At 72.1% G+C, this 111,037-nt stretch carries 108 protein-coding genes, 7 tRNA genes and 1 pseudogene (2 of these 116 only partly in view); 32 read left to right on the top strand and 84 right to left on the bottom strand.

Going from position 1 to position 111,037, the window contains the following annotated elements; genetic code table 11:
- The 3 genes in view from alaS to ACGF8A_RS01370 are tightly spaced (at most 9 nt apart) and all read right to left on the bottom strand, a layout consistent with a single transcriptional unit that may run on beyond the window.
- Positions 1-86: the start of an alanine--tRNA ligase gene (alaS, locus tag ACGF8A_RS01380; RefSeq protein WP_393102973.1), read on the bottom strand. 2,587 nt of this gene lie to the left of the window's left edge; only the first 86 of its 2,673 coding nucleotides appear in the window; the start codon lies at positions 84-86; its stop codon lies beyond the left edge, outside the window.
- Positions 86-436 carry a hypothetical protein gene (locus tag ACGF8A_RS01375; protein WP_393102971.1) on the bottom strand — a complete coding sequence of 117 codons (351 nt, stop codon included), beginning with the start codon at positions 434-436 and terminating at the stop codon, positions 86-88. The genes alaS and ACGF8A_RS01375 overlap by 1 nt, the downstream gene beginning before the upstream one ends.
- A 9-nt stretch (positions 437-445) precedes the next feature.
- A complete protein-coding gene (locus tag ACGF8A_RS01370) occupies positions 446-880 on the bottom strand; it encodes a DUF948 domain-containing protein (protein ID WP_393102969.1) in 435 nt (144 codons plus the stop codon).
- A gap of 159 nt (positions 881-1,039) precedes the next feature.
- On the opposite strand from ACGF8A_RS01370, the gene ACGF8A_RS01365 reads away from it, so the two are divergent.
- Complete coding sequence (locus tag ACGF8A_RS01365; protein ID WP_393102967.1) at positions 1,040-3,199, top strand: ATP-binding protein; 2,160 nt, start codon at positions 1,040-1,042, stop codon at positions 3,197-3,199.
- A gap of 23 nt (positions 3,200-3,222) precedes the next feature.
- Here the strand turns inward: ACGF8A_RS01365 and rpsD are convergent, their stop codons facing one another.
- The 5 genes from rpsD to ACGF8A_RS01340 all read right to left on the bottom strand — a co-directional run bounded on the left by rpsD (position 3,223) and on the right by ACGF8A_RS01340 (position 8,354).
- Positions 3,223-3,837, bottom strand: a complete 615-nt coding sequence (rpsD, locus tag ACGF8A_RS01360) for a 30S ribosomal protein S4 (RefSeq protein ID WP_129796831.1) — start codon at positions 3,835-3,837, stop codon at positions 3,223-3,225.
- A gap of 304 nt (positions 3,838-4,141) precedes the next feature.
- The gene (locus ACGF8A_RS01355; protein WP_393102965.1) at positions 4,142-5,497 is read right to left on the bottom strand and encodes a replication-associated recombination protein A; all 1,356 of its coding nucleotides are present in this window, start codon (positions 5,495-5,497) and stop codon (positions 4,142-4,144) included.
- Between the two features lie 46 nt (positions 5,498-5,543).
- Positions 5,544-6,200: a vitamin K epoxide reductase family protein gene (locus ACGF8A_RS01350; RefSeq protein ID WP_393102963.1), complete on the bottom strand. Its 657-nt coding sequence runs from the start codon at positions 6,198-6,200 to the stop codon at positions 5,544-5,546.
- A 172-nt stretch (positions 6,201-6,372) separates the two neighbouring features.
- A complete protein-coding gene (gene hisS / locus ACGF8A_RS01345; RefSeq protein WP_393102961.1) occupies positions 6,373-7,635 on the bottom strand; it encodes a histidine--tRNA ligase in 1,263 nt (420 codons plus the stop codon).
- 11 nt (positions 7,636-7,646) lie between these two features.
- On the bottom strand, positions 7,647-8,354 hold the full coding sequence (locus ACGF8A_RS01340; protein WP_393102959.1) for an MBL fold metallo-hydrolase: 708 nt from the start codon (positions 8,352-8,354) through the stop codon (positions 7,647-7,649).
- Between the two features lie 179 nt (positions 8,355-8,533).
- Here ACGF8A_RS01340 and ACGF8A_RS01335 point away from each other — a divergent pair, with 179 nt between their 5' ends.
- Together ACGF8A_RS01335 and ACGF8A_RS01330 are read left to right on the top strand one after the other, a co-directional pair.
- Positions 8,534-9,355 (top strand): peptidylprolyl isomerase, encoded by an 822-nt coding sequence (locus ACGF8A_RS01335; protein ID WP_393102958.1) that lies wholly within the window; start codon positions 8,534-8,536, stop codon positions 9,353-9,355.
- Positions 9,356-9,491: 136 nt separating this feature from the next.
- A complete protein-coding gene (locus ACGF8A_RS01330) occupies positions 9,492-10,721 on the top strand; it encodes a DUF349 domain-containing protein (RefSeq protein ID WP_393102957.1) in 1,230 nt (409 codons plus the stop codon).
- A gap of 77 nt (positions 10,722-10,798) precedes the next feature.
- On the opposite strand, the gene ACGF8A_RS01325 is transcribed toward ACGF8A_RS01330, so the two are convergent.
- From ACGF8A_RS01325 to pgsA, 15 genes are all read right to left on the bottom strand, one after another.
- Complete coding sequence (locus tag ACGF8A_RS01325) at positions 10,799-13,327, bottom strand: RelA/SpoT family protein (protein WP_393102956.1); 2,529 nt, start codon at positions 13,325-13,327, stop codon at positions 10,799-10,801.
- A 456-nt stretch (positions 13,328-13,783) separates the two neighbouring features.
- Entirely contained in the window at positions 13,784-14,323 is a 540-nt protein-coding gene (locus ACGF8A_RS01320) for an adenine phosphoribosyltransferase (RefSeq protein ID WP_393102955.1), read from the bottom strand.
- The gene (secF, locus tag ACGF8A_RS01315; RefSeq protein WP_393102953.1) at positions 14,320-15,435 is read right to left on the bottom strand and encodes a protein translocase subunit SecF; all 1,116 of its coding nucleotides are present in this window, start codon (positions 15,433-15,435) and stop codon (positions 14,320-14,322) included. Before secF ends, ACGF8A_RS01320 begins: the two co-directional genes overlap by 4 nt.
- Before the next feature lies 1 nt (position 15,436).
- Positions 15,437-17,215 (bottom strand): protein translocase subunit SecD, encoded by a 1,779-nt coding sequence (gene secD, locus ACGF8A_RS01310; RefSeq protein WP_393102951.1) that lies wholly within the window; start codon positions 17,213-17,215, stop codon positions 15,437-15,439.
- A 133-nt stretch (positions 17,216-17,348) separates the two neighbouring features.
- Entirely contained in the window at positions 17,349-17,840 is a 492-nt protein-coding gene (yajC, locus tag ACGF8A_RS01305; protein ID WP_393102949.1) for a preprotein translocase subunit YajC, read from the bottom strand.
- A gap of 162 nt (positions 17,841-18,002) precedes the next feature.
- A complete protein-coding gene (ruvB, locus tag ACGF8A_RS01300) occupies positions 18,003-19,073 on the bottom strand; it encodes a Holliday junction branch migration DNA helicase RuvB (protein ID WP_393102947.1) in 1,071 nt (356 codons plus the stop codon).
- 220 nt (positions 19,074-19,293) lie between these two features.
- Positions 19,294-19,899: a Holliday junction branch migration protein RuvA gene (ruvA, locus tag ACGF8A_RS01295; protein ID WP_393102945.1), complete on the bottom strand. Its 606-nt coding sequence runs from the start codon at positions 19,897-19,899 to the stop codon at positions 19,294-19,296.
- A complete protein-coding gene (gene ruvC, locus ACGF8A_RS01290) occupies positions 19,896-20,441 on the bottom strand; it encodes a crossover junction endodeoxyribonuclease RuvC (protein ID WP_393102943.1) in 546 nt (181 codons plus the stop codon). The genes ruvA and ruvC overlap by 4 nt, the downstream gene beginning before the upstream one ends.
- Positions 20,442-20,554: 113 nt before the next feature.
- Complete coding sequence (locus tag ACGF8A_RS01285) at positions 20,555-21,307, bottom strand: YebC/PmpR family DNA-binding transcriptional regulator (RefSeq protein ID WP_393102941.1); 753 nt, start codon at positions 21,305-21,307, stop codon at positions 20,555-20,557.
- A 49-nt stretch (positions 21,308-21,356) separates the two neighbouring features.
- The gene (gene pdxT, locus ACGF8A_RS01280) at positions 21,357-21,965 is read right to left on the bottom strand and encodes a pyridoxal 5'-phosphate synthase glutaminase subunit PdxT (protein ID WP_393102939.1); all 609 of its coding nucleotides are present in this window, start codon (positions 21,963-21,965) and stop codon (positions 21,357-21,359) included.
- Positions 21,966-21,978: 13 nt separating this feature from the next.
- Entirely contained in the window at positions 21,979-22,890 is a 912-nt protein-coding gene (pdxS, locus tag ACGF8A_RS01275) for a pyridoxal 5'-phosphate synthase lyase subunit PdxS (RefSeq protein WP_393102937.1), read from the bottom strand.
- A gap of 117 nt (positions 22,891-23,007) precedes the next feature.
- Entirely contained in the window at positions 23,008-23,550 is a 543-nt protein-coding gene (locus tag ACGF8A_RS01270; protein ID WP_393102935.1) for a hypothetical protein, read from the bottom strand.
- 40 nt (positions 23,551-23,590) lie between these two features.
- Entirely contained in the window at positions 23,591-24,754 is a 1,164-nt protein-coding gene (locus ACGF8A_RS01265) for a glycosyltransferase family 4 protein (protein WP_393102933.1), read from the bottom strand.
- Positions 24,751-25,689 (bottom strand): phosphatidylinositol mannoside acyltransferase, encoded by a 939-nt coding sequence (locus ACGF8A_RS01260; protein ID WP_393102931.1) that lies wholly within the window; start codon positions 25,687-25,689, stop codon positions 24,751-24,753. The genes ACGF8A_RS01265 and ACGF8A_RS01260 overlap by 4 nt, the downstream gene beginning before the upstream one ends.
- Positions 25,686-26,426 (bottom strand): phosphatidylinositol phosphate synthase, encoded by a 741-nt coding sequence (gene pgsA / locus ACGF8A_RS01255; protein ID WP_393103173.1) that lies wholly within the window; start codon positions 26,424-26,426, stop codon positions 25,686-25,688. Before pgsA ends, ACGF8A_RS01260 begins: the two co-directional genes overlap by 4 nt.
- Positions 26,427-26,671: 245 nt before the next feature.
- Between pgsA and ACGF8A_RS01250 the strand changes: the two genes are divergently transcribed.
- Both ACGF8A_RS01250 and ACGF8A_RS01245 read left to right on the top strand, forming a co-directional pair.
- Positions 26,672-28,870 (top strand): elongation factor G-like protein EF-G2, encoded by a 2,199-nt coding sequence (locus ACGF8A_RS01250; RefSeq protein ID WP_393102929.1) that lies wholly within the window; start codon positions 26,672-26,674, stop codon positions 28,868-28,870.
- A 215-nt stretch (positions 28,871-29,085) separates the two neighbouring features.
- Positions 29,086-30,747 carry a hypothetical protein gene (locus tag ACGF8A_RS01245; RefSeq protein WP_393102927.1) on the top strand — a complete coding sequence of 554 codons (1,662 nt, stop codon included), beginning with the start codon at positions 29,086-29,088 and terminating at the stop codon, positions 30,745-30,747.
- A 57-nt stretch (positions 30,748-30,804) separates the two neighbouring features.
- Here ACGF8A_RS01245 and ACGF8A_RS01240 read toward each other — a convergent pair whose 3' ends face one another.
- The 4 genes from ACGF8A_RS01240 to ACGF8A_RS01225 form a co-directional block, all read right to left on the bottom strand.
- Positions 30,805-31,365, bottom strand: a complete 561-nt coding sequence (locus ACGF8A_RS01240) for an HIT family protein (RefSeq protein WP_393102924.1) — start codon at positions 31,363-31,365, stop codon at positions 30,805-30,807.
- A gap of 359 nt (positions 31,366-31,724) precedes the next feature.
- Entirely contained in the window at positions 31,725-33,701 is a 1,977-nt protein-coding gene (gene thrS, locus ACGF8A_RS01235; RefSeq protein ID WP_393102922.1) for a threonine--tRNA ligase, read from the bottom strand.
- A 90-nt stretch (positions 33,702-33,791) separates the two neighbouring features.
- Positions 33,792-35,006 carry a hypothetical protein gene (locus ACGF8A_RS01230; protein ID WP_393102920.1) on the bottom strand — a complete coding sequence of 405 codons (1,215 nt, stop codon included), beginning with the start codon at positions 35,004-35,006 and terminating at the stop codon, positions 33,792-33,794.
- Complete coding sequence (locus tag ACGF8A_RS01225) at positions 35,003-35,569, bottom strand: DUF4365 domain-containing protein (RefSeq protein WP_393102918.1); 567 nt, start codon at positions 35,567-35,569, stop codon at positions 35,003-35,005. The genes ACGF8A_RS01230 and ACGF8A_RS01225 overlap by 4 nt, the downstream gene beginning before the upstream one ends.
- Positions 35,570-35,757: 188 nt before the next feature.
- Here ACGF8A_RS01225 and ACGF8A_RS01220 point away from each other — a divergent pair, with 188 nt between their 5' ends.
- On the top strand, positions 35,758-36,483 hold the full coding sequence (locus tag ACGF8A_RS01220; RefSeq protein WP_393102916.1) for a 3'-5' exonuclease: 726 nt from the start codon (positions 35,758-35,760) through the stop codon (positions 36,481-36,483).
- Between the two features lie 54 nt (positions 36,484-36,537).
- Here the strand turns inward: ACGF8A_RS01220 and ACGF8A_RS01215 are convergent.
- The 4 genes from ACGF8A_RS01215 to ACGF8A_RS01200 all read right to left on the bottom strand — a co-directional run bounded on the left by ACGF8A_RS01215 (position 36,538) and on the right by ACGF8A_RS01200 (position 38,067).
- Positions 36,538-36,609 (bottom strand) — tRNA-Val (locus ACGF8A_RS01215).
- A 39-nt stretch (positions 36,610-36,648) separates the two neighbouring features.
- Positions 36,649-37,107, bottom strand: a complete 459-nt coding sequence (locus ACGF8A_RS01210; RefSeq protein WP_393102914.1) for an SRPBCC family protein — start codon at positions 37,105-37,107, stop codon at positions 36,649-36,651.
- A 357-nt stretch (positions 37,108-37,464) separates the two neighbouring features.
- Positions 37,465-37,536: transfer RNA gene (locus ACGF8A_RS01205), tRNA-Val, on the bottom strand.
- A 78-nt stretch (positions 37,537-37,614) separates the two neighbouring features.
- Complete coding sequence (locus ACGF8A_RS01200; protein WP_393102912.1) at positions 37,615-38,067, bottom strand: TIGR02611 family protein; 453 nt, start codon at positions 38,065-38,067, stop codon at positions 37,615-37,617.
- Positions 38,068-38,258: 191 nt separating this feature from the next.
- Here ACGF8A_RS01200 and ACGF8A_RS01195 point away from each other — a divergent pair, with 191 nt between their 5' ends.
- A complete protein-coding gene (locus ACGF8A_RS01195) occupies positions 38,259-38,672 on the top strand; it encodes an SsgA family sporulation/cell division regulator (RefSeq protein ID WP_004002642.1) in 414 nt (137 codons plus the stop codon).
- Between the two features lie 413 nt (positions 38,673-39,085).
- Complete coding sequence (locus ACGF8A_RS01190; RefSeq protein ID WP_393102910.1) at positions 39,086-39,646, top strand: CGNR zinc finger domain-containing protein; 561 nt, start codon at positions 39,086-39,088, stop codon at positions 39,644-39,646.
- 93 nt (positions 39,647-39,739) lie between these two features.
- On the opposite strand, the gene ACGF8A_RS01185 is transcribed toward ACGF8A_RS01190, so the two are convergent.
- Together ACGF8A_RS01185 and ACGF8A_RS01180 are read right to left on the bottom strand one after the other, a co-directional pair.
- Complete coding sequence (locus tag ACGF8A_RS01185) at positions 39,740-39,892, bottom strand: hypothetical protein (protein ID WP_189699665.1); 153 nt, start codon at positions 39,890-39,892, stop codon at positions 39,740-39,742.
- Positions 39,893-40,053: 161 nt separating this feature from the next.
- The gene (locus tag ACGF8A_RS01180) at positions 40,054-40,503 is read right to left on the bottom strand and encodes a hypothetical protein (RefSeq protein ID WP_393102908.1); all 450 of its coding nucleotides are present in this window, start codon (positions 40,501-40,503) and stop codon (positions 40,054-40,056) included.
- Between the two features lie 282 nt (positions 40,504-40,785).
- On the opposite strand from ACGF8A_RS01180, the gene ACGF8A_RS01175 reads away from it, so the two are divergent.
- Positions 40,786-41,301: a DsbA family protein gene (locus ACGF8A_RS01175; RefSeq protein WP_393102906.1), complete on the top strand. Its 516-nt coding sequence runs from the start codon at positions 40,786-40,788 to the stop codon at positions 41,299-41,301.
- An 11-nt stretch (positions 41,302-41,312) separates the two neighbouring features.
- Here the strand turns inward: ACGF8A_RS01175 and ACGF8A_RS01170 are convergent, their stop codons facing one another.
- From ACGF8A_RS01170 to ACGF8A_RS01160, 3 genes are read right to left on the bottom strand one after another with little or no spacing between them, the layout of a single operon-like run.
- Entirely contained in the window at positions 41,313-42,137 is an 825-nt protein-coding gene (locus ACGF8A_RS01170; RefSeq protein ID WP_393102904.1) for a GNAT family N-acetyltransferase, read from the bottom strand.
- A gap of 52 nt (positions 42,138-42,189) precedes the next feature.
- The gene (locus ACGF8A_RS01165) at positions 42,190-43,011 is read right to left on the bottom strand and encodes an aminotransferase class IV (protein ID WP_393102902.1); all 822 of its coding nucleotides are present in this window, start codon (positions 43,009-43,011) and stop codon (positions 42,190-42,192) included.
- On the bottom strand, positions 43,008-44,054 hold the full coding sequence (locus tag ACGF8A_RS01160) for a chorismate-binding protein (protein WP_393102900.1): 1,047 nt from the start codon (positions 44,052-44,054) through the stop codon (positions 43,008-43,010). The genes ACGF8A_RS01165 and ACGF8A_RS01160 overlap by 4 nt, the downstream gene beginning before the upstream one ends.
- Positions 44,055-44,232: 178 nt before the next feature.
- Between ACGF8A_RS01160 and ACGF8A_RS01155 the strand changes: the two genes are divergently transcribed.
- From ACGF8A_RS01155 to ACGF8A_RS01135, 5 genes are all read left to right on the top strand, one after another.
- Positions 44,233-44,305, top strand: a tRNA-Gly gene (locus ACGF8A_RS01155).
- 38 nt (positions 44,306-44,343) lie between these two features.
- Positions 44,344-44,417: transfer RNA gene (locus ACGF8A_RS01150), tRNA-Cys, on the top strand.
- A 1-nt stretch (position 44,418) separates the two neighbouring features.
- Positions 44,419-44,490 (top strand) — tRNA-Val (locus tag ACGF8A_RS01145).
- Positions 44,491-44,531: 41 nt separating this feature from the next.
- Positions 44,532-44,603: transfer RNA gene (locus ACGF8A_RS01140), tRNA-Val, on the top strand.
- A gap of 46 nt (positions 44,604-44,649) precedes the next feature.
- Positions 44,650-44,721, top strand: a tRNA-Val gene (locus ACGF8A_RS01135).
- A gap of 60 nt (positions 44,722-44,781) precedes the next feature.
- Here the strand turns inward: ACGF8A_RS01135 and ACGF8A_RS01130 are convergent.
- The 4 genes from ACGF8A_RS01130 to ACGF8A_RS01115 form a co-directional block, all read right to left on the bottom strand.
- On the bottom strand, positions 44,782-45,069 hold the full coding sequence (locus tag ACGF8A_RS01130; RefSeq protein WP_393102898.1) for a zf-TFIIB domain-containing protein: 288 nt from the start codon (positions 45,067-45,069) through the stop codon (positions 44,782-44,784).
- Positions 45,070-45,148: 79 nt separating this feature from the next.
- A complete protein-coding gene (locus ACGF8A_RS01125) occupies positions 45,149-46,090 on the bottom strand; it encodes a phosphotransferase family protein (RefSeq protein WP_393102896.1) in 942 nt (313 codons plus the stop codon).
- A gap of 720 nt (positions 46,091-46,810) precedes the next feature.
- Positions 46,811-47,017, bottom strand: a complete 207-nt coding sequence (locus ACGF8A_RS01120) for a hypothetical protein (RefSeq protein ID WP_189699657.1) — start codon at positions 47,015-47,017, stop codon at positions 46,811-46,813.
- A gap of 235 nt (positions 47,018-47,252) precedes the next feature.
- A complete protein-coding gene (locus ACGF8A_RS01115) occupies positions 47,253-47,489 on the bottom strand; it encodes a hypothetical protein (RefSeq protein ID WP_393102894.1) in 237 nt (78 codons plus the stop codon).
- Positions 47,490-47,685: 196 nt separating this feature from the next.
- Between ACGF8A_RS01115 and ACGF8A_RS01110 the strand changes: the two genes are divergently transcribed.
- On the top strand, positions 47,686-49,107 hold the full coding sequence (locus ACGF8A_RS01110) for a protein kinase (RefSeq protein ID WP_393103171.1): 1,422 nt from the start codon (positions 47,686-47,688) through the stop codon (positions 49,105-49,107).
- Positions 49,108-49,113: 6 nt separating this feature from the next.
- Here ACGF8A_RS01110 and ACGF8A_RS01105 read toward each other — a convergent pair whose 3' ends face one another.
- The 9 genes and pseudogenes from ACGF8A_RS01105 to ACGF8A_RS01065 form a co-directional block, all read right to left on the bottom strand.
- Positions 49,114-49,932: a TrmH family RNA methyltransferase gene (locus tag ACGF8A_RS01105; protein ID WP_393102892.1), complete on the bottom strand. Its 819-nt coding sequence runs from the start codon at positions 49,930-49,932 to the stop codon at positions 49,114-49,116.
- 54 nt (positions 49,933-49,986) lie between these two features.
- Positions 49,987-51,228, bottom strand: coding sequence for a uroporphyrinogen-III C-methyltransferase (gene cobA / locus ACGF8A_RS01100; RefSeq protein ID WP_393102890.1), 1,242 nt, complete (start codon positions 51,226-51,228; stop codon positions 49,987-49,989).
- 146 nt (positions 51,229-51,374) lie between these two features.
- Positions 51,375-55,151, bottom strand: coding sequence for a nicotinate-nucleotide--dimethylbenzimidazole phosphoribosyltransferase (gene cobT / locus ACGF8A_RS01095; protein WP_393102888.1), 3,777 nt, complete (start codon positions 55,149-55,151; stop codon positions 51,375-51,377).
- A 346-nt stretch (positions 55,152-55,497) separates the two neighbouring features.
- The gene (cbiE, locus tag ACGF8A_RS01090; protein ID WP_393102886.1) at positions 55,498-56,709 is read right to left on the bottom strand and encodes a precorrin-6y C5,15-methyltransferase (decarboxylating) subunit CbiE; all 1,212 of its coding nucleotides are present in this window, start codon (positions 56,707-56,709) and stop codon (positions 55,498-55,500) included.
- Between the two features lie 115 nt (positions 56,710-56,824).
- Complete coding sequence (locus ACGF8A_RS01085; protein ID WP_393102884.1) at positions 56,825-57,463, bottom strand: GNAT family N-acetyltransferase; 639 nt, start codon at positions 57,461-57,463, stop codon at positions 56,825-56,827.
- A gap of 136 nt (positions 57,464-57,599) precedes the next feature.
- Positions 57,600-58,427, bottom strand: a complete 828-nt coding sequence (locus ACGF8A_RS01080; protein ID WP_393102882.1) for a MetQ/NlpA family ABC transporter substrate-binding protein — start codon at positions 58,425-58,427, stop codon at positions 57,600-57,602.
- A gap of 65 nt (positions 58,428-58,492) precedes the next feature.
- Positions 58,493-59,230 carry a methionine ABC transporter permease gene (locus ACGF8A_RS01075; protein ID WP_393102880.1) on the bottom strand — a complete coding sequence of 246 codons (738 nt, stop codon included), beginning with the start codon at positions 59,228-59,230 and terminating at the stop codon, positions 58,493-58,495.
- A complete protein-coding gene (locus ACGF8A_RS01070) occupies positions 59,227-60,261 on the bottom strand; it encodes a methionine ABC transporter ATP-binding protein (protein ID WP_393102878.1) in 1,035 nt (344 codons plus the stop codon). The genes ACGF8A_RS01075 and ACGF8A_RS01070 overlap by 4 nt, the downstream gene beginning before the upstream one ends.
- 325 nt (positions 60,262-60,586) lie before the next feature.
- Positions 60,587-61,108 (bottom strand): annotated as a pseudogene (locus ACGF8A_RS01065) (HAD-IA family hydrolase); the annotation flags it as partial.
- Here ACGF8A_RS01065 and ACGF8A_RS01060 point away from each other — a divergent pair.
- On the top strand, positions 61,007-61,366 hold the full coding sequence (locus tag ACGF8A_RS01060) for a hypothetical protein (protein WP_393102876.1): 360 nt from the start codon (positions 61,007-61,009) through the stop codon (positions 61,364-61,366). The pseudogene ACGF8A_RS01065 and the gene ACGF8A_RS01060 sit on opposite strands and share 102 nt — an antisense overlap.
- Positions 61,347-61,781: a hypothetical protein gene (locus tag ACGF8A_RS01055; RefSeq protein ID WP_393102874.1), complete on the top strand. Its 435-nt coding sequence runs from the start codon at positions 61,347-61,349 to the stop codon at positions 61,779-61,781. Before ACGF8A_RS01060 ends, ACGF8A_RS01055 begins: the two co-directional genes overlap by 20 nt.
- A gap of 70 nt (positions 61,782-61,851) precedes the next feature.
- Here ACGF8A_RS01055 and ACGF8A_RS01050 read toward each other — a convergent pair whose 3' ends face one another.
- The 3 genes from ACGF8A_RS01050 to ACGF8A_RS01040 all read right to left on the bottom strand — a co-directional run bounded on the left by ACGF8A_RS01050 (position 61,852) and on the right by ACGF8A_RS01040 (position 64,148).
- Positions 61,852-62,349: a GNAT family N-acetyltransferase gene (locus ACGF8A_RS01050; protein ID WP_393102872.1), complete on the bottom strand. Its 498-nt coding sequence runs from the start codon at positions 62,347-62,349 to the stop codon at positions 61,852-61,854.
- A 44-nt stretch (positions 62,350-62,393) separates the two neighbouring features.
- Positions 62,394-62,900, bottom strand: coding sequence for an RNA polymerase sigma factor (locus ACGF8A_RS01045; protein WP_393102870.1), 507 nt, complete (start codon positions 62,898-62,900; stop codon positions 62,394-62,396).
- Positions 62,901-62,975: 75 nt separating this feature from the next.
- A complete protein-coding gene (locus tag ACGF8A_RS01040; RefSeq protein ID WP_393102868.1) occupies positions 62,976-64,148 on the bottom strand; it encodes a glycerophosphodiester phosphodiesterase in 1,173 nt (390 codons plus the stop codon).
- A gap of 379 nt (positions 64,149-64,527) precedes the next feature.
- Here ACGF8A_RS01040 and ACGF8A_RS01035 point away from each other — a divergent pair, with 379 nt between their 5' ends.
- Entirely contained in the window at positions 64,528-65,202 is a 675-nt protein-coding gene (locus tag ACGF8A_RS01035; protein WP_393102866.1) for a lysophospholipid acyltransferase family protein, read from the top strand.
- Positions 65,203-65,476: 274 nt separating this feature from the next.
- Here the strand turns inward: ACGF8A_RS01035 and ACGF8A_RS01030 are convergent, their stop codons facing one another.
- From ACGF8A_RS01030 to ACGF8A_RS01010, 5 genes are all read right to left on the bottom strand, one after another.
- The gene (locus ACGF8A_RS01030; protein WP_393102864.1) at positions 65,477-67,006 is read right to left on the bottom strand and encodes an MFS transporter; all 1,530 of its coding nucleotides are present in this window, start codon (positions 67,004-67,006) and stop codon (positions 65,477-65,479) included.
- Positions 67,003-67,554 (bottom strand): TetR/AcrR family transcriptional regulator, encoded by a 552-nt coding sequence (locus ACGF8A_RS01025; protein WP_393102862.1) that lies wholly within the window; start codon positions 67,552-67,554, stop codon positions 67,003-67,005. Before ACGF8A_RS01025 ends, ACGF8A_RS01030 begins: the two co-directional genes overlap by 4 nt.
- Positions 67,555-67,659: 105 nt before the next feature.
- Positions 67,660-68,631 carry an aldo/keto reductase gene (locus ACGF8A_RS01020; RefSeq protein ID WP_393102860.1) on the bottom strand — a complete coding sequence of 324 codons (972 nt, stop codon included), beginning with the start codon at positions 68,629-68,631 and terminating at the stop codon, positions 67,660-67,662.
- A gap of 148 nt (positions 68,632-68,779) precedes the next feature.
- Entirely contained in the window at positions 68,780-70,204 is a 1,425-nt protein-coding gene (argH, locus tag ACGF8A_RS01015) for an argininosuccinate lyase (protein ID WP_393102858.1), read from the bottom strand.
- A gap of 136 nt (positions 70,205-70,340) precedes the next feature.
- Entirely contained in the window at positions 70,341-71,534 is a 1,194-nt protein-coding gene (locus tag ACGF8A_RS01010; RefSeq protein ID WP_393102856.1) for an argininosuccinate synthase, read from the bottom strand.
- A 562-nt stretch (positions 71,535-72,096) separates the two neighbouring features.
- On the opposite strand from ACGF8A_RS01010, the gene ACGF8A_RS01005 reads away from it, so the two are divergent.
- The 5 genes from ACGF8A_RS01005 to ACGF8A_RS00985 all read left to right on the top strand — a co-directional run bounded on the left by ACGF8A_RS01005 (position 72,097) and on the right by ACGF8A_RS00985 (position 76,557).
- Positions 72,097-72,699, top strand: a complete 603-nt coding sequence (locus tag ACGF8A_RS01005; protein ID WP_393102854.1) for a pyridoxamine 5'-phosphate oxidase family protein — start codon at positions 72,097-72,099, stop codon at positions 72,697-72,699.
- Between the two features lie 113 nt (positions 72,700-72,812).
- Positions 72,813-73,514 (top strand): L,D-transpeptidase, encoded by a 702-nt coding sequence (locus ACGF8A_RS01000; RefSeq protein ID WP_393102852.1) that lies wholly within the window; start codon positions 72,813-72,815, stop codon positions 73,512-73,514.
- A gap of 79 nt (positions 73,515-73,593) precedes the next feature.
- Positions 73,594-74,976: a ferric reductase-like transmembrane domain-containing protein gene (locus ACGF8A_RS00995; protein ID WP_393102850.1), complete on the top strand. Its 1,383-nt coding sequence runs from the start codon at positions 73,594-73,596 to the stop codon at positions 74,974-74,976.
- A gap of 29 nt (positions 74,977-75,005) precedes the next feature.
- Positions 75,006-75,764 carry an FMN-binding protein gene (locus tag ACGF8A_RS00990; protein ID WP_393102848.1) on the top strand — a complete coding sequence of 253 codons (759 nt, stop codon included), beginning with the start codon at positions 75,006-75,008 and terminating at the stop codon, positions 75,762-75,764.
- Positions 75,757-76,557 carry an FAD:protein FMN transferase gene (locus ACGF8A_RS00985; protein ID WP_393102846.1) on the top strand — a complete coding sequence of 267 codons (801 nt, stop codon included), beginning with the start codon at positions 75,757-75,759 and terminating at the stop codon, positions 76,555-76,557. Before ACGF8A_RS00990 ends, ACGF8A_RS00985 begins: the two co-directional genes overlap by 8 nt.
- 9 nt (positions 76,558-76,566) lie before the next feature.
- Here the strand turns inward: ACGF8A_RS00985 and ACGF8A_RS00980 are convergent, their stop codons facing one another.
- A complete protein-coding gene (locus ACGF8A_RS00980; RefSeq protein WP_393102845.1) occupies positions 76,567-77,403 on the bottom strand; it encodes a class I SAM-dependent methyltransferase in 837 nt (278 codons plus the stop codon).
- Positions 77,404-77,478: 75 nt separating this feature from the next.
- Here ACGF8A_RS00980 and ACGF8A_RS00975 point away from each other — a divergent pair, with 75 nt between their 5' ends.
- The gene (locus tag ACGF8A_RS00975; protein ID WP_393102843.1) at positions 77,479-77,724 is read left to right on the top strand and encodes a MerR family transcriptional regulator; all 246 of its coding nucleotides are present in this window, start codon (positions 77,479-77,481) and stop codon (positions 77,722-77,724) included.
- Positions 77,725-77,892: 168 nt separating this feature from the next.
- Here ACGF8A_RS00975 and ACGF8A_RS00970 read toward each other — a convergent pair whose 3' ends face one another.
- Genes ACGF8A_RS00970 through argC form a run of 5 tightly spaced genes read right to left on the bottom strand, consistent with a single transcriptional unit; the run spans position 77,893 to position 82,723 of the window.
- Positions 77,893-78,438: an arginine repressor gene (locus ACGF8A_RS00970; protein ID WP_393102841.1), complete on the bottom strand. Its 546-nt coding sequence runs from the start codon at positions 78,436-78,438 to the stop codon at positions 77,893-77,895.
- A gap of 7 nt (positions 78,439-78,445) precedes the next feature.
- On the bottom strand, positions 78,446-79,645 hold the full coding sequence (locus ACGF8A_RS00965; RefSeq protein ID WP_393102839.1) for an acetylornithine transaminase: 1,200 nt from the start codon (positions 79,643-79,645) through the stop codon (positions 78,446-78,448).
- Complete coding sequence (argB, locus tag ACGF8A_RS00960) at positions 79,642-80,550, bottom strand: acetylglutamate kinase (RefSeq protein ID WP_393102837.1); 909 nt, start codon at positions 80,548-80,550, stop codon at positions 79,642-79,644. The genes ACGF8A_RS00965 and argB overlap by 4 nt, the downstream gene beginning before the upstream one ends.
- Positions 80,547-81,698: a bifunctional glutamate N-acetyltransferase/amino-acid acetyltransferase ArgJ gene (argJ, locus tag ACGF8A_RS00955; protein ID WP_393102835.1), complete on the bottom strand. Its 1,152-nt coding sequence runs from the start codon at positions 81,696-81,698 to the stop codon at positions 80,547-80,549. The genes argB and argJ overlap by 4 nt, the downstream gene beginning before the upstream one ends.
- A complete protein-coding gene (argC, locus tag ACGF8A_RS00950) occupies positions 81,695-82,723 on the bottom strand; it encodes an N-acetyl-gamma-glutamyl-phosphate reductase (RefSeq protein WP_393102833.1) in 1,029 nt (342 codons plus the stop codon). The genes argJ and argC overlap by 4 nt, the downstream gene beginning before the upstream one ends.
- A gap of 282 nt (positions 82,724-83,005) precedes the next feature.
- On the opposite strand from argC, the gene ACGF8A_RS00945 reads away from it, so the two are divergent.
- Entirely contained in the window at positions 83,006-83,449 is a 444-nt protein-coding gene (locus ACGF8A_RS00945) for a DUF6314 family protein (RefSeq protein ID WP_393102831.1), read from the top strand.
- On the opposite strand, the gene ACGF8A_RS00940 is transcribed toward ACGF8A_RS00945, so the two are convergent.
- The 4 genes from ACGF8A_RS00940 to ACGF8A_RS00925 form a co-directional block, all read right to left on the bottom strand.
- Entirely contained in the window at positions 83,431-84,024 is a 594-nt protein-coding gene (locus ACGF8A_RS00940; protein ID WP_393102829.1) for a histidine phosphatase family protein, read from the bottom strand. The genes ACGF8A_RS00945 and ACGF8A_RS00940 overlap by 19 nt on opposite strands.
- A gap of 104 nt (positions 84,025-84,128) precedes the next feature.
- Entirely contained in the window at positions 84,129-84,566 is a 438-nt protein-coding gene (locus ACGF8A_RS00935) for a GNAT family N-acetyltransferase (RefSeq protein WP_393102827.1), read from the bottom strand.
- A 97-nt stretch (positions 84,567-84,663) separates the two neighbouring features.
- Complete coding sequence (locus ACGF8A_RS00930; RefSeq protein WP_393102825.1) at positions 84,664-85,053, bottom strand: MauE/DoxX family redox-associated membrane protein; 390 nt, start codon at positions 85,051-85,053, stop codon at positions 84,664-84,666.
- A gap of 94 nt (positions 85,054-85,147) precedes the next feature.
- Positions 85,148-86,581: a PLP-dependent aminotransferase family protein gene (locus tag ACGF8A_RS00925; RefSeq protein WP_393102823.1), complete on the bottom strand. Its 1,434-nt coding sequence runs from the start codon at positions 86,579-86,581 to the stop codon at positions 85,148-85,150.
- Here ACGF8A_RS00925 and ACGF8A_RS00920 point away from each other — a divergent pair.
- Positions 86,580-87,494 (top strand): DMT family transporter, encoded by a 915-nt coding sequence (locus ACGF8A_RS00920; RefSeq protein WP_393102821.1) that lies wholly within the window; start codon positions 86,580-86,582, stop codon positions 87,492-87,494. The two genes, ACGF8A_RS00925 and ACGF8A_RS00920, sit on opposite strands and share 2 nt — an antisense overlap.
- An 89-nt stretch (positions 87,495-87,583) precedes the next feature.
- Entirely contained in the window at positions 87,584-87,784 is a 201-nt protein-coding gene (locus ACGF8A_RS00915) for a DUF1918 domain-containing protein (RefSeq protein ID WP_393102819.1), read from the top strand.
- A 1-nt stretch (position 87,785) separates the two neighbouring features.
- On the opposite strand, the gene ACGF8A_RS00910 is transcribed toward ACGF8A_RS00915, so the two are convergent.
- Positions 87,786-89,009, bottom strand: a complete 1,224-nt coding sequence (locus ACGF8A_RS00910) for a glycoside hydrolase family 10 protein (RefSeq protein ID WP_393102817.1) — start codon at positions 89,007-89,009, stop codon at positions 87,786-87,788.
- Positions 89,010-89,170: 161 nt separating this feature from the next.
- Between ACGF8A_RS00910 and ACGF8A_RS00905 the strand changes: the two genes are divergently transcribed.
- The gene (locus ACGF8A_RS00905; RefSeq protein ID WP_393102815.1) at positions 89,171-90,031 is read left to right on the top strand and encodes a 3-hydroxybutyryl-CoA dehydrogenase; all 861 of its coding nucleotides are present in this window, start codon (positions 89,171-89,173) and stop codon (positions 90,029-90,031) included.
- A 193-nt stretch (positions 90,032-90,224) separates the two neighbouring features.
- Positions 90,225-90,482, top strand: a complete 258-nt coding sequence (locus ACGF8A_RS00900) for a hypothetical protein (protein ID WP_393102813.1) — start codon at positions 90,225-90,227, stop codon at positions 90,480-90,482.
- A gap of 1 nt (position 90,483) precedes the next feature.
- Here ACGF8A_RS00900 and ACGF8A_RS00895 read toward each other — a convergent pair whose 3' ends face one another.
- The 10 genes from ACGF8A_RS00895 to infC all read right to left on the bottom strand — a co-directional run bounded on the left by ACGF8A_RS00895 (position 90,484) and on the right by infC (position 101,240).
- Positions 90,484-91,029 carry an NUDIX hydrolase gene (locus ACGF8A_RS00895; RefSeq protein WP_393102811.1) on the bottom strand — a complete coding sequence of 182 codons (546 nt, stop codon included), beginning with the start codon at positions 91,027-91,029 and terminating at the stop codon, positions 90,484-90,486.
- Positions 91,030-91,099: 70 nt separating this feature from the next.
- Positions 91,100-92,440: a transcriptional regulator gene (locus ACGF8A_RS00890; protein WP_393102809.1), complete on the bottom strand. Its 1,341-nt coding sequence runs from the start codon at positions 92,438-92,440 to the stop codon at positions 91,100-91,102.
- Between the two features lie 217 nt (positions 92,441-92,657).
- Complete coding sequence (locus tag ACGF8A_RS00885; RefSeq protein WP_393102807.1) at positions 92,658-93,668, bottom strand: PP2C family protein-serine/threonine phosphatase; 1,011 nt, start codon at positions 93,666-93,668, stop codon at positions 92,658-92,660.
- Positions 93,669-93,861: 193 nt separating this feature from the next.
- Positions 93,862-96,378 (bottom strand): phenylalanine--tRNA ligase subunit beta, encoded by a 2,517-nt coding sequence (pheT, locus tag ACGF8A_RS00880; RefSeq protein WP_393102805.1) that lies wholly within the window; start codon positions 96,376-96,378, stop codon positions 93,862-93,864.
- A complete protein-coding gene (gene pheS / locus ACGF8A_RS00875; RefSeq protein ID WP_393102803.1) occupies positions 96,378-97,499 on the bottom strand; it encodes a phenylalanine--tRNA ligase subunit alpha in 1,122 nt (373 codons plus the stop codon). Before pheS ends, pheT begins: the two co-directional genes overlap by 1 nt.
- Before the next feature lie 173 nt (positions 97,500-97,672).
- On the bottom strand, positions 97,673-98,809 hold the full coding sequence (locus tag ACGF8A_RS00870; RefSeq protein WP_393102801.1) for an ATP-binding protein: 1,137 nt from the start codon (positions 98,807-98,809) through the stop codon (positions 97,673-97,675).
- 53 nt (positions 98,810-98,862) lie between these two features.
- Entirely contained in the window at positions 98,863-99,711 is an 849-nt protein-coding gene (locus tag ACGF8A_RS00865; RefSeq protein ID WP_393102799.1) for a TrmH family RNA methyltransferase, read from the bottom strand.
- Positions 99,712-99,812: 101 nt separating this feature from the next.
- Positions 99,813-100,196, bottom strand: a complete 384-nt coding sequence (gene rplT / locus ACGF8A_RS00860) for a 50S ribosomal protein L20 (protein ID WP_004933571.1) — start codon at positions 100,194-100,196, stop codon at positions 99,813-99,815.
- Between the two features lie 97 nt (positions 100,197-100,293).
- The gene (gene rpmI, locus ACGF8A_RS00855; protein ID WP_003977225.1) at positions 100,294-100,488 is read right to left on the bottom strand and encodes a 50S ribosomal protein L35; all 195 of its coding nucleotides are present in this window, start codon (positions 100,486-100,488) and stop codon (positions 100,294-100,296) included.
- A 113-nt stretch (positions 100,489-100,601) separates the two neighbouring features.
- Entirely contained in the window at positions 100,602-101,240 is a 639-nt protein-coding gene (infC, locus tag ACGF8A_RS00850; protein WP_393103169.1) for a translation initiation factor IF-3, read from the bottom strand.
- Positions 101,241-101,626: 386 nt separating this feature from the next.
- Here infC and ACGF8A_RS00845 point away from each other — a divergent pair, with 386 nt between their 5' ends.
- A complete protein-coding gene (locus ACGF8A_RS00845) occupies positions 101,627-101,974 on the top strand; it encodes a DUF1844 domain-containing protein (protein WP_393102797.1) in 348 nt (115 codons plus the stop codon).
- Here ACGF8A_RS00845 and ACGF8A_RS00840 read toward each other — a convergent pair whose 3' ends face one another.
- On the bottom strand, positions 101,975-102,706 hold the full coding sequence (locus tag ACGF8A_RS00840) for an SseB family protein (RefSeq protein WP_393102795.1): 732 nt from the start codon (positions 102,704-102,706) through the stop codon (positions 101,975-101,977). It lies immediately after the preceding gene.
- A gap of 149 nt (positions 102,707-102,855) precedes the next feature.
- Here ACGF8A_RS00840 and ACGF8A_RS00835 point away from each other — a divergent pair, with 149 nt between their 5' ends.
- A complete protein-coding gene (locus ACGF8A_RS00835; RefSeq protein ID WP_393102793.1) occupies positions 102,856-103,794 on the top strand; it encodes a serine hydrolase in 939 nt (312 codons plus the stop codon).
- A 619-nt stretch (positions 103,795-104,413) separates the two neighbouring features.
- On the opposite strand, the gene mycP is transcribed toward ACGF8A_RS00835, so the two are convergent.
- Both mycP and ACGF8A_RS00825 read right to left on the bottom strand, forming a co-directional pair.
- Positions 104,414-105,586 (bottom strand): type VII secretion-associated serine protease mycosin, encoded by a 1,173-nt coding sequence (mycP, locus tag ACGF8A_RS00830; RefSeq protein WP_393102791.1) that lies wholly within the window; start codon positions 105,584-105,586, stop codon positions 104,414-104,416.
- Positions 105,583-106,470 carry a hypothetical protein gene (locus ACGF8A_RS00825; protein ID WP_393102789.1) on the bottom strand — a complete coding sequence of 296 codons (888 nt, stop codon included), beginning with the start codon at positions 106,468-106,470 and terminating at the stop codon, positions 105,583-105,585. Before ACGF8A_RS00825 ends, mycP begins: the two co-directional genes overlap by 4 nt.
- Positions 106,471-107,143: 673 nt before the next feature.
- On the opposite strand from ACGF8A_RS00825, the gene ACGF8A_RS00820 reads away from it, so the two are divergent.
- Positions 107,144-108,346: an amino acid deaminase/aldolase gene (locus ACGF8A_RS00820; protein WP_393102787.1), complete on the top strand. Its 1,203-nt coding sequence runs from the start codon at positions 107,144-107,146 to the stop codon at positions 108,344-108,346.
- Between the two features lie 3 nt (positions 108,347-108,349).
- Here the strand turns inward: ACGF8A_RS00820 and ACGF8A_RS00815 are convergent, their stop codons facing one another.
- The 3 genes in view from ACGF8A_RS00815 to ACGF8A_RS00805 are tightly spaced (at most 27 nt apart) and all read right to left on the bottom strand, a layout consistent with a single transcriptional unit that may run on beyond the window.
- Positions 108,350-109,285 carry a DUF2510 domain-containing protein gene (locus ACGF8A_RS00815; protein ID WP_393103167.1) on the bottom strand — a complete coding sequence of 312 codons (936 nt, stop codon included), beginning with the start codon at positions 109,283-109,285 and terminating at the stop codon, positions 108,350-108,352.
- A gap of 27 nt (positions 109,286-109,312) precedes the next feature.
- Complete coding sequence (locus ACGF8A_RS00810) at positions 109,313-110,104, bottom strand: 3-oxoacyl-ACP reductase (RefSeq protein WP_393102785.1); 792 nt, start codon at positions 110,102-110,104, stop codon at positions 109,313-109,315.
- A protein-coding gene (locus tag ACGF8A_RS00805; protein ID WP_393102783.1) for an aldehyde dehydrogenase family protein crosses the window boundary here: on the bottom strand, positions 110,101-111,037 show its 3' portion. It continues 449 nt past the right edge of the window; only the last 937 of its 1,386 coding nucleotides appear in the window; its start codon lies off the right edge, out of view — the gene reads right to left on this strand; its stop codon occupies positions 110,101-110,103. Before ACGF8A_RS00805 ends, ACGF8A_RS00810 begins: the two co-directional genes overlap by 4 nt.

Genomic DNA, 111,037 nt, shown 5'->3' with positions numbered 1-111,037 from the left:
GCGATGAGCGACGCCGAAGGGACGACGGTGTGCCCGCGCTCCTCGAAGAAGCTCAGCCAGCGACGGCGGATCTCAGCCGACTCCATCAGTGGTCCTCATTCCGGTTGTACGTGTACGTCGTGTTGTCGATGACGTACGTCTTCGGCTTGTTGCGGTTGTCGATGACGGCGTGACGCCGCGCGGGGGGCAGTTCCGGGTCCGCGTGCAGGCCCAGCGCGTCCTCCAGCTCGGCCTCCCGCTGGGCCATGCCGGCGCGGACGTCGAGGGCGAAGCCCACCGCCCGGTCCTTGAGCCGGTGGCCCGCCTCGATCGCCTTGTCGGCCGCCGTGGCGGCGAGGCTTTCGGGGGTGAGCTGCTTCAGCTTGCGGTTGACCTTGGTGGTCGCCCACACGCCGGCGGCGACGCCCGTGGTGAACCAGAACGTACGGCGGAACATCGCTAGGTCTCAGTCCTTCTTCCGCTTGGCCCGCCGTGCGGCCGGGACGGTACGGCCCACGATCACGGTACGCCTGGACGACTTGGCGGGCACGTCCTCCTTGCGGCCGCCGAGCGCCCGGCGCACGCCGTAGCCGAAGGCGGCGACCTTGACCAGCGGGCCGCCGAAGGTGGAGGCGACGGTCGTGGAGAGCGCGGACGCGTTGGACGTGACCTCCTGGACGTCCGTGGCGATCGCGTCGACCCGGTCGATCTGGGTCTGCGCGGAGCGCACCGCCGAGGAGGCGTCCGCGAGCAGCGGCACTGCCTGGTCGGTCACGTCCGCCACCAGCTTGGTGGTCGCCCTGAGCGTCTGGGCCAGCCTCGCCAGAGCCACGGCGAGGAAGGAGACCAGGATCGCCCAGAAGACGGCCACCAGGATGCCGGCCACCTCTCCACCGGACACTGCGCACCCGCTCCCTAAACGTGCCTGAACATCGAAAAAGTCGTGCACCGAGCCTATCGCGCCGGGGCTTGCGCTCCGTACCGGATTACGGCGCGGCCTGGGCGGAGTTGCGTGAAGTGATTGTACGGACTGAACACGGTTCAGTACGCTCCGTGTCCTATGCGACCTCCTCAGCGCGACGGCGGCCCCGCCCTCGGCAATCTCCCTCTGGAGCTGGACGCGTTCGTGGGCCGGGCGGCCGAACTCACCGGGCTGGTCCGGGCGCTGGAGGTCTCCCGGTTGGTGACCGTGACCGGGACCGGCGGGGTCGGAAAGTCCCGGCTCGCGGCGCGGGCTGCCACCCGGTACGCGCCGCCGGGCGGGGTGTGGCGCGTGGATCTGGAGCCGGTGAGCGATCCGGAGTTCGTGGACCACGCGGTCGTGGAGGCGCTGGGGCTGACCGACCACACCACACGGCCGCCGCGCGAGACGCTGCTGGGCCATCTCGCCGAGCGGCAACTCCTGCTGCTCCTCGACGGGTTCGAGCATCTGGTGGGCGCGTGTGCCGCACTGGTGACGGAGCTGCTGCGGCGGGCGCCGGGGCTGCGGGTGCTGGCGGTGGGGCGCCGGCCGCTGGGAGTCGCCGGTGAGCGGCAGTTCCCGCTGGCGCCGCTCGGGGAGGCGGAGGCGGTCGAGCTGTTCGCGGACCGCGCCGCGCAGCACGGGGCGGCGTGCGACGACGAGCGGGCCGTACGGGAGGTGTGCCGGCGTCTGGACGGGATCCCGCTGGCGATCGAGCTGGCGGCGGGGCGACTGCGGGCACTGTCCCCCGGGCAGTTGCTGGACCGGCTCGACGACCGGTTCCGGTTGCTGACCGGCGGCGGGCGGGAGGCACCGCACCGGCATCAGACGCTGCGCACGGCGATCGGCTGGAGCCACGAGCTGTGCACACCCGGGGAGCGGCTGCTGTGGGCGCGGCTGTCGGTGTTCGCCGGCTCGTTCGACCTGGAGGCCGCCGAGTACGTGTGCAGCGGCGGGGGGCTGGACGCCGACGACGTCCTCGACGTGCTGACCGAACTGATCGCGCAGTCCGTGGTGACCCGCGAGGACACCCCGGCCGGGCTGCGCTACCGGATGCTGGACACGGTCCGGGCGTACGGCGCGCAGTGGCTCGAGGCGACCGGGGACGCGGGCCGGCTGCGGCGGCGGCACCGCGACTGGTACGTGGGCCTCGCGACCTGGTGCGAGCTGGACTGGTTCTCGCCCCGCCAGGGCGAGGTGGCGGCACGCATCGACGTGGAACTGCCCAATCTGCGCTCCGCCCTGGACCACTGCCTGACGGAACCGGAGGAGGCCCACCTGGGCCAGTACCTCGCGGGCTCGCTGTGGTTCTACTGGGCGGGCTGCGGGCGGCTGTCGGAGGGACGGCACTGGCTGGAACGGGGCCTTCAGCTCGACTCGGGCAACGAGCACTCCCGGCTGAAGGCCCTGTGGGTGCTCGGCTACGTCGCCGTGCTCCAGGGGGACCCGGTGTTGGCCCTTGCCGCGCTCCAGGAGTGCGGGGAGGAGGCGGAGCGGTCCGGAAACGCCACGGCGCTGGCCTACGCCGAGCATCGCACCGGCTGTCTGGCGCTCGTCACGGACGACATGCCACGCGCAGAAGCGCTGCTGCGCTCGGCGCTGGACCGCTACCAGAAGATCGGTGAGCTCAACAGCAACGTCCTGATGGCCCAGGTCGAGCTGGCGATGGCGCGGGCGTTCCAGGGCGATCTGGCGGACGCGGTGAAGCTGTGCGACGACGTGCGCCGGGTGTGCGAGGACCACGGCGAGCACTGGGCCCGCGGCTACGCACTGTTCGTCCTCGCGTACGCCGCCTGGACCGAGGGCGACCCGGCCCGCGCCCGCGAGCTGCTCACCGACTGCCTGACCGGCGCCCACGCCTTCCACGACCTGCTCGGCTCGGTACTGGCGGTAGAGCTGCTGGCGCTGGTGACGACGGCGGACGGCGACCCTGCCGAGGCCGCGGTGCTCCAGGGGGCGGCCCGGGGCATGTGGCCGTCGGTCGGCCTGCCGCTGTTCGGGTCGGCGTACTACAACACCCCGCACGAGCTGTGCGAGGCGACGGCCCGGCAGCTGCTCGGCGACGAGCGGTACGAGGCCTGCGTGCGGCAGGGTGGGCGGCTCGGCCGGGAGGAGGCGGTGGGGCGGGCGCTCGGCCGGCCGGGGCCGGTGGCGGCGCTGCCGCAGCCGCGCGGGCCGGTGCGGCAGGGCCGGGGAGTCGCGCGCATGCGAAAGCCCGCCGCCTCCCCCACCCGCAAGGGCGGGGAGACGACGGGCTGATGCGCGGGTGAGCTACGTCCGGGTCAGCGGGCGTAGTACTCGACGACGAGCTGCTCGTCGCAGATCACCGGGATCTCCTTGCGGTTCGGCTCGCGGTCCAGGCGGAACGCCAGGGCCTTGAGGTTCACCTGGAGGTAGCGCGGGGTCTCGCCGTCGGGGGCGAAGCCGCCCTCACGGGCGATGGAGAAGAGGGTCTTCTCGCGGCTGCGCTCGCGGACCATCACGACGTCGTCGGGACGGACGCGGAACGACGGCTTGTCGACCTTCTGGCCGTTGACCTCGATGTGGCCGTGGACGACCATCTGGCGGGCCTGGTAGATCGTGCGGGCGATACCCGAACGCAGGACCAGGGCGTCGAGACGACGCTCCAGCTCGATGATCAGGGCCTCACCGGTCTTGCCCTGAACCTTGGAGGCACGCTCGTAGGCGCGGACGAGCTGACGCTCGGACACGTCGTACTGCGCGCGCAGACGCTGCTTCTCGAGCAGACGGACCTTGTAGTCCGAGTTCTGCTTGCGGCCACGGCCGTGCTCGCCCGGCGGGTAGGGGCGGGCCTCGAAGTACTTGACGGCCTTCGGGGTCAGCGCGATGCCGAGCGCACGCGACTTCTTGACCTTGGGGCGGGACTGGTTCGCCACTGTGTGTCTCTTTCCTAGTTCTCCGGCTTGTCAGCAGTGAGGGAGGTCGCATCCGCAGCCGGGGAATCCCACCAGGTCCGCAACGGACCTGCCGGGCAGCCGCTCCCCTGGTCTGGGCACATACGTGCAGCACACGAACGGCCCACCGACCGCTCCCGTCCGTGACGGGTGGTGGTGGGCTGCCCGCGACACCATTCGACGGTGCGCGACGCTCCTGGAGGCAGTCCACGGGGGACTGGATCTCCGGCTGGCTGTCCCGCTCTGACAGCACGGGACTCAGCACTGACGGGATTCTACAGGGAGCTCAGGACCGCCTACGACCGAGGTGCTTCCTGGTCCACTCGACGGCGTCCGCGTACCGCGCCTCGGCGCCGTGCCGGGTCGGTGTGTAGTACTCCCGGTCCTTCAGGGCGTCCGGCGCGTACTGCTGCTCGGCGATGCCCTCGGGCAGGTCGTGCGGGTACACGTACCCCTGCCCGTGGCCGAGCTTGCCCGCCCCCTTGTAGTGGGAGTCCCGCAGATGCGCGGGCACCGTCCCCGCGTGCCCCTTGCGTACGTCGTCCAGGGCGGCGCCGATCGCGGTCGTCGCGGCGTTGGACTTCGGCGCCAGGGCGAGGGCGATGGTGGCGTGGCTGAGGGTGAGGGCAGCCTCGGGGAAACCGATCATGGCGACCGCCTGGGCGGCCGCTACCGCCAGCGGCAGGGCGCCCGGGTCGGCGAGGCCGACATCCTCGCTGGCGGAGATCATCAGACGGCGGGCGATGAAACGGGGGTCCTCGCCGGCCTCGATCATCCGGGCCAGGTAGTGCAGCGCGGCGTCGACGTCGGACCCGCGGATCGACTTGATGAGGGCGCTGGCCACGTCGTAGTGCTGATCGCCGTCACGGTCGTACTTCACGGCGGCTCGGTCGACGGTCTCCTCCAGCGTCGTCAGGCCGACCTCGGCCTCCCCCTTGTCGAGGGCGGCTCCGGCGGCGGCCTCCAGCGCGGTCAGGGCGCGGCGTGCGTCGCCGCCGGCGATCCGCAGGAGGTGGGCCTCGGTGTCGTCGGGGAGGGTGACGGCGCCGGCGAGACCGCGTTCGTCGGCGAGGGCGCGCCTGATCAGGCCGCGCACGTCGTCGTCGGTGAGGGGTTCGAGGGTGAGCAGCAGGGAGCGGGAGAGCAGGGGCGAGATCACCGAGAAGTACGGGTTCTCGGTCGTCGCCGCGATCAGCGTGACCCAGCGGTTCTCCACGGCCGGGAGGAGGGAGTCCTGCTGGGCCTTGCTGAAGCGGTGGATCTCGTCCAGGAAGAGGACGGTCTCCTTGCCGAAGCCGCCGGTGGCGCGGCGGGCGCCGTCGATGACCGCGCGGACCTCCTTGACGCCGGCGGTGATCGCGGACAGCTCCACGAACCGCTTGTCGGTCGCCTTGGAGACGACGTACGCCAGGGTCGTCTTGCCGGTGCCGGGCGGCCCCCAGAGGATCACCGAGGACGGGCCCGCCGGTCCCCCGGCGCCCTCGCCGACCAGCCGGCGCAGGGGTGATCCGGGCTGCAGCAGATGCTGCTGGCCCACCACCTCGTCGAGGCTGCGCGGGCGCATGCGCACCGCCAGGGGACTCGCGGTCGGGTCCTTCTCCTGGCGTTCTTCTGCGGCGGCGGTGAACAGGTCGGGCTCCACGCTGAAACCCTAAATCACGGCACTGACAGCGCCGCCGCCCCCGGGCTCAGGCCCAGAGCTGGCTGCCCCAGCGGGTCAGGATCAGCATGCCGATGATGCCGATGTGCGTGACCGGCAGCACCCAGGTGAACTCGGCGAAGAACCGCTTGAGGCCGTCCGGTGCCGGCAGGAAGCCGTTGCGGATGTTGAACGAGGTCACGTACCAGAACATGACGATGGTGGCGACCCAGGCCAGGCAGCACCACAGGCACAGCGCGTTGATCCGGTACAGCGACTGGAACATCAGCCAGGCGCAGAAGACGACGCCGAAGAGCGTGCCCGCGTTGAAGGTGAGCCAGTACCAGCGCGGGAAGCGGGCCCGGGCGAGCAGGCTCGTGCCGACGCAGATCACGATGCCGTAGGTGACCAGGCCCAGCATCGGGTTGGGGAAACCGAAGACGGAGGCCTGGGCGCTCTCCATGACGCTGCCGCAGGAGACGATCGGGTTGAGGCTGCAACTCGGCGTGAACGTCTCGCCCCGGGCCTTGGCCTCCAGGATCTTGAACTTGTCGAGCGTGATGACCCACGCGGCGAGCAGTCCTGCCGCGCCCGTGATCACCAGCAGCAGGGCGAAGACCCGGCTGCCGCCTGCCGCGTGCGGCCCGGAGGCCACGTCACGCGGCTCCGGCTCGGTGGAGACGTCCTTGACTGTCGTCTTGCTCATCACGCCGATTCCGTCGCTCGAGAGGGCATGCTTCCGGCAGGGGACATTGTGCCGCACGCGCGCGTAAGTCACCGTTCGCTGCGCATAAGGACCTACGGCCCGCCGATCGGTTCCGGACACGGGCAAGGGCGCCGGACGCCCCTCGGGAACTCCGGCGCCCCGGTCGGCGTGATCAGCCCAGCCGGGCTTCCAGTTCCGCCACGATCTCGCCCACGCCGACAACCGTCTGCTCGCCGGACTCCATGTCCTTGAGCTGGACCACGCCGTCGGCGAGGTCGCGTTCACCGGCCACGATCGTGTACCGGGCGCCGCTGCGGTTGGCGTTCTTCATCGCGCCCTTGAGGCCCTTGGCGCCGTAGGAGAAGTCCGCGGCGACGCCCTGCTTGCGCAGCTCGGTGACCTTGGCGAACAGCACGCGGCGGGCCTCCTCGCCGAGCGGCACCGCGAACACGCTGGTGGCGGCGGGGAGTTCGAGCTCGATGCCCTCCGCCTCCAGGGCGAGCACCGTGCGGTCGACGCCGAGGGCCCAGCCGACGGAGGGCAGCGCGGGGCCGCCGATCATCTCCGACAGGCCGTCGTAGCGTCCGCCGCCGCCCACCGCGGACTGCGAGCCCAGCCCGTCGTGGACGAACTCGAAGGTGGTCCGCGTGTAGTAGTCCAGACCGCGCACCAGCTTCGGGTCGTCCTCGAAGCCGACGCCCGCCGCGGTGATCAGCTCGCGGACCTCCTCGTGGTACGCCTTGCAGGCGTCGCAGAGGTGGTCGCGCAGCAGCGGGGCGCCCGTGAGCTGCTTCTGCACCGACTCGCGCTTGTCGTCGAGCACCCGCAGCGGGTTGATCTCCGCGCGGCGCAGGGTGTCCTCGTCGAGGTCCAGGCCGTGCAGGAACTCCTGGAGGGCGGCTCGGTAGACGGGGCGGCACTCCTTGTCGCCCAGGCTGTTGAGCAGGATGCGGAAGTCGCTCAGACCCAGCGAGCGGTACGCCTGGTCGGCCAGGATGATCAGCTCGGCGTCCAGGGCGGGGTCCTCCGCGCCGATCGCCTCGGCGCCGACCTGGGAGAAGTGCCGGTAACGGCCCTTCTGGGGGCGCTCGTAGCGGTAGTACGAGCCCGAGTACCACAGCTTCACCGGCAGGTTGCCCGCCTTGTGCAGGTTGGCCTCCAGCGCGGCGCGCAGCACCGACGCGGTGCCTTCGGGGCGCAGGGCGAGCCGGTCGCCGCCCTTGGTCTCGAAGGCGTACATCTCCTTGGTGACGATGTCGGTGGACTCGCCTACACCGCGCGCGAACAGCTCGACGTTCTCGAAGCCGGGGGTCTCGATGTAGCCGTAGCCGGAGTTGCGCAGCGGGGCCGCGATCGCCTCCCGGACGGCCAGGTACTTCGCGCTGTCCGGCGGGATCAGGTCGTACGTGCCCTTGGGGGCCTTGAAGGTGCTCACGGAAAGTCTCGTCACATTCCTCGTCGGGGAGTCCCGGGGACTCCCTGGCCGGCGGCCACCTGCCGCAGATACGGGTTGGTGGCGCGCTCCTGGCCGATGGTGGTCTGGGGGCCGTGGCCGGACAGCACCACGGTCGAGTCGTCGAGCGGCAGGCACACGCGGGCCAGCGAGTCGAGCATCTCGGCCATGTCACCGCCGGGCAGGTCGGTGCGTCCGATGGAGCCGGCGAAGAGCAGATCCCCGGAGTAGAACACGGACGGCACGTCCGCGGCCTCGGGCATCCGGAAGGTCACCGACCCCTTGGTATGGCCCGGCGCGTGCGCGACCGAGAACTCCAGTCCCGCCAGTTCCAGCACGGCCCCGTCGGCCAGTTCCCTCACGTCGTCCGGCTCCCCCACGGTGAGCTCGCCCAGCAGCGGCATGCCGATCGACCGGCCGAGGGCCTTCTCCGGGTCGCTCATCATGTAGCGGTCCTCGGGGTGGATCCAGGCCGGTACGTCGTGCGCTCCGCAGACCGGGACGACCGAGGCCACATGGTCGATGTGACCGTGGGTGAGGACGACGGCGACGGGCTTGAGCCGATGCTTCTTCAGTGCTTCCTCGACTCCGGGGGCGGCCTGGTGGCCCGGGTCGATGATCACGCACTCCTCACCGGCGGCGGGGGCGACGAGATAACAGTTCGTCCCCCAGGCCCCGGCGGGGAACCCGGCAATGAGCACGATCGTCCTTCGTTGTGTCGATACGGGCGGACTCGGCGACGGCTGCGCCTGACGTCAAGAGCCTACCGGCGCTGCCGATTCCTCAGCGAACCCATATACGGTACGGGGCACACGCAGGCGGTCGGCCCACTAGACGCACGCGTACGGTCGACGTTCTAGACGCATGAGGAGTAAATCCGGTGGTCAGCCAGGAACAGCGGCGGCGTCAGCTCGCCCGGGAGAAGTTCTTGCGGCAGCAGCAGCGGCGCACCGACGCCCGGCGCAAGTCGCGCATGCGCAACGCCGTGATCGCTTCGGCGCTCGGCGTGGTCCTGATCGGCAGCCTCGCGCTGTACACGACCGGCGTGCTCAAGGACGACGGCAAGACCAACGCGGGCGCGGAGGTCACGGAGAGCGCGCAGCCGTCGCCGTCCAAGGCCCCGGACCCGTGCGACAAGCCGGCCGCCGGCAAGCCAGGGACGGAGACCTGGAAGAAGGAGCCGGCGATGACCATCGACAAGTCGGCCGACTACACCATGAAGCTCGCGACGACCTGCGGCGACATAGACATCGCCTTGAAGGCGTCGGCGGCCCCGCACACCGTCAACTCCTTCAGCTTCCTGGCCGGCAAGGGCTACTTCGACCACACCAAGTGCCACCGGCTGACGACCAACGGCATCTACGTGCTCCAGTGCGGCGACCCGACGGGCAGCGGCAGCGGCGGTCCCGGGTACACGATTCCGGACGAGAACCTGAAGGACAAAAGCCTCAAGGACAACATCTACCCCGCCGGTACCGTCGCCATGGCGAACACCGGCCAGCCGGGCTCCGGCGGCAGCCAGTTCTTCCTCGTCTACCAGGACAGCCAGCTGCCGCCGAGCTACACACCGTTCGGTACCGTCTCCGAGTCCGGAATGGCGGTCCTGAAGAAGATCGCCGACGCTGGTGAGAGCACCGGCGCCGGTGACGGGGCACCCAACGCGACGGTCGTTCTCAACAAGGCAACCGTCACTAAATCCTGACCCCCAACTGCGAAATTTCGGTCGCGCGGGATGCGGACAGGCAACCCGCCGGTCGCCTATGTTGGCCGTGACGAAACTGTGGACGATGCCCGGGGGAGCTTCAGGCCCCTCGCAGGCATCATGTGGAGGAGGCGCTGTGAGCAGCGACCCGTGGGGCCGCGTCGACGAGACGGGGACCGTGTACGTGCGTACGGCCGACGGCGAGCAGGTCGTCGGTTCCTGGCAGGCCGGCTCCCCCGAGGAAGCGTTGGCCTACTTCGAGCGCAAGTACGAGGGCCTGGTTGTCGAGATCGGCCTCCTCGAGAAGCGAGTGAAGACCACCGACCTGTCGGCGAAGGACGCCACGGCGGCCATCGACCATCTGCGCGAGCAGGTCGACGCGCACCACGCGGTCGGCGATCTGGACGCGCTGCGGACCCGGCTGGACAAGCTCGTGCAGACGGTCGAGGCGCGCCGCGAGGAGCGCAAGGCGCAGCGGGCGCGGCAGACCGACGAGGCCCGGCATTCCAAGGAGGCGCTGGTCGCCGAGGCGGAGGAGCTGGCCCGGTCCGACCAGTGGCGGGCGGCCGGTGAGCGGCTGCGGGCCCTGGTGGACACCTGGAAGGGCCTGCCGCGGCTGGACCGCAAGTCGGACGACGAACTGTGGCACCGCTTCTCGCACGCCCGGTCCGCGTTCTCCAAGCGCCGCAAGGCGCACTTCGCGCAGCTGGACGCGCAGCGCGAGGAAGCCCGCAAGACCAAGGAGCGGCTGGTCGCCGAGGCCGAGCAGCTGTCGGCCTCGACGGACTGGGGTCCGACGGCCGCGCGCTACCGCGAGCTGATGTCGGAGTGGAAGGCGGCGGGCCGCGCCCAGCGTGAGCACGAGGACGACCTGTGGAACCGCTTCCGCGGCGCCCAGGACGTCTTCTTCGCCGCCCGCAGCTCGGTCTTCGCCGAGCGGGACGCGGAGCAGGCGGAGAACCTGAAGCTCAAGGAGGAGCTGGCCGAGGAGGCCGAGAAGATCCTCCCGGTGACCGATCTGAAGGCCGCGCGGGCCGCCTTCCGCTCGGTCAACGAGCGCTGGGAGGCCATCGGCCATGTGCCGCGCGACGCCCGGCCCAAGGTCGAGGGCCGGATGCACGCCGTGGAGCGGGCCATCCAGGAGGCCGAGGAGGCCGACTGGCGCCGGACGAACCCGGAGGCACGCGCGCGTGCCGAGGGTCTGACCGGCCAGCTCCAGGCCGCCGTCGACAAGCTCCGAAAGCAGATCGAGCAGGCGCGCGCCCAGGGCAACAACGCCAAGGCGGACAAGCTGGAGCGGGAGCTGGAGGGCCGCCAGGCGCTTCTGGACCAGGCGCTGAAGGGTCTGCAGGAGTTCGGCGGCTGACCCCGCCTGCGCGCGGACGACGAGAAGGGGCCCCGTACCTCCCCGGTACAGGGCCCCTTCTCGTACGCCCTACCCGCTCACGCCCGGCTGCGCGCCGATGTCACGCGGTACACGTCGTACACGCCCTCGACTCCCCTGACCGCCTTCAGGACGTGCCCGAGGTGCTTCGGGTCGCCCATCTCGAAGGTGAAGCGGGAGGTGGCGACACGGTCGCGGGAGGTCTGGACGGCCGCGGAGAGGATGTTGACGTGCTGGTCGGACAGCACGCGTGTGACGTCCGAGAGGAGCCGGGAGCGGTCGAGGGCCTCGACCTGGATGGCGACCAGGAAGACCGAGGACTGGGTGGGCGCCCACTCGACGTCGAGGATGCGCTCGGGCTCCCGGGACAGTGAGTCCACGTTGACACAGTCGCTGCGATGAACCGATACACCACTACCGCGCGTGACGAAGCCGATGATCGGGTCGCCGGGGACGGGCGTACAGCAGCGGGCCAGCTTGACCCACACGTCGTCGACGCCCTTGACCACCACGCCGGGGTCCGCGCTGGACCGGCGCTTGCGGCTTCGTCCGCGCGCCGGCGGCACGCTCTCGTCGATCTCCTCGGTGGCCGCCTCCTCGCCGCCGAAGGCCTGGACCAGCTTCTGCACCACGTTCTGCGCGGAGACGTGTCCCTCGCCGATCGCCGCGTACAGCGCGGAGATGTCCGGGTAGCGCATCTCGTGCGCGAGCGTGACCAGGGAGTCGCCGGTGAGGATGCGCTGGATCGGCAGGTTCTGCTTGCGCATCGCGCGGACGATGGCGTCCTTGCCCTGCTCGATCGCCTCGTCGCGGCGCTCCTTGGAGAACCACGCCCTGATCTTGTTGCGGGCGCGCGGCGACTTCACGAAGCCGAGCCAGTCCCGGGACGGGCCCGCGCCCGCCGCCTTGGAGGTGAAGACCTCCACCAGGTCGCCGTTGTCCAGGGTGGACTCGAGCGGGACGAGACGGCCGTTGACCCGCGCCCCGATGGTGCGATGGCCGACCTCGGTGTGCACGGCGTAGGCGAAGTCCACGGGGGTGGCACCCGCGGGGAGCGCTATGACGTCGCCCTTGGGGGTGAAGACGAAGACCTCGTTGCGGGAGAGGTCGAAGCGCAGCGACTCCAGGAACTCGCCCGGGTCCTCGGTCTCCTTCTGCCAGTCGAGGAGCTGCCGCAGCCACGCCATGTCGTTGATGGCGTCCTTGTCCTTGCCGGACGCCTTGGGCACGTCGGTACGCACCTTGGAGGCACCGGCGACGGCCTCCTGCTTGTACTTCCAGTGCGCGGCGATGCCGTACTCGGCGCGGCGGTGCATGTCGAACGTGCGGATCTGGAGTTCGACCGGCTTGCCGTTGGGGCCGATCACCGTCGTGTGCAGTGACTGGTACATGTTGAACTTGGGCATCGCGATGTAGTCCTTGAACCGGCCGGGGACCGGGTTCCATCGCGCGTGCACCGTGCCGAGGGCCGCGTAGCAGTCGCGGACGGTGTCCACGAGGACGCGGATGCCCACCAGGTCGTAGATCTCCGCGAAGTCACGGCCGCGGACGATCATCTTCTGGTAGACGCTGTAGTAGTGCTTCGGGCGGCCGGTGACGGTCGCCTTGATGCGGGCGGAGCGCAGGTCCTGCTGGACCTCGTCGGTCACTATGGCCAGGTACTCGTCACGCTTCGGCGCCCGCTCGGCCACCAGCCGTACGATCTCGTCGTACATCTTGGGGTAGAGGATCGCGAAGGCGAGGTCCTCCAGTTCCCACTTGATGGTGTTCATGCCGAGGCGGTGGGCGAGCGGCGCGTAGATCTCCAGGGTCTCGCGCGCCTTCTTCTCCTGCTTCTCGCGCTTGAGGTACCGCATGGTGCGCATGTTGTGCAGGCGGTCGGCGAGCTTGATGACCAGTACACGCGGGTCCTTGGCCATCGCGACGACCATCTTGCGCACGGTCTCGGCCTGCGCCGCCTCGCCGAACTTGACCTTGTCCAGCTTCGTGACGCCGTCGACGAGCAGCGCGACCACGTCGCCGAAGTCGCGGCGCAGGTCCTCCAGGCCGTACTCGGTGTCCTCGACGGTGTCGTGCAGCAGGCCCGCCATGAGGGTGGCCGGGTCCATGCCGAGCTCGGCGAGGATGGTCGTCACCGCGAGCGGGTGTGTGATGTACGGGTCGCCGCTCTTGCGCTTCTGGCCGCGGTGCCAGCGCTCGGCGACCTGGTAGGCCTTCTCGATCTGGCGCAGCGTCGACGTCTCGATCTTGGGGTCGTTGCTGCGGACTATCCGGAGCAGGGGCTCCAGGACCGGGTTGTAGGGGTTGGCGCGCTGGACGCCGAGACGGGCCAGGCGGGCGCGGACGCGGTTGGAGGAGCCGGAGCGGGGCGTCTGGGGCGTCGCGGCGGGCCGGATCGGGGCGGTGGACGCGGGGCGCTCGGGGGCGGCCGGCTTGGGGCGCGACTGCTCGGCGGCCTTCGCGACGGGCGCGGACTGGGCATCGACCGATCCGCGGGAGTCGTTCCTCGCGTGCTGCGCGGGCTGGGCCGCCTGCTCCGAGGCGCGCTCGGGCTTGGCGGCGGTCAGGTGCTGGGCCTCGTCTGGCAAGAGGGCTCCTCGTGCGCGATCCGGGTCCCCCGGTCAGGCTCCGGAAGTCCCCATGGTAGCGATCCTGAGCTCCAGGATCGCCTTCAGGCCGATGTGAGGGCCGTGTACCCAGGGAACGCCTGACGCGGACATCGGATTCCTCCGCCCGTCCGTCCACGGTGTCACACCGCTTGCATGCGCCTTGCCTGCGGCTTACGCGGGGGCGGCGGGCCGGTTCGTGCTTGCCTTCGGGCGGGTGCGTGGGGGGCGCCGAGGGGGTTTTTGTGGGGCTGGTGGGGATTACGGGGCCCGGTGCGGGGCCGGGGCCGTGGCCGGATGACGGCACGGGCGCCGGCGGGCGAGGACAGTACCGCAGGGCGTTGCGGCAGCCGGTGCGGGAGCCAGGAGCCCGGTCGTGGACCGTGGCCATGCCAAAGGCGCCCCTCGGATGAGGAGCGCCTCCGGTGCGAGGTCCCGTCAGACCGTGAGCAGGGCCTCCAGCGGGGCTCCGGCGAGGGCCGGCTGCAGGCGGGTGCGCCCGTCCAGGAAGGCCAGTTCCATCAGCACCGCCACACCCGCGACCCGGGCGCCGGCCTGGCGGATCAGCTCCAGGGAGGCCTCCGCCGTGCCGCCGGTCGCGAGGACGTCGTCCACGACCAGGACGCGGTCCGCGTCGGTCAGGTCCTCGGCGTGCACCTCGATCTCCGCCGAGCCGTACTCCAGGTCGTAGGCCTGGCGCAGCGTCGCTCCGGGGAGCTTGCCCGCCTTGCGTACGGGGATGAAGCCGACGCCGGCCCGGAGGGCCACCGGGGCGCCCAGGATGAAGCCGCGGGCCTCCAGGCCGACCACCTTGGTGGCACCGTTGCGCTCAGCGATCTCCGCCAGTGCGTCCGTCAGCGCGGTGAACGCCGCAGGGTCCGCGAGAAGTGGGGTGATGTCCTTGAACATCACGCCCGGCTCCGGGTAGTCGGCCACGTCACGGATGCGGCTGAGCAGCAACTCCCTGATGTCGGTCATCGACGCTTCCCCGAGGGCCGGCCGCGGCCGCGGGTGCGGGACGCGGGCTGGCTGCGCGGGCCGACCACCGCGTGGGCGGCGTCGTCCGGCTCGTCGTCGAACGGCTCGTCCGCGCTGCCGTCAGCCGGCGTCTCGCCCTGGTCGCCGCCCTGTGCCCGCTTGGCAAGGACACGCTTACGGAGCGCCTTCAGCTTCGGCTCGCGCTCCTTGAGGTCGGCGACGAGCGGCGTGGCGATGAAGATCGACGAGTACGCGCCCGCCGCGAGACCGACGAACAGCGAGAGCGAGATGTCGTTGAGCATGCCGGCGCCGAGCACACCGCCACCGATGAACAACAGGCCCGCCACCGGCAGCAGCGCGACCACGGTGGTGTTGACCGAGCGGACCAGGGTGCTGTTGATCGACCGGTTGGCGATGTCGCTGTAGGTCCAGCGGGTCTGCTTGGTGATGTCCTTCGTCTGCTCCTTGAGGCTGTCGAAGACGACCACCGTGTCGTACAGCGAATAACCGAGGATCGTCAGCAGACCGATCACCGTGCCCGGCGTGACCTCGAAGCCGACGAGGGCGTAGATGCCGACCGTGATGGTGATGTCGTGGATCAGCGCGACGAACGCCGCGACCGCCATCCGCCACTCGAAGGCGATGGCCAGGTAGATCACCACGAGGACCAGGAAGATCCCGAGGCCCTGCCAGGCCTTGTCGGCGATCTGCTCACCCCAGCTGGGGCCGACCAGTTCCGCGTTGATCTTCTCGGCGTCGACCTTCATGTCGTCGGCCAGCGCCTGGTTGATCCGGTCCGACTGGGCGGTGTCGATGCCCGCGATCTGGATGCGGAGGCTGCCGTTGCCGAGTTGCTGGACGATCGCGTCGTGCCCGGAGGCCGCCTCCGCGTACTCCTCGGCCTGCGAGACCGAGACGGACGTCTTCGGGGTGGTGAAGACGGCGCCGCCCTGGAACTCGATGCCCATGTTCAGGCCCCGCACCGCCAGGCCGACGATCGCCGTGATGGTGATCAGGATGGAGATGCCGTACCAGATCTTGCGGTTGCCGACGAAGTCGTAGCTGACCTCGCCGCGGTGCAGTCGGGCGCCGAGGTTGCCGAGCTTCGACATCTCAGGCCTCCTTCGTTTCGACGGGGCCGGCGGGGCGGCGGGTGCGGCGCAGCGGCGGCCGGGCGCCCAGGCGCTTGGGGTCGAGGCCGGACCAGGGGTGACCGCTCGCGAAGAACTTCCGGCGAGCCATCAGCGTCAGCAGGGGCTTGGTGAAGAGGAAGACGACCACGACGTCGAGCAGCGTGGTGAGGCCGAGCGTGAAGGCGAAGCCCTGCACCTTGCCGACGGTGACGATGAACAGCACCGCGGCGGCCAGGAACGACACGAAGTCGGAGACCAGGATGGTGCGCCGGGCACGCGGCCAGGCGCGCTCGACGGCGGGACGCAGCGAGCGGCCCTCACGGATCTCGTCCCGGACGCGTTCGAAGTAGACGATGAACGAGTCCGCCGTGATGCCGATGGCGACGATCGCACCGCAGACGGCGGGCAGGTTCAGCGCGAAGCCGATGGCCGGGCCGAGCAGCGACATCAGCGTGTACGTGAGCGCCGCGGAGACCAGCAGCGACAGGATGGCGATGAACGACAGGCCGCGGTAGTACACCAGCAGGTAGATCACGACCAGGGCGAGACCGATCGCGCCCGCGATCAGACCTGCCTGGAGCTGGTCCCCACCCAGGGCGGCGGTCACCGTGGTGACGCTCTCCTCGCGGAAGGTAAGCGGCAGGGCGCCGTACGACAGCATGTTGGCGAGGCCCTGGGCCTCCTCCTGGGTGAAGCTGCCGGAGATCTCGGCGTTGCCGCCGCTGATCGACTGGTTGACGTAGGGGCTGGAGACGACCTCGCCGTCGAGGACGATGCCGAACTGGTTCTGCGGCGACGGGTTCTGCGCGAGCTTGCCGGTGATCTCGGCGAACTTCTTGGCGCCGGCGTCCGTGAACTTCATCTGGACTTTCCAGCCGGCGCCGCTCTGCGTGTCGTAGACGGCCGAGGCGTCGTCGACCTCGGTGCCGTCGACCCCGGCCGGGCCGAGCAGGTACTTGTACCAGACACCCTGGATCTCGCCGCATCCCACGGTGGACTCGGTGGGCTTGGCACCTTCACCGGTGCTGGCGCGGACCGACTGCTTGCTGCAGTCGAGCGCCGCGTACTCCGCCTGGAGCTTGGCGGTGTCGTCGCCGTCGCTGCCGCCGCTCGCCGACGGCGCGGGGCTCGGTGAGCCGGAGCCGGACGCCGAGGGGGTGGGGGCCTTCTTCAGGGCGTCCGTGACGGCGCGGCCCTGGGTGGTCGCGCTGGGCGAGGGGGCCCCGCTCTGGCTCGCGGAATCCGACGCCGGAGGGCTCGCCGCGTCGGTGGCCTGCTCCGGGTCGGTGGCCTTGTCCGAACCGCCGGACGAGGAGGCGCTGGGCGAGGGGGTCTGAGGCGCGGTGCCGCCGGACGGCTCGGTGGCCAGGACCGGGCGGAAGTAGAGCTTGGCGGTGGTGCCGACCTGTTCCCGGGCCTGCTGAGAGTCGGTGCCCTTGGGAATGTTGACGATGATGTTGCGATCGCCCTGCGTCTGGACCTCGGCCTCGGAGACGCCCAGACCGTTGACTCGGCGCTCCATGATCTCGACCGCGGTGTCCATGTTGGTCGGGTTGATCGCGGCCTCGTTGCCCTCCTCGGCAACAGCCCCGAGCGTGATGCTCGTACCACCGGCCAGGTCGATGCCGAGACGCGGAGTGGTGTGTCCGGAGGCGAACATTCCCCCGGTGAGCGCCACGAGGGCGATCAGGATCAGGGCCAGCGAGCGCCACGGCTTGCTCTGGGCGCTCGAGCTCCGGCCCTTTTTAGGTGCTGCCACCTTCTCGTACTCCCTCTCGGGCCGCCTCACTCCGGGTCAGCGGGCGGACGGCCATGACATGGTGTCGGGATCCCGTGCGGGATGCGCGATGTCCCGGACACGCGAGCCCGGCCCGCGCGCTCCCGGGACATGACTACTTCGCGTCGGCGTCGCCGTCGGCCTTCTTCGGCTCCTCGTCCCGCTTCGCCTCGGCTGCGTCGACGGGCACCTCGTCCGCGTCCTTCTTGCCGAGGTCGACGGGCTTCTCGTCGGAGGGGGCGGCGTCGACGGGCTCGCCGGTGGTGGTGAGGGAGGAGGCGTCGTCCGGGACGGTGTCCGCGTCGGCCTTCAGGTCGTGCTCGATGCCGTGCACGATGCGGTTGTACTCGTCGTCGGAGAGCACGGCACCGATCGAGTTCTTGGCGAAGAGGAGGTCGACGCCCGGGCCGGCGTCGAGGAGGACCGTGTCCTCGTTGACCTCCTTGACCGTTGCGTACATGCCCCCGATGGTGCGGACTCCGGAACCGGGCTGCATCTGGTTCCGCATGTCGACGGCGGCCTGCTGCTTCTTCTTGGCCGAGCGGGTCATCAGGATCATGGCCCCGATGAGCACGATGAACGGGAGGAGGGTCACGAGGCTATTCACGGGACGATTTCCTTCGCACGACCGCGCAGATGGGCGGCCTGTTGGATGGGGGTATGTCAGCCGCCGAGGAAGGCGGCATCGGCGGAGTCTAAGCGAGTCCGCGCGCATGGAACAACGCTCAGCATGGCACCGGGGTTCCTGCTCGGGCCAATGCCCCCGCCGTCACGCCCCGAACAGGTCCTGTTGTCCCGTTCCCCCCGCACCCTGGCGAGGCGGGGTGAGACCGAGATGGGCCCAGGCCGCCGGTGTCGCGACCCGGCCACGCGGGGTCCGGGCCAGCAGGCCCTCCCGTACCAGGAACGGCTCGGCGACCTCTTCGACGGTCTCCCGCTCCTCCCCCACCGCCACGGCGAGCGTGGACAGACCGACCGGCCCGCCGCCGAAGAGCTTCAGCAGCGCTTCCAGCACGGAGCGGTCGAGCCGGTCCAGGCCCCGGGGGTCGACCTCGTAGACCTGCAGCGCCGCCCCGGCGATGTCGCGCGTGATAATCCCGTCGGCCTTGACCTGCGCGTAGTCGCGGACGCGGCGCAGCAGCCGGTTGGCGATCCGGGGCGTGCCGCGGGAGCGGCCGGCGATCTCGGCGGCGCCGTCGGTGTCGATCTCGACGTCCAGCAGGTTCGCCGAGCGGTGGATGACCCGCTCCAGTTCGGCGGGCTCGTAGAACTCCATGTGCGCGGTGAAACCGAAGCGGTCGCGCAGCGGCGGCGGCAGCAGGCCCGCGCGCGTGGTGGCGCCGACCAGCGTGAACGGGGGCAGCTCCAGGGGGATGGCGGTGGCGCCGGGCCCCTTGCCGACGATGACGTCGACACGGAAGTCCTCCATCGCCATGTACAGCATCTCCTCGGCGGGCCGGGACATGCGGTGGATCTCGTCCAGGAAGAGCACCTCGCCCTCCTGGAGGGAGGACAGGATCGCGGCGAGGTCGCCGGCGTGCTGGATGGCGGGGCCCGAGGTGATGCGGATCGGCGCGCCCATCTCAGCCGCGATGATCATGGAGAGGGTGGTCTTGCCCAGGCCGGGCGCGCCGGAGAGCAGCACATGGTCGGCGGTGGCGCCGCGGGCGCGTGCGGCGCGCAGCACGAGGTCGAGCTGTTCGCGGACCTTCTCCTGGCCGATGAACTCGCCCAGGTCCTTGGGGCGCAGCGCGGCCTCGACGGCCTGGTCCTCGCGGTCGGCGGCAGGGCCCACCAGCCGCTCCGTGTCGGCGGGGTCGGTCGGGTCGTCCCAGTTCATGTGCGGGGGCCTCGGGTGCGTTGGCGGGCGGACGGGTCGGGGAGGGGTCGTACGGAGTCGTGGAGGGGTCGTACGGCGAGGAGGGCGCCGCTTCTCGGGCGGTCCCGGCCGGGCCGGTGTGCGGCTCCCGGCCGGCTGGGGCCTGGCTGCCGGACGCGGCGGGGCACGAGGGAATCCGCCGGACGGGCGCTTTGTGCGAGGCCGTGTGCGGCGCCCCGCGTCATCGTGTTCTGTTGAGCGTCTGCAGGGCCGCCTTCAGCAGCTGCCCCACCTGGGGCGTGCCGTCCGCGGCCTCCGCCTGCGGCGCGACCGCGGCGACCGCCTCGTCGGCCTCACGGGCCGCGTAACCGAGGCCGATCAGGGCCGCGTGCAACTGGTCGCGCCAGCCCGTGCTGACCGGGGCGCCGACGGCGGGGGCGCCGATCGGCTCGCCCAGGCGGTCCCTCAGTTCCAGCAGCAGCTTCTGGGCGCCCTTCTTGCCGATGCCCGGGACGGCGGTGAGCGCCTTCTCGTCGCCGGTCGCGACGGCGCGGCGCAGGGCGTCCGGCGTGTGCACGGCGAGCATCGCCTGGGCCAGCCGGGGGCCGACCCCGCTCGCGGTCTGGAGCAGTTCGAAGACCTGCCGCTCGTCGTCGTCCGCGAAGCCGTAGAGGGTGAGCGAGTCCTCCCGTACGACGAGAGAGGTGGCCAGCTTGGCGGGCCGGCCAAGGCGGAGCGTGGACAGCGTGTCGGGTGTGCACTGGACGGCCATGCCGACACCGCCGACCTCGACCACGGCGGCGTCGGGTGCGAGTGCGGCGACCGTGCCACTGACGAAGGCGATCATGCCGTGCGGCCTTTCGGTGCGGTTGCTCGTGCGGTGTGCTGGGCGACGGCCTGCTGGAGGCGGTTCTGCGCGGGGGCGCGCCAGATGTGGCAGATGGCGAGTGCCAGGGCGTCGGCGGCGTCGGCCGGTCTGGGCGGTGCGTCGAGTCGCAGCAGCCGGGTGACCATGGCGCCCACCTGTGCCTTGTCGGCGCGCCCTGTGCCGGTGACGGCGGCCTTCACCTCGCTGGGAGTGTGCAGGGCGACCGGGATGCCGCGACGGGCCGCGCAGAGCATGGCGACGGCGCTGGCCTGGGCGGTGCCCATCACCGTACGCACGTTGTGCTGGCTGAACACCCGCTCCACGGCAACGAATTCGGGCCGGTGCTCGTCGAGCCACCGCTCGACGCCCTGCTCGACGGCGACCAGACGCTGCCCCAGGTCGGCGTCCGCCGGCGTGCGGACGACGCCGACGCCGAGCATGGTGAGCGGACGTCCGGGAGCCCCCTCCACGACGCCGACACCGCACCGGGTCAGTCCCGGGTCCACACCCAGTACGCGCACCCGCCCCTCCTTCGATCTCCTGTTTGTGCAGGCTATCGGGTGCCACCGACAACGCGACGGGCCGACGGGTGTGTCCCGTCGGCCCGAGGAGCAGCTGGAGCCCGCGGCGGTGGTTACGCGTCGACCTTCTCCATGATCTCGTCGCTCACGTCGAAGTTGGCGAAGACGTTCTGCACGTCGTCGCTGTCCTCCAGCGCGTCGATCAGCTTGAAGATCTTCTTGGCGCCCTCCTCGTCCAGCTCGACCTGGACGGACGGCACGAAGCTGGAGTCGGCGGAGTCGTAGTCGATCCCGGCGTCCTGGAGGGCGGTGCGGACCGCGACCAGGTCGGTGGCCTCGCTGATGACCTCGAAGGACTCACCGAGGTCGTTGACCTCCTCGGCGCCCGCGTCCAGGACGGCGCCGAGGACGTCGTCCTCGGTCAGCTCACCCTTGGGCACGATGACGACGCCCTTGCGGCTGAACATGTAGGACACCGAACCCGGGTCGGCCATGGAGCCGCCGTTGCGGGTCATGGCGACGCGGACGTCGGAGGCGGCGCGGTTGCGGTTGTCGGTGAGGCACTCGATGAGCACCGCGACACCGTTCGGGCCGTAGCCCTCGTACATGATCGTCTCGTAGTCGGCGCCGCCGGCCTCGAGACCCCCACCGCGCTTGATCGCGGAGTCGATGTTCTTGTTCGGGACGGACTGCTTCTTGGCCTTCTGGACGGCGTCGTAGAGCGTCGGGTTGCCTTCGAGGTCGACGCCGCCCATGCGCGCCGCGACCTCGATGTTCTTGATCAGCTTCGCGAAGAGCTTGCCGCGCTTGGCGTCGATCACGGCCTTCTTGTGCTTCGTCGTGGCCCATTTAGAGTGGCCGGACATCTGCCTGTCTCCTTCGCGTAACCCATCTCTGCAACGAACGCCAGAGATCCTACAAGGACTCCGCTGTCCGGTTCGCTCGCACCATGTCGACGAACAGGCTGTGCACACGGTGGTCGCCGGTCAGCTCCGGGTGGAACGACGTGGCGAGCGCGTTGCCCTGCCGGACAGCGACGATGTGGCCGTCGTGCTCGGCGAGCACCTCGGCCCGGGCGCCCACGGACTCGACCCAGGGGGCGCGGATGAAGACGCCCTCCACAGGATCTCCCGTGACGCCCTTGACGTCGACCGCCGCCTCGAAGGACTCGTTCTGCCGCCCGAAGGCGTTGCGGCGCACGATCATGTCGATGCCGCCGATGGTCTCCTGGCCCGAGCGCGGGTCGAGGATCTTGTCCGCCAGCATGATCATGCCGGCGCAGGTGCCGTAGACGGGCATACCGTCGCGCACGCGCGCGCGTAGGGACTCCATCACGCCGAACAGGTGGGCCAGCTTGGAGATGGTGGTCGACTCGCCACCGGGGATGACGAGGCCGTCCACCTCGCCGAGCTCGTCGGGGCGCCTGACCGGCCTGGCCACGGCGTCGGCCGCGGCCAGGGCGATGAGGTGCTCCCGCACGTCGCCCTGGAGGGCCAGGACGCCTATGACGGGGGTGTTGCTCATGGGATGCAGTGCCTTACCAGCCGCGGTTGGCGTAGCGCTCGGTCTCGGGGAGGGTGTCGCAGTTGATGCCGACCATGGCCTCGCCGAGATTGCGGGACGCGTCCGCGATGATCTTCGGGTCGTCGAAGAAGGTGGTCGCCTTGACGATGGCGGCGGCGCGCTTGGCGGGGTCGCCCGACTTGAAGATGCCGGAGCCGACGAAGACGCCCTCGGCGCCGAGCTGGCGCATCAGCGCGGCGTCGGCGGGGGTGGCGACGCCACCGGCGGAGAACAGCACGACCGGGAGCTTGCCGAGCTCGGCGACCTCCTTGACCAGCTCGTACGGGGCGCGCAGCTCCTTGGCGGCGGCGTACAGCTCGTTGTTGTCGTAGCCGCGCAGCCGGGCGATCTCGTTCTTGATCTGGCGCAGGTGGCGGACCGCCTCCACGACGTTGCCGGTGCCGGCCTCGCCCTTGGAGCGGATCATGGCCGCGCCCTCGGCGATGCGTCGCAGGGCCTCACCGAGGTTGGTGGCGCCGCAGACGAACGGCGTGGTGAAGGCCCACTTGTCGGAGTGGTTGACCTCGTCGGCCGGGGTGAGCACCTCGGACTCGTCGATGTAGTCGACGCCGAGCGACTGCAGCACCTGCGCCTCGACGAAGTGGCCGATGCGGGACTTGGCCATCACCGGGATGGAGACGGCGTCGATGATGCCCTCGATCATGTCCGGGTCGGACATGCGGGCCACACCGCCGTCCTTGCGGATGTCGGCCGGGACCCGCTCGAGGGCCATGACGGCGACGGCGCCCGCGTCCTCGGCGATCTTCGCCTGCTCCGGCGTGACGACGTCCATGATCACGCCACCCTTGAGCTGCTCGGCCATGCCGCGCTTCACGCGCGCGGTGCCGGTGGCGGGGGCCTGGTTTTCGGAGAGCGTGCTGGACACGGGTGACCTCACTGAAGGGAAAAGAGGGTTTCTGCAAACACCGAGGAAACGGGAGGGGTGCGGTCCACAGCAAGGGCCAATAGGAAGCCGGTGGATCGTTTTCCCGCCACACGGGGTTCAGGCGCCGCGCTCCGCCAGCGCCGTCGGCGGCTCGTCGTCCATCTCGAAGGCCATGGGGAACGGGGCATGGCCGGCCAGCCGGAACCAGCGCACCTTGCGGTGCTGACGCAGCCTGCGGGCGGCGCCCACCGCGTCGTTGTGGAAGCGCCGGGCCATCGGCACCCGCCGTACCGCCTCGGTCAGCTCCCGGGCCGCGGACTCTCCGCCGGGCGCCTCCCGGACCGCCTCGACCTGCTGCGGGTCGGCGAAGACGGCGCGCAGGGCCTGGCTCAGCTCGCTCTCGGCGACCTCCCGGTGCTCCTCCTCGGACTGCCGGGCCGCGTGCGCCGCCTCGTACAGGACGATCGAGGCCGCCGGGTCGAGCACCCCGGAGGTGGCCACTTCCTGCGCCACGGAGGCCCGCCGCAGCAGCTGCGCGTCGAGGGCGGCCCGGGTGGCGTCGATACGGGCGTGCAGCCGGTCCAGGCGGCCCGCCGTCCAGCTCAGGTACACGCCGACGGCGATGAGGGCGACGAGGATCCAGATGAGGGTTGGGGTCACGGGCGGCAAGGCTACCGGGGTGTCACCGGTGCGTGATCAGTCAGTCACGGGCCAGCCCGAACCGGCCCCACAGTCCCGCGGAACGCTCGTCGGCGGCGACCGCGGTGGTGCCGTCGGTGACCGTCTCGTACACCGACAGGATGTCCGCGCCGACCGTCGACCAGTCGAACCGGCGGACGTGCGCGCTGCCCCGCTCGCGCAGCTCCTCGCGGCGCCGGGGGTCGCCCAGCAGCCGCAGCGCCGCCGCTGCCAGGGCGTCCGCGTCCTCGTTGGCGAACAGTTCCCCCGCCGCGCCCTGGTCGAGCACCTGGGCGAAGGCGTCCAGGTCCGAGGCCAGTACGGGTGCTCCGGCCGACATCGCCTCGACCAGGATGATCCCGAAGCTCTCGCCGCCGGTGTTCGGCGCCACGTACACGTCGACGCTGCGCAGGAAGCGGGCCTTGTCCTCGTCGCTCACCATGCCGAGGAACTCCACCCGGGAGCGCAACTCGGCGGGGAGCGACTCCACCGCCTGCCGCTCGTCGCCGCGGCCCGCGACCAGCAGCCGCGTCTGCGGCCGCTCGGCGAGGATGCGCGGCAGCGCCCGCATCAGCACCGGCAGGCCCTTGCGGGGCTCGTCGATCCGGCCCACGAAGCCGATGGTGTCGCCCTGCCAGTCGGGGTTGGGCTCCGCCTTCGCGAAGAAGTCGACGTCCACGCCGTTGGGGATCACCACGGCGTCCCCGCCGAGGTGCTCCACCAGCGTGCGGCGGGCGTACTCGCTGACCGCGATCCGGGCGCTGATCTTCTCCAGCGCCGCCTGCAGGATCGCGTACGCGGCGATCATCGCGCGCGAGCGGGGGTTGGAGGTGTGGAACGTCGCGACGATCGGGCCCTGCGCGGCCCAGCAGGCCAGCAGGCCGAGCGACGGGGACGCCGGTTCGTGGATGTGGATCACGTCGAAGGCGCCGTCGTGCAGCCAGCGGCGCACCCGCGCGGCCGACAGGAAGCCGAAGTTCAGCCGGGCCACCGAGCCGTTGTAGGGCACCGGGACCGCGCGGCCGGCCGAGACGGCGTACGGCGGGAGCGGGGTGTCGTCGTCGGCGGGGGCCAGGACGGAGACCTCGTGTCCCTGGCGGATGAAGTACTCGGCCAGATCCCGGATGTGGAACTGGACGCCGCCCGGCACGTCCCAGGAGTACGGGCAGACGATGCCGATCCTCACGGTGTCCCCTTCGTGGGATCCGAGGCCGCCGGACCGCCCTTCGCCGGGTCGAGGTCCTTGAGCCACAACCGCTGCAGCATGTGCCAGTCCTCCGGATGCTCGGCGATCCCTGAGGCGAAGGCGTCCGCCAGCGCCTGCGTCATGACAGACGTCTTCTCGGCCCGTGTGCCTGCCTCGGGTACCTCGATCGGGGGATGCAGGCGGCCCCGCATGACGGGTGAGTCGTCGTACCAGAGCGTCGCCGGCAGCAGCAGGGCGCCGGTCTGCTGGGCCAGCAGCGCCGGCCCGGCAGGCATCCGGGCGGTGTCGCCGAAGAAGCTGACCTCCACCCCGGAGGTGGACAGGTCGCGGTCGGCGACCAGGCAGACCAGGCCGCCGTCCCGCAGCCGCCGGGCCAGGGCGCCGAACGCGGAGCCGCCGGTATGGGGCAGGACCTCCATGCCGAGGCCCGCCCGGTAGGCGACGAAGCGGTCGAACAGCGTCTCCGGCTTCAGCCGCTCGGCGACCGTGGTGAAGGGGATGCCCAGCCGGGTGGTCACCCAGGCGCCGGCCAGGTCCCAGTTGGCCAGGTGCGGCAGCGCCAGCACGACGCCCTTGCCCGCGGCCAGTCCGTCGGTCAGGAGGTGCAGGTCCTTGGCGTCGAAGCCGGTCCTGATCCGCTCGGCGCTCCAGGCCGGGAGCCGGAAGGACTCCATCCAGTAGCGCAGGTACGAGCGCATGCCCGCGCGAGAGAGCTCGGCGAGCCGCTGCGGGGAGGCGTCGGGCACCACGCGCGCGAGATTGCTCTCCAGCCGCAGCACACCCTTGCCGCGCCGTTTCCAGGCCAGCTCGGCAACGGTGTTCCCGAGCCGCACGGCCATCGGCTCGGGCAGCTTCTTCACCGTGCTCCAGCCGAGGCCGTACAGGGCGTCCGTCAGCGTGTCCCGAGCGCTCATTTCGCCGCCTCCCTCCCCTGGGAGGCATTGTCGGTCGTCCCCCGGTCCGCGGCCTCGGCCTGCGCGGACTCGCGGCGGACCGTGACGACCCGCTGGATCAGCGTGACCAGGCTGCCCACGGCGACGAGCCACAGGGCGATCGGCAACAGCACCTGGATGCCCGGCACGCCGAACGCGTGCAGACCCGCGAGTCCGGCCGCGACCAGCGAGATCACCAGGCGTTCGGCGCGCTCGACGAGTCCGTTCACCGCGACCGGCAGGCCGATCGACTCGCCACGGGCCTTGGTGTAGGACACCACCTGGCCGCTGGCCAGGCAGAAGATCGAGACGGCGCACAGCACCAAATCGTCGCCGCCACCGGCGTACCAGAGGGCGAAGCCGCCGAAGATGGCGCCGTCGGCGACCCGGTCCAGGGTCGAGTCCAGGAAGGCGCCCCAGCGGCTGGAGCGTCCCAGCTGACGGGCCATGTTGCCGTCGACCAGGTCGGAGAAGACGAACAGGGTGATGACGACCGTGCCCCAGAAGAACTCGCCCCGGGGGTAGAAGACCAGCGCGCCAGCCATCACACCCGCGGTGCCGATCAGCGTGACCGTGTCGGGACTCACGCCACGGCGGATGAGAAACGCGGCGAACGGTGTGAGGACACGCGTGAAGAATGCACGCGCGTACTTGTTCAGCATGGCCTTCCCGAGGGTCGCTGGCGCCGCGCGGCCCCTGCTGGCCGTCGGCTGGCCCATCGTAGCCACGCGCGCGTTCGGGCGGCCGCCCGGCACCCACAGCTCCTCGGGAGGTCCGGCGGACAGCCCGCAACCGTCCCCGGCCGACGCCTTCGCGTCCTCCGTATGGACGCACCGTGACGGGAGTGGAAAGCTCGAAGAATCGCGGGCGTCGCCGGAGCCGCCCAGCCGGGGGTGTCCCCTCTGGAGGAGGGTCCCGCGTGTCCGCGCCCACAGTGACCTCACCGTGCACGGGAGGCAGAATCATGGGCGACAAGGCCAACGCACACCCCGGAGCCGCCGGCAGGGCAGTGGCGGCCGACCGACCCGCGTCCGTACGGAATGTGGTGCTGGTCGGCCACTGCGGAGCGGGGAAGACGACTCTGGTGGAGGCTCTCGCGCTGACCGCGGGAGCGGTGAACCGGGCGGGCCGCGTGGAGGACGGCGGCACCGTGTCCGACTACGACGAGATCGAGCACCGGCAGCAGCGCTCGGTGCAGCTGTCCCTGGTACCGGTCGAGTGGGACGGCATCAAGGTCAACCTTCTCGACACCCCCGGATACGCCGACTTCGTCGGGGAACTGCGGGCCGGTCTGCGAGCGGCGGACGCGGCCCTCTTCGTCGTCTCGGCCTCGGACGGCGTGGACGGCTCGACCCGCATGGTGTGGGAGGAGTGCGCGGCCGTCGGCATGCCGCGCGCCATCGTCGTCACGCACCTGGAGGCCGCCCGGGCGGACTTCGAGGAGATGACGCGGATCTGCGCCGAGGCCTTCGGCGCCGACGACCCGGACGCGGTGCTGCCGCTCTACCTGCCGCTGCACGGCCCGCCGGGACCGGACGGGCACGCGCCCGTGACCGGTCTGACCGGGCTGTTGTCGCAGAAGCTGTTCGACTACTCAACGGGCGAGCGCAAGGAGTCCGAGCCGGGTGAGGACCAGCTGCCGCTGATCGAGGAGGCCCGCAACCGCCTGATCGAGGGCATCATCGCCGAGAGCGAGGACGAGACCCTCATGGACCGCTACCTCGGCGGTGAGCGGATCGACGTCAAGACGCTCGTGCAGGACCTGGAGAGGGCTGTCGCGCGCGGGTCGTTCTTCCCCGTCCTGGCCGCCGCCCCCGCGACCGACGGCGCCCGGCAGGGGCTCGGCACGGTCGAGGTGCTGGAGCTGGTCACCGGCGGCTTCCCGACCCCGCTGGAGCACGACCCGCCCAAGGTCACCACCATCGACGGCAGGCCACGCGAGGTGAATCCCTGCGACCCGGACGGACCGCTGGTCGCGGAGGTCGTGCGGACCTCCTCCGACCCGTACGTCGGCCGCGTCTCACTCGTGCGGGTCTTCTCCGGGACCTTGCGGCCGGACGAGACCGTGCACGTCTCCGGGCACGGGCTGACCGACCGGGGCCACGAGGACCACGACGTCGACGAGCGCGTCGGTGCCCTGTCCACGCCGTTCGGGAAACAGCAGCGCCCCGTGTCGCACTGCGTCGCCGGTGACCTGGCCTGCGTGGCGAAACTGAACCGCGCGGAGACCGGCGACACCCTCTCCGCCAAGGACGACCCGCTCCTGATGGAGCCCTGGGACATGCCCGACCCCCTGCTGCCGCTCGCCATCCAGGCCCACAGCAAGCCGGACGAGGACAAGCTCTCCCAGGGCCTGGCCCGGCTGGTCGCGGAGGACCCGACGATGCGGCTGGAGCAGAACCAGGACACCCACCAGGTGGTCCTGTGGTGCCTGGGCGAGGCGCACGCCGACGTCGCGCTGGAGCGGCTGCGCAGCCGGTACGGCGTCCAGGTCGACGTCGTGCCGCACAGGGTCTCGCTGCGGGAGACGTTCGCGACCAAGGCGGGCGGGCGCGGCCGGCATGTGAAGCAGTCCGGTGGCCACGGGCAGTACGCCATCTGCGAGATAGAGGTGGAGCCGCTGCCCGGCGGCTCGGGCATCGAGTTCGTCGACAAGGTCGTCGGCGGCGCGGTGCCGCGCCAGTTCATCCCGTCGGTCGAGAAGGGCGTCCGCGCACAGGCGGCCAAGGGGGTCGCCGCGGGACACTCGCTGGTCGACGTGCGGGTGACGCTGCTGGACGGCAAGGCGCACTCGGTGGACTCCTCGGACGCCGCGTTCCAGACCGCGGGCGCGCTCGCGCTGCGGGAGGCCGCGGCCGACGCGAAGATCCATCTGCTGGAGCCGGTGGCCGAGGTGAGCGTGCTGGTCGGCGACGACTACGTGGGCACCGTGATGAGCGACCTGTCGGGGCGGCGCGGCCGGGTGCTGGGCACCGAGCAGACCGCCGGCGGGCGCACCGTCGTACGCGCCGAGGTGCCGGAGATCGAGATCGGGCGCTACGCCGTCGATCTGCGCTCGCTGTCGCACGGGACCGCGCGGTTCAGCCGGCGGTACGCGCGGCACGAGCCGATGCCCGCCCAAGTCGCGGAGCGGCTGCGGAAACTGGAGCGGGAAGCTTCCTAGGAGGCGCACAAGGGGCGTGCGGCGCCGCGCAGTTGTACCGGGGCGCGCGCACGCGGCCGGGCCGAAGCGGTTGCCCCGGGGCCGGCGGGCGGCTTCGGCCGTCCGCCGACGTATGCCGGCGCCTGGGGATACGCTGATGGCCTGATCAACAGGTGTGCGGAGCACGGAAGTCGGGAAGGCCGCAGGAGCGACAGTGGCGGCGATCGGGGGCGGGAATGACCGTTGACAGCGGTTACGCGGACATCTTCGGGCCGCAGGTGCCGCGCACGGGCGACGAGGGGCAGACGGCCACGTACGCGCTTGCCTCGGCGGCGTACCGGGACAACGAGGTCGAGGAGATACTCAAGGCCAACAACGAATGGCACGAGTCGACCGTGAAGCCCGGCCAGAAGTGGGCGAGGATCTTCCGGCCCAACCTGGGCGAGGCGTTCTCCCGGGCGGTGGTCGACCGCATGCTCGGCTCCGGCCGGGAGCCGCTGATCCAGTCCTTCGGCGCGGAGCCCCAGGTGGTCGTCGAGCACTGCCTCGCGGCCAACCGCATCCGGCGGGAGCGCGACAACCTGCTCACGATCGTCATGGTCCTGTGCGGTCTGCTCTTCCTGCCCGGGCTGCTGGTCTGGCTGATGGTGTTCACGATCCGCACGACCATCGCCCGCCGCGAGGACAAGCGGGCCTCGACGCTCGCCACCACGCTGCTCGTCGCGGTCGGGGCACTGGCCGTGATCCTCCTGGTCCAGATGCCGTTCACCGGCTTCTGGGCCTGGTACGCGCGCGCGGCTGTCGTCATGCCGGTGATCGGCTGGTTCTGGGCCAAGCAGATCTGCGAACGCACCGCGAAGGACCTGCGGGAGCGCTGGGACAGCCTGCTGTCGGGCAGCAGCGTCGGCGCGAAGGTGCCCGAGGCGGTGCCGAGCAGCCCCGGCGAGACCGCCGCCGAGCAGCTGCGCCAGTCCCTCGCCCGGCTGAGCGCCGAGCAGCAGTCCAACTCCGTCTTCTACGCCGGGCCCAAGGGCATACTCGGCATGGGCACCCGCTGGGGCAGCTGGCAGCTCGCCGAGGATCTCTCCCCGGCCGATCCCGACCGGGAGATTCACCCGTTCCGCAGCTGGGACGTCGTACGGTCCATCCACGATCAGCTGCGCATGCTGGAACGCGGCCCGCTGAACACGGGCGGCTTCCCGAAGCCGTCGATACGGCACTGGGTCGTGACGCCGATCGGCGAGAACGCGACGGCGGTGTCCCGGCCCGGTGGCACGGACGTCGAGGCGTACCAGGTCAAGTCGCACGCGATACAGGAGATCTGCAACAAGCAGCAGTTCGGCAGCGGTGACCGGCACTACCTGGGCGTGCAGTGGACGCTCTGGGACGGTCAGCTCGTGATCACCATGCTGATTACCGTGACCGTGCTCTACGAGACCCTGCGCATCGAGGTCACCGGCCACGCCCTGGGACCGGTGCACCCACTCTTCACCTCCAAGCCGGCGGCGAAGGAGAAGTCGGTGCAGAAGTCGGTGAAGCGCTGGGAGACGCGGACGGTGAAGCTTCCGCTGGTCGACGCCGACGAGGTGGTGCGGGTGGCCGTCCGGGCGCCGCTGACCTGGTACCCGCCGCTGCTGAACTGGCTCGGCGGCTCGCTGGCCCTGCCCGAGCCCTTCGGTCTGCGGCACGCGTGGGCCGCGAAGCCCTGGCGGCACCGGTTCATGGCCGACGACGCGCTGCGTGCCGCCACGCCGGTGCTGCGCGTGGTCCACTCGGCGGCGATCCGGGTGCTGGAGGAGAACGGGGTGGACACCGAGAAGTTCGGCAACCGCTCGTCGTTCCTCAGCACGGCGGTACAGGACCCCTCGCCGCGCAAGGCGGACCTGTACGACGCGTAGGCGACCCGGTGGTGGGACGGACGTCGGCAGGCGCCGTACCACCACCGGACGGCGGTCTCACGCCGTCGGCCAGGCCTCCGCCAGCATCTTCCGGGTGTCGGCCAGCAGCTGCGGCAGCACGCGCGTGTGCCCCACGACCGGCATGAAGTTCGTGTCACCGCCCCAGCGCGGCACGATGTGCTGGTGCAGATGCGCGGCGATGCCCGCGCCGGCGACAGCGCCCTGGTTCATGCCGATGTTGAAGCCCTGGGCGCCCGACGCGGTGCGCAGTGCCGTCATCGCCTCCTTGGTCAGCGCGGCCAGCTCCGCCGTCTCGGGCTCGGTGAGGTCCGTGTAGTCGGCGACATGGCGGTACGGCACGACCATGAGGTGGCCGCCGTTGTACGGGTACAGGTTCAGCACCGCGTAGACCTGCGCACCGCGCCGGACGACCAGTCCGTCCTCGTCGGACTTCGCCGGGATCGAGCAGAAGGGGCAGCCGTCGTCGGCACCCGGACCGGTGGGCTTGTTCTCGCCCTGGATGTAGGCCATCCGGTGGGGCGTCCACAGGCGCTGGAACGCGTCCTGCGTCCCCACTCCGATCTGCTGCTCCGGCTCACTCGTCATGCAAGGCAGCATATGGCTTCGCCCATTCGCGGCGTGTCGCCGGGGCTCGCGGAGCACAGCCGAAGGCCCGGCCGGGGCCGGTGGACGAGGGCGCTGTTCGAGGGCCGGCCGGGGCCGGTGGACGAGGGCGCGCTCCAGGACCGGCCGGGCCGGGGAAGGACGGCTGCGCTCCGGTCCCAGCCAGGCGGGAGGACCACGACCCACGCTCCGGGCCCAGCCCAGCGGGGGCACCACCTGGGCCCAGCCGCGCCGAGGAGGACGGCACGCACCAGGCCCGGACGGGGCACCGTACCGAGCGGCTCCTCGGCCCTCGCGTCACAACGAAGGGTCCCAGGGGCTGAGAGCAGCGCCCCGGGACCCTTCCCGATACGTCAGACCTGCGTACGCTCCTCGACGACCTGCGCGATCTTGGCGATGGCCTCGTCGACGGGAATGCCGTTCTCCTGGGAGCCGTCGCGGTAGCGGAAGGAGACGGCGCCGTTCGCCATGTCCTCGTCTCCCGCGATGACCATGAAGGGCACCTTCTGCTTCTGGGCGTTCCTGATCTTCTTCTGCATCCGGTCGGACGAGGAGTCCACCTCGATGCGCAGCCCCTTCTTCTTCGCCGCGGCGGCGAACTTCTCCAGGTACTCGACGTGTGCGTCGCCGATCGGGATGCCGATCGCCTGGACGGGCGCGAGCCAGGCCGGGAAGGCACCCGCGTAGTGCTCCAGGAGCACCGCGAAGAACCGCTCGATGGAGCCGAACAGCGCCCGGTGGATCATGACGGGACGCTGCTTGGAGCCGTCCGCGGCGGTGTACTCCAGGTCGAAGCGCTCCGGCAGGTTGAAGTCGAGCTGGATGGTCGACATCTGCCAGGTGCGCCCGATGGCGTCCTTGGCCTGCACGGAGATCTTCGGCCCGTAGAAGGCGGCGCCGCCCGGGTCCGGGACCAGCGGCAGCCCCTGCTTCTCGGCGACCTGGCGCAGCGTCTCGGTCGCCTCCTCCCAGGCCTCGTCCGAGCCGACGAACTTCTCCGGGTCCTTGGTGGACAGCTCCAGGTAGAAGTCGGTCAGGCCGTAGTCGCGCAGCAGGCCGAGGACGAAGGTGAGCGTCTTGTCCAGCTCCTCGGACATCTGCTCACGGGTGCAGTAGATGTGCGCGTCGTCCTGTGTGAACCCGCGCGCGCGGGTGAGGCCGTGCACGACGCCGGACTTCTCGTACCGGTAGACGGTGCCGAACTCGAACAGCCGCAGCGGCAGTTCGCGGTACGACCGGCCGCGTGCGTCGAAGACCAGGTTGTGCATCGGGCAGTTCATGGGCTTGAGGTAGTAGTCCACGCCCTCGTCGAGCTGCATGGGCGGGTACATGCCCTCGGCGTACCAGTCCAGGTGGCCCGAGGTCTCGAAGAGCTTCCCCTTCGTCGCGTGCGGGGTGTAGACGAACTCGTAGCCCTCCTCCTCGTGGCGGCGCCGCGAGTAGTCCTCCATCACCCGGCGGATGATGCCGCCCCTGGGGTGGAAGACGGCGAGGCCGGAGCCGATCTGCTCCGGGACGGAGAACAGGTCGAGTTCGCTGCCCAGCTTGCGGTGGTCCCGCTTCTCGGCCTCGGCGAGGAACTCCAGGTACGCCTTCAGCTCGTCCTTGGAGGGCCAGGCGGTGCCGTAGATCCGCTGGAGCATCGGGTTCTTCTCGCTGCCGCGCCAGTAGGCGGCCGCGTTGCGCATCAGCTTGAACGCCGGGATCAGGCGGGTCGAGGGCAGGTGCGGACCACGGCAGAGGTCCTTCCAGCACAGCTCGCCGGTCTTGGCGTCCAGGTTGTCGTAGATCGTCAGCTCACCGGCGCCGACCTCGACGTCGGCGCCGTCGTCGCTGGACGCGGAGCCCTTGAGGCCGATCAGCTCCAGCTTGTACGGCTCGTCGGCCAGCTCCTCGCGGGCGGCCTCGTCGGTCACCACCCGGCGCGAGAACTTCTGCCCCCGCTTCTGGATCTCCTGCATCTTCTTCTCGACGGCCTTGAGATCCTCGGGCGTGAACGGCCTCTCGACGTCGAAGTCGTAGTAGAAGCCGTCCTTGACCGGCGGGCCGATGCCCAGCTTGGCCTCGGGGAACAGCTCCTGCACGGCCTGCGCCATGACGTGCGCGGTGGAGTGGCGCAGGATGTTCAGGCCGTCCTCGGAGGAGATCTCGACGCCCTCGACCTCGTCGCCGTCACCGAGTGCGTAGGTCAGGTCCTTCAGCTCACCGCCCACGCGCGCCGCGATGACGGAGCGCTCGCCGGCGAAGAGGTCGGCGGCCGTGGTGCCCGTCGTCACCGTGCGCTCTTCCCGCTCGGAATCGCGTTGGATGATCACACGGACGTCTGACACCGGTCTCTCCTGACTGAAGGTGGAAGCGGCGCCGTACCGAGAGCGCGCGCAATAAGCGATCGTACCGACCCCGGACCACCCCAGGCGAAATCATTCCCCGCCGCACACCTCCTCGAAGAAGTCGAGGTTCTCCTGCAACGACTTCAGCAGCTGGTCCCGCTCCGCCTCGTCCACCTGCACCGGTGCGACCCCTGAGGCACCCGTCAGCCTGCGGAAGCCGCCGCGGCTCTCCAGCCGCCCGTGCACCCGCACCGGCAGCCCGACGAGGTGGGCCTGCCCGGCGATCCGGTAGTCCTCCTCGTCCAGGGTGAGCCGCACGTGCGGGATCTCGGCCCCGGCCAGCACCCGCAGCCGCACCGTCCCCTCCCCGCGCCGCTCCGACCTGCGCATCCGGACCACCTCGCCGGTGATCCGCACCGGCACGGACGGCTCCTCGCGCAGGAAGCGGGCCCCGGCCTCGCGCAGCACCGGCAGGTCGCCCGGCGAGAACTCGACGGCCTCGCCGGGGGCGGCGCCCCCTTCGGGCGGACCGGCGCCGGGCGCCCACTCGACGGCGACGCGCGCCCCCTCCGTGCCCCGGACCAGCGTGACGAGGGCCTCGGTCAGCTCGCGGCTCACACCTGCTTCCACGGCCCCGTCGAAGGCGTCCATGCCACCGGTGGCGCGCTGGTAGTCGATGGCCTCGCGGACGGCGTAGAGCGCCTGGTGGAGGCGCAGGGCGAGCGGGCGGGCCGGGACGACCGGGACGAAGGCGGTGAGGCCGCGACCGCCGGTCGCGGCGCCGACCAGGACGCTCTCCAGCATCACGGCGGCGGCGCGCTTGTGCCGGGCGCCGTAGTACCCCGCACGCGCGCGCGTGGCGAGCGCCCCGGCGAGCAGCGTCTGGCGGGCGGCGGAGCGCAGTTGCTCCTCGACGGCCCAGGACGCCGCCCCCGCCGGCCCGGCGGGTACGTCACGCCACCAGCGGATCTCGTCGCTGGGCACGCTCAGCCCGACGAGCACCTCGCGCGCCGACGGCATGGCGCTTCGGGAGAGGGCCAGCAGAGCCTCGGCGAGCAGGTCGTCGCTGTCGGGGAAGGCCCGGCTCTCCGGCACGAGCAGGCTGGTGCCGCCCGCGGCGGGTCCGGGAGGTGTCCAGCGGCCGTAGCGCCCGGCGGCGCCGCCGCGCCGCTGCCAGCCGTGCCGGTGCAGCAGCGCGCCGAGCACGGCGGGGTCGACCTGGCCGGGCTCGGGCGGCTGGTCCCAGGGAGCCTCCGGGTGCGGCCGCACGGGCCGCAGGTGCTCGTCGAGCGGGCGGTGCGTCATGGTCTGCCTCCCGTCCCGACCCGGGTCATGATCTCGCACAGCGCCCGGTCGTCGAAGATGCGTGCGGTCGGTATGCGGACGTTGGTCCGGTGCCGGCCGGTGACGGGGTGGCCGGCGAGGTTGACCCAGTAGCAGCAGTGCCTGAGGTCGAGCCGGTCGTGGCTGGCGCGCAGCCAGTCGTCCTGCGAGCGCGGGACGAGCATCACGACGAGGATCTTGTGCACCGAGACCGGGGTGCGGGCGAGTTTCGCCAGGTGGTCGTTGTCGAGCGTGAAGGAGAAGAAGCGGCCGGGCGGCTTGGGTGCGATCTGGTACGTGGCCTTGAGCTGCACCTTGATGGTGACCTCGTCGTCGACCGTGTGCCCGGGCGCGCTGTGGCTGACGTGCCAGTCGATGCCGTTGTCGGGAAAGGGCTGGGACAGTGAGCAGCCGGCGGCGGCCGCGACGGCGTGCAGATAACCCACCTGCAGTGTCTCCATGCAGGCGGTGGTGGCGAGTGATCCGCGATGGGGGCCCGTGCGTTCGGGCAGCAGCCCGCCCCGCTCGGGCTGCGCTATCGCCATGGCCGGCAGCCTTCCAGGCAAAGTGGATTTCCCCGCGCCGGGCCGTGCCCGCGAAACATGCCGCTGAACTGCGCCGACCCGTACTTCTGTTGTCTCCCCCCGGCGTACGGCGCAAACAGCCCGGGTATCACCAAACGGGCAGAAGACGGTGCGTCAGCTGCCGTGGGTGAACGAGGAGTTGTGTAGGTATGACGTGCTGGTACGAGGGCCCGCTGGCGGCATTCGACACAGAGACGACGGGCGTGGACGTCGAGACCGACCGGATCGTGTCGGCCGCCCTCGTCGTCCAGGACGCCCCTGGCACGCGACCCCGGATGCACCACTGGCTGGTGAACCCGGGCGTGCCCGTGCCCGCCGAGGCGACGGCGGTGCACGGGCTGACGGAGGATCACCTGGCGCGCAACGGCCGCTGGCCGGCACCGGTGATGTACGAGATAGCCACCGAGCTCGCCGAACAGGCGGGCACCGGGCGGCCGTTGGTGGTGATGAACGCACCGTTCGACCTGACACTGCTGGACCGCGAGCTGCGCCGGCACCGCGCTTCGTCACTGAGCCGCTGGTTCGAGTCGGTACCCCTGCTGGTGCTGGACCCGCGGGTGCTGGACAAGCACCTGGACCGCTACCGCAAGGGCCGCCGCACGCTCACCGACCTGTGCGAGCACTACGGCGTCCCGCTCGACGGCGCGCACGACGCGGCGGCGGACGCGATGGCCTCCCTCGAACTGGTGCGGGCCATAGGGCGCCGTTTCGCGTCCCGGCTGGAGCGTCTGTCCCCCGCCGAGCTGCACACCTTGCAGGCGGTCTGGCACGCGGCGCAGGCGCGTGGCCTGCAGGCGTGGTTCGCGCGCACCGGCAACGAGGAGGCGGTGGACCCGGCATGGCCTCTGCGGCCGGGACTCGCGGCGGCGGCCTGACCGCCCGGCGCACATGAAAGAGGCCGGTCCGCCACGGCGGACCGGCCTTCCCGGTGGGCGATACTGGGTTCGAACCAGTGACCTCTTCGGTGTGAACGAAGCGCTCTCCCACTGAGCTAATCGCCCGGGAACGCAGTGAACGATACAGGTGCCCCGGCGCTTCCTTCAAACCGCTTGGGGATCGTGGCCCAAGTACGCCAGCAGTCCTCGCCGTCCGGCTCGCATCATCAGCCAGTGGTTGGCACGGAAGACCGGCCTCCCCGGCACGGCGAACCGCCGCAGCGGCGGCTTGTTCACGTCCACCACCTGGTCGTAGCGAGCGAGACACCCGCCGCCCGCAGCGGTGACCGTCCAGCGCGCCCAGCCCTCGATGTCGCCGGACATCGCGATCTCCAGCACCCCCGCCCCGGGATCGCGGCGCACCTGGCGCGCGGTGAAGGTCATGTCGTACGGGAGGATCGACCGGATCCGGATCACGCCCGTCGTGGTGTCCCTCCGCTCGACCTCGCGCACCTGGTGCCACCAGCGCGGATACTCCTCGGGCCGCTCCAGCACCCCGTACACGGCGGCGGGTGCGGCGGGCAGTGGCCACAGGCTGCGGAAGCGGTAGTGGGTCCAGTCCATGCGCCGAGTCTGCCCGTAGGGGGACATTCCCGTACACCATCCAAGTACGTTCTGAGTACGCGTGCTCATGGTGTACCCGGCGGCCTGGACGACACTCCTGAACAGGCGCCGCCGCCCGTGCCGCAGCGCTCTTCGGCAAATTGAGGGGGTCACCCTCAAAAGCCCTTACGCCAATGAAGAGTGACGCCGTGTCGGATCCACTGATCCTGAACTCGAGGCCGGGAGGAACGCCCCGCCGGTCGTACCTCCCGAGAAACGCGACGGAATTCCGGAACCCGGCAGTGCGCGCCACCGCGGCAGTCGCAGACGACACGACAACGGCCCACCTGCTGTCTCGCAGATGGGCCGTGTTCCGGGTGGGCGATACTGGGTTCGAACCAGTGACCTCTTCGGTGTGAACGAAGCGCTCTCCCACTGAGCTAATCGCCCGGGCGCAGGAAGAACATTACCCCATGTCAGCGGGTGCGGGTGACCAGGATGGGCCGCCCCCGCACCCCGCTCCGTGGATCACTGGTCCTTGATCTTCCACGGCATCATGAAGCCGAACTTCCAGAGGTAGAACCCCACGATCGCGGCCACGATCACACAGCCGACCGACGTCAGGATGATGTTGCGCCGGCGCACCTTGGGATCGAGTGCGCGCTGTGCCGCCTCGGTGACCTTGCGCTTCGTCCAGCGCAGCACCAACTGGGCCCAGACGAACTCGGTCGCCCAGATCGCCATGCCGCCGAAGATGATCACCCAGCCGGGACCCGGCAGCGGCAGCAGGATGACGCCGGTGACCACGACCGCGAGGCCGACGAGGAAGACGCCCACCTGCCAGCTCACATGGAGCAGGCGCCGTGCCTTGATGAACTCGGGCGCCCGGGAACCGAGCGCACGCTCACCTTCGACGCGGCGCGTCCCCGTCTCGTCGGCGGCCACGGCGATCTCGCCGGCCTTGCTACTCCCCGTATTCATACGGCCAAACCCTACCCGAACGATTCCGGTCACCGGAATGGGTGTATCGGGCGAACAGGTTCTCGGCCGGAAGAGTTACGTAAACGCGCTCAAAACCCTCAGAGGGGTTTACAACGGCACCGTAGGTGGCATGTCGATTTCGCCGACGTGCGAATCCCCGAGCGCACACTGAGCGAAAGGCCCTGGCGCTTATGAACACCACGGTCAGCTGCGAGCTGCACCTGCGCCTCGTTGTGTCGAGCGAGTCCTCCCTGCCTGTCCCCGCAGGCCTGCGGTACGACACGGCCGACCCCTACGCCGTGCACGCCACCTTCCACACCGGAGCCGAGGAGACCGTCGAGTGGGTGTTCGCCCGCGACCTCCTCGCCGAGGGGCTTCACCGGCCCACAGGAACCGGCGACGTCCGTGTCTGGCCGTCGCGCAGCCACGGTCAGGGCGTCGTCTGCATCGCCCTGAGCTCCCCCGAGGGGGAAGCGCTGCTCGAGGCCCCGGCGCGGGCCCTGGAGTCGTTCCTGAAGCGAACCGACGCCGCCGTGCCGCCCGGCACAGAACACCGGCATTTCGACCTCGACCAGGAGCTCTCGCACATCCTGGCGGAAAGCTAGGGCGAGGCCACCACCAAGCTGCCCGGCCGTCCACTCGGGGAGACGGCTCGGGCCTGTCCGGCGGACCGGGCCGGAGCGGGCCACGGCGCTGATCGGTCACCGTGAAGCCGCCAGGGCCCGTCTCCGGCACGATCCTCCGGGCAGGCCCCATGGCGCCCAGGACAACCTCATACGGCACACAGCACGCTGCCACCGCACATCCTGCGGGGGCGGCGCCGGTCTGCGTGGGAGCCGCTCCCCCCGGCGCTCGGCGACGGGCCCCTGGGCCCGTCGGGAACCGTGGCTGGCCCGGCCGCGTTCAACGAGCAGGCGCGGCCCGGTGCCTCCGGAGCCGCCGGGGCGGTGGCCGGGAGCCACTACCATCGGCCAGCATCGGCGGGCGCCCGCCCGACCCCCAGGCCAGGGAGCGAAACGTGCTGATCACCCACGACACCCGGTGCGCGCTCGACACCGTGGTCGATCTGGTGAACACCGCACCGGAGGACGAGACGACGCCGGACGGGCTGCCGGATGTCGCGGCTCTCGCGGAATTCGTACGAAACCACGAGATCAGCGATGTCGGAGTGCTCTCGGAGCTCGACCTCTCGGCGGTGCGCAAGATCCGCGGCCGGTTCGCCGGAATCTTCGCGGCGCCGGACTGCCGCGCCGCGGCCGGGATGATCAACGAACTGGTCGCCGCCGCCGGCACCACGCCCCGCCTCACGGATCACGACGGCTACGACTGGCATGTGCACTACTTCGCGCCCGGCGCCTCCGTCGCCGACCACCTGGCGGCGGACTGCGGGATGGCGCTGGCCTTCTTCGTGGTCGCCGGCGAGCGGGAGCGGCTGCGGCGCTGCGAGGCACCCGACTGCCGGCGCGCCTTCGTCGATCTCTCCCGCAACCGCTCGCGGCGCTACTGCGACAGCCGCACCTGCGGCAACCGCCTTCACGTGGCCGCCTACCGGGCGCGCCGGAAGGAGGCGGCGGGCTGACGCCCGAACGCGATCACGGCCTGTGGGCCGACCGGCGGAACGTCGATGCCGACGCGGTTCCCGGCGGGTGGCGCCGGGGACCGCGCGTACGGCTCACAGCAGGAACAGATCGTGCAACGCAGCCATGAGCAGCAGACACCCGATCACCGCAAGGAAGATCATCAGCGGTGGCTGGGAAAGGGCGAAGAGGCACCCGCGCGGCTCGTCCTTCGGCGGCGCGGCATCGCTCTGTGTCGTGTCCAGCATCTCGCGGTGATGATGACGCAGGGGGCGGCCCCCACGCGATCAAGACGCACGGATGTGCGCGAGATCGCCGAAATCCGTGATCACCTGCGCGTCTGTGGTGCGAGCCGGACAGCTTCCGATCATCCGGAGCGCCGGGTCCTTTCAGACCGCCGTCACGGGTGTCATATGCCGTGCTTCTTGAGGATGGCCTCGATGTCGCTGAAGTCGTCCGCGGCGTCCGCACGGGGCGCTGCCTGCGGCTTGGTGCGGGGCTGCTGGGGGTCCGGGCGGGACGCCGGGCCCAGGGAGGGCGCCGACGCCTGCGTGGCCACCGGGTCGTGCGGGGCCGCCGTGGTCGCCGCGCGGCCCTTGCGGCCGCGTCGCCGCTCCACCGCCCGCGTGCCCGCGAACAGCACCCAGGCACCGCCGAGGACGCCGAAGCCCGCCCACGCCACCGGGCTGAAGGCGGTGTCCGCGGCCCATTCCACGACACCGGTCATCACCAGTCCGAGAGGGACCAGCGCATAGGCCGCGATACGGGCGGCCGTGAGGAAGCGCCTGCGGAACGCCGTCACCGCGGCGATGCCCAGGCCGGCCGCGGCAACGGCGGAACACACGGTCTCGGCAATCATCCGGTCCTCCAGACAGCCTCGGGCGGGCGGTGTGCTTCGCCTCTTCCATCCTGCACCTCCCGAACCCCGCCAGGCCATGCCCCGCCCTGACATCAGGGACATCTCCGGGTCGGCTCCTCCGCAGGTGCAGGTGGGACGTACGACTCGGGGCGGTGGTGGTCGTGCGGGAACAGCGCCCGCGACGCCGGGCCGGCGCCGCGGCCCACCCGGTCCAGGTCAGCCGTAGGCATGGGGGCCGGGAGCCGATTGGGTCCGGTGCGCCGGTGCTGGAAGACTGGCCCCATGAACGACTCCTCCGCCCGCCCCGCGCCCGTCCTCGACGTCTGGTGCGAACTCCAGTGCACGGACTGCCGCAGCGCCCTGGACGACCTGCGCGCCCTGCGCGCCCGTTACGGCGACCGGCTCGAACTGCGGCTGCGGCACTTCCCGCTGGAGAAGCACAAGCACTCCTTCGCCGCCGCGCAGGCCGCCGAGGAGGCCGCCGAGCAGGGGCAGGGCTGGACGTACGTCGAGGCGGTGCTGGCCCGGGTCGAGGAACTGGACCGTGCAGGGGAACCCTTCCTGGTCGAGGTGGCCCGGGAACTCGGCCTGGACGCCGAGGAGTTCGACACCGCGCTGATCGACGGCCGGCACATCCTGATCGTCGACGCCGACCAGGCGGAGGGCAAGGCGATCGGCGTGACCGGCACCCCCACGTACGTGATCGGCGGCGAGCGCCTCGACGGCGGCAAGAGCCAGGAGGGGCTGCGCGAGCGCGTCGAGGAGATCGCGGACCGGCTGCTGGCCGGGCAGGACTGACGCCCGGGCCCTCAGAGCAGGGTCTTGTAGAAGGTGCGCCGCGTCGTCTCGTAGCCGAGTGACTCGTAGAGCCGCTCGGCGGGGGTGTTCCCGGCGAACACGTTGAGGCCGAGGACGTGCAGGCCGGCCGCGATCGTCTGGCGCTCGGCGAGCAGCATGAGCGTGCGGCCGTGCCCTCGTCCGCGGTGCGGCGCGTCGGTCTCGACGTCGAAGACGTAGGCCTTGTCGTCCTGCAGCGCCAGCCACAGGGTGCCCACCCGCCTCCCGTCGTGTTCCAGGACGCTGAACAGCATGTCGTCCGTGGCCACTCCGTCCGGCAGGAGCCGGTCGTGGTCGTCGCGCGCCTTGGCGTAGGCCTGGGGCTCGGGGACCCCTCGCTCGATCCAGGTGCGCGCGTAGTGCTCCGACTCGTGCACGAGCCATGCGGCGAAATCGTCCTCGGTCATGGGCCGCGCGTGGCTGCCGGCGGGCAGTTCGGGCGGGGTGTCGCCGAGGTGCTTCTCCATGCCGCGGTTTCGCGGGACGTAACCGAGCGCCGTGACGAGCCGGAGCGCCGCCTCGGCGTCGCCGGGGACGGCCGCCTCGATCTGCCGGCAGCCCCAGCCGCGCGCCACCTCCTCGGCGGCGAGGGCGGCGACCGTGCCGCGCCCGCGCCGGCGGTCCGGCTCCTCGATGCGCAGTGCGAGGATACGCGCCACCGAGTGGCCGAAGGCGGCTGACGTGCCGAGGTGTACCGCGCCGACGGGACGGCTGTTCACGCACACCTGGTAGTGGCGGGAGAGCGTTCCGTCGGCCGCGCGCTGAAGCGGCTCGGTCGGCCGCAGGGTGGTGGTCATCAGGGAGTTCTACCCCGTCCTGCTCCCCAGGTCTGCCGGATGTCCCGGCGTTCTACGGGTCGAGGTCGTCGCCCGACCGCTCCTCGAAGATCCGCATGGCCTTCGCCGTCACCGGGCCCGGGGCGCCCGGCAGTTCGCGGCCGTCGACGCGGTGGACGGCCTGGACGTCGCGCAGCGTGGACGTCAGGAAGACCTCGTCGGCCCGTTCCAGCACGTCCAGGGGCAGGTCGGTCTCGCCGGCGCCGGTCCACTCGACCGTCAACGCGCGGGTGATGCCCGCGAGGCAGCCGGAGGAGACCGGCGGGGTGTGGATCTCACCGTCGAGGACGACGAAGACGTTCGAACCGGTGCCCTCGCAGAGCTGCCCCACGGTGTTGGCGAACAGCGCCTCGGAGGCGTCCTGTTCGTGGGCGCGGGCCAGGGCCACGACGTTCTCGGCGTACGAGGTGGTCTTCAGGCCGGTGAGGGCACCGCGCTCGTTGCGGGTGAAGGGGACCGTGATCACGGCGGTCGAGTCCGGGCGGCGGCGGGTCTCGCCGACGGCGACGACCAGGGTCGGACCGTGCTCGCCGCGGTCGGAACCGAGCGGACCGTGGCCTCCGGTGTACGTGATGCGCAGCCGGCCGAGCGGCATGGGGCCGGCCTCCAGCACGGCCACGCAGGCGCGGCGGACCTCGTCCAGGTCGGGGTCCGGCAAGCCGAGGCCACGGGCCGAGCGGGTCATCCGGTCCAGATGGCGGGTGAGTGCGAACGGCGTGCCCTCGACCACCTTGACCGTCTCGAAGATGCCGTCGCCCACGGTCAGCCCGTGGTCGAAGACGGAGACACGGGCGGATTCGGCGTCCTGGAGCTTGCCGTCGAGCCAGATCTTCACGATTGCAGTCCCTCTCCACTCACCTCGTACGCCCCCGACGCTACCGCGAGCAGCCGGGCGGCCTTCAGTTCGGTCTCCCGCCATTCACCCTCGGGGTCCGATCCCCAGGTGATCCCCGCGCCGGTGCCGAACCGCAGCAGGCCCTCGGCCCGGTCGAACCAGAAGGTGCGGATGCCGACGGCCAGCTCACCGGTTCCCCGGTCGGCGTCGACCCAGCCGATGCCTCCGCAGTACGGCCCCCGGGGCGCCGTCTCCAGGGCGTCGATGATCCGCAGAGCGCTGGACTTGGGGGCGCCGGTGACCGAGCCGGGCGGGAAGGCGGCGGCGAGCAGTTCCGGCCAGCCGGCACCGTCGCGCAGTTCGCCACGCACGGTGGACACCAGGTGGACGAGCCCGGGATGCTTCTCCACCGCGCAGAGATCGGGGACGGTCACCGTGCCGGACGCGCAGACCCGGCCGAGGTCGTTGCGGACCAGGTCCACGATCATCACGTTCTCGGCGTAGTCCTTCTCCAGCAGGTCGGCCTCGGTGCAACCGGTGCCCTTGATCGGGCCGGACTCGACGATCCGGCCGTCGCGGCGCAGGAAGAGTTCGGGAGACGCGGTCGCCGTCTCCACTCCGTGCCCGGGCAGGCGGATCGTTCCCGCGTACGGCGCCGGGTTGCCGCGGGCCAGCAACGCCGTGAGCGCGTCGGGATCGGCGTCCCGGGCGACGGGCGCGGACAGGACGCGGCAGAGGTTCGCCTGGTAGACCTCGCCGGCCGCGATGTGCCGCCGTATCCGGCGCACTCCCTCCATGTACGAGGCGCGATCGAGGGACGACGTCCAGTCGCCGGGGGCCGGGCCGCGCCATGCGCCCGGCACGGGCGCGGGCACCGGCTCCTCCCGTACGTCCGCGAACCGCGCGCAGGTCAGACAGCCCTCGAAGTCGGCGACGACGGCCCAGAAACCGGTGGAGTCGAGGGCAGCGGGGTCGCTGGTGACGTCGAGCAGTCCGGTGGCGACGCGGTCACCGAAGCGGGCGAGAGGCGGGAGGTCGAGCACGTTGTCGAGTCTATGGCGGGTGTCCCGCGGGTGGCCCGGCCGTGTCCTTCCCGGTGGTCCGGCCGCGTCCGTGACCAGGTGCAGCGCAGCACGCTGCACAAACGCGTTTTTGTACTGGCCCGGGAATCCGCTAGAGTTCAACACGTCGCCGGGCCGCGCAAGCGAACCGAAACGACAGGCGGACGTAGCTCAGTTGGTAGAGCGCAACCTTGCCAAGGTTGAGGTCGCGAGTTCGAGCCTCGTCGTCCGCTCGAAGGAAGAGGGGATCCTCCCGGTCCCCTACACTCCTGGTGGAGTGGCCGAGAGGCGAGGCAACGGCCTGCAAAGCCGTCTACACGGGTTCAAATCCCGTCTCCACCTCCAAGGACGATTAGCTCAGCGGGAGAGCGCTTCCCTGACACGGAAGAGGTCACTGGTTCAATCCCAGTATCGTCCACTGGATCTTCGGATCCTGGATCTTCTCGAAGGTCCCACCCCGCGCGATTAGCTCAGCGGGAGAGCGCTTCCCTGACACGGAAGAGGTCACTGGTTCAATCCCAGTATCGCGCACGCAGTGCCCGCGATCGGCTGCATGGAGTCATGACCGCGGTCCCGAGGACGATTAGCTCAGCGGGAGAGCGCTTCCCTGACACGGAAGAGGTCACTGGTTCAATCCCAGTATCGTCCACACACCGGCAAGCCCCCGGCCGTCTCGTACGGCCGGGGGCTTCGTCGTGGTGCGTGCCACTCAGCTGGAGAAGAGCATGTGACCGAAGCTCTTGTTACGACGCCGACCGTGGTGACCGCCGTGGTGCCCACCGTGCGGGGCGCCCCAGGCGGGCGCGGGCGGAGCGGGGTACGCCTGCGCAGCGGGCGGGGGCGGCGGCGCAGGCTGGGACCACTGGGACTCCAGGCGTGTCAGCGCCTCCAGCTCGCCGTAGTCCAGAAAGATTCCGCGGCAGCCCGAGCACTGCTCGATCTGGACGCCGTTGCGGTTGTACGTGTGCATGGGCGCACGACACTTCGGGCACTGCATGTCGGCTCAACTCCTCGCCGGTTGGTCCTGCTTCGTGTGTCGCCAGGACAGACTCTGTCCGGCTGCGGTCGGTTGCACCCTACTTCGCGAGGTTCCGCGGCAACTGGGCGGGGATGGAAGCCATTCGGGCACAGGCGTCGACGAGGGACCGCTCCACGTCGTCCAGGCGCCGCTCCGCAGCGAGGGCCTTGGTCACGGTCCGGGCGGCGGTCTGGACGGTGAGGGCGCGGGCCGGTACGTCCAGGGCGGGCCAGGGGTCGCCTTCCGGTGGCACGGCCGGGCCGCCAGAGGCCCGGTACGCGTCCAGGAAGCGGGTCCACTCCCCGGGCGGCAGGAGTCCGCAGGCGTACCAGGCGGCAGGGCGGGCCAGGTCCCAGGCCGCCGGGCCCAACCCGAGGTCGTCCACATCTATCAGCAGCCACGGGCCGTCGGGGCCGGGGTGGCGCACGAGCTGGCCGAGGTGGAGGTCGCCGTGGCAGAGGGTGGCGGTGTCCGGCGGAGGGCCCTCGTCGCGGGCCCAGGCGGGGAGGGTGGCCCAGGCCCGGAGCACGGCGTCGGCGGCGGGGTCGGGTGCCGCCACGCGGAGCCGGCCGACCGCTCGCGCGGCCTTCGCGGGGCCGCGCATGCCAGGGAGCGGCACGGGAGGCGGGGTGCGGTGGAGGCGGGCGAGGAGCGTGGCGGCGGCCTCCCAGGGGGCGGCGTCCGGAGCGCCGGGGTCGACCGGACCGCCGTACGGCCAGAAGGTCACCGGCCTGCCGTGCAGGATGACCGGGGCCGTGGCCAGCGGAGGAAGCAGCACGCCGGGTATGCGGGCGGCCGTCGTCAGGCGGGCGGCGAGTTCGGCGGCGTCGGTGCCCGGCGCGTGGGCCTTGGCGACGGTGCCCGCGTGCCGGACGACCGTGGCATCGTCGCGGTCGGCGAGCGTGACCACCGCTCCGCAGGCGCAGGCGCCGGTGCCGGTATGCGAGTGGGCCGCGATCCTGGCCCGGTCGGCCAGGTCGGAGAGCAGGGGTCGCGTCACAGGTCTTCCTCGGAGCGGGACGGGTGCTGGGAGGGTACGTCGGCGGGGGCGGGGTCGTGACGGGGGTGCTGGCGTTGCCGCCTGGAACGCCACCGCGGGGGCCTGTTGCGCACGGCGGGGAGGAGACCGGGGTGGCGGGGCGGGGAAGCGGGGGGGGGTGACGCGTGATGCGGGCAGGGGCGGTGTCGCGTGATGCAGCCGCGGGAGGTGCGTGGTGCCGCTGAGGGGTGCGGGGGGAGGGGGCGTGGTGCGGGCAGAGTCGTGACACGCCAAGCAGCCTGGGGCAGGCGTGGTGCCGGCGCGCGAAACGGCGAGGGTGGCAGCGCACGACACGGGCGAGGTCATGGTGCGCGAAGTGAAGCGGCGGCGCCCGACCGGGCCAAGTGGTGACGCGTGAAACGGCAGGGGCTGCGGGGTGGTGAAGCGGGCAGGGGCGGCGCGTGGGATGGGCGGGGCACTGCGGTGTGGAGTCGGCGGCCGGGCGTGAGGCCGCGAGGGAGGTGATGGGTGGCGCCGGATCGGCAAGCAGGTGGTCGGCTCTGCAACGGCCCCGGGGGGCGCCGGTGGCCGCACTTCCGTGGATGCCGCCGGAGGCAAAAGCAATGCCGGCGCAGCTCCCCAGCTGCGCCGGCATTTGTGCCGTCCGCCGCACCCCCGTCCCCACGGGGTTATGGGTGGATGTCCCCGCCCGGACCGCTCTTCCGGGCCTGGGGTCGCCGCTCAGCGCCCCAGCATCACGCCCACGGACGACGCCTGTGTGGCCACTGTCTCCCAGCCGTCGAAGACGACGAGGAGCAGGACCGCCAGAGGAAGGGCCATGGCCGTCGCCACCAGGGGGTGGCGGCGGCCCGTGCGGCGCGGGCGGAACGCGGCGTGCGCCCTGCGTCCCTGCTCGCGGATCAGTGTCCGCGGTGCCGTGTAGGCCATGGTCCCTCTCCTGACCGTTCAGTTGTCGTCGGCAGCGGCGAGTGCCTGACCTCGGGGGACGAGTGCTGCACCCGCCGCTTGACCTCAAATGTAGGTGCGCGCGGGGGTGCCGGGCGTCATGCCCTCGTACCGCTTGGCGGGCCTCCCGGAGGATGAGCCGTGGAACGGGGTGTACTCCCCTGGGTGGAGAAGCGGACCTGGTCTCGGGGTCTTCCCGGAGGGGGCGCCCGGTGTGTCAGGGGTTTTCCGAGCTGTCCTCACGAGGCACCGGCTGCTCGACCAGGGCCAGCACCCGGTTCGCCATGAACCGCGCCGTACGGACCACAACGCCGGTTCGCGTGACTTCGCTCACTTCCACGACACCTCGGCGTACGGCCGTCTCCACCCTGCGGCCCGCCCTGCTCGCCACCACCTCGTACGTACGTGTCGTGTCCCCGGCGTCCACGACTATCTCCACACGGTCACCCTTCATGAGCCCAATCCCCCTTCGGCTAAGGATGGTTGGGAGCGCGGACGGCTCAAAGGAGCCTCTGGGGCGTGCTCCCTGACCACCCCTCAAGTCTCGCACCCGGCACTGACAATCCGTCCGGCCGAGAGGGCGCGGCCTCTGCGCGCAGGCGGCCACGGAAACGTAAGCTGTGCCACGTCACACGGACCGGGCAGCGGGGATGAACATGGCGATGATGCGCCTGAGGCGCGAGGACCCGCGCGTCGTCGGCTCGTTCAGGCTGCACCGGCGCCTCGGGGCGGGCGGCATGGGCGTGGTCTACCTGGGCTCCGACAAGAAGGGCCAGCGGGTCGCCCTGAAGGTGATCCGGCCCGATCTCGCGGAGGATCAGGAGTTCCGCTCACGGTTCGCCCGTGAGGTCTCCGCGGCGCGCCGGATCCGCGGCGGGTGCACCGCGCGGCTGGTCGCGGCGGACCTGGAGGCGGAGCGGCCGTGGTTCGCCACGCAGTACGTGCCCGGACCCTCCCTGCACGACAAGGTGGCCGACGAGGGGGCGCTCGCCGCCGCCGACGTCGCCGCGGTCGGGGCCGCCCTGTCCGAGGGGCTCGTCGCGGTGCACGAGGCCGGGGTCGTCCACCGGGACCTGAAGCCGTCCAACATCCTGCTCTCCCCCAAGGGCCCCAGGATCATCGACTTCGGCATCGCCTGGGCGACCGGGGCCTCCACGCTCACCCACGTCGGCACGGCCGTCGGCTCCCCCGGCTTCCTCGCGCCCGAGCAGGTGCGCGGCGCCGCGGTCACGCCCGCCACGGACGTGTTCTCGCTGGGCGCCACCCTCGCCTACGCGTCCACCGGCGACTCGCCCTTCGGGCACGGCAGTTCCGAGGTGATGCTGTACCGCGTCGTCCACGAGGAGCCCCAGCTGCACGGCGTGCCGGACGCGCTGGCTCCCCTCGTGCGGGCCTGTCTGGCGAAGGACCCCGAGGAGCGGCCCAGCACGCTGGAGCTGTCCCTGCGGCTGAAGGAGATCGCCGCCCGTGAGGCTCAGGGTCTGATCGAGGGGCGGCCGCCCGCGCCGCGCAGCGCCGAGGCGGACCGGCCCACCGGGCGGCTCGCCGACACCTACCCCGACCGCGCGCCGCGCCGGCAGCAGCAGGGCGGGCCGGTGACTCCTGCGCCCCGGGGTCCGGGCAGCTCGCGGGGGCCCGCTCCGGCGCGGGGCGCGACGCCGTCCCGGGGTGGCGGTGCTCCTCGAAGCGGGGGTTCCCCGTCGCGGTCCGGGCCGCGTGCCACGCCCGCCTCGCGGAACACTCCGGCGCGCAGCACGACCCGCTCCGGCAGCGGTAGTCGTACCTCACCGCGTGGCGGCGGTCGTCCGCCGGCGCGGCCCATCGGGGCCGGGCGGCGGCCGGCCAATCCCCGGCTGCTGCGGCAGCGGCTGTTCGTCTTCGTGGTCGTGACGCTGCTCGTGGCGCTCGGCATCGGGGTCGTGCAGGGCTGCCAGGCGTCGGCACGTGGGCTCGGCGACGAGCGGGGCGGCGCTGGTGCGCGGCAGGAGCACGCGCAGACCGGGTACCGGCCGCTGGACGAGGGGCCGCGCATGCCGGAGCGGTACGAGGCGGCGTTCGAGGCGTCCCCGTAAGGCCCGCTACGGCCGCGGGCGGCCCGTCGCGACCGCGTAGAAGGCGACGGCGGCCGCCGCGCCCACGTTGAGCGAGTCGACGCCGTGGGACATGGGGATGCGGACCCACTCGTCGGCGGCGACCAGGGCCTGGGTGGACAGGCCGTCGCCCTCCGCGCCGAGCATGAGGGCGACGCGGTCCATCCGGTGCGGGGCGGCCTCGTCGAGCGGCCTGGCCTTCTCGTCGGGGGTAAGGGCGAGCAGGGTGAGGCCCGCCTCGCGGACCGACTCCAGGCCCTTGGGCCAGGAGTCCAGGCGGGCGTACGGCACGGAGAAGACCGCGCCCATCGACACCTTGACGCTGCGGCGGTACAGCGGGTCGGCGCAGTCCGGCGACAGCAGGACCGCGTCCATGCCCAGCGCGGCGGCCGAGCGGAAGATCGCGCCGATGTTGGTGTGGTCGTTGACGGACTCCATGACGACCACCCGGCGGGCGGACCGCAGGAGTTCGGCGGCCGTGGGCAGGGGCTTGCGCTGCATGGAGGCGAGGGCGCCCCGGTGCACGTGGTAGCCGGTGACCTGTTCGGCGAGTTCCGGGCTGACCGCGTAGACGGGGGCGGGGAGTTCGTCGATGACGTCGCGCATGACGTCGACCCACTTGGCCGACAGCAGCATCGAGCGCATCTCGTAGCCCGCGTCCTTGGCCCGCCGGATGACCTTCTCACCCTCGGCGATGAACAGGCCTTCGGCGGGTTCGCGCTTACGGCGCAGTTCGACGTCGGTCAGGCCCGTGTAGTCGCGCAGACGCGGGTCGTCGGGGTCCTCGACGGTGATGAGATCGGCCACAGGGTGATACTGCCTTGTCGTACGTACGGTGCCAACGGCTCGGTAGGGGTTGTGTTACCCCGAGTTACGCTGAGGTCCGGGGCCCACGCCGACGACTTCCCCGACGACGATGACGGCCGGCGGCCTGACCTCCTGCGCGCGGACCGTCTCGGCGACCGTCGCCAGGGTCGCGTCGACCCGGCGCTGGGCGGCGGTCGTGCCCTCCTGGATCAGGGCGACGGGTGTGCCGGCCGGCTTGCCGTGCGCGACGAGGGTCTCGGCGATCTTGCCGATCTTGTCGACACCCATCAGGATCACCAGGGTGCCGGTGAGCCTGGCAAGGGCCGGCCAGTCGACGAGGGAGCGCTCGTCGTCGGGGGCGACATGGCCGCTGACCACGGTGAACTCGTGCGCGACCCCGCGGTGGGTGACCGGGATGCCGGCCGCGCCGGGGACCGAGATGGAACTGGAGATGCCGGGCACGACCGTGCACGGGATGCCGGCCTCGGCGAGGGCCTGGGCCTCCTCCATGCCACGGCCGAAGACGAAGGGGTCGCCGCCCTTGAGGCGTACGACGGACCTGCCCTGCTTGGCGTGCTCGATCAGGGCGTCGTTGATGGCCTCCTGGGCCATGTAGCGGCCGTACGGGATCTTGGCCGCGTCGATCACCTCGACGTGCGCAGGCAGTTCGGCGAGGAGGTCGCGGGGGCCGAGGCGGTCGGCGATCACGACGTCGGCCTCGGCGAGCAGACGGCGGCCGCGCACCGTGATCAGGTCCGGGTCGCCGGGGCCGCCGCCGACGAGGGCGACACCGGGGGTGCGGGTGCGGTGGTGCGGGGCGACGAGGGTGCCGTCGCGCAGGCCCTCGACGACCGCGTCGCGGATGGCGGCGGTGTGGCGGGGGTCGCGGGACCTGGTGTCGGTGGTGAGGATCGCGACCGTGACGCCCTCGCTGTGGCCGGTGGCCGGGGTCCAGGCCGTCGCCTGGTCGGCGTCGTCGGAGCGGACGCACCAGACACGGTGACGCTCCGCCTCCGCCGAGGCCCGGACGTTCGCGTCGTGGTCGCTGGTGGCGATCAGGGCGTACCAGGCGCCGGCGAGGTCGCCCTCGGCGTAGGGCCGGCGCTCCCAGGTGATCTCGCCCGTGTCCGCCATGGCCTGCACCGAGGGGGTGGCCGCCGGGGAGACGAGGAGGACGTCCGCGCCGGCCGCGATCAGGGCGGGAAGGCGGCGCTGGGCGACCTGGCCGCCACCGAGGACGACCACGCGTCGGCCGGCCAGGCGGAGGCCTACGGGGTAGGCGGGGTGTTCGGCCATGAGGGTGCGGCTCCTCGTGCGGGCATGCGGTGGGCGCTACGGCTCTGGAGCAGCCCTGACGTGCGGATTTTAGAATGCGTTCAGCGTACGGCGGGGCCCGGGTGGGTGCTACGGAGCGCCCGCCCGGCCCGGCCTGCCCGGGGTGCCTACTTCTCCGTCACACCCGCCGAATCGAACGTCGCCACCTCGTGCATCGCCCGTGCCGTGCTCTGGACCAGCGGCAGGGCCAGCAGCGCGCCCGTGCCCTCGCCGAGCCGGAGGTCGAGGTCGACCAGGGGTCGCAGGCCGAGCTTGTTCAGCGCGGCCACATGGCCGGGCTCGGCGCTGCGGTGGCCCGCGATGCAGGCCGCGAGCACCTCGGGGGCGATCGCGCGGGCGACCAGGGCCGCGGCACCGGCGCTGACGCCGTCCAGGATGACCGGCGTACGCAGGGAGGCACCGCCGAGAAGGAGGCCGACGACGGCGGCGTGTTCGAGGCCGCCGATCGCGGCGAGGACGCCGACGGGGTCGGCCGGGTCCGGCTGGTGGAGCTCGATGGCACGGCGGACGACCTCGGTCTTGCGTGCCAGGGTCTCGTCGTTGATGCCGGTGCCGCGCCCGGTGACCTCCGCCGGGTCCGCGCCCGTGAAGACCGAGATCAGGGCGGCGGACGCGGTGGTGTTGGCGATGCCCATCTCGCCGGTGAGCAGCGCCTTGTTGCCGGCCGCCACCAGGTCGCGGGCCGTCTCGATGCCCACCTCGATGGCCTGCCTGGCCTCCTCGCGGGTCATCGCGGGACCGGTGGTCATGTCGGCGGTGCCCGGGCGCACCTTGCGCGGCAGCAGGCCGGGCGTGGACGGGAGCTCCGCGGCGACGCCCACGTCGACGATGCAGACCTCGGCGCCGACCTGGCTCGCGAACGCGTTGCAGACCGCTCCCCCGCCGAGGAAGTTGGCCACCATCTGGGCGGTGACCTCCTGCGGCCACGGCGTGACGCCCTGGGCGTGCACCCCGTGGTCGCCCGCGAAGATCGCGACGGCCGCGGGCTCCGGGATCGGCGGCGGGCACTGCCGGGACAGCCCGGACAGCTGCGCCGAGATGATCTCCAGCATGCCGAGCGCGCCGGCCGGCTTGGTCATCCGCTTCTGCCGCTCCCAGGCCTCACCGAGCGCCTTGGCGTCCAGCGGCCGGATCTGGGCGACGGTCTCGGCGAGCAGGTCGTGCGGCTCCTCGCCGGGCAGGGCGCGGCGGCCGTACGTCTCCTCGTGGACCACCCACGACAGCGGGCGGCGCCTGGACCAGCCCGCCTGCATCAGCTCAGGCTCCTCGGGGAACTCGTCGACGTACCCGACGCACAGGTACGCCACGACCTCCAGGTGCTCGGGCAGGCCCAGCGCGCGCACCATCTCGCGCTCGTCGAAGAAGCTCACCCAGCCGACGCCGAGGCCCTCGGCGCGCGCCGCGAGCCAGAGGTTCTCGACGGCGAGCGCGGAGGAGTACGGCGCCATCTGCGGCTGGGTGTGCCGGCCGAGGGTGTGACGGCCGCCGCGGGTCGGGTCGGCGGTGACGACGATGTTCACCGGGGTGTCGAGGATGGCCTCGATCTTCAGTTCCTTGAACTGCTTCGCCCGGCCCTTCGGGAGGGACTTGGCGTAGGCCTCGCGCTGGCGCATGGCCAGTTCGTGCATCGTGCGCCGGGTCTCGGCGGAACGGATGACGACGAAGTCCCAGGGCTGCGAGTGCCCGACCGAGGGTGCGGTGTGGGCGGCCTCCAGGACGCGGAGCAGCACCTCGTGCGGGATGGGGTCGCTGCGGAAGCCGTTGCGGATGTCACGCCGTTCCCGCATGACCTTCAGCACGGCCTCGCGCTCGGCGTCGTCGTAGGCGGGCGCGGCGGGGCCGGCGGACTGCTGTGCTTCTGCCACGGGGGCCGTGCTCATTTCCTGCGGGTGGTGCGGGTCGTGCGGTGCTTGCCGGAGGTGCGGGGGGTGCTGGTCGTGCGCGGCCTGGGGGCCTTGCGGGTGCCGCTGGTTCAGCAGGTCCCGCCGGGCGGGCAGCTCGTTCTGGTCCTCCTGGTCGGCGGCCCGGGTGTCCAGGTCGTCCGCGTTCTGCAGCATCGGTACGGCGGACTCGGGGTCCGGTGCCTCTCCAGGCGCCGCGCCGGCCGCGCGGGGGGCGGGGACCGTGGCCGTGGCTTCCGGCTGCGCCGGGGGCTCGGGTGCCTGCTCCTGCGCGGGCAGCACGACGGGGTGCGGCGGGGTGGGCGCGAGGTGCGGGGTGGTCGGCACGAAGCCGTCCACCGCGACGAACTGGCCCAGTGGCTGCTCCGGTTGCGGTGCCGGAGCGGTGCCGGGCGCGATGTCCAGCGGCTCCTCGACCGGCGCGCCGGGGTCCGCTTCCGGCACGGCGCCCTCGGGTTGCGGGGCCTGCTGCCCGGCGAGCTCCGCCACGGCCGGGGCCACGACCTGGGCTTCCACGTCCGCGGCAGCGGGGGGCTCGGGCTGCGCGGCGGGCTGCGCGGGGGCGGCCGTACCGGCCGGCTCGACGCCGTCCTGCGGCTCGGCGGCGGCTTGCGCGGGGCCGGGGTCGAGCGGGGCCGCCTCGGCGGCGAGCGGGGGCTCGGCCGTGTCGGCGTCCTGGGGCTGCGCGGACTCGGGGCCGGGCTGGTGCACGGGCTCAGGTGCGGCGGCCCGGGTCTCCTCGGCACCGTGCGCGGGCGCCTGCGCCGGCACTCCGGCCGGCTGCTCCGCCTCGGGAGCGGACGCGGGCTCGGCGACCGGCGTCGCCTCCGCCACGACGGCCGGGTCGCCCGGGGCCTCCCCGGCGTCCGGGAGGAACGGCTGCGCGTCGGCGGCATCCGGCTCAGCCGGGGCCGCCGCTTCGGCGGGCGTGCCCGCGTCGGGGCCGAACGCCGGGTCGGCGGCCGGGGCGGCCTCGGCGGGGTGCGCGTCGCCGTGGCCGGATGTCCCCGACGCTCCGGCCTCCGAGGCGATCCGCGCGAGCGCGGCCTGTGCCGCGCCCACCGGCTCCGGCGCGCCCTGGGCCTGAGCCGGCGCCGGTCCGTGCGCCACGGCCTGTCCGGCTGCCGGCACCTCGTCCTGCGCGTGCACCTCAGCTTGTACGTGGACCTGGGGCCGTGCCTGGGCCTCGGGCTGCGCCTGGGCCTCGGACTGCGCGGTCACCTCGCCGGGCGCGTGAGCCTGCGGCATCGACCGGGCGTGCGCCTCGGCCTGGGCCTGTGTCTCGGCCTGCGCATGTACCGGCGCCCCACCCTGCACCTGGGCGTGCGCGTGTTCGTGCGCGTGGTCGTGCACGTCCGCCGCCAGGACAGCCCCCGGGACAACCGTTTCCGCAGGCGTCACCTCCGCGCCCACCGGCGGCTGCGTCGCCGTCGGCTGCGTCGCGGCAGTCTGGGGGGCGCCCCACGGCGCGGCACCCTGCGGCACCGCACCCGGCGCCATCTCCCGCATCTCCCGCGCGCGCGGGACGTCGAGGTACTCGGGCCCGTTGGCCGGCGGCCCCGCCTGCCGTACCGGCGCGCCCGCCGGACCGCGGTCGGCGAGTGAGCGGACCGGGCTGGCGGAGGCGTCGGGGATCGGAGGGCCCAGGTGCAGCGGACGGCGCGGCGTGGCGGCGGGCGCGGGCGACGGCGGGGGCGGCGTCGGGCCCGGCAGGCGGACGCCGGTCAGGTCGACCGAGCCGCTGTCGCGGCCGGACATCTCGTGCGCGCCGGGTTCGTGGACGGCCTCGACGACCGGCTCCGGCGCGGGCGGGGCCACCTCGTTGCCCCAGGCGCCCTGCGCGCCGGGCAGCAGCAGGTCCTCGTCCTCGGCGGGCGTCTCGGAGACGTAGGCGTACGCGCCGGGAACGGAGACGCCCGGCTGTTCCACCAGGCCTGCGTTCTCAGGCAGCCCCTCACCCGGGCCCTGGCCGGTGTCGGTCATGCGTAACCCCTCGCCCATCGGTTGATGCTCCTACGACCAGCTCACCCGGAACGGCGCACCGACCGCCCCGCTGTGAAGAACGAGCGCGCGTGCCCAGCGGCACGAACGAGCCGCCGGAAAAGGCGACAAAGCCATTCAGTGGCATTGTCGCGGCCGTTCCGCCGTCACGTCAGCCTCATTCGCGACCGCCCGCTGTGGACTGCGCCACGTTGCGCGTCCTCGGGTTCTGCCGTACCACACCCACCCCAAAACGAGCGGGTTTTCCGGACATTGACCGACGAAGCGCCGGGCGTCCGAGTGCGGTACAACGATCGGCCAGCCTACCGCGCGCGGTACGACAACCGGATCACGGGGCGCGATCGGGCAGTACCCCGGTGAGCAGGAACGCGACGCTCCGCTCCTTCTCGGTCCAGGCCCGGGTGTCGAGTTCCACGGACTGCAGCAGGGCGCACTCGACCTCGTAGCCGTGCTCGGTGAGGTCACGGCCGACGATCTCGGCCGCGTCGCGGGTGGCGGCGTGGGTGACGATCCGCTGCGGGCGTCGGTCGGCGACCGCGGAGACCACGGCAGCTCCCCCGCCGCCGACCCGCACGACATCGGGTTCGGGCAGGTTCTCCAGGACGTGCGGGGCGGTGCCGTGGACGATCTGGAGCTGGACCGCGAAGTGGCGTGCGGCGGCGTCGGTGCGGGCGCACGCACCGCGGTCCCGGTCGACGGCGATGACGGCGGCACCGGCCCGGGCGGCCTCGGTGGCGAAGGCGCCGCTGCCGCAGCCGATGTCCCACACGAGGTCGCCGACGCGGGGGCCGAGCCGGGCGAGTTGGGCCGCGCGGAGCGGCTCGGTCTCCCCCTCGCCCAGGGCACCGCCGTACGCCCCGGGCGGCAGGGTCCAGCCGCGCGGGCCGGTGCCCGGGTCGCGGCCGGCGATCCAGCCGCCGCCCTCCTGCGCCGCGGCCGGGCCGCCGATGACGATCACGACGTTCGGGTTGCGCCAGGTGTGGTCGGCGGCCTTTTCGGACGTGACGACGGTGACCTGCTCGCGGGCGGTGCCGAGTTCCTCGCAGATCACGAATGTGCGGTGGACGCCGTCGAGGAGCAGACCGAGTTCGGCGGGGCCGGCGCCGGGGGCGGTGAGGACCGCGACCTTGGTGTGCGCGCGGCATACGTTCACCGCGCGTCGCAGGGTGCGGGGGTGTGCGACGACCACCTGGGCGTCGTCCCAGGGCATGCCCGCGCGTGCGAAGGCGGCCGCCACGGAGGAGACGGCGGGGACGACCTCGACCTCCAGGCCGAACTCGGGGGCGCGCAGGGTGGGTACCACCCCGAAGAAGCCGGGATCGCCGTCGGCGAGCACCACGGCGGTGCCGCGATGGGCGGCGATCCGGCGGGCGGCGAGGGCGAGGCTGCCGAGCCGGACGCGCTCCGCGGTGGGCGGCACCTCGGGCAGCAGCAGATGGTGTCCGGCACCGGCCACGAGGGTGGCGGCGCCCAGCGCGGCGCGTGCCGCGGCGGTCAGTGGAGAGCCATCCCAGCCGATCACCGTGACCCGGTCGGCCATCGTCGTCAGTCTCCTGGGGGTTTGCGCAGGTCGTCGGGCGCATCCCGGGGGCGGGCGCGCTCCGTGAGAGTACCTGGTGGCGTCCGGGCGCGCTCGGGCGCCTTCCCCGCCGCTCTCAGTTCCAGTCCGGGTACGACGTGAATCCGCCGGTGTCCGCCAGCCGCTCGCCCGCGCCCTCCAGATCCTCGGGCAGCAGGCTCCACACGATGTAGTCGGTGCGCACCTCGGTCCAGCCTCCCTCGCCGGTGCGGGCGCGCGCTATGCAGGCGCCGCGCAGGACGCCCTCGCTGATGCAGCCGATCTTCTGGGCCACCTGCTGGGAGGCGGTGTTGTCGGCCGCGGTGCGCAGCTCGATGCGCTCGAACTTCTGGTCGTGGAAGAGCCATTGGGCGGTGGCGAGCGCGGCCTCGGAGGCGTACCCCTCGCCGCGGGCCCAGGGGGCCACGACGTACGACAGCTCGGTGGAGCGTACGTGCCAGTTGGTGCGGGTCAGCTCGATGACCCCGACCAGGCGCTGGGTGAGGAACTCGGTGACGGCGAGGGCGACGCCACGTCCCCGGGCGCGTTCGGCGGGGACGTGCCCGGTGATCCAGGCGTGGGCGCTGTCCTCGGTGAAGGGCAGCCGTACGTCGGTCCAGGCGACGACCTGTTCGTCGTTCATCATCTCGGCGAGGGCGGAGACGTCGTCCTCGTCGAGCGGACGCAGCACCAACCGCTCCGTGCTGATGGAGATGGTGGGGAAGGTGCTCGTCATGACGCCGCTCCGTAACCTTCGAACCGTCAGGCCTGCTGAACTGCCCAGCATGCAGCATGAAAGCACTCAACCACACACCCGGGGTCCACTCCGTGTGAGGGAGCGGACCCCGGGTGCGGACGACGCGGGACGGGGCTCAGAAGGAGGCGATGACCGAGCCGGCGTACTCCTTCTCGATGAACTTCCCGACCTCGGGGGAGGTGAGGAGATCGGCGAGCTTGCGCACGCGCGGGTCGTCCTCGCTGCCCTCCTTGACGACGAGGAGGTTGACGTTCGGGTTGTTCTCAGGGGACTCCAGGACGAGGGCGTCCTCGGCCGGCTTGAGGTCGGCCTCCAGGGCGTAGTTGCCGTTGATCACTGCCGCGTCGACGTCCTTCAGGGAGCGGGGCGTCAGAGCCGCCTCCAGCTCCTTGAACTTGAGGTTCCTGGGGTTCTCGGTGATGTCGGCGGTGGTGGCCGAGGTCCCCACGCCGTCCTTGAGGGTGAGCAGGCCGTTGGCGGCGAGAAGCTGCAGGGCCCGCGCCTCGGTGACGGTGTCGTTCGGGACGGCGATGGTCGCGCCGCTCTTCAGGCCGCCGACCTTGTCGGTCTTCTCGGAGTACAGGCCGAGCGGCTCGAGGTGCACGGAGGCGACGGACACCAGGTGGGTGCCGTTCTTCTTGTTGAAGTCCTCGAGGTAGGGCTCGGTCTGGAAGTAGTTGGCGCCCACCGAGCCGTCCTCGGTCGCCGTGTTCGGCGTGACGTAGTCGGTGAACTCCTTGACCTCGAGGTCCAGTCCGGCCTTCTCGGCCAGGTTGTCCTTCACGTAGGTGAGGACCTGGGCGTGCGGGACGGGCGTCGCGGCGACGACCAGCGGTCCGGAGGTGCCGGAGGCGGCGTCCTGGCCCGAGCCGCAGGCGGTGAGCCCGAGAGTGAGAGCTCCGGCGGCGAGGGCGACGGTGGTGATCTTGGCGGTGTTATGCACGAAAAGTGCCTTTCCTTCAGGGTGGTGCGACCCCGCGGTGGTGTGCGGGGAGTTCCTGGGTGCGGCTAGGCGACCTTGCCGACGTCGCCGGCGGCCGGCTCCTTCGCCCTCAGCAGGCGGAGCTTGGGGCCGGGACCCGAGTGGGCGCCACGGTGGTGCAGCGAGCGGGCCGCGAGGTCGCCGGCGAACTGGATGAGCGAGATGACGACGGCGAGGACCGCGACGGTGATCCACATCAGGCCGGTCTCGAAGCGCTGGTAGCCGTAGCGGACGGCGAGGTCGCCGAGGCCACCGCCGCCGACCGTGCCGGCCATGGCGGAGTAGCCGATGAGGGCGATGACCGTGGTCGTCGTGGAGGCGATCAGGGAGGGCAGGGCCTCGGGGACGAGGACCTTGCGGACGATGGTCCAGGTGTTGCCGCCCATCGACTGGACCGCCTCGACCAGTCCGTGGTCCACCTCGCGGACAGCCGTCTCGACGAGGCGGGCGAAGAACGGGATGCCGCCGATGGCGAGCGGCACGATCGCGGCCTCGCTGCCGATGGTGGTGCCGGTCACCCAGCGGGTGAAGCTCATCAGCGCCACCATCAGGATGATGAACGGCAGCGAGCGGCCGACGTTCACGACCTGACCGATGACCTTGTTCAGCGCGGTGCTCTGGAGCAGGCCGCCCTTGTCGGTCAGGACGAGCAGGACGCCGATCGGCAGGCCGGCCACGACGGCGATCAGGGTGGACCAGCCGACCATGATCAGCGTTTCGGTACAGGCCTGCTCCAGCAGGGGCTGCATCTCGGACCAGGTCACTTGGCACCTTCCTTCACCACTACCGGCTCGGCGCCGACGACATCGATCTGCAGCCCCTGTTCGCGCAGGAAGCCGATCGGCACGACGTTGTCCTCGAAGCGGCCGGGCAGTTCGATGCGCATCCGGCCGACCTGGAGACCGCCGACGGTGTCGATGGCGGCGCCCAGGATGGAGATGTCGATGTTGTACGTACGGGCCAGCTGGGAGATGACCGGCTGGGTGGCGGACTCGCCGTGGAAGGTGACGTCGAGGACGGTGCGGTCGTCGGCCGAGGCCTCGCCGCCCACCGGGAAGAGCGCGGAGGCCAGCTCCGAGCCGGGGGTGGCGAGCAGTTCACCGACCGTGCCGGACTCGACGATGCGGCCCTTCTCCATCAGGGCGGCCGAGTCGCAGACGCTCTTGACCACGTCCATCTCGTGCGTGATGAGCAGGACGGTCAGTCCGAGCTGCCGGTTCAGGTCGCGCAGCAGCTTCAGTATCGAGCGGGTGGTCTCGGGGTCGAGGGCGCTGGTGGCCTCGTCGGAGAGCAGGACCTTGGGGTCGCCCGCCAGGGCGCGGGCGATGCCGACGCGCTGCTTCTGGCCGCCGGAGAGCTGGGCGGGGTAGGCCTTGGCCTTGTCGGAGAGGCCGACCAGGTCGAGCAGTTCGAGCGCCTTGAGGGACCGCGCCTTCCCCGCCTTGCCGAGGATCTCCAGCGGCAGCTCGACGTTGTCCTGGACGGTCCGCGAGGACAGCAGGTTGAAGTGCTGGAAGACCATGCCGATGGTGCTGCGTGCCCGGCCAAGTTCCCGGCCCGCGCGCGGGCCGCGTCCGGCGAGCGCGGTGAGGTCCTGACCGGCGACGGTGACCGTGCCGGAGGTGGGGCGCTCCAGGAGGTTGACGCAGCGGATCAGCGAGGACTTGCCGGCACCGGACTGGCCGATGACGCCGAAGACCTCGCCCTCGCGGACGTGCAGGTCGACGCCGTCCAGGGCGGTGACCTCGCGGCCGCGTGAGCGGTAGACCTTGGTGAGGCCCGAGGTGGTGATCACGTGGGTTTCCGTCACTGTCGAGTACGCGGGCGTGGGTGTGCCCGGGTACGGAGGAGAAGAGGTGCGCGAGGCAGATCGGTCACGTACGGCGGAGGAGGTACGGACATGCCACGGCGGCTCGCTTCGGGGCGCGAGGCTCAGGGGGTGCGGGGGCCCTCTAGAAGGCGCACATTCGACGACACATACAGCCGGCGCCGGGCGTCATGGTCGCCTCGGTCGCAGGGATGCGGCTGTTCGTCGTGGTCATGCGATCAGTAAAGCAGACGGGCGAACCCGACCAGGAACCCGCTGTCCGCATTGCGGACAGCGGTGGACGGGCGTCGGTCCGGGCGGAGATCTCCACGCCGTCGGCAGTGACCAGTACGGACAGGGCCGACAGGTTCTCGACGACCAGGTCCGCGGTCAGTTCGTGGGCGGGGTGGGTTGTGGCCAAGGCCACGGTGGTCATCCCGGCGGCGCGCCCGGCCCGCAGACCGGCCGGCGCGTCCTCGAAGACGACGCAGGCGGCCGGGTCGACGCCCGGTGAGCGGGCGGCGAGCAGGCAGGGCTCCGGGTCGGGCTTGCCGCGGGTGACGTCGTCGGCGGCGATCAGCGTCCTGGGCAGGATGCCGACGGCGTCCAGGCGGGCCTCGGCCAGGCGGCGGGTGGCCGAGGTGACGACGGCCCAGCGGTCGGCGGGCAGGGCGGTGAGGAGCACCCCGGGGGCGGCCGCATCAGGCCTTTTGGCCCGTAATAGGGTCAGCCCATGGTTGATGCCCTGACGGTGGCGACCGCGGTCGCCGCGCTGTTGCTCGGCGCGTGGTGCGGCTGGGCCGCCTACCGCGACCAGCCGACGAAGGACTGGCACTTCATCGGGATGGCCGTGGTGTCGCTGCTTGCCCTGGTGCAGCTGGTCGTCGGCATCGTGCAGCTGGCGCGGGGCGAGAAGCCCGCCCAGGGGACGACCATCTTCGTGGCGTATCTGCTGGGGGCGTTCGCCTGCGTCCCCGCCGCCGGGTTCATGTCGCTGGCCGAGCGGTCGAAGTGGGGTTCGGTGACGGTTGCCGCCGGCGGTGTGGTGCTGGCCGTCCTGGAGGTGCGGCTCCATGACATCTGGGGAGGCTGAGGTGGCGGGAGTGACGAAGTCCCGGCTGATCAGCGGGCCCGGGATACTGCTGGTGTGGCTGTACGGCGTGATGGTCGTCGGCGCCGTGTCACGGTCCGCGTACCAGATCGCCACGGAGTTCGGCCGTGCGCCGCTCGCCTACGCGCTGTCGGCGCTGGCGGGGGTGGTGTACGGGTTCATCACCTACACGCTGGTGCGCGGTGGGGAGACGGCCCGCAGGGCGGCGCAGGTCTGCTGCGCCGCCGAGTTGGCGGGTGTGCTGGTGGTCGGCACGTGGACGCTGGTCGAGCCGTCGGCGTTCCCGGACGCGACGGTATGGTCCGACTTCGGCATGGGCTACCTGTTCATCCCGGTGCTGTTGCCGGTGTCGGCGCTGTGGTGGTTGCGCAAGGCGCGCGGCGAACAGGCGGGCTGAGCACCGCCGACGGGCGCCGGCTCGCGGGGGGCCGGTCGCGCGGCCCCCGCGCCGCCGGGGGCGTTACGGCTCAGGCTGTCGCGACGAAGGCGCCCGCCTGCTTCTCCAGGACGATCATGGGTACGCCGTCCGCGCCCTTCGACGTGCCCACCGTCTCGTAGCCCACCTTGCGGTAGAGGCGGAGGTTGCCCTCGCTGCGGTGGCCCGTGTGGAGGCGGAACTTCCTGGCGCCGCGCTGCTCCGCGAGGGCCGACTCGGCCGCGCGCAGGAGGCGGGCGCCGATGCCGTGGCCCTGGAGACGGGGGTGGACACACAGGCGGCCGATGGAGGCGGCGCCGTCGTCGGTGATCGCGCCGCGCACCGAGCCGATCACCTCGTCGCCGAGCCGGGCCACGAAGACGCAGTCGTCGGCGACCTCCTGACGGACCGAGGCGAGGGTCTGGACGAGCGGGTCGATGCGGTAGTTGCCGTACAGCGCCGCCTCGCTCTGGAAGCACAGGTACTGCAGCTTGAAGATCTGCTCGACGTCCTGGTCGGTCGCCTCGGAGATGATCACGCTCATGCCCATGTGTGCACGCCTCCCGCTCACCTGTTGCCTGTTGTCCCCCACTCCTATCCCCGTGCTCCGCGAGCCGCAACCTCCGCGGCGAGCAATCGCCGCAGACATCCCAGACATCTGGAACGTTCCGGTCCCAGACTCCCCTGTGAGATACCCAACTCCCCCGCGATCTCCCGGTATGTGAGGTCCTTGGGGGACATCAGCGCGTCCAGAACGGCGGGGCAGCGGCCGGGCAGCCGGCGCACCGCCTCGCGCAGGGCACGGGCCCGGCCGGCGGTGACGGCGAGCTGCTCGGGGGTGCCGCCGGACTCGTCGGCGGGTTCGGTGCCGTAGGGGCGCTCGTGCCGGTGCGTACGACGGGAGCGGCGGGCCTCGGAGCGGACGGCGCGGCGCAACCAGCGCTCGGGGTCGCGGGGCGGGCCGCCGGAGTGCAGCAGTTCCAGCAGGCGGAGCCAGACCGCCTGTTCCAGGTCGCCGGGTTCGGTGCCGGCGGCGTGCGCCTCGGCCGAGGCCTCGGCGGCGAGCAGGGGACGCAGGGCGGTGAGCAGGTCGGGCGTCATATGCGGCACGACGCGGCCGCCCGGGCTGCGGGTTGCCCGGGCGGCCGGTTGTCACCCCGACCGGGGTGGGACGGTTCAGCCGTTGACGAAGTCCTCGCGGGCCAGCAGGCCGGTGTCCGGCTGGTCGGTGAAGATGCCGTCGATGCCCGTGGCGAAGTACGCCCGGTAGGCGCCGAAGACGTCGCCGTAGGCGTCCGCGTCGGTGCCCTTGCGGAAGTTCGCCGGCAGGAACGGGTTCTCGTTGCGCAGCGTCCAGGGGTGCAGCTTGAGGCCGACCTTGTGGGCGTCGGCGACGAGGGTGGTCGGCCGGGTCAGGTTGCCGGCGGCGTCCTTCGGGATGACCAGGTCGAGGGTGGGGCCGATGCCCTGGGCGTAGGAGGCGATCTCGCGCAGCCCGGCCGGCTTGATCAGGTCGGCGACGGTGCGCGGGTCACCGCTCTCGACGAAGTCCCAGGGGCGGGTGCTCGCGCCGGACAGCAGTACCACGAGCGGGTTGTCGACCAGCTTGTGCAGGCGCTGGATGCTGGTCGGCTCGAAGGACTGGAGGATGACCGGCGAGTTCCAGCGGTCCCTGCGGTACTTGCGCAGCAGCTTGGCGACCCGTTCCTCCAGGGGCAGGCCCAGCTTGCGGAAATAGGTGGGGTGCTTGAGCTCGGGGTAGATCCAGACCTGCTTGCCGCGGCCCCGGCTCTGCTCGTCCTGCCACTGGAGCACCTCTTCGAAGGCGGGGATCTCCCAGCGGCCGTCGTAGAGGGTGTTGTGCGGGCGGTTGGCCGGGATGCGCTCGGTGGCGCGCAGGGTCTTCAGCTCGGCGAGGGTGAAGTCCTCGGTGAACCAGCCGGTGGTCGAGACGCCGTCCAGGACCTTGGTGGTCCTGCGGCCGGCGAACTCGGGGTGGTCGGCGACGTCCGTGGTGCCGCCGATCTCGGGCTCGTGGCGGCAGACGAGGTGACCGTCCTTGGTGGGCACCAGGTCGCCGGCCTCGACGACGTCGGCGCCCATGTCGAGGGCCAGCTGGTACGAACCGAGGGTGTGCTCGGGCCGGTAGCCGCTGGCCCCGCGGTGAGCGACGATCGTCGGTACGGGCAGGCTCTTCATTCCTCGGCCTCCATGACGCGCGTCGGCTCTCGCCGAGCCGGACAGACCGAGGACGGCTCCGCCCGCGCCGAGCACCGCGGCACCCAGAAGCGCCCGTCGACCGGTGTGCGCCTGCTCCTGCGGCTGCTCGTTCGACTCCTGCGTTGCCATCAGCGGCCTCCTTGCCGTGAATGTCGTGGGTGCTGGCAGATGGTAGGGCTGTCGACGTGTCAGCCGGGAGGCTTCGTTTCGAACGCGCGGATGACGACGGATGTCGTATGAGGACCGTAGGTTCGGCGGAGGTGACGGCCCGTCGGCTTCAGGGGCGCGGCCCGGGGTAGCCGGTCGGTACCGGCTCCACGCGATGTCGGTCACATCGTCGCGGCCAGGTTACGCGTAGGCTGCGACACGCCACCGCAGGTGAACGCACGTCAACAGTGCGTAAGACCTCGGTGAACCCGATGTCCCCGATGTGCGTCTGTCCGGGGGCCGCGAGTATCGTCCTCACCTGCACAGACTCATACCGAATCCGTTGACCCCGGAGGGCCCGTTGTCCCGCTTCGCGCTCATCAAGGCAGTGCTCGGTCCGATCATGCGCCTGATGTTCCGCCCTCGGGTGGAGGGTGTGGAGCACATCCCGGGCGACGGTCCGGTGATCCTGGCCGGCAATCACCTCACGTTCATCGACTCGATGATCCTGCCCCTGGTCTGCGACCGCCAGGTGTTCTTCATCGGCAAGGACGAGTACGTCACCGGCAAGGGCCTGAAGGGCCGGCTGATGGCGTGGTTCTTCACCGGCGTCGGCATGATCCCGGTCGACCGCGACGGCGGCAAGGGCGGGGTCGCGGCGCTGATGACCGGGCGCCGGATCCTGGAGGAGGGCAGGGTCTTCGGCATCTACCCCGAGGGCACCCGCTCCCCCGACGGCCGCCTGTACCGGGGCCGCACCGGCATCGCCAGGCTCACCCTGATGACCGGGGCGCCGGTCGTCCCGTTCGCGATGATCGGCACGGACCGGATCCAGCCGGGCGGGGCCGGGTTCCCCCGGCCCGCCCGCGTCACCGTGCGCTTCGGTGAGGCGCTGGAGTTCTCGCGGTACGACGGCATGGACCGGGACCGGTATGTGCTGCGGGCCGTGACGGACTCGGTGATGACCGAGGTCATGCGGCTGTCGGGGCAGGAGTATGTGGACATGTATGCGACGAAGGCCAAGGAAGCGGCGTAGCTCCGCTGGTTCGGCCGGGGGGGGGGCGGGGGGGCGCGTTGTTGCGGTTCGGGTGCGGGTCCGCCGTGGCTGGTCGCGCAGTTCCCCGCGCCCCTTCAGGCCGGCCGGGGCCCCCGGCGCGTTGATACCTCCGCGGTGCCGGTCCGCCCGGGCTCGTCGCGCAGGTCCCCGCGCCCCTTCAGGCCGGCCGGGGCCCCCGGCGCGTTGATACCTCCGCGGTGCCGGTCCGCCCGGGCTCGTCGCGCAGGTCCCCGCGCCCCTTCAGGCCGGGCGGTCAGGCGGGTGTTGTGTCTTCCAGCTTCTGGCCGCGGAGCAGGAACCAGGCCGCCGCAGCTGCCGCCAGCAGGACCGTCGCGCCCACGCCTGAGGCGAGGGTCAGACCGTCGACGAAGGACTGGCGGGCCGCTTCCAGCAGGGCGTCGGACGTCCCGGCCGGGCGGCCCGCGGCCACCTCGACGGCGCCGCCGAGTGATTCGTGGGCGGCCTCCGGGGTGCCCGCCGGTGCGGTGAAGCCCTTGTAGACGCCGGTCACGATCGAGCCGAGCAGGGCGATGCCGAGGGCGGCGCCCAGTTCGTACGCCGTCTCGGAGACGGCCGACGCGGCGCCCGCCTGCTCCTTCGGCACGGACGCGAGGATCACGTCGGCGGTCACCGTGAACGAGAACCCGGCGCCGACACCGACGACCAGCAGCGCGGTGCCGAGCAGCGGGTACCCGGTGTGCTGGCCGATCAGCGTCAGGGCGCCCAGCGCCAGGCCGACGGCGGCGAGTCCGCCCGCGACCACGGCGCGCACCGAGTACCGGCGGGCCGCCCGGCCCGCGACCAGACCGGCCGCCACCGCGCCGAGGGCCGCGGGCAGTTCGGCCAGGCCGGCCTCGAACGGGCGCCTGCCCTGCACCAGTTGCAGGTACTGCGAGAGGAAGAAGACCAGGCCGGACATGCCGAGGATGGTCAGCAGGTCGGCGAGCACCGCGCCGCTGAAACCGCGGTTGCGGAACAGGCGCATGTCCAGCAGGGGCGCCGGCAGGGTGAGCTGACGCCGGACGAAGCCGTGGAGTGCGGCGGCGCCCAGCAGGCCCGCGGCGACGGCCTCCGCGCCGAGCCCGTGGGTCGCGGCCTCCTTGACCGCGTACACCACGGCGATCATGCCGATCAGCGACAGCAGGACGCTGAGCAGGTCCCAGGGGCCGGGGCTGGCGTTCTTCGACTCGGGCAGCAGCTTGATGCCGACCAGGACGAGCACCGCCATCACGGGCAGGTTGATCAGGAAGACCGAGCCCCACCAGAAGTGCTCCAGCAGGAAGCCACCGGCGATCGGGCCCACCGCCGTACCGGCCGAGGCGGTGGCGCCCCAGATGCCGATGGCGAGGCTGCGCTCGCGCGGGTCGTGGAAGAGGTTGCGGATCAGCGCGAGGGTGGCCGGCATCAGGGTCGCGCCCGCGACGCCGAGCAGCGCCCTGGCCAGGATCAGCATCTCCGGTGTGGTCGCGTAGGCGTTGAGCACGGACACCGCGCCGAAGGCCGTGGCGCCGATCAGCAGGATCCGCTTGCGTCCGATGCGGTCGCCGAGGCTGCCCATGGAGACGAGGAGACCGGCGATCACGAAGGAGTAGACGTCACCGATCCACAGCAGTTGGGTGCCGGACGGGCTCAGGTCCTCCGATATGTAGGGGGTGGCGAGGCCGAGCACGGTGGCGTCGACGGCCACCAGCAGCACGGCGAGCACGAGTACGGACAGCGCGAGCCAGCGGCCCGGGCGCTTCACCGCCTCGTTCGCGCTTGCCGGCCGCAGGGTGCTGGTCATGATTCCTCTCTCCGTGTCGCGCCGCCGAGCAGCAGCTCGACGATCATCTTCTGGAAGTCGTTCGCGGCGACCTTGCCGTCGTGGACGGACCAGGCCCCGGCGGCGATCAGGCCGTAGAGGGCCTCGGTGAGCCAGGCGGGGGTCAGGTCGATGCGGAACTCCCCGCCGTCCTGGCCCCGCCGGAACAGCGCCGCGATCCGGGCGTCGAGCCGGGCCCAGCCCTCGTTCTGCTCCTCACCCTCGAACAGTTGGTTCTCGGTGTAGAGGAAGGAGACGAGTCCGGCCGCGGGCTCGATCTCCCGCACCAGGCGCCGTACGGCGTCACTCGCGCTGCCCTCGTCCAGCCGGGCCGCCTCCAGGGCGGCCTCGCACTCCGCGAGGCCGAGCGCCTCCAGCGCCCTGACCAGGGCGTCGCGCCCGGCGAACTGACGGTGCAGCGTGGCCCGGCTGATCCCGGCGGCCTTCGCGACCTCGTCCATGGTCGCGGTGGATTTCCGGGTCAGCAGGGCTGCGGCAGTGCGCAGTACGTGCTCTCTGTCGACAGCCATGAGACGAGCATAACCCATATGAGACATTCATGTCTCATGTGGTGCGCGAGTGATTCACGTCCCGTGGTCGCGGGTGGTCTCAGGTACCCGGAGGGAAGGCGGGTCTCAGTGCCAGGGCAGCTGCCCGCGCCGCTCCCAGTAGACCCGCGGGTCCTCGGCGAGGACGGCGAGTCGTGCCAGCTGGTCCTCGTCGAGGTCCACGACGGCGGCGTGCAGGTTGGACGCGAGCTGGCCGGTGGTGGCGGCACCGGAGAGGACCACGCCCGCCCACGGCTTGCTCAGGATCAGTGCGAGGGCGACGGCATCGACACCCAGCCCCGTCTCCGCGGCCACGGCCTTCAGCCCGCCCGGCGCGTACGGCTCCGCGAGCCGGCCGTTGGCCATGCCTTCCTTGACGATCACAGTGAGCCCGGCGTCGTGCGCCTCGGCGAGGGCGTGGGCGGCCGAGGTCTCCAGGGCGTTGAACGTGGCCTGGACGGTGCGGAACAGGGGCTCGCCGTCGACCGTCACCTCCAGTGCCGCCCGGACCGCCTCGGCCTGGGCGGGGCCGCTGGTGGAGAAACCGATGGTCAGGCCCTGGGCGGCGGCCTCGGCGAGTTTGGCGTGCAGATCCTTGTCGGTGAGGGCGGGGCTGTCCGGCGTCACCGAGTGGATCTGGTAGAGGTCGAGCCGGTCGCCGAGCAGTTCGGTGCTCTGCGCGCGCTGCCGCTCGAAGGTGGCGAGGCCGTGGTCCTTGACCTCGTGCTGCTCGGCGTCGGTGGACCAGCCGGCGGTGTAGGTGTAGCCCCATTTGCTGCCCACGACGATGTCGTCGATCTCGGGGTGGGCGTTCAGCCAGCCGGCGAGGAACTCCTCGGAGCGGCCGTAGGAGCGGGCGGCGTCGACGTAGCGCACGCCCTGGGCGTAGGCGGCGTCGAGGAGTTCGTGGGTGCGGGCGCGCAGCGTCTCGACGCCGCGGTCCTGGCCGAGGTCGTGGTCGCGGCCGAGGTTGATGTAGCCGGGGCGGCCGACGGCGGCGAGGCCGAGTCCGATGTGGCAGGTCGGGGTCGTCGCTGTTGCCAGTCGGGCGAAGGGCATCGCGGGCTCCGTTCGGTCGGTTCCGGTACGGCTTGCGACCAACGTAACCCGCGATGACCTTCGGCCGGCGCCTCAGCGCCCGGTGCGAACGGGGCCTGTGCGGGTGCGGGTGCGTCGTGGCCCGCCGCGCAGTCGCCCTCGCCCCCTCTCAGGTGCGGTCCGCCCAGCGGTGCTGGGCCGCCACGTCCTGCTTCACCTCGGTCAGCTGGACCGCCACCGCGCTCGGCGCCGTGCCGCCCCGGCCGTTGCGGGAGGCGAGCGCCCCCGGGACGTCGAGGACCGTCCGCACCTCCGGCGTCAGATGGGCGGAGATCTTCGCGAACTGCTCGTCGGTCAGCTCGTCCAGCTCCTTGCCCTCCGCTTCGGCGGCCTTCACGCACTCACCGGCCACCTCGTGCGCGACCCGGAAGGGCACACCCTGCCTCACCAGCCACTCCGCGATGTCCGTGGCGAGCGAGAAGCCGGCCGGGGCGAGCTCCTCCATGCGCTCGCGGTGCACCGTGAGCGTGGCCATCATGCCGGTGAAGGCGGGGAGCAGGATCTCCAGCTGGTCGATCGAGTCGAAGACCGGCTCCTTGTCCTCCTGGAGGTCGCGGTTGTACGCGAGGGGGAGGGCCTTCAACGTCGCCATGAGACCCGTCAGGTTGCCGATCAGGCGACCGCTCTTGCCGCGCGCCAGTTCCGCGATGTCCGGGTTCTTCTTCTGCGGCATGATCGACGAGCCGGTGGAGAAGGCGTCGTGCAGGGTCACGAAGGAGAACTCCTTCGTGTTCCAGATGATGACCTCCTCGGCGATCCGGGAGAGGTTCACCCCGATCATCGCGGCGATGAAGGCGAACTCGGCGACGAAGTCGCGCGACGCCGTGCCGTCGATGGAGTTGGCGGCGCTGCCGTGCTCGAAGCCGAGGTCCTTCGCGACCGCCTCCGGGTCCAGGCCCAGACTGCTGCCCGCGAGGGCGCCGGATCCGTACGGCGACACGGCCGTCCGCTCGTCCCACTGGCGCAGGCGCTCGGCGTCCCGGGACAGGGACTGCACATGCGCGAGGACGTGGTGGGCGAACAGCACCGGCTGGGCGTGCTGGAGGTGGGTGCGGCCGGGCATGGCGACGTCCGGGTGGGCCTCGGCGAGGCCGATCAGGGCGTCCTGGAGGTCGGCGATCAGGCCGCCGACGACACGCGCGTGGTCGCGCAGGTACATCCGGAAGAGCGTAGCGACCTGGTCGTTCCTCGACCGGCCCGCGCGCAGTTTGCCACCGAGGTCGGGCCCGAGGCGCTCCAGCAGGCCACGCTCCAGGGCGGTGTGCACGTCCTCGTCGGCGATCGTGCCGACGAAGTCGCCCGAGGCCACGTCCGCCTCGAGCCGGTCCAGCCCGTCGAGCATCCGGCTCAGCTCGTCGTCGGCGAGCAGGCCCGCCTTGTGGAGCACGCGCGCGTGGGCACGCGAGCCGGCGAGGTCGTAGGGCGCGAGCCGCCAGTCGAAGTGGACGGACGCGGACAGCTTCGCCAGGGCCTCGGCGGGACCGTCGGCGAAACGGCCGCCCCAGAGCCGTACGTCACCGCTGTTGCTGCTCACTTGCGTTGCTCCTCGGGATGTGTGGGTGCCTCAGCCGTCCGTGTGGCCGCCGCTGTGCGACCGCCTCCCCACCCTTGCAGGCGGGGAGGCGGCTGTCAGTCCGATGCGTGCGTGGTGACCCGAAGGCCCGACCCGGTCAGGCGAGGTCGCGCTTGGCGGCGATCTTCGACGACAGGCTGTAGATGTCGATGAAGCCCTTGGCCGCGGACTGGTCGAAGGTGTCGCCCGTGTCGTATGTCGCGAGGTTGAAGTCGTACAGCGAGGCCTCGGAGCGCCGGCCCGTGACGACGGCGCGGCCGCCGTGCAAGGTCATCCGGATGTCGCCGGAGACGTGCTGGTTGGCCTCGTTGATGAAGCCTTCCAGGGCGCGCTTGAGCGGGGAGAACCACAGGCCGTCGTAGACCAGCTCGCCCCAGCGCTGCTCGACCTGCCGCTTGTAGCGGGCCAGCTCGCGCTCGACGGTGACGTTCTCCAGCTCCTGGTGGGCGGTGATCAGGGCGATCGCGCCGGGGGCCTCGTAGACCTCGCGGGACTTGATGCCGACGAGGCGGTCCTCGACCATGTCGATCCGGCCGATGCCCTGGGCGCCGGCGCGCTCGTTGAGCTGCTGGACGGCCTGGAGCACGGTGACGGGCTTGCCGTCGACGGCGACCGGGACGCCCTCCTTGAAGGTGATGACCACCTCGTCGGCGTCACGCTGGGTCGCCGGGTTCTGCGTGTACTCGTAGATGTCCTCGATCGGCGCGTTCCAGATGTCCTCCAGGAAGCCCGTCTCCACGGCGCGCCCGAAGACGTTCTGGTCGATCGAGTACGGGGACTTCTTGGTGGTCGCGATCGGGAGGTTCTTCTCCTCGCAGAACGCGATGGCCTTGTCGCGGGTCATCGCGTAGTCACGGACCGGGGCGATGCACTTCAGGTCGGGGGCGAGGGCGACGATGCCGGCCTCGAAGCGGACCTGGTCGTTGCCCTTGCCGGTGCAGCCGTGGGCGACCGTGGTGGCGCCGTGCTTCTGGGCGGCGGCGACGAGGTGCTTGACGATCGTGGGCCGGGAGAGGGCGGAGACCAGCGGGTAGCGGTCCATGTAGAGGGCGTTGGCCTTGATCGCCGGGAGGCAGTACTCCTCGGCGAACTCGTCCCTCGCGTCCGCGACCTCGGCCTCGACGGCACCGCAGGCGAGGGCGCGCTTGCGGATGACGTCCAGGTCCTCGCCGCCCTGGCCGACGTCCACGGCAACGGCGATGACCTCGGCGCCGGTCTCCTCGGCGATCCAGCCGATGGCGACGGAGGTGTCCAGACCGCCTGAGTAGGCGAGTACGACGCGCTCGGTCACGGGTTTCTCCTCACACTGCATTCGCTGACATGCATGAGTATGCAGGAGTCTGCATGACTCGTCAATCCAGACGCGTGACGGGTCGGGCCGGGGCCGGGCCACGGCTCGGGTTCGGGGCTCGGAGTCCGGGGCTCGGAGTTCGGGGCTCGGAGTTCGGGGCTCGGAGTTCGGGGCTCGGGCCTCGGGCTCGGGCTCGGGCTCGGGCTCGGGCTCGGGATTCGAGACTCGGGCTCGGGATTCGAGACTCGGGCCTCGGGCTCGGGATTCGAGGCTCGGGCCTCGGGGCTCGGGGCTCGGGATTCGGGGCTCGGGGCTCGGGGCTCGGGGGTGAACATCCCAAGCCCTTTCCGCGTACTCCCCGTCGGACGCCCGCGGCTCGGCGCAGGCGATGGTCGCCGCGATCGGCCGCCCGAGGGTCACCCCACCGGCCGCCTGCACGCTCACCACGTGACGTGACAGGCGCCGTGGCCGCCCCGCTCGAGCGCCGGCCGGGGCGGCCACGGTCAGGCATCTCGCGGAATTTCTCAGCCGGCCGAACCAGTCTCGCGGACAATCACATGCCATGGGAAAGACGCATGAGCGCATAGACGGCAGGCTCCGTTCGTTCATCGAGGAGCAGCCCCTCTTCTTCACCGCGACCGCCCCGCTCTCCGGCGAGGGCACGGTCAACCTCTCCCCCAAGGGCCTGAAGGGCTCGTTCGTGGTGCTCGACGAACTCACCGTCGCCTACCTCGACTTCGCCGGATCGAACGCCGAGACGGTCGCGCATCTGCGGGAGAACGGACGGATCACCCTCATGTGGTGCGCCTTCCAGGGCCCGCCGAACATCGTCCGGGTGCACGGGCGCGGGGAGCCGGTCTTCCGCGACGACCCCCGCTTCGGGGACCTGCTCGCCCATTTCCCGGACATCGACCCGAGCGCGCACGGACTGCGCGCGGTCATCGTCGTGACGGCCGAACTGATCCGGGACAGCTGTGGCTTCGCGGTGCCGCTCATGACGTACGACAGCGATCGCGAGCTGCACGGCCGCCGCTTCGCGCGCGAGGACACCGCGTCGCTCAGCGCGTACTTCGCGGGCAAGGACCACATCGCCACGAGCCTGGACGGACTGCCGGGGGTGCCGCTGCCGCTGGCCCCGGCGAGCTACGACGGCCGTCCGGTGTGATCCCGCCACGCAGCCTTGGGCCGGCGCGCCGTCCCATCGGGTCCGGGGTGACCTCCGGGCCCGAACGGACCATCCGAACTGACTGTGCGCGAAGCCCCCGTTAGCGTCGGGACATGCGCCCCGCCGTCGCCGCCGCCGCGTCCGTCCTCGTCTGCGCCTGCCTCCTCGGCGCCGCCCCCGCCGAGGGGGACGCGCTGCCCGACCGCATGGCCGACACCGGCGGCGGCAGCCAGCTGATCACCGCCGTGGCGCCCGCAGCCGGCGCGACGAAGGGGACGGTGACCTGGTGGGACCGGCGGGACGGGCGGTGGGTCGCCGCCGGTTCGGCCCCGGCCAGGTTCGGGGCGAACGGGCTCGTCGAGGGGGCGACGCGCAAGCAGGGCACGAACACCACACCGACGGGGCTGTTCACCCTGCCGTACGCCTTCGGCATCAAGGCGGCGCCACCCGGAACGACGTACAGGTACCGGCCGGTGCTCCAGGACTCCTGGTGGTGCCAGGACAACGACTCCGGCGCCTACAACCGCTGGACAGAGCCCCGCCCCGCCGACTGCCGGGCGAAGGAGGCGGAGCACCTCGTCTCGTACGGGCCGCTGTACGCCCATGCGCTGGTCATCGGCTTCAACTACGACACACCGGTGCGCGGGCGCGGCGCCGGCATCTTCCTGCACGTCAGAGGCGCGGGCCCGACGGCCGGTTGTGTGTCGGTGCCCGAGGACGCGATGCGCCGGATCCTGCGGTGGGCGAAGGCCCGGGGCCGGCCGCACATCGCGGTGGGGACGCGGAGCGGGGCGACCGCGATCACCCGGTACTGACTGAACGCACCGCCGCCACCGCACGTATCTGTGGGTCAAGGGACCACGACGAACCGTTGCCCCCGTCCCCGGAGGAACCGTGACCACCACGCTCGCAGGCGGCCGCGCCGCCCGGCGTCAGACCATGCGCCGTATCCGCCCGCGCCGCTCCCCCGCCGTCCCGCTGCTGCTCGCCGTGTGGGCCGGTGCCGCCGCGGTGCTGTGGCTGTGGTGGCAGAACACCCCGTCCGTCGCCGACACCACCGGGCGGATCCTCAACGCGGGCCGGATCACCGGGCTGCTCGCCGGGTATCTGATGGCGCTGGTGGTGCTCCAGATGGCCCGGGTGCCCGCGCTGGAGCGGCGGGTGGGCTCCGACCGGGTGGCACGCTGGCACGCGATGACGGGGCGGTACACCCTGAGCCTGGTCGTCGCGCACGTGTTCCTCACGATGTGGGGCTACGCCCTGCAGGCCGGCAAGACCCTCGGGGACGTCGTCCAGCAGACCGTAGACTCCGTGAACCAGCTGCCGGACATGGGCAAGGCCGCCGTCGGCACCGGACTGCTGGTGCTGATCGGCCTCGTCTCGATCGGGCCGGTCCGCCGCCTGATGCCGTACGACACCTGGTACCACGTGCACCTGATGACGTACGCGGCGGTCTACCTGACGTTCTGGCACCAGATCAGCGCGGGGAACGACTTCGCCGTCCAGCCCGCCGCGAAGACGTTCTGGTACGGGCTGTACGGCGTGGTCACCGCGCTGGTGGTGTGGTTCCGGGTCATCACCCCGATCCGGCTGAACATGCGGCACCGGATGCGGGTCGAGGCGGTCGTCGAGGAGACGCCCGGAATCGTGTCGGTGCTGATCGGCGGGCGGAAGCTGCACCGGATGGGCGCGGAGGCGGGGCAGTTCTTCCGGTGGCGGTTCCTGGCGCCCGGCATGCGGTTCAGCTCCCACCCGTACTCGCTGTCGGCGGCGCCCCGCCCCGGCATGCTGCGGATCACCGTGAAGGCGATCGGCGACCACAGCACCCGGCTGCGCGAGCTGGAGCCCGGTACCCGGGTCTGGGCCGAGGGGCCGTACGGCGCCCTGACCGCCCAGCGGCGCAGCCGCGGGAAGGTGCTGCTGGTCGCGGGGGGCGTCGGGATCACGCCGATGCGGGCCCTGTTCGAGACGCTGCCGGGCGCGAGCGGTGACATCACCCTGCTGTACCGGGCCAACAGCACCCAGGACCTGGCCCTGTGGGGCGAGCTGGCGAAGATCGCCGACGAGCGGGGCGCCCGGCTGATGTACGCGGTCAACAGCCCGGACGGGGAGCGCCCGGACATCTCCGCTGAGTCGCTGGAGCGGAAGATCCCGGACATCGACCGCCATGACGTCTTCCTGTGCGGGCCGCCCGGCTTCGCGCAGACCGTGTACGAGGCACTGCGCGGCGCGGGGGTCCCCGCCCGCCGTATCCATCACGAGTCGTTCGAGATGTGAGCGACGGGTCATCAGGAGACCGGCGAACCATGAAGAAGAGCCACCCCATCCGGCGTGCCGTGCTCGCCACCGCCGCCACCGTGTCCGGCATCGTGCTGCTGCTGTCGCTGAAGCCGGCGAGCGATCCCGGCTCCGCCGCGGCCGCGGTACCCCAGCAGCCCCCGGGCGCGGCGGCGCCCCAGGGCGGCGCGCAGGCCGCGGGCACCGCCACCGTCGACGGCGCGGTGGTGCAGACGCAGTACGGTCCCGTGCAGGTGCGGCTGACCGTCAGCGGCGGGAAGGTCACCCGGTCCGAGGCCGTGCAGGCGCCGAGCGGCGGCCGGAGCAGCCAGATCACCGCCGACGCCGTGCCCGAGCTCAACCAGGCCGCCGTCGCCGCGGGCAGCGCCGACATCGACGCGGTGTCCGGAGCGACGTACACCAGCGCCGGCTACCGGCAGTCCCTCCAGTCGGCCCTGGACAAGGCCCTGGCGGGCGGCGGCCAGGCCGGGCAGGGATCGGGCGACGCACAGGCCGCACGTACCGTGACCGGGGCGGTGGCGGAGACGCAGTACGGGCCCGTCCAGGTCCGGATCACCGTCACCGGCGGGAAGGTCACCCGGTCCGAGGCCGTGCAGGCGCCGAGCGGCGGCCGGAGCAGCCAGATCACCGCCGACGCCGTGCCCGAGCTCAACCAGGCCGCCGTCGCCGCGGGCAGCGCCGACATCGACGCGGTGTCCGGAGCGACGTACACCAGCGCCGGCTACCGGCAGTCGCTGCAGTCGGCCCTGGATCAGGCCGGTGGCTGAGCCGGTGACGGAACCCGCGCAGGCTCCCGCCGCGGTACGCCGTGCGGAGGAGGCGATGGGGACCGTCTTCTCCTTCGACGTCCGCGGCGGGGACCCCGGGGCCGTGCGCACGGCCCTGGAGACGGCCGTCGCCGGACTCCACCGGATCGACGCGGTCTTCAGCACCTATCGCGAGGACAGCCAGGTGTCCCGGCTGGGACGCGGGGAGGTCACCCTCGGGGAGTGCGATCCCGAGGTGGCCGAGGTGCTGGAGCTGGCGGCCGAGGCGGAACGGGTCAGCGAGGGGTGGTTCAGCACGACGTTCGAGGGCCGGCTCGACCCGACCGGGATCGTCAAGGGCTGGGCCGTCGAGCGCGCGGCGCGGCTGCTGGCGGCCGCCGGGGCGAGCGGGGTCAGCGTGAACGGCGGCGGGGACGTTCAGCTGCTCGGCGTGCCGGGCCCGGAGCGGCCCTGGCGGGTCGGCGTGTCGGACCCGCTGCGGCCGGGCGGGCTGGCGGCGGTCGTCTCCGCGGCCGGCGCCGGCGAACTGGCCGTCGCGACGTCCGGCACCGCCGAGCGTGGCGCCCACATCGTGGACCCGCGCACCAGGAAGTCGGCGGTGTCGGACCTGCTTGCGGTGACGGTCGTCGCCCCCAGTCTGACCTGGGCTGACTGCTGGGCGACGGCCGCCTTCGTGCGGGGCGCGCGCGACGGCCTGGCCTGGCTGGAGTCCCTGCCGGACGTGGAGGCACTGCTGATCACGGCCGGGGACGAGGTGTGGTGCACCGGTGGCCTGGCGGGGTGGCTGGGGTGAGCCCGGCGCTCAGGCCGAGGCGCGGACCAGCCAGCACGCGGCCGTGAATCCGGCCTCCGGCCCCCGCACGTACGGGGCGAAGGCGGTGTGGAGGGCCTCGACGACCCGTGCCCTGGTCGGCTCGCCCACCTCGTGCAGGACACGGCCCACGGGGCCGAGCAGCGTGAAGTAGCGCTCCAGGTCCTTCTCCGGCATCGTGCACCTGACGTCGAGCGGCTCCACGGCCGCCCCCGACCAGCCGCTCTCCGCGAGGAGGCCGCGCACCCGCTCCGCCCGCGCGAACGCGAACTGGCCCGGCCCGTCGGGGTCACGGGCCGGCAGGTTCGGCAGCAGCGGCCCCGCGGCCCGCTCGGCCGTCGTCATGAAGGGGTTCTCCTCGGGTCCGCGCCAGACGATGAGCCGCAGTCCCGCACCCGGACGGGCGGCACGCCGCAGATTCGCGAAGGCGCCCGCGAAGTCGTCGAAGAACATCACACCGAACCGCGAGACGATCAGGTCGAAGCAGGCCGGTTCGAAGGCGTGGGTCGCGGCGTCTGCCTGGACGAAGCGGACCGGCACGTCCTCCCGCTCGGCGCGCGCCCGGGCGGCCTCGATCATCGGCTCGGCGATGTCGACACCGACGCAGGTGCCCCGCGGGCCCGCTCGCCGTGCCGCGGCGACGGTCGTGGCGCCCGTGCCGCAGCCGACGTCGAGGACGTGGGCGCCGGTGCCGACCGGCTCGGTGAGCAGCGGCTCGAACGGCTTGAGCAGCTGGTCGAGCACATCCTGCGCGGCGACCCAGTTGCGTCCCGCGACCCCGCCCCACAGCGCCTTCGGCGCCTGCGCGTCCCGGTGTTCGGCGGTCATGGCCGTCTCCCTTCGCTTGCCCTCGTCGTGCCGTAGCCGTACGGTGCCACGGCAAGTCGACTTGAGGTCAACAGCATGCCGGGTCCGGACACGGCGGAGGTGGCGCGGCGTTCCGGCGTCCCCGCCTCCACCTTGCGTTTCTACGAGGAGGAGGGCCTGATCGCCTCGGTCGGCAGACGGGCCGGCCGGCGGGTCTTCGATCCCGGGGTCTTCGAGCGGCTGGCTCTGATCGCGATGGGCCGCGCGTCGGGTTTCTCGCTCGACGAGATCGCGCTGATGTCCGCCCCGGACGGACGGCCCCGGCTCGACCGGGGACGCTGACGGCGAAGGCGGACGAGCTGGACCGGACGCTCCGTCGTCTGACCGCCATGCGCGACGGCCTGCGGCACGCGGCGGACTGCCCCGCGCCGAGCCATACGCAGTGCTCCACGTTCCGCCGCCTGCTGCGGGCGGCGGAAGCGGGATCCCTGAACGCGCCGGAGGAGGGGCTCAGTGGCCGTTCTGCGCCAGCCGCAGCAGGTGGTCGGCGAGTGCCTGGCCCCCGTCCGGCCGGCGGCTGATCAGCATCAGTGTGTCGTCGCCGGCGATCGTGCCCAGGATGTCGTGCAGTTCGGCCTGGTCGATCGCCGACGCGAGGAACTGGGCGGCGCCCGGCGGGGTGCGCAGCACCACGAGGTTGGCGGACGCCTCGGCGGAGATGAGCAGTTCCTGGGACAGGCGCCGCATCCGCTCCTCCTTCGCGGACTCCCCGAGCGGCGCGCGCGGCGTGCGGAAGCCGCCTTCGCTGGGCACCGCGTAGATGAGGTCGCCGTCGGTGTTGCGGATCTTCACCGCGTTCAGCTCGTCCAGGTCGCGGGAGAGCGTCGCCTGGGTGACCGTCAGCCCGTCGTCGGCGAGCAGCTTCGCCAGCTGGCTCTGGGAGCGCACGGGCTGCCGGTTGAGGATGTCCACGATCCGGCGATGGCGTGCGGTGCGGGTCTGCGGCACCGCGGGCCCGTTGACTCCCGCCTGCTCATTGTCCTGCGCCTGGCTCATCGTCGTCTCATTCTCCGGCTCGTCCGTCCCCGTGAGCTGCGTCGAGGACGCCGGGCAGGACCCGGAGCAGCGCCTCCACCTCGTCGTCGCCGAGATTCAGCGGCGGCATGAGCCGTACGACATCGGGGGTGGGCGCGTTCACCAGGAGACCGGCGTCCTGAGCCGCCTGCTGGACCTGTGACGCGAGCGGCTCGGTGAGCACGATACCCAGGAGGAGTCCCGCGCCCCGGACATGGTCGATCAATCCGTGGTTCAGAGCCTCGATTCCTGCCCGCAACCTCTCGCTCTGCCGCTTGACGTTCTCCAGCAGTCCCTCGTCGGCGATGGCGTCGAGCACGGCGAGTCCGGCGGCGCACGCGACGGGGTTGCCGCCGAAGGTCGTGCCGTGCTGACCGGGCCGGAGCAGCTCGGCCGCCCGCCCGAAGGCCACGGTGGCGCCCAGCGGCAGGCCGCCGCCGAGCCCCTTGGCGAGCGTGACGACGTCCGGCAGGACGCCCTCGTGGGCCTGGTACTCGAACCAGTGCCCGGTCCGTCCGACGCCGGTCTGCACCTCGTCGAGCACCAGCAGGGAGCCGGTCGCGGCGGTGATCGCGCGGGCCGCCTTGAGATACCCGGCGGGCGGGACCACGACGCCGTTCTCGCCCTGCACCGGCTCGATGACGACGAGCGCCGTCTCCTCGGTCACCGCGGCGGCCAGTGCCTGCGCGTCGCCGTAGGGGACGTGCGTGACGTCGCCGGGCAGCGGCAGGAAGGGCGCCTGCTTGGCGGGCTGGCCGGTGAGCGCGAGGGCGCCCAGGGTGCGGCCGTGGAAGCCGCCCTCGGTGGCGACCATGTGACTCCGGCCGGTCAGCCGGCCGATCTTGAAGGCGCCCTCGTTGGCCTCGGCGCCGGAGTTGCAGAAGAAGACCTTGCCGTCCCGGCCGAACAGCTGCAGGAGCCGCTCGGCGAGCGCGACGGGCGGCTCGGCGACGAACAGGTTGGAGACGTGGCCCAGGGAGGCGATCTGCCTGCTGACCGCCGCGACGACGCCGGGGTGCGCGTGGCCGAGCGCGTTGACCGCGATGCCGGCGACGAAGTCGACGTACGCCTTGCCGTCGGCGTCCCAGACCCGGGCGCCCTCGCCGCGTACCAGGGGCAGCCGCGGGGTGCCGTAGTTGTTCATGAGCGCGCTCTGCCACCGCGCGGTCAGTTCCTGGTTGGCGCTCATACGGCATCCCCCTTGTGCGCGTCCGGCACGACCATCGTGCCGATGCCCTCGTCGGTGAAGATCTCCAGCAGGATCGAGTGCTGGACCCGGCCGTCGATCACTCGGGCGGTGGTGACGCCGTTGCGTACGGCGTGCAGACAGCCCTCCATCTTCGGCACCATGCCGGACGACAGCTCGGGCAGCAGTTTCTCCAGCTGGGAAGCGGTGAGGCGGCTGATCACCTCGTCGCTGTGGGGCCAGTCCTCGTAGAGGCCCTCGACGTCGGTGAGGACCATGAGGGTCTCGGCGCCGAGCGCGGCGGCCAGGGCGGCCGCGGCCGTGTCGGCGTTGACGTTGTAGACATGTCCGTCGTCCTGGGAGCGGGCGATCGACGACACGACCGGGATCCGGCCGTCCGCCAGCAGCGCCTCGATCGCGCCCGTGTCGATCTCGGTGATCTCGCCGACCCGCCCGATGTCGACGAGTTCGCCGCCGATGCGCGGCTGGTGCTTGGTGGCGGTCATGGTGTGGGCGTCCTCGCCGGTGATGCCGACGGCGAGCGGCCCGTGCTGGTTGAGCAGCCCGACCAGCTCGCGCTGCACCTGCCCGGCCAGCACCATGCGGACGACGTCCATCGCGTCCTCGGTGGTGACGCGCAGGCCCGCCTTGAACTCGCTGACGATGCCGTGCCGGTCGAGGGCGGCGCTGATCTGCGGGCCGCCGCCGTGCACGACGACCGGCTTGAGGCCGGCGTGGCGCAGGAAGACGACGTCCTGGGCGAAGGCGGCCTTCAGTTCCTCGTTCACCATGGCGTTGCCGCCGAACTTGATCACGACCGTCTTGCCGTGGTGCCGGGTCAGCCAGGGCAGCGCCTCGATGAGGATCTGTGCCTTGGGCAGCGCGGTGTGCTTACGCGTCGTGGTCATGAGGAGTAGGCGCTGTTCTCGTGGACGTAGTCGGCGGTGAGGTCGTTGGTCCAGATCGTGGCGGTCCGGGACCCGGCGGCGAGGTCGGCGACGATGTGCACCTCGCGGTAGCGCATGTCGACCTTCTCGCGGTCCTCGCCGACACCGCCGTTCTTGCAGACCCAGACGCCGTTGATGGCGACGTTCAGCTGGTCGGGCTCGAAGGCGGCGGACGTGGTGCCGATCGCCGACAGCACGCGGCCCCAGTTGGGGTCCTCGCCGTGGATCGCGCACTTGAGGAGGTTGTTGCGGGCGATGGAGCGGCCCACCTCGACGGCGTCGTCCTCGGTCGCGGCGTTGATCACCTCGACCCTGATGTCCTTGCTGGCGCCCTCGGCGTCCCGGATCAGCTGCTGCCCGAGGTCGTCGCAGACCTGCCGTACGGCGGCGGCGAACTCCTCGTACGCGGGGGTGACCCCGGACGCGCCGGAGGCGAGGAGCAGGACGGTGTCGTTGGTCGACATGCAGCCGTCGGAGTCGACGCGGTCGAAGGTGACCCGGGTGGCCGCGCGCAGGGCCTCGTCCAGGGCGGCGCCGTCCAGCTCGGCGTCCGTCGTGAGGACGACCAGCATGGTGGCGAGGCCGGGGGCGAGCATGCCCGCGCCCTTGGCCATACCGCCGACCGTCCAGCCGTCCTTGGTCACGACGGCCGTCTTGTGGACGGTGTCGGTGGTCTTGATGGCGATGGCGGCCTTCTCGCCGCCGTGCTCGCCGAGCTGGGCGGCGGCCGCTTCGACGCCGGGGAGCAGCTTGTCCATCGGGAGCAGCACACCGATGAGGCCGGTGGAGCAGACGGCGACCTCGATCGCGCCCCGGCCGAGCACCTCGGCCACCTTCTCGGCGGTGGCGTGCGTGTCCTGGAAGCCCTTGGGACCGGTGCAGGCGTTGGCGCCTCCGGAGTTGAGGACGACGGCGGACACCTGGCCGCCCTTGAGGACCTGCTCGGACCAGAGCACGGGTGCGGCCTTGACGCGGTTGGAGGTGAAGACGCCCGCGGCGGCGCGGCGGGGCCCGTTGTTGACCACGAGGGCCAGGTCGGGGTTGCCGTTCTCCTTGATCCCGGCGGCGATGCCGGCCGCCGTGAATCCCTTTGCTGCCGTGACGCTCACGGTGCGACTCCGATCGTGGAAAGTCCCGTTTCCTCGGGGAGACCGAGGGCGAGGTTCATGCTCTGGACGGCACCGCCCGCGGTGCCCTTGGTGAGGTTGTCGATGGCGCTGATCGCGATGATCCGTCCCACGGCCTCGTCGTACGCGACCTGCACGGAGACGGCGTTGGAGCCGTGGACGGACGCGGTGGCCGGCCACTGGCCCTCGGGCAGCAGGTGCACGAAGGGCTCGTCGGCGTAGGCCTTGGTGTAGGCGGCGCGCAGGGACTCGGCGGTGACGCCGTGCCGGGCGGCGGCGCTGCACGTGGCGAGGATCCCGCGCGGCATCGGGGCGAGAGTGGGGGTGAACGAGACGGAGACCCGCTCGCCGGCCACTGCGCCGAGGTTCTGGATCATCTCGGGGGTGTGCCGGTGGCCGCCGCCGACGCCGTACGGGGACATGGAGCCCATGACCTCGGAGCCGAGCAGGTGCGGCTTGGGCGCCTTGCCCGCGCCGGAGGTGCCGGACGCCGCGACGACCACGGCCTCGGGCTCGGCGAGGCCCGCGGCGTAGGCCGGGAACAGCGCCAGGGAGACGGCCGTCGGGTAGCAGCCGGGCACCGCGATGCGCTTGGACCCCTCCAGCGCGGCGCGGCAGCCCGGCAGTTCGGGGAGGCCGTAGGGCCAGGTGCCGGCGTGCGGGGAGCCGTAGAACTTCTCCCAGTCACGGGCGTCCTTCAGCCGGAAGTCGGCTCCCATGTCGACGACGAGCACCTCAGGGCCCAGCTGCTCGGCGACGGCGGCGGACTGCCCGTGCGGCAGTGCGAGGAAGACCACGTCGTGCCCGGCGAGCACCTCGGCGGACGTCTCGCTCAGCACCCGGTCGGCCAGCGGCAGCAGATGCGGCTGGAGGCTGCCGAGCCGCTGTCCGGCGTTGGCGTGGCCGGTCAGGGCGCCGATCTCGATCTGGGGGTGCGCCAGGAGCAGACGCAGCAGCTCTCCGCCCGCGTATCCGCTCGCTCCGGCCACTGCCGCACGTACCGTCATGAACCCTCCTCCTGGATGGCATGACTATACGTTTCGCTGCACGTTTATGCAATCCCGCGCTCACGCCCCCGCAATCGGACCGCATGATCCGGCCACGTTCCCCCGAGCCCGATGACGGCAAGGGGTCGGACAGCCGAACCTTTGCGGAACCCGGCCGTCAAGGCCGGTGAGCGGGCGCCCGACTTCGGCGTCCGGACACCGCCGGCGCGTCGAACGGCAAGATGGGGGGAGGCGCGGCGACGGGTCGCGCCGCGGCGGTCGGGAAGGGGAGCGAGGCGCGACATGGGCGAGTTCTGGCCGGTGCCGGATGTGCTGGCCTATCTGGCCGGGCAGTGGCAGGTGCGGCGGACGGTGCGGGATCTGGCGGGCGGCGACGAGGGGAGCTTCGACGGCACGACGGTGTTCGGGCCGCTTCGGGGCGGCGGTCTGCTGCACGAGGAGTCCGGCACCTTCGTCTGGCGGGGCGTGGCCCGCCCGGCCGAGCGCACGCTCCGCTACCTGCCCGGACCCGCACGCGGCACGGCGGACGTCCGCTTCGCCGACGGCCGCCCCTTCCACGGGCTCGACCTGACCACCGGCCGCTGCGTCGCCGACCACCCGTGCTCCGCCGATCTGTACCGGGGCGAGTTCACCGTCCGGGACGAGGACCGCTGGCGGACGGTGTGGCGGGTGCGCGGCCCGGCGAAGGACCTGGTGCTGACGACGGACTACACACGCGTGGGCTGAGCCGGGCCGTTCTCGAACCGCAGGCTCCAGCGCCCCGCGCGGCCCGTGACCGTCGTCGTGGACAGGGAGCAGACGTCGATGCTCCAGTACGTGGAGGGCGGCACCTTCAGGGCGTACACCAGGGCCGCGCGAATCACCGAGGGTTCCGCCACGGCCACGATCCGGCCGCCGTCCTCGACGGGCCGGGTGTCCAGCCAGTGGCCGACGCGGGCGATGAACGTGAGCAGCGACTCACCCCCGTGCGGCGTGGAGCGGGGGTCGGCGAGCCAGGCGTCCACCGCCTCCGGCTCCCGGGCCATCGCCTCTCCCAGCGTGAGCCCACGCCAGCGGCCCATGTCGCAGTCGCGCAGGGCGAGTTGCGCCAGCGGGGCGTAGCCGAGGGCGTCGCCGGTGGACCGGCTGCGGGGCGTGGGCGAGCAGTAGCGCAGCTCGGCCGCCGCGAGGGGCACCAGGTCGCGGGCGACGCGCTGCACCTCGTCCCAGCCCGCCTGATCCAGCGGCCGGTCGTCCTCGAAGCGTTCCGCGAGCAGCGGGGAACTGCGCGCGGCGGCGACGAACGTGACCCGAAGTGCCATGCGGGGATCGTGCGCCCGGAGACCAGGCCGGTCAAGAGGCGTTACCCGTGGGTTATGCAGGTGCCGCGAAACATTGCCGGGAGCCCGGGACAAGCCGGGACACCTCACTCGAAATACAGCGCCATCCACTCCCGCGGCCGCTCCAGGGGCGCGAATCCGACCTTCTCGTACATGCCGTGCGCGTCCTGCGTGGCCAGCAGCACGCGGCGCACGCCGTACTCCCGCAGCCGCTCCCGCACCGCCGCGACGAACGCCGTACCGATGCCCTTCCCGCGCACCGACGGATCGACGTACACGTCACACAGCCACGCGAAGGTGGCCCGGTCGGTGATGACCCGCGCATACGCGACCTGGTCCCCCGAGACGGTCTCGTACACGCCGAAGTTGAGCGACCCGGCGACGGCCCGGTCCTGCTGCTCCCGCGATCGCCCGAGCGCCCAGTAGGCGTCGTTCGACAGCCAGCGGTGCACCCGCGCGACGTCGATCCGCCCGGCGTCGGCGGAGATCTCGTATCCCTCGGCAATGTTCGGCACAGAGCTCATGCCCGGAGGCTCGCAGGTCAGGTGAGCGGAGGTCGAGGCGTTTTCGGCGACCGCAGCCGCGTGCGCGACCGCCGCTCACCCCGGGACGGACCGCCCCTCACCCCCGGCACGGGCCGGAGCGCCCGTCGCGTGCCACGCTCCGCGCCCACAGCACCAGCGGGACCTGGAGCGGCAGTCGCGCGTAGGCCGCTCTCCGCAGCGGTGCGGGCCGGTGACGCCAGTCGACGGCCATCTGGACGTTGGCGGGGAACACAGCGACGAAGAACGCCGCCGCCGCCCGCGCGCCGGCCCGCCGGGTCCGGGGCACGGCCAGCCCGGCCGCCAGGGCGATCTCCACGACGCCGCTCGCATACGTCCAGGCCCGCGGCGAGCCCGGAAGCACCCGGGGAACGGTCGCGTCGAACTGCCGCGGGGCGACGAAATGTGCGACACCGGCGGTCGCCAGCAGACCAGCGAGCATCAGGGGTGAGCGCTTCGACCGTGCCACGGTGCCTCCTCGGGATGTCGTGGCGGTGATGTTACTGGACGGTAGGGGCGAGGTGCCCACACTTCCGGGGCCCGGGCGGACCTGCCCGGCGGACTCACAGCACCTCGTCGCAGGCAGCCCGCAACCGCCGCACCCCCTCCGTGATCTCCCCCGCCCCCGCCACCGCCGCGAAGCTCAGGCGGACGTGACCCGCCGGCGGTTCGGCGCTGAAGTAGGGGCGGCCGGGGGTGAGGGCCACCCCGGCGCGCAGGGCGGCCGCGGTGAAGGCGGACTCGTCGGTGCCGTCGGGCAGACGGAGCCAGAGGTGATAGCCGCCCGAGGGGATGTGCGCAAGAGCCATTTCGGGCAGGTGCAGCCCGAGCGCCGCCGTCATCGCGTCGCGGCGGGCCTTCAGCTCCACCGAGACCGTGCGCAGATGGCGAGGCCAGGCGGGCGAGCCGACGAGTTCCAGGGCCGCCTCCTGCAGGGGCCTGGGCACGAAGAAGGTGTCGACCACCTGGATGGCGCGCAGCCGCTCCAGCACCGGCCCGCGCGCGGCCAGGGCGCTCACCCGGAAGCTCGGCGAGGTCACCTTCGTCAGCGAGCAGACGTGCACCACCACGCCGTCGGGGTCGTCGGCGGCCAGCGGGCGCGGCAGCGGCCCGGCGTCCGCGTGCACCAGCCGCCGCACGAAGTCGTCCTCGACCACGAACGCCCCGGCCTCCCGTGCGATGCGCAGCACCTCACCGCGCCGCTGCGGCGCGAGCACCGCGCCGGTGGGGTTCTGGAACAGGGGCTGGCAGACGAAGACCCGCGCCCCGCTGGCCCGGAACGCGTCGGCGAGCAGCGCCGGCTTCACGCCGTCCGCGTCCACCGGCACGGGCACGGGACGCAGGCCCGCCGCGCGGGCGATGGCCAGCATGCCCGGGTACGTCGGTGACTCCACCAGAACCGGCGCGCCGGGCGGCGCCAGAGCACGCAGCGCCGTCGTCAGGGCCGACTGGCCGCCCGACGTGATCAGCACCTCGGCGGCGGTGACCGTGTCGCCGATGCTTCTGGCGAACCACTCACGCAGCTCCGCCAGCCCCTCCAGCGGCGGCCGCCCCCACGCGCCCGGACGCCGGCCGGCACGGGAGAGCGCCGCCGCCATGGCCCTCTCCGGCTGGAGCGAGGGATGCAGATAGCCGCCGTTGAACTCGGTCACCCCCGGCGGCGGCGCGGCGAGCGAGACGGTGACCCCGGCGGCGTCCACGGTGCGTGGTGCGAGCTCCGCGGCGGCGTCCGCGCTGAGCGCGACCTCCTGCCACGAGGTGTCGCCCGCCGGAGCGCCCTCGGGACGCGGACGCGCGCGGAACGCTCCGGCGCCGGGCCGGGTGACGACCAGGCCCTCCGCGGCAAGCTGGGCGAGGGCCCGGGAGACGGTCACCGGGCTCACCCGGTATCGCTCCACGAGTGCCCGACTGGAGGGGAGCTTTCCACCGGGAGAGTAGTGGTTGAGTTCCCTTCTCAGCTGGTTCGCCAGTTCGCCGACGCTGCTACTCTGTTGCATGAAGACACAGAGTAGCGCTATCGCCCCGACCGGGATAGCAGTCAGCGGCCGGCCGCAGGCCTCCTTCGGCACCCTCCAGGCCGCGCTCGGCGTCATCGCCTTCTCCCTCACCTTCCCGGCCACCGCATGGGGCCTGGAGGGCTTCGGGCCCTGGTCGCTGGTGGCCGTGCGGAGCGTGCTCGCGGCACTGATCGCGGGCGGGTGCCTGCTGGCGCTGCGTGTGCCCCTGCCCGCCCGGGAGCACTGGGCCGGCCTCGCGGTCGTCGCCGCCGGTGTCGTCCTCGGCTTCCCGCTGCTCACCACGCTCGCCCTGGAGACCTCGACCACCGCGCACGCCGCCGTCGTCGTGGGCCTGCTGCCGCTGACGACGGCGCTGATGTCGGCCCTGCGCATGGGCACCCGCCCGTCCCGCACCTTCTGGGTGGCGGCGCTCGCGGGCGCGGTCGCGGTGCTGGCCTTCACGGTGCAGCAGAGCGGCGGCGCCCTGTCCACCGCCGACCTGTATCTCTTCGCGGCGCTGCTGGTGTGCGCCGCCGGCTACACCGAGGGCGGGCGGCTGGCCCGTGTCATGCCGGGCTGGCAGGTGATCGGCTGGGCGCTGGCGCTGTGCCTGCCCCTCACCGTTCCCCTCGCCGCGGTGGCCCTGTCGTACGAGCCCGTGCAGCTCACCTTCCACAGCGTGGCGGGCGTGCTGTGGGTCGCGGCGGGCTCGCAGTTCCTGGGCCTGGTCGTCTGGTACCGGGGCATGGCGGCCGTCGGCGTCCCCAAGGCCAGCCAGTTGCAGTTGGCGCAGCCGCTGCTCACACTGGTGTGGTCGGTGCTGCTGCTGGGCGAGCACCTGACCGTGGCCGCCCCGTTGACGGCCGCGGCCGTGCTCGTCTGCATCGCCGTCACGCAACGGGCGCGCGGCTGAGCGGCGTTCGCACCGGTACCGGCCGGGCCTGTCCGCCGTAGACTCGACGTCGAGGACCGCTGCTCCCGCACATCGTGAGGAGGCCCCAGATGCGCGCAATCGTGGGCGACCAGCTTGTCCAGCACGGCAGGGTGGTCGGACAGCACGACAAGGTCGGCGAGATCGTCGAAGTGCTGGGCCAGAAGGGCGAACCCCCGTACCGCGTCCGCTTCCAGGACGGGCACGAGGGGCTGTGCTCCCCAGGTCCCGACACCGAGATCCGGCACAGGGAAACCAGCACCGGGCAGTGATTCAGCGCGGGGGCGCCGCCTGCTGCCGATAGTGGTCGGCGACCACCCGCGCCATGGCCCCGTGGGCGTCCACCGCCACCTCCCGGGCGGCGAAGTAGACGTGCCCGCGCACCTCCGGATAGGCGCCGGCGAGCGTCAGGTGCCGGGAGAGCTCGGCCTGGTCCTGCCAGCGCGCGGGCTGGGCCGGGTCTCCCGCCTTGTACAGCGCCTCCCCCAGGTACAGCTGTGTCCCGGTGCCCCGCGCCACCTCCGCCCACCAGGGCACGAGCTTGGCGTAGTCGGCGGCGGAGTTGCCGATGTGCCAGTACAGCTGCGGGCAGATGTAGTCGATCCAGTTCTCACGCACCCACTTGCGGGTGTCCGCGTACACGTCGTCGTACGACTGCAGCGCCCGGGTGTCCGAGCCTCGCGGGTCGGTGGAGGCGTTGCGCCACACCCCGAACGGGCTGATCCCGAACCGGGTGCCGGGGCGGATCTGCTGGATGCGGGTGGCGGTGTCGCGTACCAGGCGGTCGATGTTGTCGCGCCGCCAGTCGGCGCGGTTGGGGAAGGCGCCGCCGTAGGTGTCGTAGGCCTCGTCGTCGTCGAAGGTCTGGCCGGCGACCGGGTACGGGTAGAAGTAGTCGTCGAAGTGGACGGCATCGACCGGGTAGCGGGCCACCGCGTCCAGCATCGCGTCCCGCACGAACGTGCGAACCTGCGGCAGCCCCGGGTTGTAGTAGAGCTTCCCGCCGTACGGCACCACCCAGTCGGGTTGCCGCCGGGCCGGGTGGGAGGCGACGAGGCGGCTCGGATCGGTGTGCATCGCGACCCGCAGCGGGTTGAACCAGGCGTGCAGTTCCAGCCCCCGGGCGTGCGCCTCCGTCACGGCCGTGCCGAGCGGGTCCCAGCCGGGATCGCGGCCCTGCGTACCCGTGAGGTACTGCGACCACGGCTCGTACGACGACGGCCACAGGGCGTCCGCCGTGGGCCGCACCTGGAGGATCACCGTGTTCAGTCGTCGCCTGGCCGCCGTGTCGAGGTGGGCGAGCAGTTCGGCGCGCTGCTGCGCGGCCGGCAGGCCCGTGCGCGACGGCCAGTCGCGGTTGGTCACGGTGGCCACCCACATGCCCCGCATCTCGGTGGTGGCGCGGGGCCGCCGCGCTGGGACCGCGCCCGCGTCGCCGGCAGCCGCCAGCGTCGACAGTGCGGCCAGCGCGAACGCCCGGCGTGACAGCCGTCCCATGGAAACACCCCAGTACTCTGCGGATCCATCCGGTCACGAATCGTCTCCGCGGCACAGCATGCACCCACCCCTGCGATCGATCATCGATACTTACGGGTAACGTGCACGAACGGAGCAGGCACCGAACCGGGCGGACCTGCCGAGTCAGCGAAGGGGACGATGTGACCGACATCGAGCGCGTCGGAGTCGTGGGCTGCGGCCAGATGGGAGCGGGCATCGCCGAGGTGTGCGCCCGTGCCGGACTGGACGTGAAGGTCGCCGAGACCACCGGCGAGGCCCTGGAGATCGGCCGTACCCGGCTGTTCAACTCCCTGTCCAAGGCGGCCGAGCGCGGCAAGATCAGCGAGGAGGAGCTGGCGGCGACGCAGGCGCGCCTGAGCTTCACCACCGACCTCGGCGAGTTCGCCGACCGGGACCTGGTGATCGAGGCCGTCGTCGAGAACGAGCAGGTCAAGACCGAGATCTTCCAGGTGCTCGACCAGGTGGTGACCCGTCCGGACGCCATCCTGGCGTCGAACACCTCGTCCATCCCGTTGGTGAAGCTGGCGGTCGCCACCTCGCGGCCCGACCAGGTCATCGGCATCCACTTCTTCAACCCGGCCCCGGTGCAGCAGCTGGTCGAGCTGATCCCGGCGCTGACCACGTCCGAGGGCACGCTCGGCCGGGCCCAGCTGTTCACCGAGAAGACGCTGGGCAAGCACAGCATCCGCGCCCAGGACCGCTCGGGCTTCGTGGTCAACGCGCTGCTGATCCCGTATCTGCTCTCCGCGATCCGGATGTTCGAGTCGGGCATCGCCAGCCGCGAGGACATCGACAACGGCATGGAGATGGGCTGCGCCCACCCGATGGGCCCGCTGAAGCTGTCCGACCTGATCGGGCTGGACACCGTGGCCTCCGTGGCGCAGAGCATGTACGAGGAGTACAAGGAGCCGCTGTACGCCGCTCCCCCGCTGCTTCAGCGGATGGTCGACGCGGGCCGGCTGGGCCGCAAGAGCGGCTCCGGCTTCTACACGTACGGCTGATTACGGACGGTAGGTTTTCGGCCAGGCGCGGGCCCGGCACCGGTCTTCCGGTGCCGGGCCCGCGGTATTCACACACCGTGTGCGCGCCGGGCACGCATATGCCCCACGCACACGCTCCCCACGCGCCCACCAGGCGAGTTGACTCGTGGTGCGCATGCAAGGGATGTGATTCGACTACGGAAAGGAGCGGTTCGTGACCGCCGATCCCGAGCATTCCGTCGTCCATGGTGAACTCGCAGAGTTACGGCGCCGGCTAGACGTGGCGTACGCACGGGTCGAGGGCGGGCTGGCGCTGCTCAGCCACCGCACCGAGGAGACGACCAAGGAACTCGACGAGGTGAACGCCCGCCTCGTCACCCTGGAACACGCCCGCTGGCCACTGCCGTCGGTCGCGGCCGTGACGGCTGTGGGCGCCCTGGTCGTGTCCCTCTGGCAGGCACTGGGGAGGTAGCTCAGGGCTGGGAGTCCTGGCCCAGCCTGAGATGGTGCAGCAACAGCAGCGCGGCCGCCATGTTGGCGGCCGGGACCTCGCCGCGGGCGACCAGGTCGGGGACGACCTTCAGGGGGACCCACTCCCTGCGGTCCGACTCGAAGTCGTCCACCGGGTGTCCGACGTACTCGCCCTCGTCGGCCCAGTAGATGTGGTGCCGGGCGTCGGTGAGGCCGTTGGACGGCTCCACGCTCATCAGGTGCCTCAGGGGTCCCGGCCGCCAGCCGGTCTCCTCCTCCAGCTCCCGGGCCGCCGCACCCGCGAGGTCCTCCCCGTCCTCGACGACGCCGGCCGCGAGTTCCCACCCCCAGCTGTCGGTGATGAAGCGGTGGCGCCACAGGAGCAGGACCTCGTTCGCCTCGTTGACCACCGTGGCCACGGCGACGGGCCGCATCCGTATCAGGAAGTGGTCGAGGTGCCGCCCGTCCGGGAGCTCCACGTCCGCGAGGTTGACGCTGAACCAGCGGTTTTCATACACCATTTGTTCGTTCTGTTTCGTCCACTGCACGGTCCTGCCACCTTCCTTCGAGTAAGTGGCAATATCGCAGCAGGGACAGCACTCCAGGGAACAGGCTCGTCTACAGCGGTACGCGCAGGGCCCCGTCGATGAGTTCGGCGGCCTCGGCCGTGCCCGCGCCACCGCTGTGCGCCAGATGCTCGCGCACCGCCCGGAGTCTGTCGCGCAGCCGCTGGGACTCCATGCCGCGGGCCTGCTCGGCCATCTCCACCGCGGTGGCCACCGCCTTCTCCGCGTTGCCCTGGCGCAGTTCGACGGTGCTGAGCATGGCGAGCCGGTGCACCCGGCCCCGGTCGTGCGCGGGGGTGTCCACGGCCGCCGTGGCGTGCTCCCCGGCGGCGGCGAGCTCGCCGAGACTGAGCAGCGCCTCCGCCACCTGCACGTTGACCAGGCCCGGCTGGACATAGCCGGTCTCGTCGGGTTCGTGGCCGCGCCGGATGCGTTCGGCGGCCTGCTCGGCCCGCCGGATGCAGGCCAGGGCACTCGTGCCGTCGCCGAGGTGCGCGTACGCCTTCGCCTGCATCGCGTACAGGTCGGAGGCGAGGGCCGGGGTGATCTGCTTGCCGGCGGCACGCAGCGCGGCCTCGGCGAAGGCGACGGCCTGGCGGTGCTCCCGCATGAACAGCGACTGGTTGACCAGCAGCGCGATCACATACGCTCCGAGCCCCCGGTCACCGCTGGCCTTGGCGAGCCGCAGCGCCTGATGGAAGTAGCGCTGGGCGAGGCCGTGCGCGTCGGAGTCGTAGGCACAGATCCCGGCGATCGCCACCAGCCCGCCGGTGGCGCGGTGGAGCTGGCGGCCGGTGGCGTCCGTGTAGCTGCCGCGCAGCAGCGGCGCGGCCTCTGCGTTGAGGAAGCCGACGATCCGGGCGCGGGTCGCTATGCCACCGGCCTTGCGGTACATCTGTTCGTAGTGCGCGCGGGCGGCACGCAGCATGTCGAGGTCGGCCGGGGTGACCCGGTGCGGGCCGCCGCGCGAGACGTCGACGTCCTCGGGCGGGTTCTCCCACTCCCACACCGGCATCACGGCGGGCGTCCCGGTCACCGCGGGCGCGCCCAGCACATGCGGCCGCTGCTGTTCGTCCGAGCGCCACAGGGCGGTGGCACGCTCGACGAACCCGGACAGCGAGGTGGCGTGCGCGGTGGCGGCCCGGCCCGGGACGCCGAGGCCGATGTCGTCGAGGGTGACCGGTCGGTGCAGGCGGGCGGCGAGCACCTCGCAGATGAGGTCGGGCACCTGGCCGCGCGGCCGCTGGCCCTTCAGCCAGCGGGCCACGGCGGTGTGTTCGTAGCGCAGTGCGAGCCCTCGGGCCCGTCCGGCCTGGTTGACATGGGCCGCGAGACCGGCGTGCGAGATCCCCGCCTCGTCCAGGATCGCGTCGAGCAGAGTGTTGGGCTGCATGGGAGGCCCCCCGGGTGGCTCGGTGTCGACAGCGTAGTGAATCCGGCTTCACACGGGGTGTGAACGAAGTGCGCGAGTCCGCAGGGTGCGCGCGCTGTTGCGGGGAGTTTCCTACCGGTTGACTGAATTGCCTCGAAAGAGGCCGGCCGGGCCGCCGGCTCCCCCCTCGTATCAGTGCGGCGGCCCTGCCGGGGGCTCACGCCGGGAGGCCGTCGGGCTAGCGGCGCGTTGTCGGCTGCGGGCGCATCGTGGCGTGCCGCGCGGTTGCGCGCCGGCCCGGCGACCGTCGGGGTTCGCGTTCGTTGCGGAGTATCAGCAGGGCCACGTCGTCGGGAAGGTTGCCGCTCGTGTGCCGTAACAGGCGGGTGAACACCGCCCCCAGGAGGGCCTGCGGAGAGAGCGTGCCGTCGCGGGCGGCCTCGGTCAGCTCGTCCGCGAGCGGAAAGAACCGGCCACGCCCGTCGCGGGCGTCCTCGGCACCGTCCGTGAAGAGGAACAGCGCGTCGCCGGGGCGGAGTTCGCCGTGCCGTACGGCGGGCAGCTCGGCCGGCAGCGGGAACGGGCCGAGCGGCGGCAGGGGTTCGTCCGGGGACAGCGGCTCGACACCGGTGTCCCGCAGCCGGTACGGCCACGGATGCCCGCAGTTGAGCGCCCGCACCTCGCCGTCCCGGCCGATCTCCAGCAGCAGGACGGTCACGAACTCCTCGTTCTGCTCCGCGGACGCACTCTCGCGCAGGTGCCGGGCCAGCGCGCGGTCCAGTCTGTGCAGCACCCGGCCGAGGTCGGGCTCGTCGTGCACGGCCTCACGGAAACTGCCCAGCACGGCGGCGACCGTCCCGAGCGCCTCGAGCCCGTGGCCCCGCACGTCGCCCATCACGACCCGTACACCGTGCTCGGTGGCCATCACCTCGTACAGGTCACCGCCGAGGGAGGAACCGCGGTCGGCGGACAGCTGCGCCGCGGCGACGTTCAGCCCGTCGATGCGTGGGGGCAGCGGCCGTAACAGTGCGCTCTGGGCGGCGCCGGCAGCCTTGCGGGCCTGTCTCAGCTCACGCAGCAGCGTCCGGCGGACATGCAGGACGAGGCCGGTGCCGACGGCGAAGAACACGGCGCTGGTGACGATCCGCGCGCCGAGGGAGGTCTGCTGGGCGAGCGGACAGGCCAGTTTGTAGGTGATCGCCAGGGCACCCCACATCGTGGGCAATCCCAGGGCCCTGATACGGATCATGCGGGTGGCCTCCCATGCAGGCCGTGACAGCGCAGACCGACCTCGAAAGGCCGGTCCGATTCTGTCGCCGCACGGCCCGGTAGGACCAGATCACCGCAAGATCCCACCCGAACGAGTGAGGTGATTCCGTAGCCCCCGGGGGCGGGGAACCGCGCGGCCGGCCATGACCGAACCCGCGGTCCCCCGCGGGGGTCTAGCTGCGCAACACCGCGCCCGTGCGCTCCGCGGCCAGCGCCACCGCCGCGTCCCGTGCCGCGGACGCCTCGTCGACGGTCAGCGTCCGGTCACCGGCCCGGAACCGCAGCGCGTACGCCAGCGACTTCCGGCCCGCGCCGAGCTGTTCGGCGTTCTCGTACACGTCGAACAGCCGGATGGACTCGAGCAGTTCGCCGGCGCCCTCACGCAGGGCGGCCTCGACGTCCGCGTGAGCGACCGCCTGCTCGACGACCAGCGCGACGTCCTGCGTGGCCACCGGGAAGGACGAGATGCGGGGTGCCTGCGGGGTGCCGTTCCCGGTCTCCTCCAGGGCGTCCAGGTTCAGCTCCGTCGCGCAGGTGCGCGCGGGCAGGCCCAGCGCCTTCACCACGCGCGGGTGCAGCTCACCGGCGTGGCCGACGACCCGCTCGGTGCCGCCGGCGACGACCACGAGCTCGGCGCAGCGGCCCGGGTGCCACGGGCCGTACCGGCCCTTGCGCACGACGAGTTCCGCACCCGCCTCGCGGGCGACCGTACGCGCGGCCTCGACGGCGTCGGCCCAGTCGCCCGGACGGCCCTTGCCCCACCAGCCGGCCTGCTCGCGGGCGCCCGCGAGGACGACGGCGACGTGGCGCGGCTGTTCGGGCAGCGCGGCATCGAGCGCGGCGATCTCCGCGTCGGTGGGCCGGCGGTCCACCGGCAGATGCGCGGCGGTGCCGCGCTGCTCATCCCGCGGCAGGAAGACCAGCCCGGTCTCGAACAGCGCGAGGTCGTGCGAGCCGCGGCCGTCGTTGCGGCGCAGCGCGCCGAGCAGGCCCGGCAGCAGCGACGTGCGCAGCGCGGGTTCCTCGTCGCTGAGCGGGTTGACCAGCCTGACCACGCGGCGGGCGGGGTCGGCGGCGTCCAGGCCGAGCTGGTCGAAGACCTGCTCGCTGACGAACGGGTAGTTCGGCGCCTCGACGTAGCCCGCGCCGGCCAGGGCCCGGCCGACCCTGCGGTGCAGCCGCTGCCGGTGGGTCAGACCGCGGCCCGACGGGGGCTTGGGCAGCGTGGAGGGCAGGTTCTCGTAGCCCTCCAGGCGGATGACCTCCTCGGCGAGGTCGTTCTGCTCCAGCAGGTCCGGCCGCCAGGACGGGACGGTGACGATCAGCTCGTCCTGCCCGTACACGTCACAGCCGATCTCCTGGAGCCGGCGCACGACGGTCTCCCGCCCGTAGCCGACGCCCGCGACCTTGTCCGGGTGGTCGGCCGGGACGGTGATGGTGTGCGGCGCGGACGGTGCCATGATCTCGGTGACACCGGCCTCGGCGGTGCCGCCCGCGAGCAGCACCAGCAGGTCGACCGTGCGCTGCGCGGCGGCCGAGGCGGCCTTCGGGTCGACGCCGCGCTCGAAGCGGCGGGAGGCCTCGGAGGACAGCTTGTGGCGGCGGGCGGTGCGGGCGATGGAGACCTCGTCGAAGTGCGCCGCCTCGATCACGACGTCGGTCGTGCCGCCCTCGGCGTCCTCGTGGTCCGCGATCTCCGTGTCGGCGCCGCCCATGACGCCCGCGAGTCCGATGGGGCCACGGTCGTCGGTGATGACCAGGTCCTCGGCGTGCAGCTTCCGCTCGACGCCGTCAAGGGTGACGATCTTCTCGCCCTCCGCGGCCCGGCGGACACCGATGGTGCCCTGGACCAGGGAGCGGTCGTAGGCGTGCAGCGGCTGGCCGAGCTCCATCATCACGTAGTTCGTGACGTCGACGGCGAGCGAGATCGGGCGCATGCCGGCCTTCTGCAGCCGGCGCTTCAGCCAGATCGGGGAGCGGGCCTCGGGGCGCAGCCCGGAGACCGTGCGGGCGGTGAAGCGGTCGCAGGCCATCGGCTCGGAGACCTTCACCGGGTAGCCGTAGGCGTTCGGCGCGGGGACGTCGAGCAGGGCCGGGTCGCGCAGCGGCAGGCCGTAGGCGATGGCGGTCTCACGGGCGACGCCGCGGATGGACAGGCAGTCGCCGCGGTTGGCGGTGACGGCGATGTCCAGCACCTCGTCGACCAGCTCGAGGAGCTCGATCGCGTCCTTGCCGACCTCTGTCTCGGGCGGCAGCACGATGATGCCCTTGGTGCCGTCGTCGCCCATGCCCAGCTCGTCGCTGGAGCAGATCATGCCGTGCGAGGTCTTGCCGTAGGTCTGGCGCGCGGAGATCGCGAAGCCGCCGGGCAGCACGGCGCCGGGGAGGACCACGACGACCTTGTCGCCGACGGCGAAGTTGCGGGCGCCGCAGACGATCTCCTGGGGCTCCCCGGTGCCGTTGGCCTGGCCGACGTCGACGGTGCAGAAGCGGATGGGCTTCTTGAAGCCCTCCAGCTCCTCGACGGTCAGCACCTGGCCGACGACCAGGGGGCCCTTGAGGCCGTCGCCGAGCTGCTCGACGGTCTCGACCTCCAGACCGGCCGAAATGAGCTTGGCCTGCACGTCCCGACCGGTCTCCGTCTCCGGCAGGTCGACGTACTCCCGCAGCCAAGAAAGCGGGACCCGCATCAGATCTCCATCCCGAACGGCCGCGTGAACCGGACGTCACCCTCGACCATGTCTCGCATGTCCTCGACGTTGTGGCGGAACATCAGCATCCGCTCGATGCCGAACCCGAAGGCGAAGCCGCTGTACTTCTCCGGGTCGACGCCGCAGGCGGTGAGCACCCGCGGATTGACCATGCCGCAGCCGCCCAGCTCGATCCAGCCCTCGCTGGAGCAGGTGCGGCAGGGCCGGTCGGGGTTGCCGACGGACTCGCCACGGCAGACGTAGCACACCATGTCCATCTCGGCGGACGGCTCGGTGAACGGGAAGAAGTTGGGCCGCAGCCGGGTCTTCATGCCCTCGCCGAACAGCGACTGCACCATGTGGTCGAGGGTGCCCTTGAGGTCGGCCATGGTCAGGCCCTCGTCGACGGCGAGCAGCTCGACCTGGTGGAAGACCGGGGTGTGCGTGGCGTCCAGCTCGTCGGTGCGGTACACGCGGCCGGGGCAGATCACGTAGACGGGCAGCTCGCGCTCCAGCAGGGAGCGGATCTGCACCGGCGAGGTGTGGGTGCGCAGCACGACGCCGGACTCGGTGCCGCCGCCCTCGCCCTGCACGAAGAAGGTGTCGGCCTCGCCGCGGGCCGGGTGGTCCGGGCCGATGTTGAGGGCGTCGAAGTTGAACCACTCGGCCTCGACCTGCGGGCCCTCGGCGACCTCGTAGCCCATGGCCACGAAGGCGTCCTCGATGCGCTCGGAGAGCGTGGTCAGCGGATGGCGGGCACCGGCGGGCACGCGGTCGTGCGGCAGCGTGACGTCCACCGCCTCCTCGACCAGCACCCGGGCGTCCCGCTCGGCCTCCAGTTCGGCCTGGCGGGCGGCCAGGGCCTTGCTGACGGCGCCCCGGGCCTGGCCGACCAGCTTGCCGGCGGCGGCCTTGGCGTGCGGGGGCAGAGCGCCGATCTCCCGGTTGGCCAGCGCCAGCGGGGAGGTGCCGCCGGTGTGGGCGACCTTGGCCTCCTGGAGCGCGTCGAGGGAGTCCGCGGCGGCGAAGGCGGCGAGCGCCTCGTCCCGCATGCGCTCGATCTCTTCCGGTTTCAACGCCTCGACCTCGACAGGGTCGTACGACTTATTGGGTGCCGACATCTCTTCCCGTGCTTCCGATTGGCTGGCTGAAGGCCCCGTCACCGACCGGCTGGGCCGTCCGTGGGACACAAAGGTGCCAAAGGCCGAGTCTAACGGGCTGAGGATGGACGAATGCGCCGTGGCCGTCGGGCCCACCCGTCATCCCCGCCGCCCTGTACGGCGCCGCGCGCGCCCTAGAATTCGAACGACGGCGCCGCCACGGGCAACGTGAACCGGAACTGCGCGCCGCCGCCGCGGGCGCGGCCGACCGTGATGGTGCCGCCGTGGGCCTCGACGATGCCCTTGACGATGTACAGCCCGAGGCCCGTGCCGCCGCGCTTGCTGCCCCGCCAGAAGCGGGTGAACACGCGGTTCATGGACTCCTCCGGGATGCCGGTGCCCTCGTCGCTCACGGTGACCGACGTGCCGGCGTCCTCTCCTTCGCGGGGGGACGCGGCGGGCGTGATGTCGATGGTGACGGTTCCCTCGCCGTGCCGCACGGCATTTTCGATGAGGTTGCTCAGCACCTGGTCGATCTTGTCGGGATCGGCCCACAGCGCGGGCAGTGGCTGTTCCAGGCGGAGCAGGAACCGGTCGGCGGGCAGGCCCGCCGCGACGTACGCCTGGATGTGCCGGCCGACGGCGGCGCCCATGTCGACGGGCTGGCGGCGCACCTCCAGCCGGCCCGAGTCGATCCGTGAGATGTCGAGGAGCTCGGCGATGAGCCGGGTGACGCGGTCGGCGTCGGCGTCGACGGTCTCCAGCATCAGCCGCTTCTGGTCGTCGGTGAACCTCTCCCACTTGGCCAGCAGCGTGGCCGTGAACCCCTTGACCGAGGTGAGCGGCGAGCGCAGCTCGTGGGCGACGGTGGCGATCAGCTCGGCGTGACTGCGCTCGGTACGGCGGCGGGCCTCGGTGTCCCGGAGCGAGACGACCACGCGGCGGACGGGTCCGGTGGGGCCGGTGCGGACGTAGCGCGCCGAGACGAGCACCTCACGCCCGCCCGGCAGCAGCAGGTTCCGCTCCGGCTGCCGCACCCGGGTGGCGAGGCCGCCGTAGGGGTCGGTCAGCTGCCACCAGCGCCTGCCCTCCAGATCCTCCAGGGGCAGCGCCTTGTCGAGCGGCTGCCCGAGCACATCGGCGGCGGCGACCGCGGTGATGCGTTCGGCGGCGGCGTTGAAGCAGATGACGTGCCCGTGCTCGTCGGCGACGACGAGACCGTCGGGCAGTTCGTCGGGGTCGATGCCGGGCCCGGCCGGTTCCCCGTACCGCGGCGCGGGCGGGCGCCGCACGTCCCGGCCCCCCGGAGCGCTGCTCGTGCCGACGCTCATCCGCGTACCCCACCTCTCAGACGGAGCAGGAGGCCCCCGAGCTGGCCACCCTACTAGCTCGCGGTGACGCTGCGGCAGCCTCCGGGGGCACGCTGTGCACGGGCCGACGCATAGAGGCATACGGCCGCGGCGGTCGCGAGGTTCAGGCTCTCGGCCTTGCCGTGGATCGGAACGCGCACCACGGCGTCCGCGAGGGCGCGGGTCTCCTCGGGCAGGCCCCAGGCCTCGTTGCCGAAGACCCAGGCGGTCGGGTCGCCCATGGTGCCCTTGTCCAGCTCGTCGTCGAGGTCGTCCTGCCCGGCCCCGTCGGCGGCGAGGATCCGCACCCCGGCGTCCTTCAGCCCGGCCACGGCCCGCTCGACGGGCACCCCGACGGCGACCGGCAGATGGAACAGCGACCCGACGGAGGCGCGTACGGCCTTGGGGTTGTACAGGTCGACGGAGGCGTCGGTCAGCACGACCGCCTCGGCGCCGGCGGCGTCGGCGCAGCGCAGCACGGTCCCGGCGTTGCCGGGGTCACGCACGTGGGCGAGGACGGCGACGAGCCGCGGCCGGGCGGCGAGGATCTCCTCGAAGGGTGTGTCCAGGAACCGGCAGATCCCCACCAGGCCCTGCGGGGTCACGGTCGTGGAGATGTCGGCGATGACCTCCTCGGAGGCCAGGTGCACCCGGGCGCCGGTGCAGCGGGCCTCGCCGATGATGCTGGCGTACCGCTCGGCGGCCTCCACCGTCGCGAACAGCTCCACGAGCGTCCCCGGCTGCGCCCCGGCCTCCCGCACGGCCTGCGGCCCCTCCGCGAGGAACAGCCGCTCCTTCCCCCGGAAGTTCCGCCTGGCCAGCCGCCGGGCGGCCAGGACGCGGGGGGAACGGGGGGAGATCAGCTCGGGGCTGACGGGGGGCATCTCGGCTCACCTTCACAACAGCTGCTCGGTCACACAAGAACGGACCCGCAGGGAAAACCCGCGGGTCCGTCACGTCACGTCGGCTCAGGCCGGCGCGGGCGTCACGCGGCCTTCGGCGCGTTGACGTCCGCCGGCAGCGCCTTCTGCGCGACCTCGACGAGCGCGGCGAACGCGGTGGCGTCGTTCACGGCGAGTTCGGCCAGGATCTTGCGGTCGACCTCGACGTTGGCGGCCTTCAGGCCCTGGATGAAGCGGTTGTAGGTGATGCCGTTGGCGCGGGCAGCGGCGTTGATGCGCTGGATCCACAGCTGGCGGAAGTCACCCTTGCGCTTCTTGCGGTCGTTGTAGTTGTAGACCAGCGAGTGGGTGACCTGCTCCTTGGCCTTGCGGTACAGGCGCGAGCGCTGACCGCGGTAGCCGGAGGCCTGCTCGAGGATCGCCCGGCGCTTCTTGTGGGCGTTGACTGCCCGCTTGACGCGTGCCACTTGTTAACTCCTTGTAGCGGGGCCGTGGTTGTCGTCACACGGCCCGAATTCGATGGGGTCCCGGTCCAGACGTACGACGCTCAGTGGCGCCCGTACGTCACTTGCCGAGAAGCTTCTTGATCTTCGCGGCGTCGCCCGGGGCCATCTCGGCGTTGCCGGTGAGGCGACGCGTCACGCGGGACGACTTGTGCTCGAGCAGGTGGCGCTTGCCGGCGCGCTCCCGGAGCACCTTGCCGGAGCCGGTGATCTTGAAGCGCTTGCTGGCACCGCTGTGCGACTTGTTCTTCGGCATAGCGCCGTTCTCTCCTCGTCGGTGGCGCTCCGGTGCCCGGTCGCGAAAACCGGGCACGGTGGAGCGTCGCTCTTGTTTCGGTTACGTCTCCTGGGGACTCTCGTCCCCCGGGGTCACGCCTCGGCGGGGGCCTCTGCCGGAGCCTCGGCGTCCGCGGCGTTCTGCGACTTGCCGGGGTTGGCCTTCGCTTCGGCCTTGCGGGCCTCCTGCGCCTGGCGAGCCTCGGCCATCGCCTCGGTCTTCTTCTTGTGCGGACCGAGAACCATGATCATGTTGCGGCCGTCCTGCTTCGGGTTCGACTCCACGAAACCGAGGTCCTGGACGTCCTCCGCGAGTCGCTGCAGCAGCCGGTAGCCCAGCTCGGGCCGGGACTGCTCGCGCCCACGGAACATGATCGTGATCTTGACCTTGTCGCCCTGCTTGAGGAACCGGACGACGTGACCCTTCTTGGTGTCATAGTCGTGCGGGTCGATCTTCGGCCGGAGCTTCATCTCCTTGATGACCGTGTGCGCCTGGTTCTTGCGCGCCTCACGGGCCTTCATGGCCGACTCGTACTTGAACTTCCCGTAGTCCATGAGCTTGCACACGGGCGGACGGGCGTTCGCCGCGACCTCGACCAGGTCCAGGTCGTACTCCTGCGCAAGCTCCAGTGCCTTAGCGAGCGGGACGATGCCCACCTGCTCGCCACTGGGACCGACAAGTCGCACCTCGGGAACGCGAATCCGGTCGTTGATGCGGGGCTCGGCGCTGATGGATCCTCCTCGGTAGCACCACGCGACGGTCTGGCGGACAGCCGCGTAACGTCTGTGTTCGTTCGACCGAACCGCGCCGAAGCAGAAAAAATGCCCCGGACGATCACAGGCGGGGGCTCCTCGAACTACCGGAGCGACCGCCGCGGTGACCGCGGGGCGCACTTTCGGGCGGTGTGCCGTCACGGAGGACGGGGCCGCCTGACCGGTGACCCGCCGCCCTCGGGGCGGTCAGGTGGGAGTTCGAAGCCTCCACTTGCAGGTCGGGCTCGTGAGCCGTGAGGCATACGTGTCCGACCGGTCGTTACACAAGGTTAGCAGCCTCGCCCGGAATCGGCTAACCGAGGCCGACTGGGGCCGGTTCTGCCTCTGCCCCTATGGTGAACGGCATGAGTGAAGAGACGCCCGACTTCAACGCCATGACCCGCGACATCGCCGAGGTCCCCGCGGTCGAGGTGATCGTCACGGTCGCCGTCAACCTGATGAGCGCGGCCGCGGTGAAGCTCGGTCTGACCGAGGAGGGCGAGAAGCACAAGGACCTGGACGAGGCCCGCAAGCTGGTCCACGCCCTCGCCGGCCTGCTGGACGCGAGCGCGACGGAGATCAGCTCGTTCCACGCGGCCCCGCTGCGGGACGGCCTGAAGTCCCTCCAGCTGGCGTTCCGCGAGGCCTCCCTCGTGGCCGACGAGCCGGGCCAGGGCCCCGGCGAGAAGTACACGGGCCCGATCTACGGCTAGTCACTCCCGCACGTACAGGGGCTCGCCCGGAGGGGTGGTCCCGGCCGGCAGGAGTGCCAGGTCGAGGCCGCGCACCAGGCGGGCCCTCAGTGTTTCGTCGGCCGCCATGCGCCGCGCCACCGCGCGCGCGGCATCGGCGGGGGCGGCGGCCGGGTCGAGGACGAGGGCCAGGGTGCCGTCCGCCTGCCCCGGTCCGAGGTGGGCGCGGAGCACGGCGGGCTCGGCGGCCACGGCGTCCCGTACCGCCGCGACGACCGCCGGGTCGGTGAGCGGGTCGGTGCTCGTGCGCCCCTCCGCCAGCGCCAGCAGGGCGGGACCGGTCAGCTCGAACGGCACGGGTCCGGCCAGGTCCAGCACGACCGTGTCCGCCTTCTCGTGCGCGGCGGCCCGCAGGGCCTGGTGCAGCGGTACGGCGACGGGGCGGGCCTGCGGGTCCCAGCGGGCCAGCGCGTCGGTGGACGTGAAGGCGGGCAGCGCGGTGCGGCCGGCGGCCTTCAGCGTCGGTACGGCCATGTCGCTGGTCTTCTCGCGGCGCAGCCCGTTCTCGTCCTCCTCGACCTCGCCGAGCACGGCGACCACCGGGACGAGCAGCCTGGCGCCCCGCAGCGCGGCCAGCACGGGTCCCACGGCGGTGCGGTCCCCGGCCCAGGCGGCGAGCGCCGAGCTCAGCCGGGGGTCGGCGGAGCCGTCGTCGTCGGAGAAGCCGGGGTCGGGAATGTTCTTGTTCGCCACGGTCCCCGACCCTATAGCGGGCGTCCTGCCGGGCTCGTGGGGGCCCGCGATCCAGGCCTCGACCCCCTTCAGGGGGCTCGCGGCCTGCGGTGACACAGATCTCACGCCCATCCGCTTCCCCGCACGCACGCCCTGCCCACCATGGAGGTATGGAGTTTCCCGCAGCCCGTCCCGCCCTGATCGGCGCCGCCCTCGCCTGCGCGGTCGCGCTGAGCGGTACGGCCTCGGGGGCGGCGTGCGCGACGCCGTGGGCGCATCCCGGGACCGTGCCGTCGGCCGGGGCGCCGTCGGAGCCGGTGCGCGCGAGCGGGGAGGCAGCGGTGGAAGCTGTGGGACGGCAGGCGGCGGACCGTGACGCCTTGCTGGCCGAGGCCGTGCGGGCCCTGCCGGCCGAGGACGGGGCGCAGGTGTCGGTGGCGGTGCTCGACCTGGACTCGGGCGCGAGCGCCGCGCACGGCGAGGGCGCCTTCGACACCGCGAGCATCGTCAAGGTGGACATCCTGGCGGCGCTGCTGCTCAAGGCGCAGGACGCCCGCCGGGATCTGACGGCGGCGGAGAAGTCTTACGCCGCCGCGATGATCGAGCGCAGCGACAACGACTCGGCGTCGGCCCTGTGGCGGACCATCGGCGGGGCGAAGGGGCTCAAGGCCGCGAACGAGCGGTTCGGGCTCACCGGGACCGAGGGCGGCGAGGGAATGCTGTGGGGGCTGACGCGGACCACGGCGGCCGACCAACTCGTCCTGCTGCGGCAGGTGTTCGAAGAGGATTCCGAGCTGAGCGCGGCCTCGCGGGCATATCTCCAGAAGCTGATGGGACGGATCGCCGACGGGCAGCGGTGGGGGGTGTCGGCAGCCGGGGACGGGGCGGCCGGGGCCCTGAAGAACGGCTGGCTGCCGCGCAGCGCGACCGGCCTGTGGAACATCAACAGCATCGGCCGGGTGACCGTCGACGGCCGTGCCTTCCTCGTGGCCGTGCTGTCGGACGGCAACACGACGAAGCAGAAGGGGGTTTCGCTGGTGGAGTCGGCGGCCTGTGCCGCCGTGTCCGTGTTCACCGACGGGGCCCGGGCGTTCGCGGCTGACGTCTAGCGGGCAGCCACCGGCGCACCGGCGGCAGTGGGGCCGGCGAAGGCCGTGTGGCGGGAGCGGCCTGTGATGCAGGGCCGTCGGGCCCGACACACACCGGACGGATGAGTGGCACGCAGGCGCGGCGGGGCGAGACGGCGTCCTCGGGCCGGCCGGCACCACGGCAGACCGTGGCACTGACGGCGATGATGTTCGCCGTGGCGACGACGTTCAAACGACCAGACCGTCGTCTCGATCGCCGCGCCCGACATCGTCCGCGAACTGGATCTGTCGTCCTCCGGCAGTGCTGACGCACATGACGAACAAGATGGTGACGGCACCCTGGGGTCGCGCGGCCTGCCCCGGCCGAGGCGCGGGAGATCGCCCGCCATGTCAGCGAGTCCGTCACGGGCAACGGCGACTCGCGCACGCCCACGGGGACGGGGCCCGCGGCCACGGCGTTGCGGGACGCGATGGACGCGGTGCGGACGGACTTCGCCGAGGCCGACCAGTGGGTGTTCTACGGCATGGCCGGGCCCTGGGTCTGGGGTTCCTGTGCGCCCCGCGCCATCCTGGCGGCCGCGCGGTGACGCCCGCAGCCGTGGGACGCGGAACCGGCCGCGGGCAAGCCCGCCGGGAGCCGCTAGAAGGCGTCGTACGCGCGCCGGGCCCGCCACAGCACGACCGCCGAGACCAGCAGGACGCCCCCCACGCTGCCGGCGAGGGGGCCCGCCCAGCGCGCGGTGCCGTCGTCGGAGCGGGCGGGTTCCGGGCCGGGACCGAAGTACTTCTCGCCGTACGACGCCGAGCGCAGGCCTTCGGGCTTCAGACGGCCGGCCTCCTCGATGGCGGCGGCCGGGTCGACGAAGCCGAAGCCGCGCGAGTCGTCACGGCCGTCGGCCGGGGCGTCGCGGGCGGTGTCCTCAAGGAGCCGTTTGATCTGGGCCGGGGTCAGGCCGGGGTGGGCCGCCTTGACCAGGGCGACGGCACCGGAGACGAAGGCGGCGGCGGCGCTGGTGCCCCAGCCCTCGTAGTACTTGCGGTCGGGGTCGGCGATGACGACGTCGACGCCGGGGGCGCTGACCGTCGCGTACCAGCGGCGGGTCGAGAAGGACGCGCGGGTGCCGAGGCGGTCGACGGCGGTCGCGGCGATCACGCCCGGGTAGGCGGCCGGGTAGGAGATGTGATCGCCCTTCTCGCCGCCGTTGCCGGCCGAGGCGACCACGACGGAACCCTTCTTCAGGGCGTACTGGACGGCCTCGTCCTCGGCCGGTTCGGGGTGTGCGGAGGCAGAGTCGTCGCCGAGGGAGAGGTTGATGACGTCGGCGCCCTGGTCCGCGGCCCAGCGGATGCCTTCGGCGAGGGCGTTGCCGCGGGTCTTGCGGGCCTTGGCACGGGCCGGGTCGCCGTCCTCCAGGATGACGCGGACGGGGAGGATCCTCGCCTCCGGCGCGACGCCCATGACCCCGTCGGCGTTGCCCGCGCCGTGGCCGTGACCGGCGATGATGCCGGCCATGGCGGTGCCGTGCCGGGCCCAGGCCCGCTCTCCGCGGCCCGCGCCGAAGCCGACCATGTCCTTGGTGGGCAGCACGTTGCCGGCGAGGTCCGGGTGGTCGTCGTCGACGCCGGTGTCCAGCACGGCGACGGTGACCCCGGCACCCTTGGTGGTCTGCCAGGCCTCCTCGGTGTGCAGGGCCTGAAGGGCCCACTGCTGGGCGCGGATGCCGTCGGCGTGGGCCGCGGTGGGCGGGACCAGGGCGACGGAGCAGGCGAGCAGGACGCCGAGCAGTCCCGCCCTGCGGGTCGTCGGCTTCATGACGACCGCTCCGAGGGCGAGGTGACGGACTTGCGCAGGCCCCGCTCCACACGGTCGGCGAGACCCTTCGCCTCGTGGCCGAGGCCCGCCTGGGCGGCGGCGGTGCCGGCGCCGGAGCGCATCGCGTCCCCGGCGGGCTGCGGCTCGTCGACGGTCCGGGCGTCGGCCCAGCCGGAGACGGCGTAGACCACGACCGGGGCGTCCGTGAGCACGGAAACCGTCCAGGAGGCCCGCTGCTCGTTGGTGAACCCGGCGGCGACGGTGTCCTGCGCGGCGTACGGGCGCGGCATCAGATCGGTACGCCGGTCCAGGTTGTCCTTGCCGAAGCGGCTGTCCAGCGAGCGCATCGCGGCGGCGTCGGCCTTGGTGAAGAGCAGGCCGACGGTGGTGACGTAGCTCTGGGTGGCGTCGGTGTAGGTGGCGCGCAGCAGACGCGCGCAGCCGACCGGGGCGAGGGCCTTGCGCAGCAGCGGGTCGAAGGCGCCGGCGCAGTCGCTGTCCGGGGCGACGGCGATACGCGTCCAGAGCCGGTCGGCGCCGCCGGGCCCGGCGCCGCGGCCCAGCACGGTGGGCGGGAAGAGCTCGTCGACGGGCACGCTGTGCCACAGGCTCCGGGCGGCGGCGTAGCTTCCCCGCTCACCGGCCTCCGCCGAGTCCCCGGCCAGCCAACTCCCGGCCACGGCGCCCCCGATGAGCCCGGCACCGAGGACGAAGCAGGCGGCGGCCGCGAGGGTGCGCCGCCGGACCGGAGCGCCGGACCGCCCTGGCCGCGCGGGTTCGTCGAACGTCTCGGGCTCACCGAAGCTGACCACGGGCCGCACCGAGCCGTGGGCAGCGGCGGAGGTCGGGTAGGCGCTCCAGGAGTGGACCGGGTCCGGGGTCACGGGCGTGCCGGGTTCCGCCGAGCCGGCCGCGGGAGCGCGCCCGGCCTCCGGTGGCAGCGGGCGCAGCCGCCGGGTCCTCTCCGCGGGGGTCTCGGCGGGCCGTGGCACCGGGGCGGGGCGGTGCCCCGGACGCGGCGGCGCGTCGGGGAAGCGCGCCGAGGCCGCAGGCGGAGGTGGTGTGACGGGACCGGCGTCCGTGTCCTGACCGTGCGGGGCACGGTGGGCCGGGAAGCGGGCACCCACGGGGGATGAGGCCCTTTCCGGCGACGTCTGTCCCGGACGCGAGGCGTCGCCCGGCAGCGACGCACCGGAGCGCGGGCCGTCGTCCCTCGCGGGCCGGCCCGCGGTGGCGTTCGGTGTCCTCGGCGGCCGGGCCGGGCGGGGTGGGGTCGTGGGGCGGGGCGGGATCGGGGCGTGCTGCGCTTCCGTGCTCATGCGCCCCCCGTTTCCTCGTGCCCGTCTCCTCGTACGCGGGCCACCCTCGCAAGTCGTCGCACGCAAGTACCCGCACGCGCGGACCGGCATCCCGGCGCGGCGGGCGGAGTCGTTCCTGCCTGCGTGCGCGTCACTCTACGGGTTGCCCGCGCCGATACGGGAACCAGTCCGCGAGGCCGGGGCATCTGCCCGGAACGTCCCCCTACCCTGCGGTAATCCTGTCTGGCAGGCTTCGTTCATGACTGCGCGCGCCGCCGACCGGGCCCGTTACGACCGGGCCACCGCCCGTCTCGACGCCCCTGTCGCGATCGTGGACCTGGACGCCTTCGACGCCAACGCGGACGACCTGGTCCGCCGCGCGGGCGGAAAGCCGGTCCGCCTCGCCAGCAAGTCCGTACGCTGCCGTGCCCTGCTCGAACGCGCCCTGGCCAGGGACGGCTTCGCCGGGATCATGTCGTTCACGCTCGCCGAGTCCCTGTGGCTGGCCCGCTCCGGCTTCGAGGACGTCCTCCTCGCCTACCCGTCGTCCGACCGGACCGGCTACGCCGAACTCACCTCCGATCCCAAGCTCGCCGCCGCCGTCACGGTGATGGTCGACGACCCCGCCCAGCTGGCCCTCATCGACGAGGCTCGGGACGGCGGCGGTGAAGTCGTGCGGGTCTGCCTGGAGTTGGACACCACCCTGAGGCTGCTCGGCGGGCGGGTACGCGTCGGTGCCCGCCGTTCGCCGCTGCACTCCCCCGCCGCCGTCGCCGACCTGGCCAGGGCGGTGGTCCGGCGGCCGGGTTTCGAGGTCGTGGGGATCATGGCGTACGAGGGCCATGTCGCCGGGGTCGGGGACACGGTCGCGGGGCGGCCGGTGCGCTCGCGGGCGGTGCGGCTGATGCAGGCCGCCGCCCGGCGTGAGCTGGCCGAGCGGCGCGCGGCCGTGGTGCGCGCGGTGCGGGCCGTGGTGCCGGGGCTCGAGTTCGTCAACGGCGGCGGCACGGGCAGCGTGCAGCACACGGCCGCCGAGGACGCGGTCACCGAGGTCGCGGCCGGGTCCGGGCTGTACGTGCCGCGGCTGTTCGACAACTACACGTCGTTCACCGGCCGTCCGGCGGCGCTGTTCGCGCAGCCGGTGGTGCGCAGGCCCGGTGTCGGCGTGGTCACCGTCCTCGGTGGCGGCTATCCGGCGTCCGGTGCGGCCGGGGTGGACCGGCTGCCGGTGCCGTATCTGCCCGAGGGGCTGCGGTACGACCCCCAGGAGGGCGCCGGCGAGGTGCAGACGCCGCTGCTCGGCTCACCGGCCGACGACCTGCTGATCGGTGACAAGGTGTGGTTCCGGCACGCCAAGGCAGGCGAGATGTGCGAGCGGTTCGACACGCTGCACCTGGTCGAGGGGGACCGCGTCACCGCGGCCGTGCCGACCTACCGCGGCGAGGGCCGCACCTTCCTGTGACGGTCAGCCGGCCGGGCTGATGCCGGTCCCCACCCCGCCGCCGGTGTCCGCGTCGCCGACGGGCCGGATCCCGTCGGTGATCCGGTCCATGTCGGCGAGCGGCGGCCCGTCCGGGCCGGCGTCGAACACGTAGCGCACGACGACCGGTGCCTCCGTTCCCACGCTGGACCGGAAGGCGAGGGACTGCACGTAACCGCCGGGCCCCTCGGCGGTGACGACCCGCCAGCGCACCAGGTATCCGGCGCGGCCCGCCACCGCGACCGGCCCCGACTTGACGACCCGGTGCGACTCGATGCCGCCGAAGGGGCGCCGGCCGAGGACGTCACGGTCGTACGCCTCGTCCGCGGCGTCCGCGATGTCCGCCTCGGCCAGTGCCTCGGGGGACGTCGCGGCGTTCTCGGTGGCCGTGCGGGAGAAGACCAGGCCGTGCCGGCAGGTCCCGGCGTCGGCCGGGCAGTCGTACGTCCCGTCGGTGGTCATCATGACGTGGTCCAGGCTGATGTTCTCCGGGCGGACCCAGCCGTCGAGCAACGGCAGCGTGATGCCGTTGAGTTGGTCGACCACGACATCCGGGTCGTCCCGGTCGTCCGGGTCGTCCGAGTCATCCGGATCGTCCGGGTCGTCCGTTGAGGGCGTGGGGGACGTGATGACCGTGGCGGTGGTGGTCGCCGGCGTGCTGACCGCCTGCGGGCCGCCGCCCTCGTCGTCCTCGCCGCCGGTCGTGACGACGGCGGCACCCGCGACCAGGGCGGCGGCCAGGAGCGCGCCCGCGACGGTGAGGGCCACGGCCCGGGCGCGCGGGGTCGTGGCGGGGCCGTTGGGGGACGGCCGGCCGGAGAGCCCGTACGCGCGCCGGTGCCCGGTCCAGGCCGTGCCGTCCCACCAGCGCTCGACGTGCGGGTCGGACGGGTCGCGGTACCAGCCGGGCGGAGGTGACATGCTCACCCCGGCACTGTAGGCCGACGGCTACAGCGGTGTGACGTACGCCCCCGAGATCCCGCCGTCCACCAGGAAGTCGGTGGCGTTGACGAAGGAGGAGTCGTCGCTGGCCAGGAACGCCACGGCGGCGGCGATCTCCTCGGCCTCGGCGAACCTGCCGAGCGGGATGTGCACCAGGCGGCGCGCGGCCCGCTCCGGGTCCTTGGCGAACAGCTCCTGGAGCAGCGGGGTGTTGACCGGCCCGGGGCAGAGCGCGTTGACGCGGATGCCCTCGCGGGCGAACTGCACGCCGAGTTCACGGGACATCGCGAGGACGCCGCCCTTGGACGCGGTGTACGAGATCTGTGAGGTGGCCGCGCCCATCCGGGCCACGAAGGACGCGGTGTTGATGATGGACCCCTTGCCCTGGCGGCGCATGTAGGGGATGGCGGCCTTGCAGCACAGGTAGACGGAGGTGAGGTTGACCTCCTGGACGCGCTTCCAGGCCTGAAGGCCGGTCTCCAGGATGGAGTCGTCGTCGGGCGGCGAGATCCCGGCGTTGTTGAAGGCGACGTCGACGCTGCCGTACGTCTCGTACGCCGTCCGGAACAGCGCCTCGACCTGCTCGGGGTCGGTGACGTCGACGTTCACGTAGATGCCGCCGGCCTCCTCGGCGGCCGCCTTGCCGCGCGCCTCGTCGAGGTCGCCGCAGACGACGTGCGCGCCCTCGGAGGCGAGCCGGCGGACGGTGGCGAGGCCGATGCCGCTGCCGGCTCCGGTGACGACGGCGGTACGGCCGACCAGCCGGCGGCAGATGTTCTCCTCGGGCGATGCGCTCACTGTGCGGGGCCTTCCGTGCGGGATTGCGTGCTGATGAAGACGTTCTTGGTCTCGGTGAAGGCGGCGAGCGCGTCCGGGCCGAGCTCGCGGCCGATGCCGGACTGCTTGAAGCCGCCGAACGGCGTCCAGTAGCGCACGCTGGAGTGGGAGTTGACGGACAGGTTGCCCGCCCGGACGGCACCCGAGACGCGCAGGGCGCGGCCGACGTCCCGGGTCCAGACGGAGCCGGCCAGGCCGTAGTCGGTGGCGTTGGCGAGGCGGACGGCGTCGGCCTCGTCGTCGAAGGGCAGGACGACGGCGACGGGGCCGAAGACCTCCTCGACGGTTACGCGCGCGTCCGGGCGGACGCCGGTCAGGACGGTGGGCGGGAACCAGAAGCCGGGGCCCTCGGGCGCCTTGCCGCGGATGCCGGGCGCGTCCGGGTCGACGTAGGAGCGGACGCGGTCCAGCTGGGCCCGGGAGATGAGCGGGCCCATGTCCGTGCCCGGGTCGGCCGGATCGCCCACGGTGACGGCCTCGACGGCGGGGGCGAGCAGTTCCAGGAACCGGTCGTAGGCGGTGCGCTGGACCAGGATGCGGGTGCGGGCGCAGCAGTCCTGGCCGGAGTTGTCGAGGAAGGACATGGGGGCGGCGGCCGCGGCGGCCTCCAGGTCGGCGTCGGCGAAGACGATGTTGGGGCTCTTGCCGCCGAGTTCGAGGGTGACGCGCTTGAGGAGGGCCGAGCCCTTGGCCAGCACCTGTTTGCCCACGGTGGTGGACCCGGTGAAGACGATCTTGGCGACGCCGGGATGTTCGACCAGGGCGTTGCCCGCGACCGGGCCGTGACCGGGGAGCACCTGGAACAGGCCCTCCGGCAGCCCCGCCTTAAGGGCGAGTTCGGCGAGCCGCAGTGCCGTCAGCGGCGTCGTCTCGGCGGGCTTGAGGAGCACCGCG

The sequence above is a fragment of the Streptomyces sp. NPDC047706 genome, assembly GCF_043204795.1.
Classification (GTDB): Bacteria; Actinomycetota; Actinomycetes; order Streptomycetales; family Streptomycetaceae; genus Streptomyces.
Note: the sequence above shows the minus strand (reverse complement) of the source record. Positions and strands in the feature narration are given on the sequence as shown.

Excerpts from the sequence above, each read along its gene's own strand:
- ACGF8A_RS01375 (WP_393102971.1), bottom strand. The coding sequence starts at position 436 with ATGTTCCGCCGTACGTTCTGGTTCACCACGGGCGTCGCCGCCGGCGTG.
- ACGF8A_RS01365 (WP_393102967.1), top strand. The coding sequence starts at position 1,040 with ATGCGACCTCCTCAGCGCGACGGCGGCCCCGCCCTCGGCAATCTCCCT.
- ACGF8A_RS01350 (WP_393102963.1), bottom strand. The coding sequence starts at position 6,200 with ATGAGCAAGACGACAGTCAAGGACGTCTCCACCGAGCCGGAGCCGCGT.
- ACGF8A_RS01320 (WP_393102955.1), bottom strand. The coding sequence starts at position 14,323 with ATGACCGACATCAGGGAGTTGCTGCTCAGCCGCATCCGTGACGTGGCC.
- secF (WP_393102953.1), bottom strand. The coding sequence starts at position 15,435 with ATGTCGAAGCTCGGCAACCTCGGCGCCCGACTGCACCGCGGCGAGGTC.
- ruvB (WP_393102947.1), bottom strand. The coding sequence starts at position 19,073 with ATGAACTGGGACGACCCGACCGACCCCGCCGACACGGAGCGGCTGGTG.
- ruvA (WP_393102945.1), bottom strand. The coding sequence starts at position 19,899 with ATGATCGCCTTCGTCAGTGGCACGGTCGCCGCACTCGCACCCGACGCC.
- ACGF8A_RS01285 (WP_393102941.1), bottom strand. The coding sequence starts at position 21,307 with ATGTCCGGCCACTCTAAATGGGCCACGACGAAGCACAAGAAGGCCGTG.
- pdxT (WP_393102939.1), bottom strand. The coding sequence starts at position 21,965 with ATGAGCAACACCCCCGTCATAGGCGTCCTGGCCCTCCAGGGCGACGTG.
- ACGF8A_RS01260 (WP_393102931.1), bottom strand. The coding sequence starts at position 25,689 with ATGAGCGCTCGGGACACGCTGACGGACGCCCTGTACGGCCTCGGCTGG.
- pgsA (WP_393103173.1), bottom strand. The coding sequence starts at position 26,426 with ATGGGCCAGCCGACGGCCAGCAGGGGCCGCGCGGCGCCAGCGACCCTC.
- ACGF8A_RS01250 (WP_393102929.1), top strand. The coding sequence starts at position 26,672 with ATGGGCGACAAGGCCAACGCACACCCCGGAGCCGCCGGCAGGGCAGTG.
- ACGF8A_RS01245 (WP_393102927.1), top strand. The coding sequence starts at position 29,086 with ATGACCGTTGACAGCGGTTACGCGGACATCTTCGGGCCGCAGGTGCCG.
- ACGF8A_RS01240 (WP_393102924.1), bottom strand. The coding sequence starts at position 31,365 with ATGCTGCCTTGCATGACGAGTGAGCCGGAGCAGCAGATCGGAGTGGGG.
- ACGF8A_RS01230 (WP_393102920.1), bottom strand. The coding sequence starts at position 35,006 with ATGACGCACCGCCCGCTCGACGAGCACCTGCGGCCCGTGCGGCCGCAC.
- ACGF8A_RS01225 (WP_393102918.1), bottom strand. The coding sequence starts at position 35,569 with ATGGCGATAGCGCAGCCCGAGCGGGGCGGGCTGCTGCCCGAACGCACG.
- ACGF8A_RS01220 (WP_393102916.1), top strand. The coding sequence starts at position 35,758 with ATGACGTGCTGGTACGAGGGCCCGCTGGCGGCATTCGACACAGAGACG.
- ACGF8A_RS01210 (WP_393102914.1), bottom strand. The coding sequence starts at position 37,107 with ATGGACTGGACCCACTACCGCTTCCGCAGCCTGTGGCCACTGCCCGCC.
- ACGF8A_RS01200 (WP_393102912.1), bottom strand. The coding sequence starts at position 38,067 with ATGAATACGGGGAGTAGCAAGGCCGGCGAGATCGCCGTGGCCGCCGAC.
- ACGF8A_RS01195 (WP_004002642.1), top strand. The coding sequence starts at position 38,259 with ATGAACACCACGGTCAGCTGCGAGCTGCACCTGCGCCTCGTTGTGTCG.
- ACGF8A_RS01185 (WP_189699665.1), bottom strand. The coding sequence starts at position 39,892 with ATGCTGGACACGACACAGAGCGATGCCGCGCCGCCGAAGGACGAGCCG.
- ACGF8A_RS01180 (WP_393102908.1), bottom strand. The coding sequence starts at position 40,503 with ATGATTGCCGAGACCGTGTGTTCCGCCGTTGCCGCGGCCGGCCTGGGC.
- ACGF8A_RS01175 (WP_393102906.1), top strand. The coding sequence starts at position 40,786 with ATGAACGACTCCTCCGCCCGCCCCGCGCCCGTCCTCGACGTCTGGTGC.
- ACGF8A_RS01170 (WP_393102904.1), bottom strand. The coding sequence starts at position 42,137 with ATGACCACCACCCTGCGGCCGACCGAGCCGCTTCAGCGCGCGGCCGAC.
- ACGF8A_RS01130 (WP_393102898.1), bottom strand. The coding sequence starts at position 45,069 with ATGCAGTGCCCGAAGTGTCGTGCGCCCATGCACACGTACAACCGCAAC.
- ACGF8A_RS01120 (WP_189699657.1), bottom strand. The coding sequence starts at position 47,017 with ATGGCCTACACGGCACCGCGGACACTGATCCGCGAGCAGGGACGCAGG.
- ACGF8A_RS01115 (WP_393102894.1), bottom strand. The coding sequence starts at position 47,489 with ATGAAGGGTGACCGTGTGGAGATAGTCGTGGACGCCGGGGACACGACA.
- ACGF8A_RS01110 (WP_393103171.1), top strand. The coding sequence starts at position 47,686 with ATGAACATGGCGATGATGCGCCTGAGGCGCGAGGACCCGCGCGTCGTC.
- cobA (WP_393102890.1), bottom strand. The coding sequence starts at position 51,228 with ATGGCCGAACACCCCGCCTACCCCGTAGGCCTCCGCCTGGCCGGCCGA.
- cobT (WP_393102888.1), bottom strand. The coding sequence starts at position 55,151 with ATGACCGACACCGGCCAGGGCCCGGGTGAGGGGCTGCCTGAGAACGCA.
- cbiE (WP_393102886.1), bottom strand. The coding sequence starts at position 56,709 with ATGGCCGACCGGGTCACGGTGATCGGCTGGGATGGCTCTCCACTGACC.
- ACGF8A_RS01085 (WP_393102884.1), bottom strand. The coding sequence starts at position 57,463 with ATGACGAGCACCTTCCCCACCATCTCCATCAGCACGGAGCGGTTGGTG.
- ACGF8A_RS01060 (WP_393102876.1), top strand. The coding sequence starts at position 61,007 with ATGGTTGATGCCCTGACGGTGGCGACCGCGGTCGCCGCGCTGTTGCTC.
- ACGF8A_RS01055 (WP_393102874.1), top strand. The coding sequence starts at position 61,347 with ATGACATCTGGGGAGGCTGAGGTGGCGGGAGTGACGAAGTCCCGGCTG.
- ACGF8A_RS01050 (WP_393102872.1), bottom strand. The coding sequence starts at position 62,349 with ATGGGCATGAGCGTGATCATCTCCGAGGCGACCGACCAGGACGTCGAG.
- ACGF8A_RS01045 (WP_393102870.1), bottom strand. The coding sequence starts at position 62,900 with ATGACGCCCGACCTGCTCACCGCCCTGCGTCCCCTGCTCGCCGCCGAG.
- ACGF8A_RS01040 (WP_393102868.1), bottom strand. The coding sequence starts at position 64,148 with ATGGCAACGCAGGAGTCGAACGAGCAGCCGCAGGAGCAGGCGCACACC.
- ACGF8A_RS01030 (WP_393102864.1), bottom strand. The coding sequence starts at position 67,006 with ATGACCAGCACCCTGCGGCCGGCAAGCGCGAACGAGGCGGTGAAGCGC.
- ACGF8A_RS01025 (WP_393102862.1), bottom strand. The coding sequence starts at position 67,554 with ATGGCTGTCGACAGAGAGCACGTACTGCGCACTGCCGCAGCCCTGCTG.
- ACGF8A_RS01020 (WP_393102860.1), bottom strand. The coding sequence starts at position 68,631 with ATGCCCTTCGCCCGACTGGCAACAGCGACGACCCCGACCTGCCACATC.
- ACGF8A_RS01005 (WP_393102854.1), top strand. The coding sequence starts at position 72,097 with ATGGGAAAGACGCATGAGCGCATAGACGGCAGGCTCCGTTCGTTCATC.
- ACGF8A_RS01000 (WP_393102852.1), top strand. The coding sequence starts at position 72,813 with ATGCGCCCCGCCGTCGCCGCCGCCGCGTCCGTCCTCGTCTGCGCCTGC.
- ACGF8A_RS00990 (WP_393102848.1), top strand. The coding sequence starts at position 75,006 with ATGAAGAAGAGCCACCCCATCCGGCGTGCCGTGCTCGCCACCGCCGCC.
- ACGF8A_RS00980 (WP_393102845.1), bottom strand. The coding sequence starts at position 77,403 with ATGACCGCCGAACACCGGGACGCGCAGGCGCCGAAGGCGCTGTGGGGC.
- ACGF8A_RS00975 (WP_393102843.1), top strand. The coding sequence starts at position 77,479 with ATGCCGGGTCCGGACACGGCGGAGGTGGCGCGGCGTTCCGGCGTCCCC.
- ACGF8A_RS00970 (WP_393102841.1), bottom strand. The coding sequence starts at position 78,438 with ATGAGCCAGGCGCAGGACAATGAGCAGGCGGGAGTCAACGGGCCCGCG.
- ACGF8A_RS00965 (WP_393102839.1), bottom strand. The coding sequence starts at position 79,645 with ATGAGCGCCAACCAGGAACTGACCGCGCGGTGGCAGAGCGCGCTCATG.
- argB (WP_393102837.1), bottom strand. The coding sequence starts at position 80,550 with ATGACCACGACGCGTAAGCACACCGCGCTGCCCAAGGCACAGATCCTC.
- argC (WP_393102833.1), bottom strand. The coding sequence starts at position 82,723 with ATGACGGTACGTGCGGCAGTGGCCGGAGCGAGCGGATACGCGGGCGGA.
- ACGF8A_RS00945 (WP_393102831.1), top strand. The coding sequence starts at position 83,006 with ATGGGCGAGTTCTGGCCGGTGCCGGATGTGCTGGCCTATCTGGCCGGG.
- ACGF8A_RS00940 (WP_393102829.1), bottom strand. The coding sequence starts at position 84,024 with ATGGCACTTCGGGTCACGTTCGTCGCCGCCGCGCGCAGTTCCCCGCTG.
- ACGF8A_RS00935 (WP_393102827.1), bottom strand. The coding sequence starts at position 84,566 with ATGAGCTCTGTGCCGAACATTGCCGAGGGATACGAGATCTCCGCCGAC.
- ACGF8A_RS00920 (WP_393102821.1), top strand. The coding sequence starts at position 86,580 with ATGAAGACACAGAGTAGCGCTATCGCCCCGACCGGGATAGCAGTCAGC.
- ACGF8A_RS00925 (WP_393102823.1), bottom strand. The coding sequence starts at position 86,581 with ATGCAACAGAGTAGCAGCGTCGGCGAACTGGCGAACCAGCTGAGAAGG.
- ACGF8A_RS00915 (WP_393102819.1), top strand. The coding sequence starts at position 87,584 with ATGCGCGCAATCGTGGGCGACCAGCTTGTCCAGCACGGCAGGGTGGTC.
- ACGF8A_RS00910 (WP_393102817.1), bottom strand. The coding sequence starts at position 89,009 with ATGGGACGGCTGTCACGCCGGGCGTTCGCGCTGGCCGCACTGTCGACG.
- ACGF8A_RS00890 (WP_393102809.1), bottom strand. The coding sequence starts at position 92,440 with ATGCAGCCCAACACTCTGCTCGACGCGATCCTGGACGAGGCGGGGATC.
- ACGF8A_RS00885 (WP_393102807.1), bottom strand. The coding sequence starts at position 93,668 with ATGATCCGTATCAGGGCCCTGGGATTGCCCACGATGTGGGGTGCCCTG.
- pheT (WP_393102805.1), bottom strand. The coding sequence starts at position 96,378 with ATGCGGGTCCCGCTTTCTTGGCTGCGGGAGTACGTCGACCTGCCGGAG.
- pheS (WP_393102803.1), bottom strand. The coding sequence starts at position 97,499 with ATGTCGGCACCCAATAAGTCGTACGACCCTGTCGAGGTCGAGGCGTTG.
- ACGF8A_RS00870 (WP_393102801.1), bottom strand. The coding sequence starts at position 98,809 with ATGAGCGTCGGCACGAGCAGCGCTCCGGGGGGCCGGGACGTGCGGCGC.
- ACGF8A_RS00865 (WP_393102799.1), bottom strand. The coding sequence starts at position 99,711 with ATGCCCCCCGTCAGCCCCGAGCTGATCTCCCCCCGTTCCCCCCGCGTC.
- rpmI (WP_003977225.1), bottom strand. The coding sequence starts at position 100,488 with ATGCCGAAGAACAAGTCGCACAGCGGTGCCAGCAAGCGCTTCAAGATC.
- ACGF8A_RS00845 (WP_393102797.1), top strand. The coding sequence starts at position 101,627 with ATGAGTGAAGAGACGCCCGACTTCAACGCCATGACCCGCGACATCGCC.
- ACGF8A_RS00835 (WP_393102793.1), top strand. The coding sequence starts at position 102,856 with ATGGAGTTTCCCGCAGCCCGTCCCGCCCTGATCGGCGCCGCCCTCGCC.
- mycP (WP_393102791.1), bottom strand. The coding sequence starts at position 105,586 with ATGAAGCCGACGACCCGCAGGGCGGGACTGCTCGGCGTCCTGCTCGCC.
- ACGF8A_RS00820 (WP_393102787.1), top strand. The coding sequence starts at position 107,144 with ATGACTGCGCGCGCCGCCGACCGGGCCCGTTACGACCGGGCCACCGCC.
- ACGF8A_RS00815 (WP_393103167.1), bottom strand. The coding sequence starts at position 109,285 with ATGTCACCTCCGCCCGGCTGGTACCGCGACCCGTCCGACCCGCACGTC.